This window comes from Burkholderia metallica, from assembly GCF_001718555.1.
GTDB lineage: Bacteria > Pseudomonadota > Gammaproteobacteria > Burkholderiales > Burkholderiaceae > Burkholderia > Burkholderia metallica.
Genome location: NZ_CP013401.1, coordinates 397368 through 512710, shown reverse-complemented (window position 1 = coordinate 512710; position 115343 = coordinate 397368). Strand labels below are relative to the sequence as shown.

General features: G+C 65.1%; 97 protein-coding genes, 3 tRNA genes, 1 rRNA gene and 5 pseudogenes. 43 read left to right on the top strand and 63 right to left on the bottom strand.

Translation table 11 applies throughout. From position 1 onward, the window contains the following. Positions 1–4: 4 nt before the first annotated feature. The 4 genes from WJ16_RS02330 to WJ16_RS02315 all read right to left on the bottom strand — a co-directional run bounded on the left by WJ16_RS02330 (position 5) and on the right by WJ16_RS02315 (position 3136). Positions 5–80: transfer RNA gene (locus WJ16_RS02330), tRNA-Ala, on the bottom strand. A gap of 36 nt (positions 81–116) precedes the next feature. After that, positions 117–193, bottom strand: a tRNA-Ile gene (locus WJ16_RS02325). Positions 194–257: 64 nt separating this feature from the next. Further along, a 16S ribosomal RNA gene (locus WJ16_RS02320) occupies positions 258–1790 on the bottom strand. A 569-nt stretch (positions 1791–2359) separates the two neighbouring features. After that, positions 2360–3136, bottom strand: coding sequence for an enoyl-CoA hydratase (locus WJ16_RS02315; protein WP_069255666.1), 777 nt, complete (start codon positions 3134–3136; stop codon positions 2360–2362). A 129-nt stretch (positions 3137–3265) separates the two neighbouring features. Between WJ16_RS02315 and paaN the strand changes: the two genes are divergently transcribed. The 5 genes from paaN to paaK all read left to right on the top strand — a co-directional run bounded on the left by paaN (position 3266) and on the right by paaK (position 8890). Further along, on the top strand, positions 3266–4972 hold the full coding sequence (paaN, locus tag WJ16_RS02310) for a phenylacetic acid degradation protein PaaN (RefSeq protein ID WP_069255665.1): 1707 nt from the start codon (positions 3266–3268) through the stop codon (positions 4970–4972). Between the two features lie 87 nt (positions 4973–5059). Further along, a complete protein-coding gene (gene pcaF / locus WJ16_RS02305) occupies positions 5060–6262 on the top strand; it encodes a 3-oxoadipyl-CoA thiolase (protein ID WP_069257929.1) in 1203 nt (400 codons plus the stop codon). Positions 6263–6307: 45 nt separating this feature from the next. Further along, positions 6308–7099, top strand: coding sequence for a 2-(1,2-epoxy-1,2-dihydrophenyl)acetyl-CoA isomerase PaaG (paaG, locus tag WJ16_RS02300; protein WP_069255664.1), 792 nt, complete (start codon positions 6308–6310; stop codon positions 7097–7099). Between the two features lies 1 nt (position 7100). Next, entirely contained in the window at positions 7101–7553 is a 453-nt protein-coding gene (paaI, locus tag WJ16_RS02295; protein ID WP_069255663.1) for a hydroxyphenylacetyl-CoA thioesterase PaaI, read from the top strand. Positions 7554–7591: 38 nt separating this feature from the next. Further along, complete coding sequence (gene paaK, locus WJ16_RS02290; RefSeq protein ID WP_069255662.1) at positions 7592–8890, top strand: phenylacetate--CoA ligase PaaK; 1299 nt, start codon at positions 7592–7594, stop codon at positions 8888–8890. A 256-nt stretch (positions 8891–9146) separates the two neighbouring features. Here the strand turns inward: paaK and mltA are convergent, their stop codons facing one another. After that, positions 9147–10271, bottom strand: coding sequence for a murein transglycosylase A (gene mltA / locus WJ16_RS02285; protein ID WP_226243401.1), 1125 nt, complete (start codon positions 10269–10271; stop codon positions 9147–9149). Positions 10272–10299: 28 nt separating this feature from the next. On the opposite strand from mltA, the gene WJ16_RS35485 reads away from it, so the two are divergent. After that, complete coding sequence (locus WJ16_RS35485; protein WP_226243402.1) at positions 10300–10443, top strand: hypothetical protein; 144 nt, start codon at positions 10300–10302, stop codon at positions 10441–10443. Positions 10444–10457: 14 nt separating this feature from the next. Here WJ16_RS35485 and apaG read toward each other — a convergent pair whose 3' ends face one another. Next, positions 10458–10832 carry a Co2+/Mg2+ efflux protein ApaG gene (apaG, locus tag WJ16_RS02280; protein WP_069255661.1) on the bottom strand — a complete coding sequence of 125 codons (375 nt, stop codon included), beginning with the start codon at positions 10830–10832 and terminating at the stop codon, positions 10458–10460. Positions 10833–11010: 178 nt separating this feature from the next. On the opposite strand from apaG, the gene rpe reads away from it, so the two are divergent. The 8 genes from rpe (at position 11011) to WJ16_RS02240 (ending at position 18335) form a co-directional block, all read left to right on the top strand. Beyond that, entirely contained in the window at positions 11011–11697 is a 687-nt protein-coding gene (rpe, locus tag WJ16_RS02275; RefSeq protein WP_059522359.1) for a ribulose-phosphate 3-epimerase, read from the top strand. A 4-nt stretch (positions 11698–11701) separates the two neighbouring features. Further along, a complete protein-coding gene (locus WJ16_RS02270; RefSeq protein ID WP_069255660.1) occupies positions 11702–12466 on the top strand; it encodes a phosphoglycolate phosphatase in 765 nt (254 codons plus the stop codon). 357 nt (positions 12467–12823) lie between these two features. Then, on the top strand, positions 12824–14317 hold the full coding sequence (trpE, locus tag WJ16_RS02265) for an anthranilate synthase component I (RefSeq protein ID WP_069255659.1): 1494 nt from the start codon (positions 12824–12826) through the stop codon (positions 14315–14317). 13 nt (positions 14318–14330) lie between these two features. Beyond that, a complete protein-coding gene (locus WJ16_RS02260; RefSeq protein WP_069255658.1) occupies positions 14331–14921 on the top strand; it encodes an aminodeoxychorismate/anthranilate synthase component II in 591 nt (196 codons plus the stop codon). Positions 14922–14934: 13 nt separating this feature from the next. Further along, a complete protein-coding gene (trpD, locus tag WJ16_RS02255) occupies positions 14935–15966 on the top strand; it encodes an anthranilate phosphoribosyltransferase (protein WP_069255657.1) in 1032 nt (343 codons plus the stop codon). 29 nt (positions 15967–15995) lie between these two features. Beyond that, entirely contained in the window at positions 15996–16781 is a 786-nt protein-coding gene (trpC, locus tag WJ16_RS02250) for an indole-3-glycerol phosphate synthase TrpC (RefSeq protein WP_069255656.1), read from the top strand. After that, the gene (locus WJ16_RS02245) at positions 16781–17407 is read left to right on the top strand and encodes a CYTH domain-containing protein (RefSeq protein ID WP_069255655.1); all 627 of its coding nucleotides are present in this window, start codon (positions 16781–16783) and stop codon (positions 17405–17407) included. The genes trpC and WJ16_RS02245 overlap by 1 nt, the downstream gene beginning before the upstream one ends. A 13-nt stretch (positions 17408–17420) precedes the next feature. Beyond that, positions 17421–18335, top strand: a complete 915-nt coding sequence (locus WJ16_RS02240) for a uracil-DNA glycosylase (RefSeq protein ID WP_069255654.1) — start codon at positions 17421–17423, stop codon at positions 18333–18335. 110 nt (positions 18336–18445) lie between these two features. Here WJ16_RS02240 and WJ16_RS02235 read toward each other — a convergent pair whose 3' ends face one another. The 4 genes from WJ16_RS02235 to WJ16_RS02220 form a co-directional block, all read right to left on the bottom strand. Further along, positions 18446–19042: an FMN-dependent NADH-azoreductase gene (locus tag WJ16_RS02235; protein WP_069255653.1), complete on the bottom strand. Its 597-nt coding sequence runs from the start codon at positions 19040–19042 to the stop codon at positions 18446–18448. A 146-nt stretch (positions 19043–19188) separates the two neighbouring features. Continuing rightward, entirely contained in the window at positions 19189–20988 is a 1800-nt protein-coding gene (locus tag WJ16_RS02230) for a M61 family metallopeptidase (protein ID WP_069255652.1), read from the bottom strand. A gap of 106 nt (positions 20989–21094) precedes the next feature. Further along, positions 21095–21823, bottom strand: coding sequence for a DsbC family protein (locus tag WJ16_RS02225; RefSeq protein ID WP_069255651.1), 729 nt, complete (start codon positions 21821–21823; stop codon positions 21095–21097). A 90-nt stretch (positions 21824–21913) separates the two neighbouring features. Continuing rightward, entirely contained in the window at positions 21914–23092 is a 1179-nt protein-coding gene (locus tag WJ16_RS02220) for a UbiH/UbiF family hydroxylase (RefSeq protein ID WP_069255650.1), read from the bottom strand. Positions 23093–23340: 248 nt separating this feature from the next. Between WJ16_RS02220 and ychF the strand changes: the two genes are divergently transcribed. Then, on the top strand, positions 23341–24435 hold the full coding sequence (gene ychF, locus WJ16_RS02215; protein WP_069255649.1) for a redox-regulated ATPase YchF: 1095 nt from the start codon (positions 23341–23343) through the stop codon (positions 24433–24435). 236 nt (positions 24436–24671) lie between these two features. Here the strand turns inward: ychF and gabP are convergent, their stop codons facing one another. The 3 genes from gabP to WJ16_RS02200 form a co-directional block, all read right to left on the bottom strand. Next, the gene (gene gabP, locus WJ16_RS02210; RefSeq protein WP_069255648.1) at positions 24672–26063 is read right to left on the bottom strand and encodes a GABA permease; all 1392 of its coding nucleotides are present in this window, start codon (positions 26061–26063) and stop codon (positions 24672–24674) included. Positions 26064–26479: 416 nt separating this feature from the next. Further along, complete coding sequence (locus WJ16_RS02205) at positions 26480–26824, bottom strand: MmcQ/YjbR family DNA-binding protein (RefSeq protein WP_069255647.1); 345 nt, start codon at positions 26822–26824, stop codon at positions 26480–26482. A gap of 82 nt (positions 26825–26906) precedes the next feature. Continuing rightward, positions 26907–28226, bottom strand: a complete 1320-nt coding sequence (locus WJ16_RS02200; protein ID WP_069255646.1) for an MFS transporter — start codon at positions 28224–28226, stop codon at positions 26907–26909. A 194-nt stretch (positions 28227–28420) separates the two neighbouring features. Between WJ16_RS02200 and gcvA the strand changes: the two genes are divergently transcribed. The 3 genes from gcvA to ettA all read left to right on the top strand — a co-directional run bounded on the left by gcvA (position 28421) and on the right by ettA (position 31585). Further along, positions 28421–29338: a transcriptional regulator GcvA gene (gcvA, locus tag WJ16_RS02195; protein WP_069255645.1), complete on the top strand. Its 918-nt coding sequence runs from the start codon at positions 28421–28423 to the stop codon at positions 29336–29338. A gap of 81 nt (positions 29339–29419) precedes the next feature. Next, positions 29420–29728 (top strand): DUF3761 domain-containing protein, encoded by a 309-nt coding sequence (locus WJ16_RS02190; RefSeq protein WP_069255644.1) that lies wholly within the window; start codon positions 29420–29422, stop codon positions 29726–29728. A 189-nt stretch (positions 29729–29917) separates the two neighbouring features. Further along, positions 29918–31585, top strand: a complete 1668-nt coding sequence (gene ettA / locus WJ16_RS02185) for an energy-dependent translational throttle protein EttA (protein ID WP_006494122.1) — start codon at positions 29918–29920, stop codon at positions 31583–31585. A gap of 135 nt (positions 31586–31720) precedes the next feature. Here ettA and WJ16_RS02180 read toward each other — a convergent pair whose 3' ends face one another. The 4 genes from WJ16_RS02180 to WJ16_RS02165 are packed head-to-tail and all read right to left on the bottom strand — an operon-like array spanning position 31721 to position 35035. Further along, on the bottom strand, positions 31721–32344 hold the full coding sequence (locus tag WJ16_RS02180; protein WP_069255643.1) for an HAD-IA family hydrolase: 624 nt from the start codon (positions 32342–32344) through the stop codon (positions 31721–31723). Then, positions 32341–32892: a cysteine hydrolase family protein gene (locus WJ16_RS02175; protein WP_069255642.1), complete on the bottom strand. Its 552-nt coding sequence runs from the start codon at positions 32890–32892 to the stop codon at positions 32341–32343. Before WJ16_RS02175 ends, WJ16_RS02180 begins: the two co-directional genes overlap by 4 nt. 55 nt (positions 32893–32947) lie before the next feature. Next, positions 32948–34762, bottom strand: a complete 1815-nt coding sequence (locus WJ16_RS02170) for an aminopeptidase P family protein (protein ID WP_069255641.1) — start codon at positions 34760–34762, stop codon at positions 32948–32950. 18 nt (positions 34763–34780) lie between these two features. Then, positions 34781–35035, bottom strand: a complete 255-nt coding sequence (locus WJ16_RS02165; RefSeq protein ID WP_069255640.1) for a DUF1129 domain-containing protein — start codon at positions 35033–35035, stop codon at positions 34781–34783. Positions 35036–35206: 171 nt separating this feature from the next. Here WJ16_RS02165 and WJ16_RS02160 point away from each other — a divergent pair, with 171 nt between their 5' ends. The 7 genes from WJ16_RS02160 to WJ16_RS02130 all read left to right on the top strand — a co-directional run bounded on the left by WJ16_RS02160 (position 35207) and on the right by WJ16_RS02130 (position 41305). Continuing rightward, positions 35207–35968: a response regulator transcription factor gene (locus WJ16_RS02160; RefSeq protein ID WP_069255639.1), complete on the top strand. Its 762-nt coding sequence runs from the start codon at positions 35207–35209 to the stop codon at positions 35966–35968. Positions 35969–35994: 26 nt separating this feature from the next. Then, a complete protein-coding gene (gene hemA / locus WJ16_RS02155) occupies positions 35995–37293 on the top strand; it encodes a glutamyl-tRNA reductase (RefSeq protein ID WP_069255638.1) in 1299 nt (432 codons plus the stop codon). A gap of 85 nt (positions 37294–37378) precedes the next feature. Further along, positions 37379–38461 (top strand): peptide chain release factor 1, encoded by a 1083-nt coding sequence (gene prfA / locus WJ16_RS02150; RefSeq protein ID WP_069255637.1) that lies wholly within the window; start codon positions 37379–37381, stop codon positions 38459–38461. A gap of 7 nt (positions 38462–38468) precedes the next feature. Then, complete coding sequence (prmC, locus tag WJ16_RS02145) at positions 38469–39311, top strand: peptide chain release factor N(5)-glutamine methyltransferase (RefSeq protein WP_069257927.1); 843 nt, start codon at positions 38469–38471, stop codon at positions 39309–39311. A gap of 67 nt (positions 39312–39378) precedes the next feature. Continuing rightward, positions 39379–39690 (top strand): Grx4 family monothiol glutaredoxin, encoded by a 312-nt coding sequence (gene grxD, locus WJ16_RS02140; protein ID WP_006477066.1) that lies wholly within the window; start codon positions 39379–39381, stop codon positions 39688–39690. Between the two features lie 16 nt (positions 39691–39706). Then, positions 39707–40303 carry a UbiX family flavin prenyltransferase gene (locus WJ16_RS02135; RefSeq protein WP_069255636.1) on the top strand — a complete coding sequence of 199 codons (597 nt, stop codon included), beginning with the start codon at positions 39707–39709 and terminating at the stop codon, positions 40301–40303. A gap of 210 nt (positions 40304–40513) precedes the next feature. Further along, positions 40514–41305, top strand: coding sequence for a DODA-type extradiol aromatic ring-opening family dioxygenase (locus WJ16_RS02130; RefSeq protein WP_069255635.1), 792 nt, complete (start codon positions 40514–40516; stop codon positions 41303–41305). A 110-nt stretch (positions 41306–41415) separates the two neighbouring features. On the opposite strand, the gene WJ16_RS02125 is transcribed toward WJ16_RS02130, so the two are convergent. Beyond that, positions 41416–43014 carry an APC family permease gene (locus tag WJ16_RS02125; RefSeq protein WP_069255634.1) on the bottom strand — a complete coding sequence of 533 codons (1599 nt, stop codon included), beginning with the start codon at positions 43012–43014 and terminating at the stop codon, positions 41416–41418. A gap of 420 nt (positions 43015–43434) precedes the next feature. Here WJ16_RS02125 and WJ16_RS02120 point away from each other — a divergent pair, with 420 nt between their 5' ends. Next, positions 43435–43638, top strand: a complete 204-nt coding sequence (locus tag WJ16_RS02120; protein WP_006477070.1) for a cold-shock protein — start codon at positions 43435–43437, stop codon at positions 43636–43638. A 99-nt stretch (positions 43639–43737) separates the two neighbouring features. Here WJ16_RS02120 and WJ16_RS02115 read toward each other — a convergent pair whose 3' ends face one another. The 3 genes from WJ16_RS02115 to WJ16_RS02105 form a co-directional block, all read right to left on the bottom strand. Beyond that, positions 43738–44988 carry an Hsp70 family protein gene (locus WJ16_RS02115; RefSeq protein WP_069255633.1) on the bottom strand — a complete coding sequence of 417 codons (1251 nt, stop codon included), beginning with the start codon at positions 44986–44988 and terminating at the stop codon, positions 43738–43740. Between the two features lie 187 nt (positions 44989–45175). Continuing rightward, on the bottom strand, positions 45176–45781 hold the full coding sequence (locus tag WJ16_RS02110) for a nitroreductase family protein (RefSeq protein WP_069255632.1): 606 nt from the start codon (positions 45779–45781) through the stop codon (positions 45176–45178). A 168-nt stretch (positions 45782–45949) separates the two neighbouring features. Next, positions 45950–47233, bottom strand: coding sequence for an MFS transporter (locus WJ16_RS02105; RefSeq protein ID WP_069255631.1), 1284 nt, complete (start codon positions 47231–47233; stop codon positions 45950–45952). 216 nt (positions 47234–47449) lie between these two features. Between WJ16_RS02105 and WJ16_RS02100 the strand changes: the two genes are divergently transcribed. Beyond that, positions 47450–48070, top strand: a complete 621-nt coding sequence (locus WJ16_RS02100) for a TetR/AcrR family transcriptional regulator (protein ID WP_069255630.1) — start codon at positions 47450–47452, stop codon at positions 48068–48070. A gap of 55 nt (positions 48071–48125) precedes the next feature. After that, on the top strand, positions 48126–48698 hold the full coding sequence (locus tag WJ16_RS02095; protein WP_069255629.1) for a DUF1415 domain-containing protein: 573 nt from the start codon (positions 48126–48128) through the stop codon (positions 48696–48698). Between the two features lie 24 nt (positions 48699–48722). On the opposite strand, the gene WJ16_RS02090 is transcribed toward WJ16_RS02095, so the two are convergent. From WJ16_RS02090 to WJ16_RS02075, 4 genes are all read right to left on the bottom strand, one after another. Then, the gene (locus WJ16_RS02090; RefSeq protein WP_069255628.1) at positions 48723–49610 is read right to left on the bottom strand and encodes a class I SAM-dependent methyltransferase; all 888 of its coding nucleotides are present in this window, start codon (positions 49608–49610) and stop codon (positions 48723–48725) included. 87 nt (positions 49611–49697) lie between these two features. Beyond that, complete coding sequence (locus WJ16_RS02085; protein WP_069255627.1) at positions 49698–50831, bottom strand: methyltransferase; 1134 nt, start codon at positions 50829–50831, stop codon at positions 49698–49700. A 134-nt stretch (positions 50832–50965) separates the two neighbouring features. Beyond that, positions 50966–51298, bottom strand: coding sequence for a YegP family protein (locus WJ16_RS02080; protein WP_069255626.1), 333 nt, complete (start codon positions 51296–51298; stop codon positions 50966–50968). A gap of 154 nt (positions 51299–51452) precedes the next feature. Continuing rightward, positions 51453–51947, bottom strand: a complete 495-nt coding sequence (locus WJ16_RS02075; protein ID WP_069255625.1) for an LEA/WHy family protein — start codon at positions 51945–51947, stop codon at positions 51453–51455. A gap of 635 nt (positions 51948–52582) precedes the next feature. On the opposite strand from WJ16_RS02075, the gene WJ16_RS02070 reads away from it, so the two are divergent. Beyond that, complete coding sequence (locus WJ16_RS02070) at positions 52583–54751, top strand: M1 family metallopeptidase (protein ID WP_069255624.1); 2169 nt, start codon at positions 52583–52585, stop codon at positions 54749–54751. Between the two features lie 144 nt (positions 54752–54895). Here WJ16_RS02070 and WJ16_RS02065 read toward each other — a convergent pair whose 3' ends face one another. Further along, the gene (locus WJ16_RS02065; protein ID WP_069255623.1) at positions 54896–55816 is read right to left on the bottom strand and encodes a LysR family transcriptional regulator; all 921 of its coding nucleotides are present in this window, start codon (positions 55814–55816) and stop codon (positions 54896–54898) included. A gap of 159 nt (positions 55817–55975) precedes the next feature. On the opposite strand from WJ16_RS02065, the gene WJ16_RS02060 reads away from it, so the two are divergent. Then, complete coding sequence (locus WJ16_RS02060) at positions 55976–56953, top strand: quinone oxidoreductase family protein (RefSeq protein WP_069255622.1); 978 nt, start codon at positions 55976–55978, stop codon at positions 56951–56953. A gap of 24 nt (positions 56954–56977) precedes the next feature. Beyond that, positions 56978–57130: a DUF1427 family protein gene (locus WJ16_RS32715; RefSeq protein WP_076605856.1), complete on the top strand. Its 153-nt coding sequence runs from the start codon at positions 56978–56980 to the stop codon at positions 57128–57130. A gap of 21 nt (positions 57131–57151) precedes the next feature. Here the strand turns inward: WJ16_RS32715 and WJ16_RS02055 are convergent, their stop codons facing one another. Next, on the bottom strand, positions 57152–58177 hold the full coding sequence (locus WJ16_RS02055) for a transporter (protein ID WP_069255621.1): 1026 nt from the start codon (positions 58175–58177) through the stop codon (positions 57152–57154). A 205-nt stretch (positions 58178–58382) separates the two neighbouring features. Beyond that, a complete protein-coding gene (locus tag WJ16_RS02050) occupies positions 58383–59366 on the bottom strand; it encodes a phage tail protein (protein WP_069255620.1) in 984 nt (327 codons plus the stop codon). Positions 59367–59487: 121 nt separating this feature from the next. Here WJ16_RS02050 and WJ16_RS02045 point away from each other — a divergent pair, with 121 nt between their 5' ends. The 5 genes from WJ16_RS02045 (at position 59488) to WJ16_RS02025 (ending at position 67253) form a co-directional block, all read left to right on the top strand. Next, positions 59488–60333 carry a M15 family metallopeptidase gene (locus WJ16_RS02045; protein WP_069255619.1) on the top strand — a complete coding sequence of 282 codons (846 nt, stop codon included), beginning with the start codon at positions 59488–59490 and terminating at the stop codon, positions 60331–60333. Between the two features lie 301 nt (positions 60334–60634). Then, entirely contained in the window at positions 60635–64579 is a 3945-nt protein-coding gene (gene tssM, locus WJ16_RS02040) for a type VI secretion system membrane subunit TssM (protein WP_069255618.1), read from the top strand. Then, a complete protein-coding gene (gene tagF / locus WJ16_RS02035; protein WP_069255617.1) occupies positions 64576–65565 on the top strand; it encodes a type VI secretion system-associated protein TagF in 990 nt (329 codons plus the stop codon). Before tssM ends, tagF begins: the two co-directional genes overlap by 4 nt. A gap of 4 nt (positions 65566–65569) precedes the next feature. Further along, the gene (locus WJ16_RS02030; RefSeq protein ID WP_069255616.1) at positions 65570–66544 is read left to right on the top strand and encodes an OmpA family protein; all 975 of its coding nucleotides are present in this window, start codon (positions 65570–65572) and stop codon (positions 66542–66544) included. 133 nt (positions 66545–66677) lie between these two features. After that, positions 66678–67253, top strand: coding sequence for a DUF3592 domain-containing protein (locus WJ16_RS02025; protein WP_069255615.1), 576 nt, complete (start codon positions 66678–66680; stop codon positions 67251–67253). A gap of 313 nt (positions 67254–67566) precedes the next feature. Here WJ16_RS02025 and WJ16_RS02020 read toward each other — a convergent pair whose 3' ends face one another. The 16 genes from WJ16_RS02020 to WJ16_RS01950 all read right to left on the bottom strand — a co-directional run bounded on the left by WJ16_RS02020 (position 67567) and on the right by WJ16_RS01950 (position 87225). Then, on the bottom strand, positions 67567–68403 hold the full coding sequence (locus tag WJ16_RS02020; RefSeq protein WP_069255614.1) for a DUF3304 domain-containing protein: 837 nt from the start codon (positions 68401–68403) through the stop codon (positions 67567–67569). A 212-nt stretch (positions 68404–68615) separates the two neighbouring features. Beyond that, the gene (locus WJ16_RS02015) at positions 68616–69449 is read right to left on the bottom strand and encodes a DUF3304 domain-containing protein (RefSeq protein WP_069255613.1); all 834 of its coding nucleotides are present in this window, start codon (positions 69447–69449) and stop codon (positions 68616–68618) included. A 176-nt stretch (positions 69450–69625) separates the two neighbouring features. After that, positions 69626–70489: a DUF3304 domain-containing protein gene (locus WJ16_RS02010; RefSeq protein ID WP_069255612.1), complete on the bottom strand. Its 864-nt coding sequence runs from the start codon at positions 70487–70489 to the stop codon at positions 69626–69628. A 204-nt stretch (positions 70490–70693) separates the two neighbouring features. Then, positions 70694–71524: a hypothetical protein gene (locus tag WJ16_RS32710; RefSeq protein WP_076605855.1), complete on the bottom strand. Its 831-nt coding sequence runs from the start codon at positions 71522–71524 to the stop codon at positions 70694–70696. A gap of 43 nt (positions 71525–71567) precedes the next feature. Beyond that, complete coding sequence (locus WJ16_RS34600) at positions 71568–72314, bottom strand: hypothetical protein (RefSeq protein WP_157126709.1); 747 nt, start codon at positions 72312–72314, stop codon at positions 71568–71570. 1 nt (position 72315) lies between these two features. Then, positions 72316–73749 carry a hypothetical protein gene (locus tag WJ16_RS34595; RefSeq protein WP_157126708.1) on the bottom strand — a complete coding sequence of 478 codons (1434 nt, stop codon included), beginning with the start codon at positions 73747–73749 and terminating at the stop codon, positions 72316–72318. 1 nt (position 73750) lies between these two features. Then, the gene (locus tag WJ16_RS01995; RefSeq protein ID WP_069255609.1) at positions 73751–76429 is read right to left on the bottom strand and encodes a type VI secretion system Vgr family protein; all 2679 of its coding nucleotides are present in this window, start codon (positions 76427–76429) and stop codon (positions 73751–73753) included. 122 nt (positions 76430–76551) lie between these two features. Then, positions 76552–77673 (bottom strand): type VI secretion system protein TssA, encoded by a 1122-nt coding sequence (gene tssA / locus WJ16_RS01990; protein ID WP_069255608.1) that lies wholly within the window; start codon positions 77671–77673, stop codon positions 76552–76554. A gap of 42 nt (positions 77674–77715) precedes the next feature. Next, complete coding sequence (gene tssH / locus WJ16_RS01985; protein WP_069255607.1) at positions 77716–80385, bottom strand: type VI secretion system ATPase TssH; 2670 nt, start codon at positions 80383–80385, stop codon at positions 77716–77718. Positions 80386–80429: 44 nt separating this feature from the next. Further along, complete coding sequence (gene tssG / locus WJ16_RS01980) at positions 80430–81530, bottom strand: type VI secretion system baseplate subunit TssG (protein WP_069255606.1); 1101 nt, start codon at positions 81528–81530, stop codon at positions 80430–80432. Next, complete coding sequence (gene tssF / locus WJ16_RS01975; protein ID WP_069255605.1) at positions 81494–83329, bottom strand: type VI secretion system baseplate subunit TssF; 1836 nt, start codon at positions 83327–83329, stop codon at positions 81494–81496. The genes tssG and tssF overlap by 37 nt, the downstream gene beginning before the upstream one ends. A 77-nt stretch (positions 83330–83406) precedes the next feature. Further along, positions 83407–83892: a type VI secretion system baseplate subunit TssE gene (gene tssE / locus WJ16_RS01970; protein ID WP_021161818.1), complete on the bottom strand. Its 486-nt coding sequence runs from the start codon at positions 83890–83892 to the stop codon at positions 83407–83409. 63 nt (positions 83893–83955) lie between these two features. Further along, the gene (locus WJ16_RS01965) at positions 83956–84459 is read right to left on the bottom strand and encodes an Hcp family type VI secretion system effector (RefSeq protein ID WP_006477093.1); all 504 of its coding nucleotides are present in this window, start codon (positions 84457–84459) and stop codon (positions 83956–83958) included. Between the two features lie 70 nt (positions 84460–84529). Then, positions 84530–86020 carry a type VI secretion system contractile sheath large subunit gene (tssC, locus tag WJ16_RS01960; RefSeq protein WP_059499710.1) on the bottom strand — a complete coding sequence of 497 codons (1491 nt, stop codon included), beginning with the start codon at positions 86018–86020 and terminating at the stop codon, positions 84530–84532. Positions 86021–86035: 15 nt separating this feature from the next. Then, the gene (gene tssB / locus WJ16_RS01955) at positions 86036–86551 is read right to left on the bottom strand and encodes a type VI secretion system contractile sheath small subunit (protein ID WP_006484395.1); all 516 of its coding nucleotides are present in this window, start codon (positions 86549–86551) and stop codon (positions 86036–86038) included. Between the two features lie 44 nt (positions 86552–86595). After that, positions 86596–87225 (bottom strand): tetratricopeptide repeat protein, encoded by a 630-nt coding sequence (locus tag WJ16_RS01950; protein WP_069255604.1) that lies wholly within the window; start codon positions 87223–87225, stop codon positions 86596–86598. A 371-nt stretch (positions 87226–87596) separates the two neighbouring features. Between WJ16_RS01950 and tssJ the strand changes: the two genes are divergently transcribed. The 3 genes from tssJ to icmH all read left to right on the top strand — a co-directional run bounded on the left by tssJ (position 87597) and on the right by icmH (position 90436). Beyond that, complete coding sequence (tssJ, locus tag WJ16_RS01945; RefSeq protein ID WP_069255603.1) at positions 87597–88208, top strand: type VI secretion system lipoprotein TssJ; 612 nt, start codon at positions 87597–87599, stop codon at positions 88206–88208. 102 nt (positions 88209–88310) lie between these two features. After that, entirely contained in the window at positions 88311–89657 is a 1347-nt protein-coding gene (gene tssK, locus WJ16_RS01940) for a type VI secretion system baseplate subunit TssK (RefSeq protein WP_069255602.1), read from the top strand. Further along, positions 89654–90436, top strand: a complete 783-nt coding sequence (icmH, locus tag WJ16_RS01935) for a type IVB secretion system protein IcmH/DotU (RefSeq protein ID WP_069255601.1) — start codon at positions 89654–89656, stop codon at positions 90434–90436. Before tssK ends, icmH begins: the two co-directional genes overlap by 4 nt. 81 nt (positions 90437–90517) lie before the next feature. Here icmH and WJ16_RS01930 read toward each other — a convergent pair whose 3' ends face one another. The 10 genes and pseudogenes from WJ16_RS01930 to WJ16_RS01895 form a co-directional block, all read right to left on the bottom strand. After that, a complete protein-coding gene (locus WJ16_RS01930) occupies positions 90518–90835 on the bottom strand; it encodes a DUF7716 domain-containing protein (protein ID WP_069255600.1) in 318 nt (105 codons plus the stop codon). 287 nt (positions 90836–91122) lie between these two features. Next, positions 91123–91467, bottom strand: coding sequence for a hypothetical protein (locus tag WJ16_RS34590; protein ID WP_157126707.1), 345 nt, complete (start codon positions 91465–91467; stop codon positions 91123–91125). A gap of 192 nt (positions 91468–91659) precedes the next feature. Further along, positions 91660–92802, bottom strand: a pseudogene (locus WJ16_RS01925) (RHS repeat-associated core domain-containing protein); the annotation flags it as partial. Next, a pseudogene (locus WJ16_RS01920) lies at positions 92795–93392 on the bottom strand (transposase); the annotation flags it as partial. The pseudogenes WJ16_RS01925 and WJ16_RS01920, both read right to left, overlap by 8 nt. 287 nt (positions 93393–93679) lie before the next feature. Continuing rightward, a pseudogene (locus WJ16_RS32700) lies at positions 93680–94159 on the bottom strand (RHS repeat-associated core domain-containing protein); the annotation flags it as partial. Between the two features lie 798 nt (positions 94160–94957). After that, positions 94958–95098, bottom strand: a pseudogene (locus WJ16_RS35895) (RHS repeat-associated core domain-containing protein); the annotation flags it as partial. 143 nt (positions 95099–95241) lie between these two features. Then, positions 95242–95466, bottom strand: a pseudogene (locus WJ16_RS35480) (tyrosine-type recombinase/integrase); the annotation flags it as partial. A gap of 391 nt (positions 95467–95857) precedes the next feature. Next, a complete protein-coding gene (locus tag WJ16_RS01905; RefSeq protein ID WP_069255597.1) occupies positions 95858–96133 on the bottom strand; it encodes an immunity 53 family protein in 276 nt (91 codons plus the stop codon). Then, the gene (locus WJ16_RS01900) at positions 96130–100719 is read right to left on the bottom strand and encodes an RHS repeat-associated core domain-containing protein (protein ID WP_236858171.1); all 4590 of its coding nucleotides are present in this window, start codon (positions 100717–100719) and stop codon (positions 96130–96132) included. The genes WJ16_RS01905 and WJ16_RS01900 overlap by 4 nt, the downstream gene beginning before the upstream one ends. A 51-nt stretch (positions 100720–100770) precedes the next feature. Next, positions 100771–103944 (bottom strand): type VI secretion system Vgr family protein, encoded by a 3174-nt coding sequence (locus WJ16_RS01895; protein ID WP_069255596.1) that lies wholly within the window; start codon positions 103942–103944, stop codon positions 100771–100773. A 373-nt stretch (positions 103945–104317) separates the two neighbouring features. Here WJ16_RS01895 and WJ16_RS01890 point away from each other — a divergent pair, with 373 nt between their 5' ends. Further along, the gene (locus WJ16_RS01890) at positions 104318–105118 is read left to right on the top strand and encodes a transporter substrate-binding domain-containing protein (RefSeq protein ID WP_069255595.1); all 801 of its coding nucleotides are present in this window, start codon (positions 104318–104320) and stop codon (positions 105116–105118) included. Between the two features lie 59 nt (positions 105119–105177). On the opposite strand, the gene WJ16_RS01885 is transcribed toward WJ16_RS01890, so the two are convergent. Both WJ16_RS01885 and WJ16_RS01880 read right to left on the bottom strand, forming a co-directional pair. Beyond that, a complete protein-coding gene (locus WJ16_RS01885; RefSeq protein WP_069255594.1) occupies positions 105178–105381 on the bottom strand; it encodes a hypothetical protein in 204 nt (67 codons plus the stop codon). 361 nt (positions 105382–105742) lie between these two features. Next, positions 105743–106282: a hypothetical protein gene (locus tag WJ16_RS01880; RefSeq protein ID WP_069255593.1), complete on the bottom strand. Its 540-nt coding sequence runs from the start codon at positions 106280–106282 to the stop codon at positions 105743–105745. 479 nt (positions 106283–106761) lie between these two features. On the opposite strand from WJ16_RS01880, the gene WJ16_RS01875 reads away from it, so the two are divergent. Together WJ16_RS01875 and WJ16_RS01870 are read left to right on the top strand one after the other, a co-directional pair. Further along, positions 106762–107784 carry a sensor histidine kinase gene (locus WJ16_RS01875; protein WP_244133035.1) on the top strand — a complete coding sequence of 341 codons (1023 nt, stop codon included), beginning with the start codon at positions 106762–106764 and terminating at the stop codon, positions 107782–107784. 1 nt (position 107785) lies between these two features. Further along, positions 107786–108520 (top strand): LytR/AlgR family response regulator transcription factor, encoded by a 735-nt coding sequence (locus tag WJ16_RS01870; RefSeq protein WP_069255592.1) that lies wholly within the window; start codon positions 107786–107788, stop codon positions 108518–108520. Between the two features lie 305 nt (positions 108521–108825). Here the strand turns inward: WJ16_RS01870 and WJ16_RS01865 are convergent. From WJ16_RS01865 to WJ16_RS01835, 7 genes are all read right to left on the bottom strand, one after another. Continuing rightward, positions 108826–108901: transfer RNA gene (locus tag WJ16_RS01865), tRNA-Thr, on the bottom strand. A gap of 18 nt (positions 108902–108919) precedes the next feature. Continuing rightward, positions 108920–109447, bottom strand: a complete 528-nt coding sequence (locus WJ16_RS01860; RefSeq protein WP_069255591.1) for a ClpXP protease specificity-enhancing factor — start codon at positions 109445–109447, stop codon at positions 108920–108922. Between the two features lie 70 nt (positions 109448–109517). Continuing rightward, positions 109518–110129, bottom strand: coding sequence for a glutathione S-transferase N-terminal domain-containing protein (locus WJ16_RS01855; RefSeq protein ID WP_006400565.1), 612 nt, complete (start codon positions 110127–110129; stop codon positions 109518–109520). A gap of 92 nt (positions 110130–110221) precedes the next feature. Next, a complete protein-coding gene (locus tag WJ16_RS01850; RefSeq protein ID WP_069255590.1) occupies positions 110222–110980 on the bottom strand; it encodes a cytochrome c1 in 759 nt (252 codons plus the stop codon). Positions 110981–111001: 21 nt separating this feature from the next. Beyond that, entirely contained in the window at positions 111002–112384 is a 1383-nt protein-coding gene (locus WJ16_RS01845; RefSeq protein ID WP_107312395.1) for a cytochrome b, read from the bottom strand. Beyond that, positions 112381–113001 (bottom strand): ubiquinol-cytochrome c reductase iron-sulfur subunit, encoded by a 621-nt coding sequence (gene petA / locus WJ16_RS01840; protein WP_011350741.1) that lies wholly within the window; start codon positions 112999–113001, stop codon positions 112381–112383. Before petA ends, WJ16_RS01845 begins: the two co-directional genes overlap by 4 nt. A gap of 218 nt (positions 113002–113219) precedes the next feature. After that, on the bottom strand, positions 113220–113966 hold the full coding sequence (locus WJ16_RS01835) for a Nif3-like dinuclear metal center hexameric protein (RefSeq protein WP_069255588.1): 747 nt from the start codon (positions 113964–113966) through the stop codon (positions 113220–113222). 21 nt (positions 113967–113987) lie between these two features. Here WJ16_RS01835 and WJ16_RS01830 point away from each other — a divergent pair, with 21 nt between their 5' ends. After that, positions 113988–115193: a Do family serine endopeptidase gene (locus WJ16_RS01830; protein ID WP_069255587.1), complete on the top strand. Its 1206-nt coding sequence runs from the start codon at positions 113988–113990 to the stop codon at positions 115191–115193. The last annotated feature ends 150 nt before the right edge of the window (positions 115194–115343 follow it).

The window sequence follows — 115343 nt, the reverse complement described above, 5'->3', positions numbered from 1 at the left end:
TGATTGGTGGAGGCAGACGGGATCGAACCGACGACCCCCTGCTTGCAAAGCAGGTGCTCTCCCAGCTGAGCTATGCCCCCATGTACAGAGAACTTCAGGGTACTACCGCCAGACAATGGTGGGTCTGGTTGGATTCGAACCAACGACCCCCGCCTTATCAAGACGGTGCTCTAACCGACTGAGCTACAGACCCCTGAGTCTGTCTTTAAATTTACAGCCGATAAGCGTGAGCGCTCAACTTGTGCGAGAAGCTCTGGAAAGGAGGTGATCCAGCCGCACCTTCCGATACGGCTACCTTGTTACGACTTCACCCCAGTCATGAATCCTACCGTGGTGACCGTCCTCCTTGCGGTTAGACTAGCCACTTCTGGTAAAACCCACTCCCATGGTGTGACGGGCGGTGTGTACAAGACCCGGGAACGTATTCACCGCGGCATGCTGATCCGCGATTACTAGCGATTCCAGCTTCATGCACTCGAGTTGCAGAGTGCAATCCGGACTACGATCGGTTTTCTGGGATTAGCTCCCCCTCGCGGGTTGGCAACCCTCTGTTCCGACCATTGTATGACGTGTGAAGCCCTACCCATAAGGGCCATGAGGACTTGACGTCATCCCCACCTTCCTCCGGTTTGTCACCGGCAGTCTCCTTAGAGTGCTCTTGCGTAGCAACTAAGGACAAGGGTTGCGCTCGTTGCGGGACTTAACCCAACATCTCACGACACGAGCTGACGACAGCCATGCAGCACCTGTGCGCCGGTTCTCTTTCGAGCACTCCCACCTCTCAGCAGGATTCCGACCATGTCAAGGGTAGGTAAGGTTTTTCGCGTTGCATCGAATTAATCCACATCATCCACCGCTTGTGCGGGTCCCCGTCAATTCCTTTGAGTTTTAATCTTGCGACCGTACTCCCCAGGCGGTCAACTTCACGCGTTAGCTACGTTACTAAGGAAATGAATCCCCAACAACTAGTTGACATCGTTTAGGGCGTGGACTACCAGGGTATCTAATCCTGTTTGCTCCCCACGCTTTCGTGCATGAGCGTCAGTATTGGCCCAGGGGGCTGCCTTCGCCATCGGTATTCCTCCACATCTCTACGCATTTCACTGCTACACGTGGAATTCTACCCCCCTCTGCCATACTCTAGCCTGCCAGTCACCAATGCAGTTCCCAGGTTGAGCCCGGGGATTTCACATCGGTCTTAGCAAACCGCCTGCGCACGCTTTACGCCCAGTAATTCCGATTAACGCTCGCACCCTACGTATTACCGCGGCTGCTGGCACGTAGTTAGCCGGTGCTTATTCTTCCGGTACCGTCATCCCCCGGCTGTATTAGAGCCAAGGATTTCTTTCCGGACAAAAGTGCTTTACAACCCGAAGGCCTTCTTCACACACGCGGCATTGCTGGATCAGGCTTTCGCCCATTGTCCAAAATTCCCCACTGCTGCCTCCCGTAGGAGTCTGGGCCGTGTCTCAGTCCCAGTGTGGCTGGTCGTCCTCTCAGACCAGCTACTGATCGTCGCCTTGGTAGGCCTTTACCCCACCAACTAGCTAATCAGCCATCGGCCAACCCTATAGCGCGAGGCCCGAAGGTCCCCCGCTTTCATCCGTAGATCGTATGCGGTATTAATCCGGCTTTCGCCGGGCTATCCCCCACTACAGGACATGTTCCGATGTATTACTCACCCGTTCGCCACTCGCCACCAGGTGCAAGCACCCGTGCTGCCGTTCGACTTGCATGTGTAAGGCATGCCGCCAGCGTTCAATCTGAGCCAGGATCAAACTCTTCAGTTTAAACCTGTTACTGTTTTCGGTTCTTTCGAACCGGTCGCTCACTCAAAGCTGACAGGAATATGAATCACTTCATAAACCTGACTTACTTTAGTGTGAGACTCTTGATACTTTCGCTATCTGATCCGAAGATCAGCTCGCTTTCATCAAGCGCCCACACTTATCGGCTGTTAATTTTTAAAGAGCATTTCTGCGAGAAACCTGAAGTTTCTCAGCAGCGCTGCGTTTTCAGCAGCAGAGAAGCGAGATTATGAACCGTGTTTCGCAGCGCGTCAACAACTTTTTACATCAGATCGTTGCGGCTGCGGGGCTCAACTTCCAGGCCAGCCGTGCGCTCCAGACTCCAGCGCTCCGCCCACCCTGCTTCCCTCTTCCGCGCCGCGTTTCCGTTAGCGCGAAAGAGGCGTGATTCTAAGCACCGGCCACCTTCCACGCAAGCCCTTTGTGAAAATAATTTGAAAAAGCCCCCGTGCGCTCGCGCGCACGGGGGCTTCGGGTTCGACGACCGGACCAATCATGCCGGCCACCGAAACCAACCAGTAGCCGGCCACCCATACCGGCAGCCCAACCGATCAGCGATGCTTGAACGTCGGCTTCCGTTTTTCGACGAATGCCGCCATCCCTTCTTTCTGGTCTTCGGTCGCGAACAGCGAATGGAACAGCCGACGCTCGAAGTGGACACCTTCGGCCAGCGTCGTCTCGTACGCACGGTTGACCGACTCCTTGACCATCATGACTGCCGGCAACGAAAACTCGGCGATCGTCGTTGCAGCCGCAATCGCTTCGTCGAGCAGCTTGTCGGCCGGCAGCACGCGCGATACGAGCCCCGCGCGCTCCGCCTCGGCCGCATCCATGAAGCGGGCCGTCAGGCACATGTCCATCGCCTTCGCTTTCGACACCGCGCGCGGTAGACGCTGCGTGCCACCCGCGCCCGGCATGACGCCGAGTTTGATTTCCGGCTGGCCGAACTTGGCCGTATCCGCCGCGAAGATGATGTCGCACATCATTGCCAGCTCACAGCCCCCACCCAGCGCAAAGCCCGAAACCGCCGCAATGATCGGCTTGCGGATCTCGCGGACCGTCTCCCAGTTGCGCGTGATGTAGTCGCCCCGGTAGACATCCATATAGGAATAGGTCGCCATCATGCCGATGTCCGCGCCGGCTGCGAACGCCTTCTCGCTCCCGGTCACGACGATCGCGCCGATGCCATCGTCAGCATCGAACGCCTTCAGCGCGTCTCCCAGCTCATCCATCAGCGCATCGTTCAGCGCGTTCAGCGCCTTCGGACGGTTCAGCGTAACCAGCCCGACACGCCCCCGGGTCTCCACCAGGATGTTCTCGTAAGCCATCTATTTCTCCTCGATCAATGAAATGAGAAACGCCTCGCACATGCGAATAGTTTGATGCTACCATTCTCCGACCAACCGGTCGGTTAATTAATCGATCCAACCCCTCTCAACGTCCATCAGGCTGCCGCCATGACCCATGCACTGTTCACGAAGCACGAAGACACGCTGAAGCACGCACTCGCCGCCATCGAGAGCCGCGGGTACTGGAGCCCGTTCGCCGAAATGCCGAGCCCCAAAGTGTACGGGGAAAGCGCGAATGCAGATGGCGAGGCCGCGTTCAAGTCGCACCTCGACAAGACGTTCGCGCTCGACCAGCCGGCGTCCGGCGAAACGGTCGGTGCAGAGCGGTCGCCGTACGGCATCGCCTTGGGCATCCGGTATCCGAAGTCGACGCCTGACGAACTGATCGCCGCCGCCGCGGCCGCGCAACGCTCGTGGCGCGAAGCCGGCCCGAGCGCCTGGGTCGGCGTCAGCCTCGAAATCCTCGCGCGCCTGAATCGCGCAAGCTTCGAGATCGCCTACAGCGTGATGCACACCACGGGGCAGGCATTCATGATGGCGTTCCAGGCTGGCGGCCCGCACGCGCAAGATCGTGCGCTCGAGGCAGTCGCGTATGCATGGGACGAACTGCGCCGCATCCCGGCCGATGCGCACTGGGAAAAGCCGCAAGGCAAGAACCCGCCGCTCGCGATGCACAAGCGCTATACGATCGTCCCGCGCGGCACGGGCCTCGTCCTCGGCTGCTGCACGTTCCCGACCTGGAACGGCTACCCGGGCCTGTTCGCCGATCTGGCAACCGGCAACACCGTGATCGTCAAACCGCATCCGGGCGCGATCCTGCCCCTCGCCATTACCGTGAAGATCGCTCGTGACGTGCTGCGCGAAGGCGGATTCGATCCGAACGTCGTCACCCTCCTCGCGACCGAACCCAACGACGGCGCACTCGTCCAGGATCTCGCGCTGCGCCCCGAGATCAAGCTGATCGACTTCACCGGCAGCACGCAGAACGGCACGTGGCTCGAACGCCATGCTCACCAGGCACAGGTCTATACCGAGAAGGCAGGCGTCAACCAGATCGTGATCGATTCGACCGACGACCTGAAGGCCACCGCCAAGAACATCGCATTCTCGCTGGCGCTGTACTCCGGCCAGATGTGCACCGCGCCGCAGAACATCTACGTGCCGCGCGACGGCATCCGGACGGCGGACGGCCATGCGAGCTTCGACGAGGTCGCACAGGCAATCGCCGTCGCCGTGCAAAAACTCACCGGCGACCCGGCACGCTCGGTCGAACTGATCGGCGCGATCCAGAACGAAGGCGTGACCGCACGCATCGACGACGCCCGCCAGCTCGGCCGCGTGCTCGCCGACAGCCTGACCCTCCAGCACCCCGCCTTCCCCGATGCCCGCGTGCGCACGCCGCTCGTGCTGCAACTCGACGTGGCCGATCGCGAGAAATTCACGCAGGAGTGGTTCGGCCCGATCTCGTTCGTGATCGCGACCGACTCGACCGCGCAGTCGCTCGATCTCGCCGGCGAAATCGCGGCGGAACATGGCGCACTGACGCTCTCCGTCTACAGCCTCGACGAGGCGACCGTCGAGGCCGCGCACGACGCGGCGGTGCGCGGCGGTGTCGCGCTGTCGATCAACCTGACGGGCGGCGTGTTCGTGAACCAGTCGGCAGCGTTCTCGGATTTCCACGGCACGGGCGCGAACCCGGCCGCCAACGCGGCACTGGCCGACCCGGCGTTCGTTGCCAACCGGTTCCGCGTGGTGCAAAGCCGCGTCCATGTTGCGCCGAAAGCGGTACCTGCGGAAGCCGGCCAACCGGCATAACCCGAATGGTCGACGTGCAAACGCCGTCACGTTCTCTACCATGAACGAATCCGCCACCCGGCGGGTTCGTTGCTCATCGATACGACCATGACAGACGCCTTTATCTGCGACGCGATTCGCACCCCCATCGGCCGCTACGGCGGCGCCCTGAAAGATGTCCGCGCCGACGACCTCGGTGCGGTGCCGCTCAAGGCGCTCGTCGAACGCAACCGCAACGTCGACTGGACGGCGATCGACGACGTGATCTACGGCTGCGCGAACCAGGCCGGCGAAGACAACCGCAACGTCGCGCGCATGTCGGCGCTGCTCGCGGGCCTGCCGATCGACGTGCCCGGCACGACGTTGAACCGGCTGTGCGGCTCCGGGATGGACGCGATCGGCACGGCTGCACGCGCCATCAGGGCAGGCGAAGCGCGGCTGATGATCGCCGGCGGTGTCGAGAGCATGACGCGCGCGCCGTTCGTGATGGGCAAGGCTGCGAGCGCTTTCGCGCGCCAGGCCGACATCTTCGACACGACGATCGGCTGGCGCTTCATCAATCCGCTGATGAAACAGCTGTATGGCGTCGATTCGATGCCCGAGACCGCCGAGAACGTCGCGGTCGATTACAACATCAGCCGCGCCGACCAGGACCTGTTCGCACTGCGCAGCCAGCAGAAGGCCGCGCGGGCTCAGCACGACGGCACGCTCGCCGAAGAAATCGTCGAGGTCACGATTGCGCAGAAGAAAGGCGATCCGGTCGTCGTGTCGCGCGACGAACATCCGCGCGAGACGTCGCTCGAAGCGCTGGCGAAGCTCAAGGGTGTCGTGCGCCCCGACGGCTCGGTGACGGCCGGCAATGCATCGGGCGTGAACGACGGTGCGTGCGCGCTGCTGCTCGCCAATGCGCAGGCAGCCGACCAGTACGGCCTGCGCCGCCGCGCACGCGTGATCGGCATGGCGACAGCCGGCGTCGCGCCGCGCGTGATGGGCATCGGGCCCGCGCCAGCCACGCAGAAACTGTTGCGCCAGCTCGGCATGACCATCGACCAGTTCGACGTGATCGAGCTGAACGAAGCGTTCGCATCGCAAGGTCTCGCGGTGCTGCGCATGCTCGGCGTCGCCGACGACGATCCGCGCGTGAACCCGAACGGCGGCGCAATCGCACTGGGCCATCCGCTCGGCGCATCGGGCGCCCGCCTCGTGACCACGGCGCTCCACCAACTCGAGCGTACGGGCGGCCGCTTTGCGCTGTGCACGATGTGCATCGGCGTCGGCCAGGGCATCGCACTCGCGATCGAACGCGTGTAACCCGCGCGCCGCCCGCCTATAACGAAGTCATGAAGGAGACACTGCATGTCCTATCAGGCGATTCAGCTGGATATCGATCAGGCCTCGAACGTGGCCACGATCACCCTCAACCGCCCCGACAAGCTGAACAGCTTTACGCGGGCGATGCATCGCGAGCTGCAGTCGGCGCTCGATGATGTCGAGGCAGCCGGCGCGCGCGCACTGATCCTGACGGGTGCGGGGCGCGGCTTCTGCGCGGGCCAGGACCTGGCCGATCTCGACTTCACACCGGGCGCGTCGACCGACCTCGGCGCGCTGATCGACGAGCACTTCAATCCTCTGATCCGCCGCCTGCAGTGTCTGCCGATTCCAGTGATCGCCGCCGTCAACGGCACGGCGGCCGGCGCCGGCGCGAATCTCGCGCTCGCATGCGATCTCGTGTTCGCCGCCCGCTCGAGCAGCTTCATCCAGGCCTTCGTCAAGATCGGGCTCGTACCCGATTCGGGCGGCACGTGGTTCCTGCCGCAGCGCGTCGGTATGGCACGTGCGCTGGGGCTCGCGCTGACCGGCGACAAGCTCGGTGCCGACCAGGCCGAACAATGGGGCTTGATCTGGCGCGCGGTCGACGACGACGCACTCGCCGCGACGGTCCGTCAGCTCGCCACCCAGCTCGCGCAGCAACCGACGCTCGCGCTTGCATCGATCAAGCAATCGATGCGGGCCAGCGTCACGAATACGCTCGACCAGCAACTCGACGTGGAGCGCGACCTGCAGCGCAAGCTCGGCCAGTCGCACGACTACGCGGAAGGCGTGCAGGCCTTCATCGAGAAACGCGCGCCGCGCTTCGAGGGGCGTTGACATGACGACCCCCATCGCCACGCTCGATCCCGATTCGCTCGCCCGCGCCACCGCGCGCGCCATGTACGACGCCGACGCATGCAGCCGTGCGTTCGGAATGGAAATCGCCGAAGTCCGCGCGGGCTACGCGCGTCTGCAGATGCGCGTACGGCCCGAATTCCTGAACGGACATCAGACCTGCCATGGCGGGATCATCTTCACGCTGGCCGATTCGACGTTCGCGTTCGCGTGCAATTCGTACAACGTGAACACCGTCGCGGCTGGCTGTTCGATCGAATTCCTGCGCCCCGTGCACGGCGACGACGTGCTGACGGCCGAGGCGATCGAACAGGCTCGCGCCGGCCGCCAAGGCATCTACGACATTCGCGTCACGAACCAGACCGGCGAAACCGTCGCGATGTTTCGCGGCAAATCCGCCCAGATCAAGGGCACGGTCATCCCGGAAGACCGCTGACGTCCACGGCTCGCACATAACAAACACTGGAGACATGCATGACTACCTCGCTACCGCTCGAGCCGATCGAGACCGCCTCACGCGACGAGCTGACCGCGCTGCAGCTCGAACGCCTCAAGTGGTCGCTCCGGCATGCGTATGACCACTCTCCCGTCTATCGTCGCAAGTTCGACGACGCGGGCGTCCATCCCGACGACCTGAAGACGCTCGCCGACCTGTCGCGCTTCCCGTTCACGACGAAGAGCGACTTGCGCGGCAGTTACCCGTTCGGCATGTTCGCGGTGCCGCAGGACCAGATCTCGCGCATTCATGCGTCGTCGGGCACGACCGGCAAGCCGACAGTCGTCGGCTATACGACCGGCGACATCGACACCTGGGCGAATCTCGTCGCACGCTCGATCCGTGCCGCCGGCGCGCGGCGCGGCGACAAGGTGCATGTCAGCTACGGCTACGGCTTGTTCACGGGCGGGCTCGGCGCGCACTACGGCGCCGAACGCGCCGGGCTGACCGTAATCCCGTTCGGCGGCGGCCAGACCGAGAAGCAGGTACAGCTGATCCAGGATTTCCGACCCGACATCATCATGGTGACGCCGAGCTACATGCTGTCGATCGCCGACGAAATCGAGCGCCAGGGCCTCGATCCCGTGCAGAGTTCGCTGCGCATCGGCATTTTCGGCGCGGAACCGTGGACCAACGACATGCGCGTCGCGATCGAGCAGCGGATGGGCATCGACGCGGTCGACATTTACGGGCTGTCCGAAGTGATGGGCCCCGGCGTCGCGTCCGAATGCGTCGAGACCAAGGATGGCCCGACGATCTGGGAAGACCACTTCTATCCGGAAATCATCGACCCCGAAACCGGCGAAGTGCTGCCGGACGGCGAACTCGGCGAGCTCGTGTTCACGTCACTGACGAAGGAGGCGCTGCCGATCGTCCGCTACCGGACCCGCGACCTCACGCGGCTGTTGCCCGGCACGGCCCGCACGATGCGCCGGATGGAGAAGATCACGGGTCGTTCGGACGACATGATGATCGTGCGCGGCGTCAACGTGTTTCCGACGCAGATCGAGGAACAGTTGCTCAAGCAGCGCGCGCTCGCACCGCACTATCAGATCGTGCTGACGAAGGAAGGCCCGCTCGACGTGCTGACGCTCAACGTCGAGCCCTGCCCAGAGACCGCGCCCGATACGGCGGCGATTCATGCGGCAAAACAGGCGCTCGCGTACGACATCAAGTCGCTGATCGGCGTAACGGCCGTGATCAACGTGTTGCCCGTCAACGGGATCGAGCGTTCGGTCGGCAAGGCGCGACGCGTCGTCGACAAACGCAAGGGCTGACGCCGGACGCCGCGCATGCATGACGCGTGGTGAATCCGCGCTTGCAAATGAAACACCCCCGATCGGCCAACGCCGATCGGGGGTGTTTCATTTCAGGGCGCCATTGGCGCATCCGCCGACGCGACAAGCCCATCACGAAAACCGGTGTCGCACCTGTGCCCCGCAATCGGAGCGATCCGCCCCACGCACACCATCGCGCCCACCAGCACCGCGGTTCGATGCATCAACGGCGCGCCCCGGGCCCTACTGCCTCACGTCACGAATTCGGGAACAGCAGCCACATCCGGCCGACCTGCTTCATCCGCCCGGCCTGATCGCCTGCATCGTCACCGAGCCCCCAGAAATAGTCGGCCCGCACGCCGCCCTTGATCGCCGAGCCCGTATCCTGCGCGAACACGAGCCGGTTCATCGGCGTATTCGTCAGCGGGCGCGTGGTCTGCAGGAACACGGGGGTGCCGAGCGGGATCGACGACGGGTCGACGGCGATTGAACGCTCGGGCGTCAGCGGCACGCCGAGCGCGCCGATCGGGCCGTCCGCGCCACCGTGCGGTGCATCTTCCTTGGTCGGCATGTCACGGAAGAACACGAATCGCGGGTTCGTGTCGAGCAACGCGTCGACCCGGGTCGGGTTCGCCTTCGCCCATGCCTTGATGCCCTGCATCGTCGCCTGGGCGGGCGTCAGCTCGCCGCGATCGAGCAGCCACTTGCCGATCGACCGGTACGGCTGGTTGTTGGTGCCACCGAAGCCGACCCGCATCACCGAACCGTCGTCGAGCAGCACGCGTCCCGAGCCCTGCACCTGCAGGAAGAACGCTTCGATCGGGTCGTCGACCCACACGAGTTCGTTGCCGTTCAGAATGCCGGCGCGTTCGAGCTGAGCGCGCGCCGGCAGCGCGGCGCCCGCACGATAGCCGGCCGGCCAGCGATAGAGCGCGTACTGATACGGACCGCGCCGCACGCGCGAACCATGCAGCAGCGGCTCGTAATAGCCGGTCACGAGCCCGTCGAGCGTCCCGTCGGTGTTCGCAAACTGGAATGGCGTGAAATAGGTTTCGAAGAACGCCCGCGCGCTGCTGACATCGAGCTCGTCGAGCCGGTCGGCCGCCGCACACGCGCGCTGCCAGGCCGGCTGGCGCGCGAGCCGCGTGCAGTTCTGCCGCAGCGCGGCCGTCGCGCCGATCAGCGAATCGTCCTGCCAGCCCGGCACCTGCTGCCACGCGACCGGCGTGAGCCGCTTCGCGGCGACCTGCCCCGGCACGATCGCCGCGCCGGTCGGCGGCTTCAGCGTGGAGGTGCGCGTCGGCGCACCGCCGCACGCGGCAAGCAGCGCCGCCGCGGCCGCCGCCGCAACCCACCCGGCCAGCCGGGGCCCAAACCACATACAATGTCCGTTCTTGATGGAAACCGCCATGTCAGATTTTCTCGACCAATATCCGATGCTCATCTTCGCGCTCGAAGCCTTCGTCGCGCTTGCCCTGCTGATCTTCATCGTCGTGTGGACGTCGTCGGGCAGAAAGAAGCACGCCCGCAACCACGATCGCCAGCCGCGCTGACGCGCGCCGCACGCTCAATGCAGCGTGCGCGGCATGTGCAGGGCGAACTCGTCGACCGGCGCCTCGAAGCGCTCGCCGTCCTCCGCCACGCAGAAGTACGCGCCGCGCATCGTGCCGACCGGCGTCGCGATCACGGCCCAGCTCGTGTACTCGAAGTGCTCGCCCGGCTGCAGCAGCGGCTGGTGCCCGACGACGCCGAGCCCCTTCACTTCCTGCACGTGGTTCTCGCTGTCCGTGATGATCCAGTGACGCGCGATCAATTGTGCCGCGACCTGCCCCGTGTTGCGGATGGTCAGCGTGTACGCGAATGCGTATTGACGGCGATCGGGGTCGGATTGTTCCGGCAGGTAGCCGGTTTTCACCGAAACGGTGAACTGATACTGACTCATGGTGTTTCCGCTGGAAGATGACTGACCGTGCCGGCATGGGCAACGGGGCCGCGGGCGCGCCGCATTGGTTCGGCATTCTATGCGCATTCGGGCCGCGACCGCACGGCCCGCCGCCGCGCACCGGGTCGCCGGACGGTAGAATGTGGGTTTTGCGCCGCAACGTCCCCGCTCCCCAGCCATGACCCAATTCCGCATCGCCCCCAGCATCCTGTCGGCCGATTTCGCTCGGCTCGGCGAAGAAGTCCGCAACGTGGTCGCCGCCGGCGCCGACTGGATCCACTTCGACGTGATGGACAACCATTATGTGCCGAACCTGACCATCGGCCCGCTCGTGTGCGAAGCGATCCGCCCGCACGTGCAGGTGCCGATCGACGTGCACCTGATGGTGCGCCCGGTCGACCGGATCGTGCCCGATTTCGCGAAGGCCGGTGCAAACCTGATCAGCTTCCACCCGGAAGGCTCCGATCACATCGACCGCACGCTGTCGCTGATCCGCGACCACGGCTGCAAGGCCGGCCTCGTGTTCAATCCGGCCACGCCGCTGAACTACCTCGACCACGTGATGGATCGCCTGGACTTCGTGCTGCTGATGTCGGTCAACCCGGGCTTCGGCGGCCAGTCGTTCATTCCGGAAACGCTGAACAAGCTGCGCGAAGCACGCGCTCGCATCGACGCGTACATCGAGCGCACAGGCCGCGAGATCCTGCTCGAAGTCGACGGCGGCGTGAAGACCGACAACATCGCGGAAATCGCGGCGGCCGGCGCGGACACCTTCGTCGCCGGTTCGGCGATATTCGGCAAGCCCGACTACCGCAAGGTGATCGACGAGATGCGCGCCGCGCTCGCTACCGTCGAGCGGAGCTGACGCCGTGGCCGACTCGTCGCTCGCCGGCCATGCGCCGGCCGGAGCCGCGCCGCAAGCCGCTCCGATCCGCTTCGCTGCGCCGCGCATCGATGCGGCGCTGATCGACCTCGACGGCACGATGGTCGATACGGCCGACGATTTCACGGCCGGCCTGAACGGAATGCTCGCGCAGCTCGGCGCACCGGCCACGTCGCGCGACGAAGTGATCGGCTACGTCGGCAAGGGCTCCGAACACCTGATCCATAGCGTGCTGAAGCCGCGCTTCCCGGCCGATGAAGCGCACGCGCGCTTCGACGACGCGCTGGCGATCTACCAGACCGAATACGCGAAGATCAACGGCCGCCACACGCGCCTCTATCCGGACGTGACCGCCGGCCTCGACGCGCTGCGCGCGGCCGGTATCCGGCTCGCGTGCGTGACGAACAAGCCGCACCGCTTCGCGGTCGAGCTGCTCGCGCAATACGGGCTGGCCGACTGCTTCGGCATCGTGCTCGGCGGCGACAGCGTCGCACGCAAGAAGCCCGATCCGCTGCCGATGCTGACGGCCTGCGACGCGCTCGGCGTCGCACCGGATGCGGCAGTCGCGATCGGCGACTCGGAAAACGATGCGCTGGCAGGCCGCGTGGCCGGGATGGCGACGCTGACGGTGCCGTACGGCTACAACCATGGCAAAGCTATACAAACGATAAATTCGGATGGTATAGTCGATTCGTTGCTGGTCGCAGCTCGCGCAATTTCCGCGCACAACGCCGGCCGGCCAACCCTCTGATTATTTCTTCCATCCGCATGTTTCTGAATAAAAAACGGAGTCTGAGCAGCATCGACCGGGGAGCCTGGCCCTGGCGTCGCTGGTCGCGCTAACCTCTTCGATGAGGTACGCTGAAGCACGTCTTCAGCGCCGTTTTTTATCTCGCTGCGCATCCGCGCGCCGATCGTCGCACCACCTCGAGTTCCACCGCGTCCGAACGCTTGCGTTCAGGACCGGCCGCAGGCTCGCGACGTTCACGCCCGGAGTGCCGGCCGGCAACAGGCACTTCTCGATCGACCGCCCTTTCGCCGACGGCACCCCGCGCAGCGTCAAGTGATCCCTGGCGCCCGCGCCGCTCGTCCCGAACAGGACCGGAACATGACCGAACTCGAATTTCAATCGCTCGCGAACGAAGGCTACAACCGCATTCCGCTGATCGCGGAAGCCCTCGCCGATCTCGAAACGCCGCTGTCCCTCTACCTGAAGCTGGCCCAGCCCGAACGCTCGGGCGCCAACTCGTTCCTGCTCGAATCGGTGGTCGGCGGCGAACGCTTCGGCCGCTATTCGTTCATCGGCCTGCCCGCCCGTACGCTCGTGCGTACCCGCAACGGCGTGTCGGAAGTCGTGCGCGACGGCCAGGTCGTCGAGACGCACGACGGCGACCCGTTCCAGTTCATCGAATCGTTCCAGGCGCGCTTCAAGGTCGCGCAGCGCCCGGGCCTGCCGCGCTTCTGCGGCGGCCTCGCCGGCTACTTCGGCTACGACGCGGTGCGCTACATCGAGAAGAAACTCGCGCATACCGCGCCGCGCGACGATCTCGGCCTGCCCGACATCCAGTTGCTGCTGACCGAGGAAGTCGCGGTGATCGACAACCTCGCCGGCAAGCTGTACCTGATCATCTACGCGGATCCGGGCCAGCCCGAAGCGTATGCGAAGGCGAAACATCGCCTGCGCGAGCTGAAGCAGCGCCTGCGCACGACCGTGCAGCCGCCCGTCACGTCGGCGAGCGTGCGCACCGAGACGTTCCGCGAGTTCAGGAAGGACGACTATCTGGCCGCCGTGCGCCAGGCGAAGGAATACATCGCGGCCGGCGAACTGATGCAGATCCAGGTCGGCCAGCGTCTGACGAAGCCGTACCGCGACAATCCGCTGTCGCTGTATCGCGCGCTGCGTTCGCTGAACCCGTCGCCATACATGTACTACTACAACTTCGGCGATTTCCACGTGGTCGGCGCGTCGCCGGAAATCCTGGTGCGCCAGGAAAAGCGCGGCGACGACCAGATCGTCACGATCCGGCCGCTGGCCGGCACGCGCCCGCGCGGCAACACGCCCGAGCGCGACGCGGAACTCGCGACCGAGCTGCTCAACGATCCGAAGGAGATCGCCGAGCACGTGATGCTGATCGACCTCGCGCGCAACGACGTCGGCCGCATCGCGGAAATCGGCTCGGTGCACGTGACCGACCAGATGGTCATCGAGAAATACTCGCACGTGCAGCACATCGTCAGCTCGGTCGAAGGCAAGCTGAAGCCCGGCATGACGAACTACGACGTGCTGCGCGCGACGTTCCCGGCCGGCACGCTGTCCGGTGCGCCGAAGGTCCGCGCGATGGAGCTGATCGACGAGCTCGAGCCGGTCAAGCGCGGGTTGTACGGCGGTGCGGTGGGCTACCTGTCGTTCTCGGGCGAGATGGATCTCGCGATCGCGATCCGCACGGGCCTGATCCACAACGGCAACCTGTACGTGCAAGCGGCGGCCGGCGTCGTCGCGGATTCGGTACCCGAATCCGAATGGCAAGAGACCGAGAACAAGGCGCGCGCGGTGCTGCGTGCGGCCGAACAGGTCCAGGACGGCCTCGATAGCGACTTCTGACCGGAGACTGACCATGCTGCTCATGATCGACAACTACGACTCGTTTACCTACAACCTGGTCCAGTACTTCGGCGAACTCGGCGAGGACGTGCGCACCTACCGCAACGACGAAATCACGCTCGACGACATCGCGCGCCTGAATCCCGACGCGATCTGCCTGTCGCCCGGCCCGAGCAACCCGCAGCACGCAGGCATCACGCTCGACGTGCTGAAGGAATTCGCGGGCAAGAAGCCGATCCTCGGCGTGTGCCTCGGCCATCAGGCGATCGGCGAGGCCTTCGGCGGCCGCGTCGTGCGCGCGAAGACCATCATGCACGGCAAGGTGAGCAAGATCGAAACCGACTGCCGCGGCGTGTTCGCGGATCTGCCGAAGCATTTCGACGTCACGCGCTACCACTCGCTCGCGATCGAGCGCGAATCGCTGCCCGACTGCATCGAGGTGTCCGCATGGACCGACGACGGCGAAATCATGGGCGTGCGCCACAAGACGTTGCCGGTCGAAGGCGTGCAGTTCCATCCGGAGTCGATCCTCTCCGAGCATGGTCATGCGCTGCTCGAGAACTTCCTGAAGCAAGCGCGCGCCGCGGCCGCGCAAGCGGCCTGACGGGAGCCTCACGATGACGATTACCCCGCAGGAAGCGCTGCAGCGCACGATCGAACACCGCGAAATCTTCCACGACGAGATGCTGCACCTGATGCGGCTGATCATGCGCGGCGACATGTCGCCCGTGATGGCGGCCGCGATCATCACCGGGCTGCGCGTGAAGAAGGAGACGATCGGAGAAATCGCCGCCGCCGCGACCGTGATGCGCGAATTCGCGAACCACGTCGACGTGCAGGACAACTCGAATTTCGTCGACATCGTCGGCACGGGCGGCGACGGCTCGCACACGTTCAACATCTCGACCGCGTCGATGTTCGTCACGGCCGCGGCCGGCGCGAAAGTCGCGAAGCATGGCAACCGCGGCGTGTCGAGCAAGTCCGGCAGCGCCGACGTGCTCGAGGCGCTCGGCGTGAACATCGACCTGCAATCCGACCAGGTGGCCGCGTCGATCGCCGAGACCGGCATGGGCTTCATGTTCGCGCCGAACCATCACCCGGCGATGAAGAACATCGCGGCCGTGCGCCGCGAGCTCGGCGTGCGCACGATCTTCAACATCCTCGGCCCGCTGACCAATCCGGCCGGCGCGCCGAACCAGCTGATGGGCGTGTTCCACCCCGACCTCGTCGGCATCCAGGTGCGCGTGATGCAGCGCCTCGGCGCGCAGCACGTGCTGGTCGTGTACGGCAAGGACGGGATGGATGAAGTGTCGCTCGGCGCGGCGACCCTCGTCGGCGAATTGCGCGACGGCAAGGTGCACGAATACGAGATCCATCCGGAAGACTTCGGCCTGCAGATGGTGTCGAACCGCACGCTGAAGGTCGAAAATGCCGACGAATCGCGCACGATGCTGCTCGGCGCGCTGGACAACCAGCCGGGCGTCGCGCGCGAGATCGTCACGCTGAACGCGGGCACCGCGCTCTATGCGGCCAATATCGCCGAATCGATCGCGGACGGCATCCAGCTCGCCCGCGAAGCGATCGCGAGCGGCAAGGCACGCGCGAAAGTCGACGAACTCGTGCGCTTCACGCAGCAGTTCAAGCGCTGACTCCCCTTACGAATCAAGCAGGAATCTACATGAGCGACATTCTCGACCGAATCATCGCCGTCAAGCGCGAAGAAGTCGCGGCGGCCATGCGCAGCGCGCCGCTCGAGGCATTGAAACTGGACGCCTCCACACGCGACCTGCGCGACTTCGTCGGCGCACTGCGTGCGAAGCATACGGCCGGCCAGGCGGCCGTGATTTCCGAAATCAAGAAGGCGAGCCCGTCGAAGGGCGTGCTGCGCGAGCATTTCGTGCCGGCCGACATCGCGCGCTCGTATGCGGCGCACGGCGCCGCGTGCCTGTCGGTGCTGACCGACGAACAGTTCTTCCAGGGCAGCGTCCGCTATCTCGAGGAGGCGCGCGCGGCCTGCACGCTGCCGGTGCTGCGCAAGGACTTCATCGTCGATGCGTACCAGATCATGGAAGCGCGCGCGATGGGCGCCGACGCGATCCTGCTGATCGCCGCCGCGCTCGACACGCCGCTGATGCAGGATCTCGAAGCGTATGCGCACTCGCTCGGCCTCGCGGTGCTGGTCGAAGTCCATGACCGCAACGAGATGGAGCAGGCGCTGACGCTCAAGACCCCGCTGCTCGGCATCAACAACCGCAACCTGCGCACGTTCGAGACGTCGATCCAGACCACGCTCGACATGCTCGACATGATTCCGGCGGACCGCATCGTCGTGACCGAATCGGGCATCCTGTCGCGCACCGACGTCGATACGATGCGCGCAGCGAACGTGAACACGTTCCTCGTCGGCGAGGCGTTCATGCGCGCCGACCAGCCGGGCGAGGAGCTCGCACGGATGTTCTTCTGATGGCGATCGAAAAGGAAATCAAGCTCGCGCTGCCGGCCGGCCAGGCCGACGCCGCGCGACGCTTCTTCGAGACGCTGACCGGCGAACCGGGTGAGGAGATCGCGCTCGCGAACGTCTACTACGACACGCCCGATCTCGCGCTGGCCCGCTCGAAGAGCGCGGTGCGCGTGCGCCGCACGCCGCACGGCTGGCTGCAGACGTTCAAGACGGTCGGCAGCGCCGAAGGCGGCCTGCATCGCCGCCACGAATGGGAACTGCCGGTCGCCGGCGACGCGCTCGACATCGACGCGCTCGTCGCGGCCTGCGACGTGCCGGAAGCCGCCGCCGCGCTGAATGACGCGGCCGGCGCGCTGTCCGCGCTGTTCCGCACGGATTTTTCGCGTACGCTGTGGCGCATCGCAATCGGCGGTGCGACCGTCGAAGCCGCGGTGGACCTCGGCGAGATCGTCGTCCAGGCGGAACACGAAACGCGCCGCGAACCGATCAGCGAAATCGAACTCGAACTGATCGACGGCCCGGAAGCGGCGCTCGCAACGCTCGCCGCCGAACTGCAGCAAGCGCTGCCGGGCCTCGTTCCCGAAAACATCAGCAAGGCGCAGCGCGGCTACCGGCTGCGCGCGCAATAAACACGCATCACGCATGGCAACCCGCAAGACTTCCCGCGCGCCGCAACAGGCGTCGCTGTTCGACGATCCCGTGCCGGAAACGGCACCGGTCGCCCCTCCGTCCCCGCCTGCCGAACCTTCCGAGCCGCCCGCGGCCGCACGTAAGCCCGCCAGGAAAGCCGCTGCGCCGGCCATGACGCCATCCGCACCGCAGCCCGTTGCCGCCGACGTTCCGCACCTCGCCGCGCAGTTCGACGCGCTGCCGTCCGTCTGGCGCGACGTGCTGAAACCCTTTATCGACAGCGACGCATACGCGCCGCTGTGCCGCTTCGTCGACGACGAGCGTGCAGCCGGCAAGACGGTCTACCCGACCGACGTGTTCCGCGCGCTGCGCCTGACGAGCCCGGACGACGTGAAGGTCGTGATTCTCGGCCAGGATCCGTACCACGGCGACGATCGCGGCACGCCGCAGGCGCACGGGCTCGCGTTCTCGGTGCCGCCGGCCGTGCGCACGCCGCCGTCGCTGCGCAACATCTTCAAGGAAATCGCCGCGAACTTCGGCCACGACACACCGCGCCACGGCTGCCTCGACACGTGGGCGCGCCAGGGCGTGCTGCTGCTCAACACGGTGCTGACGGTCGAGCGCGGCGCGGCCGCAAGCCATGCGAAGCGCGGCTGGGAGCAATGTACGGACACGCTGATCCGCGAACTCGCCAGCCGCCATCGCGGGCTCGTGTTCATGCTGTGGGGCGCCCACGCGCAGGCCAAGCGCGCGCTGTTCGATGCCAACGCGCATTGCGTGCTCGAGGCGCCGCACCCGTCGCCGTTGTCCGCGCACCGCGGCTTTCTCGGCTGCCGCCATTTCGCGCTCGCGAACGACTATCTGGTCGATGCGGGCCGCGAACCGATCGACTGGCGCCTGCCGGAAGTCGCCGAAACGCTCGCGTAGCAACCTTCGGCGACGCGTTCGCCGGCCCGTATGCGAAAACGCCGCGCCCCTTTCGGGACGCGGCGTTTTTTATCGCTCGATGCAGCGGGTGCGTCGCACCCGCGTCGACCTTACGCGGCGGCGATCGCTTCGCGTGCGCTGGCAAGCGCGGCGCTCTGCGAATCCGGGCCCAGGTTCAGGCCTTCCGCGAAGATGAAGCTCACGTCGGTCATGCCGACGAAGCCGAGGAACGTGCGCAGGTACGGCGTCTGGCTGTCGTTCGGCGTACCGGCGTACTTGCCGCCGCGGGCCGTCACCACGTGAACCTTCTTGCCCTTGATCAGACCTTCCGGACCGTTCTCGGTGTAGCGGAACGTGACGCCTGCACGTGCGATCCAGTCGAAGTACGTCTTCAGTTGCGACGAGATGCCGAAGTTGTACATCGGTGCACCGATCACGATGATGTCGGCGGCTTGCAGTTCGGCGATCAGTGCATCGCTCTTCGCGACGATCGCATTCTGTTCCGCGGTGCGCTGGTCGGCCGGCGTGAAGAACGCGCCCAGCACCGATTCGTCGAGGTGCGGCAGCGCATCGGTCAGCAGGTCGCGAACCACGACCTTCGCGCCGGGGTTCGATTGTTGCAGCTTTGCCGTCAGTTCGTTGGCCAGCAGCGTGGATTGCGCACCTTGCGAACGCGCGGCGGAATTGATTTGCAGAATGGTCGTCATGTCAGGCTCCAGGGGGTTGCGCTTCGGTAGCGCGAGTGACGCCATTGTGCGTGGCCGCATGACCGTGAAAAAGCGGGTTCAGGGCGACGGATTGTTGCAGCAGCGAAACAATCCACGATCGCGCCCCGATACCCGCATCGGTACGCTCACCCCTTCAGCCAGGCTTCCCGGGCTTTCGATACGGCCGCCGGCTTCGCGGCTGCCGTCAGCCGGTAGCGCGTGACTTCCGGGCCGTCGAGCTTCAGTTTCGCGGTGCGCAGCTCGTCGCGGCGGAACGCGTGAACCTCGACCTTGTCGCCCGGCCGGTAGCGCGCGAGCAGCGCATCGAGGTTGGTGCCCGTGACGCGCAGCCCGTCGATCGCGATCAGCGTGTCGCCGGCCGACAGCCTCGCGCGATGCGCGGCGCCGCCTTCGTAGACCGCGGCGAACGTACAGTCCGCGCCGCCGCGCACGCGCGCGCCGATCGTCGGCTTCGCGGCTGCGCCGGTCGCGACGTCGGGTGCGAGCGTCACGCCGAACGGCGCGAGCAGTTCGGCGAGCGGCAGGTCGCGCGTGCCGTGCACCGCATCGGCGAACAGGCGGCCGAGCGCGACGCCCGTCGCTTCCTCGATCAGCGCCTCGACTGCGTTTTCCTCGACACCCGCCTGCTTGCCGCGATAGAAGTCGCGACCATAGCGTTGCCACAGCAGGCGCATTACGTCGTCGAGCGACTTCTTGTTGCGCGTCTGCGCGCGGATCGCGAGATCGAACGCGAGCGCGACGAGCGAGCCCTTCGTGTAATAGCTGACGATCGCATTGGTCGCGTTCTCGTCCTGGCGGTAATACTTGATCCACGCGTCGAACGAGCTTTCCGCGACGCTCTGCTTCAGGCGCCCCGTGCCGCGCAGCACACCGCCGATCGTGCGGCCGAGCGCCGCGAAATATTCGTCCTGCGACATCAGCCCGCTGCGCACCAGCATCAGGTCGTCGTAATACGACGTGAAGCCCTCGAACAGCCACAGCAGCGACGTGTAGTTCTCGCGCGTCAGGTCGTACGGCACGAACGCCGCCGGCTTGATGCGCTTCACGTTCCACGTATGGAAATACTCGTGGCTGCAGAGGCCGAGATACGTGCGATAGCCTTCGGTCGTTTCGGGCCGCCCCTTCACCGGCAGGTCGGTGCGGTTGCAGATCAGCGCGGTCGACGCGCGATGTTCGAGGCCGCCGTAACCGTCGCTGACCGCAAGCGTCATGAACACGTAGCGGTCCATCGGCGCCTTCTTCGATTTCGGCTCGAACAGCGCGATCTGCGCTTCGCACACGCGCTTCAGGTCGCTGCGCAGGCGCTCCAGGTCGAGCTGCGTCACGCGCCCCGCGATCACGATGTCGTGCGGCACGCCGTGCGCGTCGAACGTCGCGAGCGCGAATTCGCCGATCGTCACCGGATGATCGGAGAGCTCGTCGTAGTTCGAAGCGCGGTACGCGCCGAACCCGTAGCGCTTCGTGCCGCGCGCCTCGGGCAATGCGGTGCCGACGCGCCACGTGCGAAACGCCGCGCCGGCCGGTTTCGCGATGTCGACTTCGCACGGCGCGTCCTCGCGGCCGGCCACGCTCAGGAACACGGCGGTCGCGTTGAAGAAGCCGCCCGATTCGTCGAGATACGCGGAGCGCACCGACAGGTCCCATGCATACACGTCGTAACGCAGCGTCAGCGCGCCGGTCACGGGGGCGGCCTGCCACGTGTGCTTGTCGGTCTTCGCGATCCGCACCTTGCGGCCCGCGTCGTTGAATGCGCCGAGCGTCACGATGTTGCGCGCGAACTCGCGCACGAGATAGCTGCCCGGAATCCACACCGGCAGCGAGAAGCGCTGGCCTTCGGGATCGGGATCGGCGACCGTCACCGACACTTCGAACAGGTGTGCGGCAAGATCTTTCGGGACAATCGAATAGCGGATCGGCTGGGTCATCGTGGCAATCGGTCGGTCGAATACGGCGGCGAAAACGAAGAGAGGCGCCGGCAGATCATGCGGGCGCCCCTCGCTGGCCGGGCCATGCGGCCCGGCAGGTGGTCGGTTACTTGCTCGACGCGAGCGCCTGGTTGAGCTGGTCGGCCGACACGGCGCCCGGCAGGCGGCGGCCGTCCGGCAGGAAGATCGTCGGCGTGCCGGTGACGTTCATCCCGCGGCCGAGCGCAAGGTTCTTGTCGAGCGCGGTGGTGTCGCAGGTGCCGGCGCCGGACGGCGCGCGGTGGTCGAGCATCCAGCCCTGCCACGTCTTCGCGCGGTCGGTCGCACACCAGATCGCCTTCGACTTCGCGGTCGAATCCGGCGACAGCACCGGGTACAGGAACGTGTAGACGGTCACGTTGTCGACCGACTGCAGCGTCGTCTCGAGCTTCTTGCAGTACGGGCAGTTCGGATCGGAGAACACCGCGATCTTGCGCGCGCCGTTGCCCTTGACGACCTTGATCGCATTCGCGAACGGCAGGCTCGCGAAGTCGATCTTGTTGATGTCGGACAGGCGTGCGTCGGTCAGGTTCTTGTGCGTCTTGGTGTCGACGAGATCGCCGAGCAGCACGTAGTCGCCCGCCGCGTCGCTATAGATGATCTGCGAGCCGAGGTTCACTTCGTAAAGGCCGGCGACCGGCGATTTCGACACGCTCTTGATCGGCGCGTCGTTGCCGAGGCGGGCCTGCAGCGTGGCTTTCAGCTTGTCGGTGGTCTGGTCGGCCTGCGCGGTGCAGCCAAGCGTCGCCATCGTGACGGCCAGCGCCAGCGACGCGATGCGGATGGTTTTTTTCATCTAGATCTTCCTTCAGCTCAATCGGTGTGCACGGCACAGTGTACGCCGTAACGGAACCGTGTCCGACCGGCGAAGCGGCCGAAGGTTCGATCAGCCGAGCGCGGCCGACACGAGCCAGCGCTTCACGAGCGGCTGCGCGCCGACGAACGCCATGCCCGCGTTGCGCACCGCCTTCGCGAGCGTGCCTGGCACCGCGAACAGCCGCTGCAGCCCGTCGGTCGCGACCATCAGCGCGCGGATGTCCTCGCGGCGCGAACGCTCGTAGCGACGCAGCAGCACCGTATCGCCGAGGTTGCGGAAGCTCTCCTTGCCCGCGATCGCGTCGGCGAGCGCCGCGACGTCGCGCAGCCCGAGGTTCATCCCCTGCCCCGCGAGCGGGTGGATCAGGTGCGCGGCATCGCCGACGAGCGCGACGCGCGGCGCAATCAGCTTGTCGACCGTCTGCAGCGCCAGCGGGAAACCGGCGGCCGGCGTCACGCACTCGAGCGTGCCGACCTGGCCGTGCGACACGCGCTCGACCTCGGCCGCGAGCTGCGCCGGATCGAGTGCGAGCAATGCGTCCGCGTGCGCGGTGTGCGCGGACCAGACGAGCGACACATGGCCGTCCGGCAACGGCAGCAGCGCGACGATCTCGCCTTCGTGGAACCACTGGTAGGCCGTCTCGCAATGCGGCAGCGACGCCTTGAAGTTCGCGACGACGCCCGTTTGCCGATAATCGCGCCGCTCGACCTTGGCCCCCATTTGCGAGCGCACCCACGAATGCGCGCCGTCGGCGCCGACGACGAGATCCGCTTCCAGCACCTGCCCCGACGACAGCGTGAGCACGGCCGCGTCGTCGCGCACGTCGAAGCCCTGCGCGCGCGCATCGAACCACGTGAGGTTCGGCTGGAACCGCAGCGCGGCGTCGAGCGACGCCTCGACCAGCGACGATTCGGCGATCCATGCGAGCTGCGGCACGGAAGCCTGATACGCGGAGAAATGCAGCTCCGCATGGGCATCGCCGTACACGCGCATGTCGTAGACGGGGGCGAGCCGGCCGTGGTCGAGCGCCTGCCAGACCCGCAGCCGCTCGAGCAGCGCCTGCGAACTGGAGGACAGCGCGTAGACGCGCGTGTCGAATGCGAGATCGGCGGGGCGCGGCGTGGCCGGCTGGGCGAGCAAGGCTGTCTTGTAGCCGGACTGGGTCAGCGCGAGCGCGGCCGTCTTGCCGACGAGCCCGCCGCCGACCACGGCGACATCGAAGGTGTGGTGGGCAGTCATGGCGGGCATTATAGCCGCGGGGGCCAAACCCTTACGCGGCCGGACTTTGCGGGAAATCAGCAGAATCGCGGGCGCCCGGCGCGGCGTGGCGGCCCCGCCGCATCGGCCGTTCGGCGCGCCCCCGGAATCCGGGGCGTCGGCACGGTACAATAGCGTCTTTGACCGTCGGCCAGCCGCGCTCCACGCGCCGGCCGCCCTTTTTTCCCGCGCCGCCGTGCCCTGTCCGGCCGCGCCGCCTTACCCGTCCGAAGGATTCCATGAGTCTCAAATGCGGCATCGTCGGCTTGCCCAACGTCGGCAAGTCCACCCTGTTCAATGCGCTGACCAAGGCCGGCATCGCCGCCGAGAACTACCCGTTCTGCACGATCGAGCCGAACGTCGGCATCGTCGAAGTGCCCGATACGCGCCTGAAGGCGCTCTCCGAGATCGTCAAGCCGGAGCGTGTCGTGCCGGCCGTCGTCGAGTTCGTCGACATCGCGGGCCTCGTCGCGGGCGCGAGCAAGGGTGAAGGCCTCGGCAACCAGTTCCTCGCGAACATCCGCGAAACCGATGCGATCACGCACGTCGTGCGCTGCTTCGAAGACGAAAACGTCATTCACGTCGCCGGCAAGGTCAGCCCGATCGACGACATCGAAGTGATCAACACCGAACTCGCGCTCGCCGACCTCGGCACCGTCGAGAAGGCGCTCACGCGCTATTCGAAGGCGGCGAAGTCGGGCAACGACAAGGAAGCGGCGAAGCTCGTCGCGGTGCTCGAGAAAGTGCGCGCGCAACTCGACCAGGGCAAGGCCGTGCGCGGTCTCGCGCTGTCGGACGACGAAGAAGCGCTGATCAAGCCGTTCTGCCTGATCACCGCGAAGCCGGCGATGTACGTCGCCAACGTGAAGGACGACGGGTTCGAGAACAACCCGCACCTCGACGCCGTGCGCAAGTACGCGGAAAGCGAAAATGCGCCGGTGGTCGCCGTGTGCGCGGCGATCGAGGCGGAAATCGCCGATCTCGACGATGCGGACAAGGAAGCGTTCCTCGCCGACATGGGCATGGAAGAGCCGGGCCTCGACCGCGTGATCCGCGCCGGCTTCAAGCTGCTCGGCCTGCAGACGTACTTCACCGCGGGCGTGAAGGAAGTGCGCGCGTGGACGATCCACATCGGCGACACGGCGCCGCAGGCGGCCGGCGTGATCCACACCGACTTCGAGCGCGGCTTCATCCGTGCGCAGACGATCGCATTCGACGACTACGTCACGTACAAGGGCGAGCAAGGCGCGAAGGAAGCCGGCAAGATGCGCGCGGAAGGGAAGGAATATGTCGTGCACGACGGCGACGTGATGAACTTCCTGTTCAACGTCTGAGCGTTGCGCAACGACGCGCTCCGCGCGTCGCGACAGGCGAACGACGCCTGCAATGAACTGAACCCCAAGCGTTGGATACAGATCCGGCCCTTGGGGTTTTTCATGTCGAGACGCGTCCGGCCATTTCGCCAAGCCGCCGCGACGACGGCAAAAAAAACCGACCGGCAAATGCCGGTCGGGTAATGAGGTTGTCCGGGCAGGCACTCAGGCGCCGTCGGGCCGTGCCGCTCGCGCGATCACGTCGCCGACACGCGCCGCCCTTCGCTCGCCTGCGCATCGCGCCCGCGCTTGTTCAGCCACGACGCGAACAGCACGATCAGCGCGAGCACGGCGGTCGCACCGACTTCCATCCGGTGATCCTCGCTCACGAGCATCACGGTCAGCGTGCCGCAGATGAACAGGATCACCAGCCACGTAAGCCACGGGAACAGCCACATCCGCAGCGTCAGGTCCGCACCGCTCGATTCGAGCGTCTTGCGCATCCGCAATTGCGAAATCGCGATCACCAGATAGACGAGCAGCGCGATCGCACCCGACGTCGCCAGCAGAAAGCCGAACACCTGCTCCGGCATCAGGTAGTTCGCGATCACGGTCAGGAAGCCGAACGCGGTCGACGCGAGCACGGCCGCACGCGGCGTGCCGGTCGAATCGGTGCGATGCAGGAACGCAGGCGCGTCCTTGCGCTTGGACAGCGAGAACAGCATCCGCGACGCGGTGTACAGCGCCGAATTCAGGCAGCTCGCGACCGACACGAGCACGATCACGTCGATGATCGCCTTCGCGTTCGGGATGCCGATCAGCTCCATCGCGCGCTGATACGAGCCGTGCTTCGGCAGCAGCGGGTCGTTCCACGGCACGATGGCCGCGACGACGAGAATCGAGCCGAGATAGAACAGCGTGATACGCCAGATCACCGAGTTGGTCGCGCGCACGATCTGGCGTTGCGGGTTGTCCGACTCGGCGGCCGCGATCGTCACGATCTCGGTGCCGAGGAACGAGAACATCGTCGTCAGCATCGCAGCGAGCACCGCGCTCGCGCCGTGCGGCATGAAGCCGTCGTGCACGAACAGGTTCGACACGCCCGACACGGCCGGAGCGGGAATGATGCCGACGATCGCCGCGCCGCCGATGCACAGGAACACGACGATCGCGACGACCTTGATCAGCGCGAACCAGAATTCGAATTCGCCGTAGTTCTTGACCGAGAAGAGGTTGGTCACCGTCAGCACCAGCGTGATGCCGAGCGCGAAGACCCAGGTTGCGACGCCGGGGAACCACGCATTGAGGATGGTCGCGGCGGCGGTCGCCTCGATCGGAATCACGAGCACCCAGAACCACCAGTACAGCCAGCCGATCGAGAAACCGGCCCAGTGGCCGATCGCGCGATCGGCATAGGTGGAGAACGAACCGCTGTCCGGATGGGCGACGGCCATTTCGCCGAGCATGCGCATCACCAGCACGACCAGCACACCGGCGATCGCATACGCGAGGATCGACGCCGGGCCGGCTTCCGCGATGGCATGGCCGGAGCCGACGAACAGGCCCGCGCCGATCACGCCGGCAATCGACATCATCGTCACGTGCCGCTGCTTCAGGCCCGTACCGAGGCCCGTGTTGCTTCCACTCATCTGTCTCTCTCCAAAAAACGGTTCCGGTATGGCCGGGTATCGCGTGAAGGCAGCACGGGGGATTGTGGTTCTTGAGCCGGGCCGGAAGCGGCGCCTGCACAGGATGCAGGCGGCGGAGCCGGACCGGGGGCCGTTCCGGAACGGTGCGCAATGCAGTCTGCGAAGCTGCAGGTGCGATGCGGCGCGGCGAGTGCCGGCGCATCGCGTGCGCCCTTTCCGTCGGCTTGGGTCAACTGCCTTCGAAGCGAAGGAGTGTAAGCACCAAACGGTTCTTCACTAAGAACCAATTGAAGAATTTCGATGGAACCACTTGTTGCATCGACGCCGATCGATGCAACGCTTGCAGCCGTTCGCGGCGGCTCCCGAGCATGCGCAAAGCCCCGGGCGGCGCCGGGCAGCAAGCCGCAACCGGTGCGTCAGTGCGCGCCGCTCGCCATTTCGTCGCGCCATCTGGCGGGGACGACAGCCAGCCATTCTCGCAGCAACAGATTTTTCACGGCGTCCGGACGGGCCGCCGACAGCCGCACCAGCACGATCGGCCAGCCGACGTAGTGATCCGTCACGTAATAGATGTCCGGTTCCGATTCGATCAGCCATGCGCGCTCGTCGGGGCCGACGCCCTTCACGACAAGCGTGTCGCCGTCCTCCCGCAGCCGCGCGAGCATCTTGCCCTTCACCTTGAGTGCCGGCGTGCCGTACGACGTGCCCTCCTCGACGCCGCGCCATGCCAGCGCGATCTGCCGGACTTCGTCGAATGTCATCGCGCCTCCCGACTGCCCGTCTTCGGTTCAAGATCCGGCCACCGTACCGTAATTGGCGCCGGCGAGCGCGGAAAGAGTGCGACTATCCGCGCACCGCGCGTGCAGCCGTCGACGTACGGCCCGTCGTCGCGACGATCGCGAACGCGATCGCATTCGCGGCGGCGCTGGCCAGGATCGGCACCAGATAGCCGCCGCCCGCGTCGTAGATGAAGCCGGCCGCGGTCGGGCCGATCAGCGTGCCGAATGCGACGCTCGTATAAAGCACGCCGATGATCCCGCTCACGTTGCGGCCGCCGAAGGCGTCCATCACGACCGCCGGCAGCACCGCGACCCAGCCGCCGTAAAACACGCCGAACACGAGGGCGAACGCAGCAAGCGTCGCGACGGTACCGGCCCCCGCCCAGGCGACGAGCGCGACGGCCATGCCCGCGAACATCGCGAGCAGCGATGCGCGGCGGCCGAAGCGGTCGGCGAGGCCGCCGAGGAAGAAGCGCCCCGCCGTGCTGCCGACGCCGATCGCGCCGAGCAACAGCACGGCCGTCGATGACGCGACGCCGTGATCGAGCGCGTACGGCACGAGATGAACGAACGGGACGAACACGCCGAACGAGCAAATGAGGCATGCCGCGTAGAGACTCGCGAACGGACGCGACATGACGGCTTCGCGCACCGTCGCGCCGGCCGGCACCGAAGCAGCGGCCGGCGTGCGGCCGGCGGCCGCGCCGGACACCGACGCCCGCGCATCGCGCCCGGCGCTCGCCGCGCCGCCGCCTTCGACGGGCACATGCGCAGGCGCCCCGTCCGGCAGCAGCCCCCGCCCGCGCGGATCGTTCTCGATCAGCAGCGACATGCCCGCGCCGATCACGACCGCGATCACGGCCAGCGTGAAATACGCGCCGCGCCAGCCGACGTGCGCGATCAGCGCAGACGCGAGCGGCGGCATCACCAGCGTGCCGACGCCGATCCCGGCCACGGCGAGCCCCGACGCGAAGCCGCGCCGGCGCACGAACCAGCGCTGCACGGCGCCGACGGCCGGCACGTACGCGCAGCCGACGCCGAACCCGACACCCAGCCCGTACGCGACATAGACCTGCATCAGCGTGTGCGCGGCGCCGGCGGCCGCGAGTCCGGCGCCGGTCAGCAGCATCCCGGCGACGGCAAGCCGCCGCGAGCCGAAGCGGTCGGCGAGCGGCCCGCTGACGATGCCGAAACCGAAATACAGGAAGCCGGCGAGCGAAAACACGAGTGAAATCTGCCCGCGCGACGCGGCGAAATCCCGCTGCAGCGACTCGACGAACGCGCTGAACGTGTACGCGCTGCCGAACCCGACGAACGTGACGGCGAACGCCGCCGCCACCACGTACCAGCCGTAGAAAAGGCGCGATGCGCCAGGGCGGTTCATGACGATGCTCCTCTCAGGTTCCACCGGGCGCCGGGCGGCGTCCGGATTGCCTCATGGATATAGATGAACTATGTTGATCGCATCGGCTGCCGCGAGGCGGCCACGCAAGCATGCGATCCGATGCGTCAACAGTACGCGTGCGGGCGCATCGTCTCAAACGATATTTCCACGGCCATTCGATTTAGAAAAACTGAATGAATCGTTCCCGCCTGCCGCCGCTCAACGCACTGCGTGCGTTCGAAGCGGCCGCCCGCCACCTGTCGGTGAAGGCGGCCGCCGAAGAACTGTCGGTCACGCCCGGCGCGGTCAGCCAGATGATCCGCACGCTCGAGACGCATCTGGGCGTGCAGCTGTTCGAGCGCGTGAACCGCGGCATCCTGCTCACGGCCGCCGGTCGCGACTACCTGCCGCCGGTACGCAACGCGTTCAGGCAGATCGCCGATGCGTCGCAACGCGTGTCGGGCGCCGCCGACAGCGGCGTACTGACGGTGAGCGTCACGCCGTTCTTCGCGTCCGCGTGGCTCGTCCCTCGCCTGGCCCGGTTCCGGGACGCGTGCCCGGACGTCGACCTGCAGGTCGTCACGAGCCACGCCCTCGCGGATTTCTCGCGCGACGGTGTCGACGTCGCGATCCGTCACGGCCTCGGTCGCTACATCGGGCTGTGCAGCGAGCGCCTGCTGACGGTGGAAATCGTCGCGCTCGCATCGCCCGAACTCGTCGCGCGGCTCGGGATGCCTGCGACGCCCGCCGATCTCGTCGGCTGGCCGCAGTTGCACGACGCCGAACGCAAGGGCTGGCACATCTGGTTCGGCGCGCAGCGGATCGACGATTTCGGCCCGCCGCGCGGGCCCGCGTTCGACGACTCGGGGCTGTTGCTGCAGGCGATCGTCGCCGGCCAGGGCGCCGGGCTGCTGCCGGCCGCGATGGTGCGCGACGAACTGGCCAGCGGCCGGCTCATGCAGCTCGCCGACGTCGCGTGGCTCGACGATTTCGCGTACTACCTCGTCTATCCGCCGCATCACGCGGAACGGCCGAAGGTCGCCGCCTTTCGCCGCTGGATCCTCGACGCCGCGCAGGCCGACGGCGCGGCGTCGATGTCCGGCGCGGCGTAGCGCCGCATACCTGCGCGGGCCGATCCTCGGCCGATCGGCTAACATGCGGCCGACACCGATAACAACAGCCCGACAGAGACCATGCCTGCTTTGCTTCGCCGCGCGACGCGCATCGCGACCTTGTCCGCCGCGCTCCTGGTCGCGTGCACCGCGCTGCCCTCTTCCGCGCATGCCTACCGCGCCTCGCCCGGCTTCGGCAACGAAGCCGATCTCGACCGTCACGACACGTATCGCAACCGCGACGGCGAAACCGTGCACGCGCCTGCGCATTCGAAATCGGGCCGCGTGCCCGAAGGCGCGAGCGCGCGTTGCCGCGACGGCACGTACAGCTTCAGCCGCCACCGGCGCGGCACGTGCTCGGGGCACGGCGGCGTCGCCGCGTGGCTGTGAGCACGCCCCTGGCCGAAAGGCCGGCAGGGTGCCAGCGGCAACCGGTGGCGAAGTACAATACGCGCTCACGCCGCCGACACGCGGCGACACCGCCGCGCGATGCGCGGCACGCTCCGTACCGAATCACCCGACGCCGCCACGCCCGCGCGCTGCGCGGCAGTCTCAACCACTTCTGACTTTCACACCGAAATGGCCCAATACGTTTTCACGATGAACCGGGTCGGCAAGATCGTGCCGCCCAAGCGCCAGATCCTGAAGGACATCTCGCTGTCGTTCTTTCCCGGCGCGAAGATCGGCGTGCTCGGCCTGAACGGCTCGGGCAAGTCGACGCTGATCCGCATCATGGCGGGCGTCGACAAGGACATCGAGGGCGAAGCCACGCCGATGCCGAACCTGAACATCGGCTATCTGCCGCAGGAGCCGCAGCTCGACCCGACGAAGACGGTGCGCGAAGCCGTCGAGGAAGGCCTCGGCGATCTGTTCCAGGCCAACAAGAAGCTCGAGGAAATCTACGCGGCGTACGCGGAGCCGGACGCCGACTTCGACGCGCTCGCGGCCGAGCAGGCGAAATACGAGGCGATCCTGGCGTCGAGCGACGGCGGCAGCCCCGAGCAGCAGCTCGAAGTGGCCGCCGACGCCCTGCGCCTGCCGCCGTGGGACGCGAAGATCGAACATCTGTCGGGCGGTGAAAAGCGCCGCGTCGCGCTGTGCAAGCTGCTGCTCGAGAAGCCGGACATGCTGCTGCTCGACGAGCCGACCAACCACCTCGACGCGGAATCGGTCGACTGGCTCGAGCAGTTCCTGGTGCGCTTTCCGGGCACCGTGGTCGCGGTCACCCACGATCGCTACTTCCTCGACAACGCGGCCGAGTGGATTCTCGAACTCGACCGCGGCCACGGCATTCCGTGGAAGGGCAACTACAGCAGCTGGCTCGACCAGAAGGAAGAGCGCCTGAAGCAGGAAGAAGCGTCGGAATCGGCGCGCCAGAAGGCGATCAAGAAGGAACTGGAGTGGGTGCGCCAGAACCCGAAGGGCCGCCAGGCGAAGTCGAAGGCGCGTATCGCGCGCTTCGAGGAGCTGAGCAGCCAGGAATACCAGAAGCGCAACGAGACGCAGGAAATCTTCATTCCGGCCGGCGAACGCCTGGGCAATGAAGTGATCGAGTTCAAGAACGTCAGCAAGTCGTTCGGCGACCGCCTGCTGATCGACAACCTGAGCTTCAAGATCCCGGCCGGTGCGATCGTCGGCATCATCGGCCCGAACGGCGCCGGCAAGTCGACGCTGTTCAAGATGCTGACGGGCAAGGAACAGCCGGATTCGGGCGAAGTCGTGATGGGGCCGACCGTGAAGCTCGCGTACGTCGACCAGAGCCGCGACGCGCTCGACGGTTCGAAGACGGTGTTCGAGGAAATCTCGGGCGGCGCCGACGTGCTGACGGTGGGCAAGTACGAAACGCCGTCGCGTGCGTACATCGGCCGCTTCAACTTCAAGGGCGGCGACCAGCAGAAGATCGTCGGCAACCTGTCCGGCGGCGAGCGCGGCCGCCTGCACCTCGCGAAGACGCTGATCTCGGGCGGCAACGTGCTGCTGCTCGACGAACCGTCGAACGACCTCGACGTCGAAACGCTGCGCGCGCTGGAAGACGCGCTGCTCGAATTCGCGGGCTCGGTGATGGTGATCTCGCACGATCGCTGGTTCCTCGACCGGATCGCGACGCACATCCTCGCGTTCGAAGGCGATTCGCAGGTCACGTTCTTCGACGGCAATTACCAGGAGTACGAAGCCGACAAGCGTGCGCGCCTCGGCGAAGAAGCGGCGAAGCCGAAGCGCCTGCGCTACAAGCCGATCAGCCGCTGACCGGCACGGCCCGGGCGCCCGGCGCCGCGAAAACGCGGGGCCAGGCGCCGAGCGGCCCGCTCAAGGCGCGGCACAATAAAAAAGCGGACCGCCGGTCCGCTTTTTTTATCCGATCTCCGGCTGCCCGCCCGCCGCTTACGCGAGCGCGCCCAGTTCGCGCAGCCGCGCCTCGGTCGCGGCCGCACTCGTGTGATGAATGCCGTGCCAGCCGAGCGCCGTCGCGGCCGCGGCGTTCTTCGCGTTGTCGTCGATGAACACGAGTTCGTGCGGCGCGATGCCCGGCAGGTGCGGCACGATCCGCGCGTGCATCTCGTGGTAGATCGCCGGATCGGGTTTCACGAGTTTCACCCGGCCCGACACGACGATTTCCGTGAAACGCCGCAGCACCGGGAAGTTGTCCCATGCATACGGAAACGTCTGCGCGGACCAGTTCGTCAGCCCGAACAACGGCATCCCCTGCGCGTGGAGCCGGTCGACGAGCGCCGCGCCTTCGTCGAGCACGCCGCCGATCATCTCGTGCCAGCGCGCGTAGAACGCACGAATCAGCACCTCGTGCTCGGGGAACATCGCGACGCGTTCGGCCGTGCCTTCGTCGATCGTCTGCCCGCCATCCTGGCGCACCACCCAGTCCATCCCGCACACGTGCGTGAGGAACCAGCGGCGCTGCGCGTCGTCGGGAATCAGTTTCCGGTAAAGGTACTCGGGACTCCAGTCGATCAGCACGCCGCCGAAATCGAACACCACGGCCTTGATCGTCATGCGAACTCCGTCGCGAGCACGTCGGCGAGCGGGCGCGGCGTCACCGCATTGCCCGACAGCGAGTTGTTTTCCCAGATGAAGTGGTGATGCGCGACGATCTGCGCCGCCGACAGGTGCGTGCGCTCGTTCGTCGTGTGCAGATCGGACACGACAGTCGTCCGGTAGCCGAGCAGCGCCGCACGGCGCGCGGCCGAATCGACGCAGAACTCGGTCGCATAACCGCAGATCAGCACCGAACGAATTCCGTGACCGTCGAGCTGCGCGGCGAGCGGTGTGTCGTGAAACGAGTCGCTCACCTGCTTGCGCACGCGCCAGTCGTCGCGCCCGACCACCAGCTCCGCATGCAGCTCCCAGCCCGGCGTGCCGGGAACGACGTCGTCGTCCGCATCGCCGTCGTGCTGCACAAAGCAGACGGGCGCGTTCGCCGCGCGCGCCGCCGCGGTCAGCCGGTTGATGCCCGCCACGACATGATCGAGCCGGTAAGCAGGCCGCGCCCGCTGCACCAGCCCGCGCTGCATGTCGACCACGATCACTGCGGTGTCCGCCATGGTTTGCCCTCGGTTGTGTCGTTCGGCCGTCGGCCGGCCGTTATCGCAAGGTGCGTCAGATCGGCTGCGTGCGCGCGTCGAGCCACGCTTTCGCGTCGCCGCTCAGGTGCCGGCCGACGCGCTCGCGCACCGTCGCGTGATAGGTGTTCAGCCACGCGCGCTCGTCGTCGTGCAGCATCTCGATCAGCACGCAGCGCGTATCGATCGGACACAGCGTCAGCGTCTCGAACGCGAGGAAATCGCCGAATTCCGTCTGCCCCGCCGCCCGGTTCACGACCAGGTTCTCGATCCGGATGCCCCACTGGCCGGGGCGATACACGCCCGGTTCGATCGACGTGATCATCCCCTCTTCCATCGCCGTGTACGGCTCGGCCGGCGCGTAGTGCGAGATGACCTGCGGGCCTTCGTGCACGTTCAGGAAGTAGCCGACGCCATGCCCGGTGCCGTGGCCGTAGTCGAGCCCGGCCGCCCACATCGGCGCGCGCGCGATCGCGTCGAGCATCGGCGAGCGGATGCCGCGCGGAAAGCGGGCGCGCGACAGCGCCATCATCGATTTCAGCACGATCGTGAAGTCGCGCCGCTGCAGGTCGCTGACCGTGCCGACCGGCACGACCCGCGTGATGTCGGTCGTGCCGGTGACATACTGGCCGCCCGAATCGATCAGCAGCAGCCCGTCGCCGGCGATCGTCGCGTGCGATTCGCGCGTCGCGTGGTAGTGCGGCATCGCGCCGTTCGCGTTGAACCCGGCGATCGTCGCGAAGCTCGCCGACACGTAGCCGGGGCGCCGCGCACGCGCGGCCGTGAGTTTTTCCTCGATCGTCAGCTCGGTGATCGTCTCGCGGTTCACCGACTGCTCGAACCACGCGAAGAATTCCGCGAGCGCGGCGCCGTCGTGCTCCATCGTCACGCGCACGTGCTCGATCTCGGTGGCCGTCTTGCGCGACTTCGCGAACGTCGACGGATTCACGGCCTCGACGAGCTTCACGCCGGCCGGCACCGCTTCGAGCGTGCCGAACGTCACGCGGCGCGGATCGATCAGCAGCGTCGCGCCGTCGGGCAGCGCCGCGAGCGACGCGCGCGCGGCGTCGTAGGCGCGCACCTCGACGCCATCCTTCGCGAGCGAGGCGGCCAGCGCCGGCGACACCTTGCCGTCGGCGACGAACAGCGTCGCGCGATCGACGCCGATCATTGCGTGCGCAACGAACACGGGATTGAAGTTGACGTCCGCGCCGCGCAGGTTGAACAGCCACGCGAGGTCGTCGAGCGTCGACACGAAATGCCACTGCGCGCCCTGCGCCTGCATCGCGCGGCGCACGTCGGCCAGCTTGCTCGCGCGCGTCGTGTCGGCCTGCGGCGCCGCGTGCTCGAACACCGCGTCGCCGGGCAGCCCCGGCCGCTCGGGCCAGATCGCGTCGAGCAGGTCGAGGTCGGTGCGCAGCGCGATGCCGCGCGCGGACAGCGCGCCCGTCAGCCCGCGCGCGGCCGCGACGCCGAGCACCGCGCCGTCGACGCCGACCGTCGCGCCCGCCGGCACGTTCTGCGCGAGCCAGTCGACGTGCGGGGCGCTCTGCTGCCCGCCCGTCATCTTCATCAGTTGCACGCCGGTGCCGGCCAGTTCGGCATCGGCCTGCACCCAGTAGCGGCTGTCGACCCACAGCCCCGCGAAATCCGCGGTCACGACCAGCGTGCCGACCGAGCCCGTGAAGCCGGACAGCCAGCGGCGGGCCTGCCAGCGCTCCGGCAGATACTCGGACAGATGGGGATCGGCGGACGGCACGAGATAGGCGGCCAGGTCCTCGCGGGCCATGGCGCCACGCAGCAGCGCGAGACGGGCCGGCACCGGCGAGACTTCGGGAAGACGGGCATTCATGATTTCACCTGAGAGCATTCAGCGACGGGCCGACAGCGCCACCGTCACGGCTACGACGAGGAACGCGACGCCGGTGCAGACCGGCCATTCGAGCGTCTCGCCATCGTAAAACAGTCCGGAGAGATTGCCGGCCATGCGGGCCGCAGCCGCGCCGACGATGCCGGCGAGCACCGCGATCCACCACGCCGGCCGGCCCGTGCGCCGCATCGGATGCAGCCATCGGCCGAACAGCCCGACGGCCGCTCCCAGGACAAGGATTCCAAACCAGTTCATTCGACGCCTTCTATAAATTCAGATTCGTCCCATAGGCGTGAACGTTGCCAGCGGCTAGCATCGATTCATTCATCGAACCCGGAACCAGCCGGATGCCGCGAACTTTCGAGTGTAGGGGCCGACTCGACGTTATGGCAAGCGCGCACCGGTTGCCGTACTGAAGAAATTCCCATGCGAATTGCTCTGATCGATCCGGACGCGCGGCACGCCGCGCTCCTGAACCGCCTGCTCTTTGCGGGCGGCCATGTGTGCCACGCGTTTGCGTCCAGCACCGCGTTCTTCGAGTGGCTCGCCACCCATACCTGCGACATGCTGATCACCGGGCACTGGGCGGGCGACCGGTCGGCCGAGGAAATCATTCCGTGCGCCCAGGCGGTGCTGCCCGGGCTGCCGGCCATCGCCGTGATGCAGTTGCCGCGCGAAAGCGAAATCGTATCGTGCCTGCACGCGGGCGCCGACGATTGCGTCGTGCGCCCCGTGAGCGGGCCCGAGCTGCTCGCACGCGTGAACGCGCTGAGCCGGCGCGCCGGCGTGCGCCGGGCCCCCACCCGCTCGCGCGAAATGTATGGCGACTACGCGTTCGACGCCACGCACTGCCTCGTTCGTTTCGGCGACGCAATCGTTTCACTGACGCCGAAAGAGTTCCGTTTCGCGCAGTTGCTGTTCACGAACCTGTCGCGGCCGGTGTCGCGCGCCCATATCCTCGAAACGGTGTGGGCACGCCGCCGCGACATGAAGTCGCGCACGCTCGACACCCACGCGTCCCGGCTGCGCAGCAAATTGCAACTGCTTCCGGAGCGCGGCTACCGGCTCCTGCCGCTCTACGGCTTCGGCTATCAACTCGACCGCGTGCCGATCGAGCCCCCAAATTCACGGCCCCGGCACGCCGATGCCCGGTATGCGTCGGGTGAGGAAATCGTTGAAACGCTATAATATGGGGCTAAACGATAGCCCTCGATATGCAACTCCTCACGATCGGAATCAATCACCACACTGCGCCTGTCGCCCTGCGCGAACGCGTGGCGTTTCCGCTCGAGCAGATCAAGCCGGCTCTCGTCACGTTCAAGAACGTGTTTCTCGGCCCCCAGGCGCCCACTACGCCCGAAGCGGCAATCCTTTCCACCTGCAACCGCACCGAACTGTATTGCGCGACGGATGATCGCGCGGCGCGCGAAGGCGCGGTGCGCTGGCTGTCGGAGTATCACCGGATTCCGGTCGACGAACTCGCGCCGCACGTCTATGCGCTGCCGCAGTCGGAAGCGGTCCGGCACGCATTTCGCGTGGCATCCGGCCTCGATTCGATGGTGCTCGGCGAAACCCAGATTCTGGGCCAGATGAAGGATGCGGTGCGCACCGCGACGGAAGCCGGCGCGCTCGGCACGTATCTGAACCAGCTGTTCCAGCGCACGTTCGCGGTCGCGAAGGAAGTGCGCGGCACGACCGAGATCGGCACACAATCGGTGTCGATGGCCGCTGCCGCCGTGCGTCTCGCGCAACGGATCTTCGAAAAAGTGGCCGATCAGCGCGTGCTGTTCATCGGCGCGGGCGAGATGATCGAGCTGTGCGCGACGCATTTCGCCGCGCAAGGGCCGCGCGAACTCGTCGTCGCGAACCGCACGGCCGAACGCGGCCAGCGGCTCGCCGAGCGCTTCAACGGTCGCGCGATGCCGCTCTCGGATCTGCCGACCCACATGCACGAGTTCGACATCATCGTGTCGTGCACCGCGTCGACGCTGCCGATCATCGGCCTCGGCGCGGTCGAACGCGCGGTGAAGGCGCGCCGCCACCGGCCGATCTTCATGGTCGACCTCGCGGTGCCGCGCGACATCGAGCACGAAGTCGGCAAGCTGAAGGACGTGTTCCTTTATACCGTCGACGATCTCGGCGCGATCGTGCGCGAAGGCAACGCATCGCGCCAGGCCGCGGTCGCGCAGGCCGAAGCGATCATCGAGACGCGCGTGCAGAATTTCATGCAATGGCTCGACACGCGCAGCGTCGTGCCGGTGATCCGCCACATGCATACGCAGGCCGACGCGCTGCGTCGCGCCGAAGTCGACAAGGCGCTGAAGCTGCTCGCGCGCGGCGACGATCCGGCCGCCGTGCTCGAAGCGCTGTCGCAGGCGCTGACCAACAAGCTGATCCACGGCCCGACGAGCGCGCTCAATCGCGTGAACGGCGCCGATCGCGATTCGCTGATCGACCTGATGCGCGGCTTCTACCAGCACGCCCCGCGCTCGAACGACCAGTCCGGCCACTAGCGCCGGCCGATCTCGCCCTGCCGCCGGCCGCGCGCCGGCCTATCCTTTCCGAATACCCCTTTGCCCGGGAGCGCCGCTCCACACCATGAAGACGAGCATGCAACGCAAGCTCGACCAGCTGTCCACACGGCTGGCCGAACTGAACGACCTGCTGAGCCGCGAAAACGTCACGGCCGACCTCGACCAGTACCGCAAGCTGACGCGTGAACATGCGGAACTCGGCCCGGTGGTCGAACAGTACGCGCTGTGGCGCCAGTCGCGCAGCGACGAGACGGCCGCGCAGGAGTTGCTCGGCGATCCGTCGATGCGCGACTTCGCGGAAGACGAAATCCGCAGCGCGCGCGAGCGCATGGCCCGCCTCGAAACCGAGCTGCAGAAGATGCTGCTGCCGAAGGATCCGAACGACGACCGCAACATCTTCGTCGAAATCCGCGCGGGCACCGGCGGCGACGAGTCGGCGCTGTTCGCGGGCGACCTGCTGCGCATGTACCTGCGCTTCGCGGAACGCCAGCGCTGGCAGGTCGAAATGATGTCGGAGAGCGCGTCGGATCTCGGCGGCTACAAGGAAGTGATCGTGCGGATCGCGGGCCAGGGCGCGTATTCGCGCCTGAAGTTCGAATCGGGCGGCCATCGCGTGCAGCGCGTTCCCGCCACCGAAACGCAGGGGCGCATCCACACGTCCGCGTGCACGGTGGCCGTGATGCCGGAAGCCGACGAGATCGGCGAGATCGAGATCAATCCGGCCGACCTGCGGATCGACACGTTCCGCGCATCCGGCGCGGGCGGCCAGCACATCAACAAGACCGATTCGGCGGTGCGGGTGACGCACATCCCGACCGGGATCGTCGTCGAGTGCCAGGACGATCGTTCACAGCACAAGAACAAGGATCGCGCGCTGAAGGTGCTCGCCGCGCGCATCAAGGACAAGCAGTATCACGAGCAGCACGCGAAGGAAGCCGCGACGCGCAAGAGCCTGATCGGCTCCGGCGACCGCTCGGAACGGATCCGCACGTACAACTTTCCGCAGGGCCGGATGACCGACCACCGGATCAACCTGACGCTGTACCGGCTCGAGGCGATCATGGACGGCGACCTCGACGAACTGATCCGCGCGCTGGTCAGCGAACATCAGGCCGAGCTGCTCGCGTCGCTCGGCGATGCCGACTGAGGCCGCGATGCCCGACACCACCGCGGACGAACTGCTGCGCGCGTCTTCGCTCGACGCGATCGATGCGCGCGTCTTGCTCGCGCACGCACTCGGCTGGACCCGCACGCAACTGATCACGCGTGGCGACGCGCCGCTCGATGCGGCCGCGGTCGAACGCTACCGCGCGCTCGAGGCGCGCCGCGTGGCAGGCGAGCCGGTCGCGCAACTCGTCGGGATGCGCGAATTCTTCGGGCGGACGTTCGACGTGACGCCGGACGTACTGATCCCGCGCCCCGAAACCGAACTGCTCGTCGAAACCGCGCTCGACGCGATCGACGGGCTGCCGCATCCGGCCGTGCTCGATCTCGGCACGGGCAGCGGCGCGATCGCCGTCTCCATCGCCGCCGAGCGGCCCGACGCCCGCGTGTGGGCGCTCGACCGTTCGCCGGCCGCGCTCGCGGTCGCCCAACGCAACGCCGGCAAACTGCTCGACGCGCGCCGCCCCGGCGGCCCGCTGCACTGGCTAGAGAGCGACTGGTACGCGGCGCTCGATCCGGCACTCGCGTTCGACACGATCGTCAGCAACCCGCCGTACATCGCGCAGCACGATCCGCACCTCGAACAGGGCGACCTGCGTTTCGAGCCACGCGGCGCACTCACCGACGATGCCGACGGCCTCAGCGCGATCCGGACGATCGTCGCGGGCGCCGGCACCTATCTGAAACCGGGCGGCACGCTCTGGATCGAGCACGGCTTCGACCAGGCCGAGGCCGTGCGCGCCGTGCTCGCGTCGCACGGCTTCGTCGCGGTCGAATCGCTCGCCGATCTGGCCGCGATCGAACGCACGACGGGCGGCCGCCTGCCGGGCTGATGCCCGGCCCGCCCGGTTGAAATCCGCTATCATTTCGATCTAACGCCCCGCTAAAGCAAGGTCAGTCATGGACACCCAACAACGTATCAAGCAAATCGTCGACGAAAACCAGGTCGTGCTCTTCATGAAGGGCAACGCGCAATTCCCGATGTGCGGCTTTTCGGGCCGCGCCGTCCAGGTGCTGAAAGCCTGCGGCGTCGACCAGTTCAAGACGGTCAACGTGCTCGAGGACGACGAAATCCGCCAGGGCATCAAGGCTTTCTCGAACTGGCCGACCATCCCGCAGCTGTACGTGAAGGGCGAATTCATCGGCGGCTCGGACATCATGATGGAGATGTACCAGTCGGGCGAACTGCAGCAACTGTTCGCCGCCGCGTAATACGCTCCCCCTTTCGATGGCCTCTCCCAGCGCGCCGCCACGCCGGCTGATCGTTGCGATCACCGGCGCCACCGGCGCCATCTACGGCGTGCGGCTGCTCGACCTGCTGCGCGCCGCCGGCGGCGTCGAAACGCATCTGCTGATTTCGAACGCCGGCTGGCTCAATATCCAGCACGAACTGAAGCTGTCGAAGGCCGATGTCGAAAGCCGTGCGGACGTCGTGCATTCGGTGCGCGACGTCGGCGCGACGATCGCGTCAGGCTCGTTCGCCACCGACGGGATGGTGATCGCGCCCTGCTCGATGAAGACGCTCGCGAGCGTCGCGCACGGGCTGTCCGACAACCTGATCACGCGCGCGGCCGACGTCACGTTGAAGGAGCGCCGCCGCCTCGTGCTGATGGTGCGCGAAACGCCGTTCAACCTCGCGCATCTGCGCAACATGACGGCCGTCACCGAAATGGGCGGCATCGTCTTCCCGCCGCTGCCCGCGTTCTACGCGATGCCGAAGACGATCGACGAACTCGTCGACCAGACGGTCACGCGCGTGCTCGACCTGTTCACGCTCAACGCACCGCTGACGACGCCGTGGGCCGGCATCCGGCACGCTCAATAAGCCCGCGCCTGCAGATCCGTTCTTTGCGCATCTTCGCCGATTTCCACTGAAATTCGTTCAACGCGATGAATGCGGCGCCCGCTTGCCGTGGAATGCGGCCCGCCGCCCCGATTATCAACGAACAGGCGTCAATCAAATTCCGGAGCGTGGATTTATCAATCCCCGGTGTGCGCCTATAGTCGACGGCATATCCCTTTGCAGGCCACCACCATGAACCGCTTGCCTTCGCTCTACCTGTCCCACGGCGCGCCGACGCTGCCGATCGACCCGACGCTGCCGTCCGGCGCGTTCACGCATCTCGGCGCCGAATTGCCGCGCCCGCGCGCGGTGCTGATGCTGTCCGCCCACTGGGGCACGCAACGCCCCGTCGCCAGCATCGCCGCGCACCCGGACACGATCCACGATTTCTACGGCTTTCCGCAGGCGCTGTACGACATCCGCTACCCGGCGCCCGGCGCGCCCGACGTCGCCGAGCGCGCGGCCGGGCTGCTGAACGCGGCCGGCATCGCGACCGCGACGACCGAGCACGGCCTCGATCACGGTGCGTGGGTGCCGATGCTGCTGATGTTCCCGGAAGCCGACGTGCCCGTCGCGCAGCTGTCGATTCAGCCGCGCGCGGATGCTGCCCACCACTTCGCGCTCGGCCGCGCGCTGCGACCGCTGCGCGACGAAGGCGTGATGGTGATCGGTTCGGGCCAGATCACGCACAACCTGCGTGCCGCCGATTTCGGCGCGGCACCGGAGGATGCGGACCCGCGCGTCGCGGCATTCACCGACTGGTTCGAGGAGAAGCTGGCCGCGCGCGACGTCGATGCGCTGCTCGACTACCGCCGGCAGGCGCCGCATGCGGCGCTGATGCATCCGACCGACGAGCATCTGCTGCCGGTGTTCACGGCGCTCGGCGCGGCGGACGACGACTACCAGCTCGGCATCCAGTCGCTCGGCACGTACCAGCGCGTGCTCGCGATGACGAACTACGTGTTCGCGAGCGCGGCCGCCTGAACGTCGCGCGGCAACCGTCGACCGTCAAAAAAAAGCCCGCCCGAGCATCGCTCGGGCGGGCTTTTGTCCGCTGCTTGCTGCCGCCGCCGAATCCGGCGGCAGGTCACGCGTCAGGCACCGATCCCTTCGAGGATCTCGTCGTGCGATTCGCGCTCGTCGAGATACTGGGTCCGGTAGCCGGTATTCACGCCCCAGAAGTAGAACACCAGCGCGATCGCCGCGACGACCAGCATGTCCCAGCCGTACGGCAGCACGCCATGGCCGCCGAATTCCTTGCTGCCGATCAGCGACAGCACGGCCATCGTCGGCAGGTACGCGACCAGCCACCAGGCGGCCTTCAGGTCGGCACCCCAGCCGGTCCAGCCCGCCTTCGCCTGGAAGTAGAAGTACACCGGCAGCGCGACGATCATCAGCAGAATGATCTCGCCCGTCAGCGGCCACTTCGCCCAGTACAGGATCAGCGATGCGCAGACGAACGCGAACGGCGCGATCAGCTTCATCAGCGGAATCGACAGCGGACGCTCGATGTCGGTTGCCGCGCGGCGCAGCGCCATCAGGCTGATCGGGCCGGTCAGGTACGAAATCACCGTCGCGACCGAGATCACCGCCGCGAGCGAGCTCCAGCCGCGGAAGAAGAACAGGAAGATGAACGAGACCAGCAGGTTGAACCACATCGCCTGGCGCGGCACGCCGTAGAGCGGGTGCACGTTGCCGAACATCTTCGGCATCGTGTTGTTGCGCTCCATCGCGTAGATCATGCGGGTGGTGGTCGCCATGTAGGTCGTGCCGGTGCCGCTCGGGCTGACGAACGCGTCGACGTACAGCAGGATCGCGAGCCAGTTCAGGTTCAGCGCGATCGCCAGTTCGGCGAACGGCGACTTGAAGTTGAAGTGCTCCCAGCCCAGCGCGACGTCGGCCGGATTCACCGAGCCGATGTAGGCCATCTGCAGCAGCACGTAGATCACGAGTGCGAGCAGGATCGACGTGATCACCGCGAACGGCACGCTGCGCGACGGGTCGCGCGCTTCGCCCGCGAGGTTCACCGGGCTCTGGAAGCCGTTGAACGCGAACACGATGCCGCTCGTCGCGACCGCGGTCAGCACCGCCGACCAGCCGTACGGCGCAAAGCTCGAATTGGAGGCGGTGCCGAGGTTTTCCGGATGGAAGCTCGTCAGCATCAGGCCGAGGATCGTGAGGCCGGGGATCAGGAACTTGAAGATCGTGATCGTGGTATTCGCCCGGGCAAACGCCTTCACGCCCCAGTAGTTCAGCATGAAGTAGATGACGACCAGCACGGCCGACAGCAGCAGCCCGGGTACCGTCAGCTCGCCGTTCACGAACAGCGCGTGCGCCCATGGATACGGCCACGTGCTCATGTACTGGATCGACGCTTCCGCCTCGATCGGGATCACGGATACGATCGCGATCCAGTTCGCCCATGCACTGATGAAGCCGACCAGCGAACCGTGCGAGTAGCGCGCGTAGCGCACCATGCCGCCCGACTCGGGGAACATCGCACCCAGTTCCGCGTACGTCAGCGCAATCGCGAGAATCACGACGGCGCCGATGATCCATGCGCAGATCGCCGCCGGACCGGCGATCTTCGCGGCCTTCCAGGCGCCGAACAGCCAGCCCGAGCCGATAATCGAACCCAGCCCCGTCAGCATCAATGCAAACGGGCCGATGTTCCGTTGAATAGAACTCTTCACATCCTCTCCTGTGTCTCAAAAAGCAAGGTCGGTTCGCGGTCCGGGATCGGCTCGAACTGCACCGCGCATGCAATTTTGGGGGGGCGGGTCACCCGATCGGGGCAACCCTTCCGCGCGGCGCGTAGTTTAACGGTTGCACCTGAAACATGGCGCCAAAATCGATCGACCCCTACAAAAAATTCGCGCCGTTTGCAAGCTTTGTAAACCTGATATCCGCAATAACCCTGAGTGAACGGAAATACGGTTGACCACGCGAGTGAGAAGTCGTATAAAGGACTTCGCAGGATTTCAAGTGGCGAGTGAATTGGTTCTTTCGTAGTTCGCCCATCAACGGTACTCCGGTTGGTCCTATTACCCCTTCCTTGATTTTCCGCACCCCATGGGCCTCGGCCCCGTTTTATCTTTTTAGGAACAAGTAACATGGCAACCGGTACCGTCAAGTGGTTCAATGACGCAAAGGGCTTCGGCTTCATCACCCCGGAAGGCGGCGGCGACGATCTGTTCGCGCACTTCTCGGAAATCCGCGTCGAAGGCTTCAAGACGCTGCAAGAAAACCAGAAGGTTGAATTCGAAGTGAAGACGGGCCCGAAGGGTCTGCAAGCTGCGAACATCCGTCCGGTCTAAGCTTGGCGCGATAATTCGTGTAAAAAAGCCCCGCTTCGGCGGGGCTTTTTGTTTTTCGGCGCCGGCCAACCGGCAGCGCGGCCTTTCAGCCACCCGCTTTCAACCGAACAAGCGCTGCGCGTGAATGCCGAGGCCCGTCGCGACACTTGCGAGGCGGTCGCCGAATACCGGCTGCGCATCCGGGAACGCACCCGCGAGCGCGCCCGACAGGAACGCGAGCCCCGTCGAGCCGCCGGTGAAATACAGTGCGCCGACGTCGCGCGGCGCCACGCCCGCGAGCCGCACCGTCTCGCGCGCGGCGTCGACGATGCGCGCGGTGTCGTCGCGGCTCGCGTCGACGAGGCGATCGGCATCGAACGCGATCTGCAGATCCTCTTCCACGTCGTTCAGGTCGATCACCGTCTCCCCGCCCGCCGCGACGCCGATCTTCGCTTCTTCCGCACGCGCCATCAGCGCGTGCCCGAGCCGCTGCTCGACCACGCTCGTGAGCCGGTCGTATTGCTGCACGTCCCGGTACAGGTGCTTCATCAGCTTCAGTTCGCCGAGCCGCTTCGGCGTGTAGACCGTATTGATCAGGTGCCACGTGGCGAGATCGAAGTAGATCTTGTTGGGCAGCTCGCGCCCTTCAGGGTCGAGCGAGCGGTAGCCGAATGCGGGCAGGATCGCTGCCAGCTCGACACGCCGGTCGTAGTCGGTGCCCGCGACATGCACGCCGTGGTGGGCCAGCACGTCGTCCTTGCGCTCGAGCCGCGCCATTCGCTCCGGCCCGACGCGCACCAGCGAGAAGTCGGACGTACCGCCGCCGATGTCGGCGACGAGCACGAGACGCTCCGCCTGCTGGCGCGATTCGTAGTCGAACGCGGCCGCGATCGGTTCGTACTGGAAGTGGACGTCCGCGAAGCCGACCGACCGCGCGGCGGCTTCGAGCTGATTCTGTGCGAGACGGTCGGCGCGCGGATCATCGTCGACGAAGAACACCGGCCGGCCGAGCACCGCACAGCCGATCGGCGCACCCGCGCGGGCTTCGGCCTTGCGCTTCAGGTGCGTCAGGAAGCGCGCGATGATTTCGGTGTACGCGATTGCGCTGCCGTCGCCGAGATCGGTCGTCGTTTCCGCGAGCGGCGAGCCGAGAATGCTCTTCATCGAGCGCATCAGCCGGCCGTCGAAACCGTCGATGTAGGAAGCCAGCGCCGCGCGGCCGTATTCGACCGTCTCTTCGTCGTTGTTGAAAAAGATCGCAGTGGGCAGCGTCAGATGGTCGCCCTCGACGGGCGCGAGGCGCATGCCGTCGCCGTCGGGCAGCGCCACGGCGGAATTGGACGTGCCGAAATCGATCGCGCAGTAAGTCATGGGAAGTTGCCGCAGCAGGGCCGGCGCGAAAACGGAAAGGACGGGCTTTTTAACATGAAGCCCGCGCGATCACAACCGGGGCCGGCCGCCGGTGCCGCGCATCGGGCTCCGGCGGCCGCGGCGCACGGCCTGACGCGCCGGGAGACTGGCTGGCGGGACGCGCGATGCAGCCCGCCCGCCGGGAAAATCAGGCAGCCGCGTCGAAACCCTTCTTCCACGCGCCCGCATACACGACCTCGCCGATCGCATGGCGCGTGCGCGGGGCTTTTTCGCGATCCCGCAGCACCGGATCGAGCTTGTCGACGTTGCCGTAGTGGCCGAGCGAGATGATCGACAGGATCGCAACATCGGCGGGGATCGCGAACGTGTCGCGGAACGCGTTCGCGTCGAAGCCGCTCATCTGATGGGCGGCCAGGCCCAGCGCGTGCGCCTGCAGCACCAGCGACATCGCGGCGGCGCCCGCATCGTACAGCGCGGTCGGCGCCGGCTCGCCCTTCGGCGTGAGCGTGTGCGCCGTCACCGCGATCAGCACGGGCGCCGGCGCATTCCAGCCCTGGTTGAACGGCACCAGCGTCGCAAATGCGCGCTTGAACGCGTCTTCGTCCTGCGTGCGGTCGAATACGACGAAGCGCCACGGCTGCGCGTTGTAGGCGGACGGCGCCCAGCGCGCGGCTTCGAGCACCGCGTGCAAATCGGCCGCGCTGACGGGTTCATCCGAATACGCGCGCGGGCTCCAGCGGCCCGCGATCAGTTCGTGAATCGAAACAGTGGTAGGTGCAGGTTTGACGGACATGCGGTTCCTCTCTGACATCGATGAAGGGGCGCGAACGCCTGGCAAACCGCAAGCATACCCGCTTGAGCCGATGCGCGCCCGCTCCTGCCGCGCTATGCAAATCTGCGGACGTGCAATGCCCGGCAGGCCGCCGCCCGGGCGGCCTGCCGGGCGGCCGGACGCGCACCGTCAGGCCGCCTGCGCGGCCGCGCTCGACGGGCCGCGGTTGATCCGCAGCACGATCAGCGCGCCGACGATGCACAAGCCGCCCGAAATCATCGACGCGATCGTATAGGTGCCGAGGCTCGCGCGCAGCAGCCCCGCGCCGAGCGCCGCGAACGCCGCGCCGAGCTGGTGGCCGGCGACGATCCAGCCGAACACGACCGGCGCCGCGGCCTTGCCGAACACATCGGTCGCGAGCCGCACGGTCGGCGGCACGGTCGCGATCCAGTCGAGCCCGTAGAACATCGCGAACAGCGGCAGCCCGAAGAAGTCGATCCCGAACGCGTGCGGCAGGTAGATCAGCGACAGCCCGCGCAGCCCGTAGTACCAGAACAGCAGCACGCGGTTGTCGTAACGGTCGGACAGCCAGCCCGACAGCGTCGTGCCGAACAGGTCGAACACGCCCATCGCCGCGAGCAGCGACGCGCCCTGCACTTCCGTCATCCCGTAGTCGCTGCACATCGCGATCAGGTGCGTGCCGACATAACCGTTGGTGCTCGCGCCGCAGATGAAGAAGCTGAAGAACAACAGCCAGAAATCGCGCGAACGGCTCGCCGTCAGCAGCGTGCGGAACGCGACCGCGAGCGGGTTCTCCTTCGTCGACTCGGGCGCGGGCGGCGCATCGGCGGGCTCGCCGTACGGGCGCAGCTGCACGTCGGCAGGCCGTTCGGGCAACAGCAACGCGACGAGCGGAATCACGATCGCGGCCGCCAGCGCGACGACCAGCACGACCGGCCGCCAGCCGTGACGCTGCGCGATCGCGGCGAGCATCGGCAGGAACACGAGCTGGCCGGTGGCCGTGCTCGCGGTCAGGATCCCCATCACGAGGCCGCGACGCGCATGGAACCAGCGCGTGACGAACGTCGCGGACAGCGTCAGCGCGACGACGCCCGTCGAGCAGCCGACCATCAAGCCCCAGATCACGACCATCTGCCAGCTCTGCGTCATCATCGACGACAGCGCGACACCCGCGCCCATCGTCACGAGCGCGGTGAGTATCGTCGGGCGCAGCCCGAAGCGCTGCATCGCGGCGGCCGCGAACGGGCCCGTCAGGCCGTACAGCGCGATGTTCACCGAGATGGCCAGTGAAATCGCCGCGCGACTCCAGCCGAGCTCGCGTTCGAGCGGCACCATCAGCACGCTCGGCGTCGCGCGCGTGCCGGCCGCTGCCAGCAGGATCAGGAATACCACCGCCGCCGCGAGCCATCCATAGTGGAAGCGCCCGCCGATTCGTGTCACCGCCCAGTTCATCTTCGCGTTCTCCAGTTGGCGGCCGACGCACCTGCGCCCCCGCTCCGCCCCACCCAGGCCACCTCCGCCGCACGCTGCATCGGCTGACCCGGGCCGACGCTTGGCATTCGTCTGTCGATCCGGACGGCATTGTTACCGACCGGTCACAAGTGTGTTGCGATCGTAGTGACCAATCGGTAACATGTCAAGCAATTCACCATGCAGTCGAGGGTCATCATGTCGGGCATCGAGATCGCCAAACCGCCGGCGCGCCGCACGCGCCGGCCGATCGACGGCGCCACCGCGCAGGAGCACCTGCTGCGCGCCGCCGAAGAGTTGTTTTACCGGGAAGGCGTTCGCACGGTGGGCGTCGAGGCGGTCGTGGAGCGGGCGGGCGTCAACAAGATGAGCCTGTATCGCCAGTTCTCGTCGAAGGACGAACTGATCCTCGCGTATCTGGAACGGATGGATGCGTGTTTCTTCGAGCGCTTCGACACGAGCGTCGCCAAGCATCCGGGCCAGCCGAAAGCGCAACTGATCCAGTATTTCGTCGATCTCGCCGAGCGCGCGACGCAGAAGGATTACCGCGGCTGCCCGTTCGTCAATGTCGCCGCCGAATTCCCGGATGCGTCGCACCCGGCGCGCGAACGCGTCGCGCAGAACAAGGAACAATTGATGAAGCGGCTCGGCGCGTTGGCCGAAGCGGCCGGCGCGCGGCAGCCGCAGGCGCTCGCCGACTCGCTCGCGCTGGTGATCGAAGGCATCTACGCGGCGAGCCAGACCTATCGGCACGGCGAAACGCCGATCGGCATCGCCCCCGCGCTCGTCACGCAACTGATCGAGAGCGCGTGCGCGTGACGGCGCGCCCGCTACAATGCGGCCCTCGCCGCCCTGGCCCCCGACTGGTTTCACGATGACCGACACCCGCCCCGAATCGCACGACGACATCCTCGCCGCCACGCGGCACTGGCTCGCGCGCGCGGTGATCGGGCTCAATCTGTGCCCGTTCGCGAAGAGCGTCTACGTGAAGGAACAGGTGCGCTACGCGATCAGTGAAGCGACGACGCTGGAAGACGCGCTCGCCGACCTCGAAACGGAGCTGCGCGCGCTCGACGCGGCCGATCCGCAGCAGGTCGACACGACGCTCGTGATCTTCCCGCATGCGTTCGCCGATTTCATCGACTACAACGATGCGCTGTTTTTTGCCGACCGGCTGGTGCGGCAACTGCGGCTGGACGGCGTGCTGCAGATCGCGAGCTTTCATCCGCACTACCGGTTCGAAGGCAGCGAACCCGACGACATCGAGAATTACACGAATCGCGCGCCGTACCCGATCCTGCATCTGCTGCGCGAGGACAGCATCGCGCGCGCGGTCGACGCGTTCCCCGACGCGTCCGCGATCTACGAAAGGAATCAGGAAACGCTGCGCCGCCTCGGCCACGACGGCTGGCGCGAATGGATGCGCCGGCCGGGCGACGACGTCTGACGCGGCGCGCCGGCCGCCCGCGCGTCAGCCTGCGGCCGGCTCCGCGACCTCGCCGCCCGCCGCCGCTTGCGGCACGAAGAAGCGCTCGTTCAGCTCCGCGAGCCCGAACATCCCGAGGATCTCGTTCAACCGCTCGCCGGGTCGCCGGCGCGGCAGGTTCTTGTACTGCGCGATGATCAGCTCGTTCTTCATCGAATGCTCCCAGCCGACCAGCTCGGTCACGCTGACCTGGTAGCCGTGCGCTTCGAGCTGCAGGCAGCGCAGCACGTTGGTGATCTGGCTGCCGAATTCGCGCGTGTGCAGCGGATGCCGCCACACTTCCGTCAATGCGTTCGCGAGCGACTTGCCCTTGTTTCTGCGCAGCACGCCCGCGACTTCGGCCTGACAGCACGGCACCAGCACGATGTGCTGCGCGCGTTTCGCGAGCGCGAAGCGGATCGCGTCGTCGGTCGCCGTGTCGCACGCATGCAGCGCGGTGACGACGTCGACGGTTTCAGGCAGTTGAGGCGACGTGATCGAATCGGCCACCGACAGGTTCAGGAACGACATGCCGCCGAACCCGAGCCGCGCGGCGAGCTCGGCCGACCGCGTGACGAGCTCCTCGCGGGTCTCGATGCCATACACGTGCGACGCGAACGCCGGCGTACCGTGACCCGGCTGCTGCTTGAAGAACAGGTCGTACAGGATGAAGCCGAGATACGACTTGCCGGCGCCGTGATCGACGAGCGTCACGCGGCCTTTGTCGGCCTGCACGCCGGCTAGCAGCGGCTCGATGAACTGGAACAGGTGATAGACCTGCTTCAGCTTGCGGCGGCTGTCCTGGTTCAGCTTCCCGTCGCGGGTCAGGATGTGCAGTTCCTTCAGCAGCTCGACGGACTGCTCCGGGCGGATTTCGTGGGTCTTGTTGGACATCGTGAAGCGACGCCGGGCCACGGTCGGTCGACCACGGCCCGGCGGCGGAAATTCGTGAGGAATGGCGACAGTTTACCGAAAATGCGGTCAGGCTCGCGCGCCGAGCCGCCAGAGCGACGTGACCTCGGCGCGGCGGGCCGCATGCAGCGGATCGTCGGCGTCCATCGACTTCGGGTGCGCGGGGCGGATGTCGTCGCGGCCGAGCACGACGAGGCCCGCTTCGTCGATCCATTGCAGCAGCGTGTCGCGCGGCCGCAGGCCGAGGTGCTCGGCGAAATCGGACAGGATCAGCCAGCCCTCGCCGCCCGGCTCGAGATGCGCGGCGAGGCCCGCGAGGAAACCGCGCAGCATGCGGCTGTCCGGATCGTAGACCGCGTATTCGATCGGTGCGTTCGGCCGGGCCGGCACCCACGGCGGATTGCAGACCACGAGCGGCGCAAGGCCGGGCGGAAAGAGATCGGCCTCGACGACTTCGACGCGACTCGCGTGGCCCAGCCGTGCGACGTTCTCGCGCGCGCACGCGAGCGCCCGCGGGTCCTGGTCGGTCGCGACGACGCACTCGACGCCGCGCGCCGCCAGCACGGCCGCCAGCACGCCGGTGCCCGTGCCGATGTCGAACGCGAGCGACGTCGCCGGCAGCGGCGCGCGCGCGACGAGATCGACGTATTCGCCGCGCACCGGCGAGAACACGCCGTAGTGCGGATGGATCGGCGCGCCGCCGAGCGCCGGGACCGGCACGCCCTTCTTGCGCCATTCATGCGCGCCGACGAGGCCGAGCAGCTCACGCAACGACACGACCGACGGCTCGCCGCCCGGCCCGTACGCTTCCTCGCACGCGGCGCGCACGTCGGGCGCGCGGCGCAGCGGGATCGTGTAGTCGGCCTCGAGCGGAATCAGCAGCATGCCGAGCGTGCGGGCACGCTGCGACTGCGCGAGACGATGCAGGTTGAATGCGTCGACGCCGGCCGCGGCTTTCGACTTCTTCGGCTTGCGCTCGACCCGGCGGGCCATCGCCTGCACGAGCTGGCGCGCATTCTGGAAATCGCCGCGCCAGACGAGCGCGGTTCCCTCGCAGGCAAGGCGGTAGGCCGCGTCGGCAGTGAGGCGGTCGTCGGCGGGCACCGCGCGCTTCGGCGGTTGCACGCCGGCTTCGGAGCGCCAGCGCACGGCATGATCGACGCCGTCGGCGTCGATCCAGTGGAAAACGGGGAAATCGGTCACGCGAACTCGGTTACGGTTGGCTTCAACGGGCGGCGTCGCGCCGCGCGGATCACACCATACCGCGCTTTGCCCCGCGCGGCAAAACACGCGCCGCGACGGCCGCCCGAACGCGGCGGCCGCGGCGCGATCGTCACTCAGGCGAGATCGACGACCGGCGCGCCGGGCGCATCGCGCTTGACCGCCGCGATGCCGTTCTCCCGCCCTTGCTCGCTCTTGTAGGTCTCGCTCGTGCCGATGATTTCGTAATTCGCCGCCTTCAGGTTGAACATGTACTCGCCGTTGCGCGCGATCTTGCGCTCGTAACGCACGTCCAGCGGCGCATTCAGCTGCACCGACGCGATGCCGGTTTTCGCGCCGTCCTTCGTCACGTAACGCTCGCTCGCCAGGATGATTTCGCCGTTCGCCGACTTCAGGTGGAAGAAATACTGGCCGTTCGAGGCCTTCCCGATTTCGAATTTTGCCGACATGTTGTTCTCCTATAAAGATTCGTCCGACCCTCGGACCGGATCAGTGTAGGCATAACGTCAGCAAAGATCGAGAGATCGGCGCATTAAACGTTACTAAGCGTCAAAAGGTGAAAATTAGTGAAATTTACGCGGCGCTTCCACGGCTGTCGCCCGCTCAGCCGCCCCACGCCGGCATCGCGGGCAGGCGCAGCGTGCCCGCGTCGTTGAAACGCACGGTGCCGAGTACGCCGCCCGCGAGCCGGCCACGCAGCGCGTAGGGCAGCTCGCCGCTGGCGGCGGCGCCCGGCAGGTTCCACGCCTGCCGCGCGGCGGCGAAGGCCGACACGGAAACCGGCACGTCGAGCACCGCCTCGCCGAAACGCGGCACGACGCCCGAGCGGTCGCTGACGCCGCTCGCGAACGGCGTGCCGTTCAGGTCGAGCGCGACCGAGATGCCGTCGTATTCGATCGGCGCATCGGTCGGATTCTGCACACGCAGCTTCAGGCTGAAACGCATCTCGAGGCCCTGGCCGACGAGCGGGTCGAGCCCGGCGACCGACACGCGCACGGGATCGCGCGTCAGCCCCGCGCAACCGCCGAGCAGCAACACGGCGGCGAACAGCAGCAGCACGGCGCGCAGCGGCGCGGGACGGAACAGGGCTCGTGGCATCGGACAACCTCCTGGCAAGCGGTGAGCGGATCGTCGCTGCATTGTACCGGGCACCCTGCGCCGGGTTTCGTAGTTTTCCCGGCCACGCAATATCGTTAATAGATTAAAACTACGAAAACGCCAGACAGACGGAAAGCGAATTAATGCTTTCCAGCATTCAATGAAGCGCCGCGCATTCAATAGACGCACTTTCCAAATTTTTCATTTCCTTTACCCAAATCCATCAAGTATATTTACGCATCCTTCGAGCAAGCCGACAAACCTTGAAGCCGCATGACGGTGCTTTTACGGAACGGCGACATGCGTTCCCGCCCTCCTGCGGTCAGGGCCGGCCAGCCCCGTAGGTCGCTGGTTCAAAGAAGATTGCGCGCCCGCCCAGGGCGTGCGGCTTCGTGTCGTGCGCGCGAAATCAATTCAGTACAACACGCGCCCGGCCATTTTGAACCGGCAAGTTAACCGACATCCGGAAATCCAGAGGGGGCAGTAAACCATGATTACCTTCACGTAGTCGGCCGCCGTCTTTTCGAATAATCCGTCATTGACATTTTCATCGCTGTTGATTAACGGCGACGGGAATGTTTTTGCCGGCGTTTTCGCAGCACTGAACGATTCTTTCAACAATCGAGGTTTCAGTCATGTCGATTCATATTCGCAAGATGCGTTATCTGCCGCTTGTCGCCGCACTCGCGCTCGCCGGATGCGGCGGCGACGACGGCGGTGCGGGCTCCGCTTCCGCGCTCAGCTCCGCCGGCGCGCCGCACGCGGGCTCGTCGCCCGCCGTCACCGCGCCGCCGAGCGCATCCAACGTCGACAAGAGCGTGTCGCCTGTCGAGTTGCCGGACACCGTGGTGCCCGTGAACTACCGGCTGTGGTTCCGCCCGAACGACGCGCTGAACGCGTTCGACGGTCGCGCCGACGTCGAGATCAAGGTGCTGAAGCCGGTCAACAACATCGTGATCGCCGGCCACCGGATCAAGTTCACGAACGGCCGCATCACGCTGCAGCCGGGCAACATCCAGCTGATCGCGACGCCGCAGGACAAGGGCGACTTCTATCAGCTGCGCCCCGTGAGCGGCTCGATCTCGCCGGGCAACTATTCGCTGCACATGGAGTGGTCGGGCATCATCAACTTCAAGTCGTATGACGATCCGGTCAACCACACCGGCGGCAGCTGCGGCGACGATCCGTATCCGGGCTGCTCGGCCGCGGAAGGCGTGTTCCGCGTCGACCTGAAAGGCACCGACGGCAAGACGAGCGGCGCGATCCTCACGCAAGGCGAAACCAACCTGTCGCGCCAGTGGTTCCCCGGCTGGGACGAGCCGGCTTTCCGCCCGACCTATGAAGTGACGGCCGAAGTGCCGCAAAGCTGGCGCGTCGTGTCGAACGCGGCCGAGAAGCCGTCGACCAACGTCGGCGGCGGCTACAAGCTCGTGCAGTTCGAGAAGACCCCGCCGATGCCGTCGTACCTGCTGTTCTTCGGCGGCGGCATGTTCGACACCTACGAGGACAACTTCACGAGCCCGCTGCCGGGCGGCAAGGGCGGCCTGCACCTGCGCGTGTTCACGCCGCCGGGCATGAGCGAATGGGCGAAGCCGGCGATGGACCGCACCAAGCAGGCGCTCGACTTCTACTACCGCTACACGGGCATCCCGCTGCCGCTCACGAAGTTCGACACGGTCGCCGCGAACGATGCGTTCAAGGAGCAGAAGGACCTGAACTTCGGCGGGATGGAGAACTGGGGGTCGATCCTCGAGTTCGCCGACGACATCCTGCCGCAGCCGGGCCAGCCGATGTCGCACTACGGCAACGAAGTGCTGACGCACGAAGTCGCGCACCAGTGGTTCGGCGATCTCGTCACGACCGACTGGTGGGACAACGTGTGGCTCAACGAATCGTTCGCGACGTTCTTCGAGACGAAGACGACGATCCAGTTCTTCCCCGACGAGTTCAGCTGGCTCGACCAGGTGAAGAACAAGTATCGCGTGATCAATCGTGACATCGGCCCGAACGCGTTCCCGGTCGCACCGAACTTCAACGGCTGGGCGTCGAACGACTTCGTGCTGAGCGCGAGCGCGTTCACGTACGACAAGGGCGGCCACGTGCTGAAGACGCTCGAGAACTATCTCGGCGAGCAGACGCTGCGCCGCGGCCTGCAGCAGTACCTGGTCGACTACTCGTTCGGCAACGGTACGCCGAAGCGCCTGTGGGATGCGCTGTCGAAGGAAAGCGGCCAGGCGATCGGCGCGATCGGCGACAGCTACGTCCGTCAGACCGGCGTGCCGCTGATCTCGCTCGACACGCAGTGCGACCTGACGAAGAACCAGACCGTCGTCACGCTGAAGCAGCAGCCGTTCCCGAACAAGAACGCGTATCCGGGCCTGCAATGGACGGTGCCGATCACGCTCGCGTACGGCCAGGGTCTCGCGAAACGCACGACGCTCGCGCTGAAGGACACGCAGGCGCAAACGCGGCTCGACGGCTGCACGGGCGTGGTCGCCGACCCGAGCGGGCTCGACTACTACGTCGTGAACTACAGCGACGCCGCGTGGAGCGGGCTGCTCACGCAGGTCAACAGCTCGGTCGACCCGGTGCTGCTGGCGAACCTGAAGAGCGAGGCCGCGCTGCTCGTCGCGAACAACCTCGCGCCGGCGTCGCGCTCGACGTCGATCGGCTCGGTCGCATCGCCGGCCGCGATGAAGCTGCGCCAGACGCCGACCTTCGGCGGCATCGAGCTGACGACGAAGGAACGCCCGGCACTGCAATACCAGGGCGTCTTCAAGCCGCGCAAGGTACTGACGCAGTAACGGTGCGCCTCCGGCCGGTGCCGCGCCTCATGCGGCTGCCGGCCGGCATACCGGCTTCTCCGACCTTTGACGGGCCTCGCATGCGAGGCCCTTTTTCATGGCCGACGCCGGCGCGGGCCGGCGCGGCGCCGCCCGCCGTCGCCGTCATGCCCACGCGGCATCCCACGCCGGCTGCGCGAACCACGTCGCGAGGAACGCGACGAGCCGCGCCGCGCGTGCGGTGCCGCGCGCCGGCTGGCGCAGCACGTGGATCGTCGCCGGCTCGGGCGCCGCCGCGAACTGCGGCAGCACCGCGCGCAAGCGTCCGTCACGCAGCGCGTCGCCGGCGAGCCAGGTCGGCAGGTGCGCGAGACCGAGCCCGTCGATCGCGGCTTCGAGCAACGCCTCCGAATGATTGCTGCGAAACCGCGGCTGCGCCGGCACATGGCGGCGCTCGCCGAAACGCCACGCGCCCGGCGGCGGCGCACCGTGCCATGCGAGGCAGTCGTGGCCGGCGAGCGCGTCGGGCGACCCCGGTTCGCCGCGCCGCGCGAGGTACGCCGCGCTCGCGCACAGCACGCGCCGCTGCGGCGCGAGCACGGTCGCGATGAAGCGCGTGTCCTCGAGCGGACCGATGCGCACCGCGAGATCGACGTCGGAGCCGAGCCGCGCACCCTGCAGGTCGACCATGCTGTCGGTCAGCACCAGGTCGACCTGCAACGCCGGATGACGCTGCATGAACGCGCTCAGCGCAGCCATCAGGTGTCGCCGGCCGAACGGCGCCGGACAGTCGACACGCAACAGCCCGCTCGGCTCGTCGTGCTGGCTGTGCAGGTCTTCCTGCAGGCCGCGCAGCTCGGCCAGCATCCGCGTCGCGCGCCCGTACAGCAGCTGCCCGGCTTCGGTCGGCCGCAGCGCATGCGTGGTGCGATGCAAGAGGCGGATGCCGAGTTGCGTCTCGAGCCGGTCGATGCGCCGCGTGACCGACGATGCGGCCACCCCCAGCCGGCGCGCGGCCGCGGAGAAGCTCTGCTGGTCGACCACGTCGACGAACAGCGCCAGATGCGGAGAAAGAAAGTCGTCCATTCGGGCCTCGGATTTGGCTATGCGTTTAGCGCAAAGCAATCATCCGCCTTTGCACGTTTCCGCGTCAAACCGGGCCGACTAGACTGCACTCATTCTTTTCACCGGCCGCATCGCACCGCCCGCCGGGCCGTGCGACCGCCCACCGCCACGGAGATCATCATGCGCAGCATCCGCTTCGACGCCCCCGCCGCCGACATCGAGTCGCTCGACGCGCGCGTCAGGGAAATCGACACGCCCGTCCCGGCCGACGGCCAGATGCTGATCGAGGTGCGCGCGGCCGGCGTGAACCCGAGCGACGTGAAGGCCGCGCTCGGCCGCATGCCGCACGCGGTGTGGCCGCGCACGCCCGGGCGCGACTGGGCCGGCATCGTGCGCAGCGGCCCGGACGGCTGGATCGGCGCGCCCGTGTGGGGCTCGGGCGGCGATCTCGGCGTGCATCGGGACGGCTCGCATGCGGAGTGGCTCGTGCTGGACGCGGCCCTCGTGCGCCGCAAGCCGGCGGTGCTGACGCTCGATGAAGCGGCCGGCGTCGGCGTGCCGTTCGTTACCGCGTACGAAGGCTTGCGCCGCGCCGGCATGCCGACGGCCGGCGACGTCGTGCTCGTGTTCGGCGCGAACGGCAAGGTCGGCCAGGCCGCGATCCAGCTCGCCACCGCGCACGGCGCGACCGTGATCGGCGTCGAGCGCAACGGCGGCGGGTATCGCGGCCATGCATCGGGCGACGTGCACATGATCGACGCATCGACGCAACCGGTGGCCGACGCGGTACGCGCAGCCACCGGCGGCCGCGGCGCGGACATCGTCTACAACACGGTCGGCAGCCCGTACTTCGACGCGGCGAACGCGTCGATGGCGATCGGCGCGCGGCAGATCTTCATCTCGACGATCGACCGCAGCGTGCCGTTCGACATCTTCGCGTTCTATCGCGGCCAGCACACGTTCGTGGGTGTCGATTCGCTGCAGCTCGGCGGCGCCGCGGTCGCGCAGATCCTCGACACGCTCGCGCCCGGCTTCGGCAACGGCACGCTGCGCCCGTTCCCGATCGTCGACGACTACGTGTATCCGCTCGAGCGCGCGCACGACGCGTATCGCGCGGTGCTGGCCGGTGCGCGCGAGCGCGTCATCGTCAAGCCCTGACGCCGCACCGCACGGGAGACCGCCATGATGGAATACGTGACCTCGCTCGCGGTGGGCCTCGGTGTCGGCGTGCTGTACGCGCTGCTGCACGTGCGCTCGCCGGCCCCGCCGCTCGTCGCGCTCGTGGGCCTGCTCGGGATGGTGATCGGCGAGCGCGCAATCGCGCTGCTGCGCTGACGTACCGACGCGGCGCCGGCGCTAGCGGTCGTCGCGCCGGCGGAACGCCCACCACGCGGCGAGCGCCGTGAAGCCCGCGACGAGCAGCACCATCAGCCAGAAGCCGTGCTTGTTCTCCGAGAACGGCACGCCGCCGACGTTCATCCCGAAGAAGCCGGCGACGATGTTGATCGGCAGCGCGATCACGGTGACGAGCGTCAGCGTGAACAGCGTCCGGTTGTTCTGCTCGTCGAGGCGCGAACCGATCTCTTCCTGCAGCAGCTTGATCCGCTCGTTGAGCCCGGCCAGATCGGCAAGCACCAGCGAGAACTCTTCGGTCGATTCGCGCAGCTCCTGCACGTCTTCCGTATGCAGCCACGCGGGCGGCTTCGCGAGCAGCCGGAAGATCGACCCGGGCTCGGGCGCAAGCATGCGCTGCAGGCGCGTCAGCGTACGACGCATCGCGCCCAGCTCGATGCGGCTCGACGTGAGCCGCTGCGACAGGAAACGATCCTCGATGCGGTCGACGTCGACGCTCGTGCGCCGCATGATCTGGATCAGCAGGTCGGCCTGGTCGCGCAGCAGGTGCACGAGCAGCTCGGCGGGCGACCTGAAATGCTCGCCGTCGCGCACGCATGCGCGCAGCGTGTCGACCGAGCGCAGCGGCTTGAGCCGCGCGGTGATCATGATGCGCCGCTCGACGTGAACGAACAGCGTCGCGATCTCCGACGGCGTAAGTTCGAGGTTGAACATCACGTCGTTGACGACCGCGCGCAACGCGCCGTCCTCCTGCTCGATGCGCGTCGAGCGCGACCCTTCGTGCAGGAATTCGAAGAAGCTGTCGGGCAGCCCGAGATGCGTGCGCATCCAGCGCTCGCTCGCGCCGTGCGCGAGATTGAAGTGCAGCCAGACGAAATCGTCCGACGCGGCATCGTGCTCGCGGCATGCGCGCAGCCACGCGGCGGCCGCGTCGGCGTCGAGCATCGCGCCCGCTCCGCCGGGGACGAAGCGGAATCCGCACACCATGCCGGACGTATCGGCGCCGTAAGTCTGTACGATCAGGTCCATCGTGTCGAAAGTCGTGCGGCGCGCGGCGCACCGCGCATTGCGGGTCGCGAGCCCGCGCCGGAAAGGGAAAGGAGACGTATGCCCGACGGGCATGACGTGCCGGTGACAGCGTCACACGGCATCATACCGGCGATGCCCGGCCCCAAAAGCAGCGCGCCGCCCGACGGGCGGCGCAGGTGCGGCAATCCGGGATGCACGGGACGCGTTACTGCCGCGTCTCCGTCTGCGCGGCGCTCGGGCAGGCGGGGTCCTTGCCCCAGTGGCCGTCGCAGACGCGCCAGCGGCACAGTTGATCCTGGAAGAAACCGCGCTCCGAGCACTCCTTCACGCGCGCGGCCAGCGAGCCGGTGGCCGCGGCCGTCTTGGTCGGCACGGCCTGCCCCTTCTGCGCGGCGAGTTTCTTGTCGGCCGGCTTCGTGCGCGCGACGAGCGCCGCGAGCAGATCCGCATCCGGATCGTCCTTGCCGGCCGCCTTCGCGGTACGGGTCGACGCCGCGTCGCGATGCTTCTTCGCCTGCGCGAGCTCGGCCTGCTGTTCCTTGCGATGCTTGCGGGCCTCGGCCTTCGTTTCGGCCTTCATGTCGGTCTTGCCGCGCGCCGCGACCTGCGCGCCCTTCGCGGCGTCGGCCTTCGCGGTCTTGGTCGTCGCGGCAGCGGCCGCGGCGGCCGCGCCGGCCGTGGCTGCTCCGGCCGTGGCCGCGCCCGATGCGTCGTCGGCGCCGTTGGCGAGCGCGCGCGACAGGCGGCTGCTGTCCGCGGCGGACGCGGACGATGCGGCGGCAACGGTTCGGGACGCCGCGTCGTCGTTGACGATCGTGGCCGGCTGCGCGGCGGACGCGGCGGGTTGCACGGCGGACGCGGCGTTCTGCGCGACCTGCACGGCCGCATCGCTGGCCGCCGCGGCCTTCGCCGGTGCGGCGGCGGGTGCGCTCTCGGCCGTGACGGCGGCGCCCTGCCCGCCCGAATGCTGCATGCGCCACGCGCCCCAGCCGCCGACGGCTACCACCAGCGCGACGACGGCGGCAATCGGCGCCTTCAGCGAACGGCGCGGCGGTTCGGCGCTCGGCGTGACACGTCCTTCCAGATTCGCGAGAATGCGCGACTGTTGCGCGCCCGCGTCGCCTGCCGGTTTGGTATCGGACAGCAGGCTGGGCGGAGATTTCGAATTTGAATTTTCCGGCGCACTCATTCAGCGTCTCATTGAATCCTGGTTTAATTAACCGCGATAATATAGCCCGGCCTCTTGAAGCAGCCTGATTCTAAGAGCAAGCATTGCAAAACACAATCAATTCCAATTTCCGGGGATTTCGTTGATTGCCGTCGCACTCGTCGCCTATTTCGCCCTCGCCGTAGCCGTTGCGGCACTGTTGCTTTTACCGGGTATCCGCGCGACCGTTTTCGAATCCGTCGCCCAGTTTCACGGCCGTCTTACACGCCGTGCGAACGATCGCGCCGCACGTACGCGAAGTCAGATTGTTAAATCGGCAAGCGCGACGCGCGGTGCTTTAAACGATGTGCAAAATTTACTGATTCGGCGGCGCTTGATGATTATGGTATCGGCAGGTATTCTTGCGACGCCGCCATTGGTCGCCATTGCGTTACGCGGCCGGCAATTGTTCCAGTACGACGACACGGCGCGCGTGCCCGACGAGAAGATCGCCGCGCTGCTGCAGGGCGAACAGCTCGTGCCGCCGCCGCCGCTGCCGCCGGAAGTCTTCGCCACCAAGGAAGTCGAGCAGGTACGCCCGGCGCTGAAGGATGCGAGCCGCGACTGGAACCTGCTGGACCCGGATTTCCGTACGCGTTTGCTGCTGGTCTACAAGATCATGCACGAACAATACGGTTATGAAATGGCGCTGCTGGAAGGTTACCGGAGCCCGGAACGGCAGAACCGGCTGGCGCAGATGGGCGGCAACGTGACCAACGCGGCAGCCTTCCAGAGCTATCACCAATTCGGGCTGGCGGCCGACAACGCATTCCTGCGCGACGGCAAGCTGGTCATTTCCGAGAAAGATCCGTGGGCGATGCGCGGCTACCAGTTGTACGGCCAGGTCGCCGAGCAGGTTGGCCTGACCTGGGGGGGCCGCTGGAAAATGATGGATCTCGGGCACGTGGAATACCATAAACCCGGTTTTAAACTGGGACGCGGCAGCTAGCCAGGGCTGCCGGACAGGAAATAATGAGGGCGGCATGGGGCTTTTTAATATCCCGGCAGGAAACGATACGGGCGGCGCAAAAAATCATGCATTCCGGTGCGCGATTTTTTTCGGCCGCCGCTTCCGTTTTAAATCTCACAGCGTCCTTTCGTTAATGCGCGCGCCTTCTCCGATGCCGCGGGCGCATTGATGCCAGCCCCCTTCATCCCGTTTGACAGCATGGCGACACATCGCGGCGCCACCCTTGCCGCTCGGCGCGCCTGCGTCGCCTCACCGAATCGCACCGGAACCTGAACGTCCTATGCAACGCATCCTCAACGTGCTGACTCATCCGCGTACGCTCTCGATCGTCGGGATCGTCGCGCTAGCGGCCATCCTCTTCATCGTCGCCGACATGCTGCAGTTGCCGCTCCTGTGGGCGGCGATCGCGTTTGCGGCGATCCTCGCGCTGTGGCTCGTCGTCGCGCTGTGGCGCCGCTGGCGCGTGAAGCGCGCGAACCAGCAGCTCGGCCAGGTGCTGGAAGAGCAGGCGGAAACCGGCAAGATCGCCGCGCCTGCCGCCGCCGCGCTCGCGCCGGATGCGAAGACGGCCGACCTCGACGTGCTGCGCACGCGCCTGTCGGACGCGGTGAAGACGATCAAGACGTCGAAGATCGGCCAGGTGTCGGGCGGCTCCGCGCTGTACGAACTGCCGTGGTACATCGTGATCGGCAATCCGGCCGCGGGCAAGAGCAGCGCCGTGCTCAATTCCGGCCTGCAGTTCCCGTTCGCGGACAAGAACAGCGCCGTGATCCATGGCATCGGCGGCACGCGCAACTGCGACTGGTTCTTCACGACCGAAGGGATCCTGCTCGACACGGCCGGCCGCTACTCGGTGCACGAGGAGGACCGCAGCGAGTGGCTCGGCTTCCTCGGCCTGCTCAAGCGCTATCGCCCGAAGGCGCCGATCAACGGGATCATCGTCACCGCGAGCATCGCCGAACTCACCGGCAACCGCCCCGAATTCGCGATCAACCTCGCGAAAAACCTCCGCCAGCGCGTTCAGGAGCTGACGGAGAAGCTCGAGGTGTTCGCGCCGGTCTACGTGATGTTCACGAAGGCCGACCTGATCACCGGCTTCACCGAATTCTTCAGCAGCAGCGACAAGCACGAGTACGACCGCGTGTGGGGCGCCACGCTGCCCTACGAGCCGGACGACAAGCGCGACGTCGTCGCACAGTTCGACACGCACTTCGAGGAACTCTACGAAGGGCTGAAGGAAATCAGCGTCGCGCAGCTGTCGCTGTCGCGCGGCAACCAGCTGTCGCCGGGCCAGTTGAGCTTCCCGCTCGAATTCTCGACGATCAAGCCGTCGCTGCGCGCGTTCCTCGCGACGCTGTTCGAGAACAACCCGTTCCAGTACAAGCCGATCTTCCGCGGCTTCTACTTCACCAGCGCGCTGCAGGAAGGCGAAACCAACAGCGCGGCCGCGCAGCGCATCGCGCAGCGCTTCGGCCTCGACGGCGCCGCGCTGCCGAAGCCGCACAGTGCGTTCTCGAAGAACGGCTTCTTCCTGCGCGACCTGTTCTCGAAGGTGATCTTCGCGGATCGCCAGACGGTGCGGCAGTTCGCGAGCCCGACCAAGACGCGGCTGCGCTACGCGACCTTCTTCGGCTTCGTCGCGGCGCTCGCGCTCGCGCTGGGCGGCTGGACCTGGTCGACGATCGGCAATCAGCAGCTCGTCGCGAACGTGCAGGCCGACCTCGACAACGTCACGCGCCTGCAGCAAGGCCGCAACGACCTGCAGTCGCGCCTGCAGGCGATGGACGTCCTGGAAGACCGGATCGAGCAACTCGAGCAGTTCCGCCGCGACAAGCCGCTGTCGGTGTCGCTCGGCCTATATCAGGGCGACCGTCTCGAGCAGCATCTGCTGACCGAGTATTACAACGGCGTGCGCCAGATCCTGCTGTCGCCGGTGTCGCAGAACCTCGCGTCGTTCATGAAGGACGTGAACGCGCACCCCGAACAGCTCGTGCCGATGACGCGCCCGCCCGAATCGGGCGCCGTGCAGGGCGGCACGATGCCGGTCTCGACGAACGCGGCGGGCGCCGCGCCGCAGGCCGGTGCCGCACTGGCCGCGTCCGGCGCCGCGCCGGCCGCCGCTCCGCAGCCGGCCGCCCCGCAGGGCGGCCTCTACAGCGACGCGTCGCCGACCAACGTGCAGGACGCGTACAACGCGCTCAAGACGTACCTGATGCTGTCCGACAAGCGTCACGTCGAGCAGGCGCACCTGACCGACCAGCTCGCACGCTTCTGGCGCGGCTGGCTCGAGACGAATCGCGGCAACATGCCGCGCGACGAGATGATCAAGAGCGCCGAGCGGATGATCTCGTTCTACCTGTCGCGCGTGAATGACGACGACTGGCCGATGATCGACGCGAACCTCGCGCTCGTCGACCAGACCCGCGAGAACCTGCGCCGCGTCGTGCGCGGGATGCCGGCCCGTCAGCGCGTATACGAGGAAATCAAGGCGCGCGCATCGACCCGCTTCGCGCCGATGACCATCGCGCGCATCGTCGGCGACGGCAACCAGGGGCTCGTGGCGGGCAGCTACGCGATTCCGGGCACGTTCACGCGCGAAGCGTGGTTCGACTACGTGCAGCCGGCGATCCGCGACGCGGCGACCAAGGAGCTGCAGGCGAAGGACTGGGTGCTGAACACGTCGACGCAGGACGACCTGACGCTCGAGGGCAGCCCCGAGCAGATCCAGAAGACGCTCGTCGGCATGTACAAGACCGAATACGCGCAGCACTGGCAGAAGTTCATGCAGGGCATCGCGGTGCAGGGCTTCAGCAGCTTCGGCCAGGCCGTCGACGGGATGAACCGCCTCGGCGACCCGCAGGATTCGCCGATCCGCAAGATCCTCGAGACCGCGTACGACCAGACGTCGTGGGACAACCCGTCGCTCGCGAACGTGACGATCAAGAAGGCGCAGACGGGCGTCGTGAACTGGGTCAAGCAACTGTTCTCGCGCTCGCCGGCCGGCCAGGTGGCGGCCGCCAACATCGACATCAACGGCAACCCGGCCGAGGTGCCGATGGGCCCGATCGGCCAGGAGTTCATCGGGCTCGCGCGGATCGTCGCGACGCATGACGGCACGTCGATGCTCAAGAGCTACATGGATTCGCTGTCGAAGGTCCGCACGCGCTTCAACGTGATCAAGAACCAGGGCGACCCGGGCCCGGGCGCGCGCCAGCTGATGCAGCAGACGCTCGACGGCAACGGTTCGGAACTCGCCGATTCGCTGAAGCTCGTCGACGAGCAGATGCTCACCGGCCTCACCGATTCGCAACGCAAGTCGCTGCGTCCGCTGCTCGTGCGGCCGCTGATGCAGGCGTTCGCGGTCGTGATCCAGCCGGCCAGCGCCGAAGTCAACAAGGTGTGGAACGCGCAGGTCTACCAGCCGTTCCAGAACTCGCTCGCGACGAAGTACCCGTTCGCGGCGAACGCGAAGGTCGAGGCCGGCGCCGGTGAAATCGCGCAGGTGTTCGGTCCGGACGGCTCGATCGCGAAGTTCGTCGGCACGACGCTCGGGCCGCTCGCGGTGCGCCGCGGCGACACGCTCGCCGCCCGCACGTGGGGCGACATGGGCATCGGCCTCACGCCGGACTTCACGAACGGCTTCGCGCGCTGGGTCGCGCCGCTCGCGGGCGGTGCGGCGGGCGGCAGCGCGGCCGCGTCGTCCGAGCCTCAGACCGTGTTCCAGATCCTGCCGCAGCCGAGCACGGGCACGACGGAATACACGATCGCGATCGACGGCCAGCAACTGCGCTACCGCAATACGCCGCCGCAGTGGACCAACTTCGTGTGGCCGAACCCGCAGGGTTCGCCGGGCGCGACGCTGTCCGCGACGACGTTCGACGGCCGCACGGTGCAGCTGGTCAACGAGCCGGGCCGCTACGGTCTCGAGAAGCTGATCAACTCCGCGCAACGCAAGCGCCGTCCGGACGGCACCTTCGACCTGACGTGGGCACAGGGCAGCGTGAACGTGTCGGTGACGATGCGCATCATCAGCACGTCGCAGCCGTCCGGTGGCGGCGGCGACCAGCCGCAGCAGCAGAGCCTGCGCGGCCTGCAGCTGCCGTCGTCGGTCGCCGACGCGAGCACGGGCGCCGCGCAGAACGCGACCCAGTCCGGCCCGGGCACGCCGGGCGCAGCGCCGGCCGTCGCGGCCGCCAACGCAACGAATGCACAGAGGGCGCAATGACGCAAACCGTACAGGCGCAGATCGCCTACTTCGGCAAGATTCCGTCGCGCGGCGACTTCGTGAAGAGCGCGCACAATCCGCAGTTGCTGCAGACGCTCGATCGCTGGATCGCGCAGGCGCTCGAACTGCTCGCGGAAGATCCGCGCTGGAAGCTCGTCTACGAGGATGCGAAGCCGATGCATTTCGCGTTCCTCGGCTCGCGCAGCAAGCTCGCGATCGCGGGCCACATGGTCGCGAGCCACGACGTGTCGATGCGCCGCTTCCCGTTCCTCGGCGCGACCGCGCTCGAGGTCGACCGGCCGCTCGCGTTCCTCGCGCGCAGCCCGCTCGCGTTCGCGCGGCTGTGGTCGCGCGTCGCCTCGCAGATCCCGCCGCTGCTCGGCAAGGACGAGCCGCCCGGCGCGCTGCAGGCGCTCGGCGACACGCAGGTGCCGATCGACATCGGCGGCCCCGGCACGTCGCATGACGGCACCTTCAACGATTTCGTCGAACACCAGTCGCTGTACGGCCTCCAGCAGATGCTGCTCGAAAGCGGTCATCCGGTGCGGCTGCGCGGCGCGATGCTCGCGCTCGGCTCGCTGCTGCGGCCGGTGATGCAGAGCGGCTCGTCGCACATCGAGCGCGGCCTCACGCTGCCGCTGCCGGTCGATCCGTTCTACCGCAGCCTCGTCGCCGCATTCTGGCTCGAACTGATCGCGCCGTTCGTCGCGCAGGCCGACTTCGAGCTCGCGATCTTCATCGGCACGATCGCCGAGCGCGAACGGCTCATCATCGGCTTCAACGGCGCGTCGGCGAAGACGCTGCTGAGCGTCGTCGACCCGCAGACCTACGCCGCCCACAACATCGATATCGACGATCCCGAGTGGATCGACGCCCATGCGCAAAACGATCAGCAGATCAGCAAGCTCGTCAGCTACCTCGACCAACCGCAACTCTCGCTGCGTGTCGCGATCGACGCGTTCCGCGAAGCGTTCATCGGAGGCTGACGGGATGCATCGCACGATTCACGCTCGGCGCGCGCGCTTGTCGGCCACCCTCTCGGCCGCCCTTTCGGCCGCCCTCTCGCCCGCCGTCGCCGCCCTCGCCGCCGCCGGGCTCTTCGCCAGTGGCGCGGCGTTCGCGCAGAACACCGGCGCGACCGTCACGCCGGTCGGCAACGGCACGGTCGCGACGACCGCGCTGCCGTCGTCGAACCCGAACGCCGGCGCCGCGTCCGGCACGGTGGTGCGCGGCACGGCCGGCACGATCACGCCGCCGCCCGCGAACGCGACGCCCGGCCAGGTGGTCGCCAGCGGCAAGGTGCCCGACGAGGCGACCAAGGCCGCGGTGCTGCAGAAGCTGCGCGATACCTACGGCGCGGCGAACGTCGTCGACCAGATCGAGGTGGGCGACGTCGCGACGCCGCCGAACTGGAGCGCGAACGTGCAGAAGCTGCTCGGCGCGCAGCTCAAGCAGATCAGCAAGGGGCAGCTGAAGATCAACGGCACGCAGATCGAGATGAAGGGCGAGGTGCACAACGAGGCGCAACGCCAGCAGCTCGCGAGCGACATGGCGAACACGCTGAACCCGACCTATACGATCCGGAACGGGCTGCGCGTGTCGGCCTCCGAACAGGGCGTGCTCGACCAGACGCTCGCGAACCGGACGATCGAGTTCGAGACCGGCAGCGCGACGCTCACGCCGCAGGGCAAGCTGATTCTCGACCAGATGGCGGCGGCGCTCGCGAAGATGCAGAACCGCACGGTCGACATCATCGGCCACACCGACAACTCGGGGAACCGGACGTCGAACATCGCGCTGAGTCAGGCGCGCGCGGATGCGGTGAAGGGGTATCTGATCACGAAGAACATTCCGCCGCAGCAGATGACGACGACGGGCGTCGGGCCGGATCAGCCGATTGCGCCGAACGATACGGCGGATGGAAGGGCGAGGAATCGGCGGATCGAGTTCCGGGTGGGGCAGTAGGCGGGGATTCGATCGCATTGCGGAGGACCGGGTAGCGGCCGACTCATCCGTCGGATTGCGCACGCTCCGTCCGCCCGCACATGGTCGACAAGCCGGTCGCCTCACCGACCCACTACTGAATCCGGCGATTCCAGTGAAATACGCAATACGCTGCCTGTGGTCGGTCGTTCTTCTGTTCGTTGGCGCGGTCTTCGTGCTGGCGGGTATGGCCGGCACGATCAATTCCGCCATCCTCGTTCGCGCCCGTGCGTGGCCGCACGTCCCCGCCGTCGTCGAGCGATGCGAGTTGTCTCTGCGATACGGCAAATCCGATGCGACGTGGGAAGCGCGTGCCGTATTTCGCTATGGCACGGGACTGACGCGGCGGTACGAGACGACGTGGCAGCCTGCCGGGTCGCCGGTGTATTCGCGTTCGGCCGCCTCGACTATCAGCCGTGAACAACTCGCGGCGTTCACGAAGACGTATTGCAGCGCGGCAGCGAACGATGACCTGCGCGTTTCGTCGATGTTTCCGGGAATTGCCCGCCGCAATGAAGCGGTTGAAGGCGGAGCATGGGTGCGTGAAATCGGATTCGGTCTGTTTGCGCTGATCGCGGGGCTGATGCTGTGTGCGGCAAGCATTTCGATGCTGCCGTGGATCGAGGATCGCAAAAAAGCCGCGGCGAAGCGGAAAGCGCGGCGCACGCGGAACCGCGTCAGTGGTTCGTGATGCGGATGTGCATACCGGGTTCGGATCGCGCGTGGCCACGATCAGGAAAGCAACAGGCACCGTACCGCGCTTGCATTCAACCCACGCCCCGTCGCGCATGCGCTTATACGTGAAGGTCTTCCTATCCGTTGACTCAGACATCGAATAGGGCAGCTACCGTTCAGGCACGCTCGTCCGCGATAGGCAGTCAGGCGAGCGCTGCATCATCCATGCATAGCCGCTCAATGAATTGGGGGCGTTGCGCCGTCCCCTTCAAGCGACAAATATTCGAATATCGCGAACTCTCCTTGTCGTCGAGATCAGCTTGATTCTCTCAGCCATACGGTCTCTCCTCTACACGCGGTCGCGGCAGCAAGCCGTCGGCGATCGTCGGTGCGACCACCGGCTTGAATTTCCCGCTCGTCAACTCCGAGCGAACACTATTCGGCAGTGACTGCGCCCACTTCGCGAAAGTTCCGGGTTGCCCGGCGGCAGTCCGCAAAACGCGCTGAGCTTCAGGGTACGTATCGAATCGGTTGTTCAAGAGCAGATTGAGGTACGTGTACTGTTCCAGGTCGTCACGGTCGGTCAGACGGTATTTCAACCACGCCAACGCGACGACACGGGCGATTCGACGAAACTGCTGGTCCTCGCGTTCGTCGTATCGCTTGTCCAGTTGCACCTGATACCGCTTCATCCATTTCACGACATCGACAATCGGCAAACGCGCGTCATCGAGCATCTCGCCAGGAAACTGGAACTCGACATGCCGGTCCGGAAAGAAATGCACTTCGAGAATCCGGGCACCCGCATCGTCGGGCACCTTGGACTGCGGCATCGACACCTTCGTCTCTGCATGGAACATTTGCTTGCTCCCTTTGTGCCATTGGTCGACATCGTAGTAATTCCACTTGACGATAAATTCCGTGCCCTTGAGCTTGTAACAACATTTGACGCTCCCCCCTCCTGCGCCCGGCGGGTCGTCTCCCCCTCCGCTCGCCGTATTTCCGAACGTGTCTGCGATCGTGAAGCCACTCATGTTGTACGGCAGATAATTTCGGCCAATGATCGAAATCCCGCTATAGGTCGGATCCGACTTTCCGCATGCGGTCATGGCCGTCACGAGCAGACACCCAGCCAAAACGCGGCCCATCAGACTCGAAAATCTCATTGCTTTACCTATTGATGTTTCCCTTCTGAATCGCGCGCGGCACCCATGCAGGCATAGACCGGCCCCAATCATCCGAATGTCCTCGGCGACATAGGTCACCGGGTGCGACGCATCTGTTTCCGTCGTCGCGTATCCATTTCGCGCCGACGCTCACGTTCCATCAAGCCCGTCTGTCTACATCGCAATTCGCATCCGAGACGTGCCCGATTCGATCATCCACGCCCCGCATTCTCCGTACGCCGCGGTGGCAACAAACCCTCGGATATCGCCGGTACGGCCACCGCTTCGAACGCATCATCCGACAACGCGGACAACACGCTCTTCGGCAAAGACTGCATCGACTTCGCGAACGTGCCGGGCTTGCCGCTGGTCGCTTTCAGGATCTGCTGTACCGACGGATGAGCGTCGAATCTGCTATTAACGAGCAGCTCGAAATACGCGTATTGCTCGAGATCATCGATATCGGTGAGCCGGTATTTGAGCCACGCAGCAGCGACGACGCGGGCGATGCGACGGTACTGCTGATCCTCGCGCTCGTCGTAACGCTTGTTCAATTGCGCCTGGTAATGACTCGCCATCCAGCGTGATACATCGACCATCGGGATACGTGACTCATCCATCAGCGCACCCGGAAACTGGAACTCGATGTGACGATCCGGATAGAAGTGCACTTCAAGGATTCGATCGCCAACCGTCTCCGGAACCTGCGCCTGCGGCATCGTCACCTTTGCCTCGGCGTGCAGCGTCTCCTCGTTACCGTTGTGCCACTGATCGACGTCGACATAGTTCCATGCGACCGTGAAATCAGCGCCTTTGAGCTTGTAGCAGCACGTCACCCCGCCTCCGCCTCCGGGCAAACTATTGCCTCCGCCCGCTTTGTTACCGTAAGCGTCGGTAATCGTAAATCCGTCCAGGTTGTACGGAAGATAGTTGTGCGCGATAACCGAGATCCCGGTATACGTCGGCTCCGACTTACCGCATGCCGTCATCGCCACCACGAGCAGACATCCCGCCAGTGCGCGACTCATCAGACTCGACAATCCCATTGCTCCAGTCATTGATGTTTTTCCTTCTGAATCGCTCACGGCATGCTATGCAGGCGTAGCCCCGCCTCAATCATTCAAATGTCATCAACGACACAGGCCACCGAGTGCGCCGCACATCCGTTCGTCGTCGCGCATCCATCTCGCGCCAACGTCCACGTTTCATCCACCCTGCTCATCTACATCGCAAATCGCGTCGGAGACGTACCCACACGCAGCGCATCCTCTGCACGCGGCGATGGCAACAATCCATCCGGAATGGCCGGGACAGTCACCGGCTCGAAGTTATCGCTTGTCAGCCCCAACAGCACGCTCTTCGGTAGAGACTGCATCGACTTCGCGAACGTACCCGGCTTGCCGCCAGCCGCCTGCAAGACGCGCTGAATCTCGGGATGCGTATCGAACCGGCTGTTCACGAGCAAGTCGTAATACGCGTATTGCTCGAGATCATTCGGGTCGGTCAGTCGGTATTTCAGCCATGCTGCCGCAACCGCGCGCGCGATTCGCCGATGCGATTGCCCGTCCGTGTCGTCGAATTTCTTGGCCAGTTGCTCCTGATAGTGCGCCGCCATCCATCGGGAAACATCCACGACCGGAATGCGCGATTCGTCCAGCAGTTGGCCGGGGAATTGAAACTCGACGTGACGATCCGGATAGAAATGAACTTCGAGAATCCGGTTGCCGACTTTCTCGGGAACAGCCGACGACGGCATCACGACCTTGGTCTCGACTTGCTGCGCATGCGAGTCGTCCATCGTCCATCGATCTGCGTCGTAGTACTTCCACTTGACCGTAAATTCGGTGCCCTTGAGCGTGTAGCAACACGCGACGCTGCCGCCACCTGCGCCCGGCGGATCGTCTCCGCCACCGCTTGCCTGGTTGCCGTATGCGTCGATAATGGTGAAACCGTTCATGTTGTACGGCAGATAGTTCCGGCCCATGACCGAAATCCCGCTGTAGGTCGGTTCCGACTTGCCGCACGCGCTCAAACTCGCGGCCACCGCAAGCAGGCCCACCGCCCACCCGGACCTACGCCACGTCACTATGCGCCTCCAGCAACGCGCGCTCGTGCGCGTCGCGAATCGCATCCCAGGTCGCATCGTCGATCGAAGCCAGCGCCGCATCGACGCTCGTCCGGCGCATCGCCCACCGGCATCACGCCTTCGATCGCCGGCGCATCGTTGCGCCACACGATTTCCTCCAGCCGCCGATCGCGATAGCAGACCTCGGTTTCAGGCGATCGACGTTCATGAGCCAAGAATGACCCTCTTCCCTGTTTTCCGCTCCAGCCTGATAGCGAGATAAATATGAAAATAAGCAAATCTCACAAAGAACTTCGTCAGGAGCCAGCAAGTAATAGGAAGACCTATCGCCGACAAGATAATAAACATCCCATGCGGCCCACCACTCCCTTCAAAAATCCGGGCTGACAGCATGGAATACCCGATAAGAATCGGACCGACCACCGAAACCAGCCAATATGGGACTGCGATCGATTTTCCTGGCCCGTCCAGTTTTCCAACAATGGAATCAGACTCGTCCGGATACACAATACAATCGCCTTCGCCCCTGAAGAGCTGCCCAAGCAATCCAAGCCGATCATTTTCCCGAGCAAAAGCGGCCCACGACAACCAGGCCCAGGTTGCAGCAACCGCAAGACACATCAAAAGTGCGATCGCACGAATTGCAATTGGCATCGGTGCAAAACAAAAATAAAACAACCAGTATGACCCGAGCAGCATCCACGTCGGGATAAACCCAACACACACTGCAACCCCCGCCCAAATCAATCGCCTGGATCGCCGATTCAGAAAGTAATGCGCATACAAAAACAGCGGACACCCGATCTCCAGCACCAAGGCAATGATCCAGGGCAACCTAGACGACCAAAATCCGTTGAATGCATGCCAATATATAATTATCGGAATTAATCCAATAACCAAACCGATTTTGGCGGCCAACGGATGATCGTCAATCCGGGTTCTGCGGCGTTTCTCTGCATCGTCAGGACTATGTACCGAAACAGGTTCCACGGCTTCGCCCCGAGCGAAAGCATTTTCCACGAATTCTCCCGGCATTGCGGGGTATCCGGCAACGATGCGACGTGCCGTACCCCACCCCTCATTCGTCCACCAAGATGACCGACTTCCCGTGGAGCCGCTCCAGTTTGAGCGGCAAGCGAATTAGCAGCAAGTACACTTTTACGATGATGCCCATGAGAAGCTGAGAGCAGGGGCACAAGATCAATGCCACGAACAGAAGCAAATCCTGCGAGGACGGAAAGGGCGTCACGATCCTGGCGACCAAAAAGACGCCCGGGGCAGCCAGCAACACAAGTCCCAGACCAATCCGCTTAACCAGGCCACGGGTCTCCATATATGCACCTACCTGTTGCATTCCCGATAGCCGGTACTCAATCTCGCCGCCCACGTCCTTGAATGCCTGCGAAATGAATTCCGGTTTATCGAGAGCCGCGGACACCTGACGGCCAATTAGAGCCATCCACAGCAAAGTTCCAAATATCGCAACAATAATGCAAACAAGACGAATTATTGACGACATCGAGGTAGACGCAAAATAAAAAACCCACGAAATGCCTGCAACAAAAAAATACGCGGAACACAACACAATGCTACTAAACACCCCATACAGGACCAATCGCCCTCGCCCATTATCCGCGCGCCACGCAACGATTTGCCCAACAACAGAAATCAGAACCCATGCAATAGACCAGTGAAATGGTACTTGATCCCCGGAAAAAATCGGCAATCCAAGGATGTAGGCACACCCAATCAAAAATAAACCAAACCCCAGATTTACCTTGAAAAGTGCGTCAAATCGACCCGACAACTCTCGCTCTTCCATCATCTCAATATGTCACAATCATTGGGTAGCCATTATAATCCTTCGGATAATTCTCCTCCAGATACTTCGCCGCCTTCCGAACAAACTTGGCCGCCTTCTGAGTATAGGAATAGTGATTATCGGCAACACCAAGGACATAAAAGAAAAATGCAGACACGCCAACCACGATAACTGCAACCGCGCCTACAAGCCAGCCACCTATCACAACGCCCACCGCAGTGAGTGCGGTCGTAATCAGATAATAGGCAACCGCACCAAGTATGGATGCGACCCCTGCGGCAACAATATCAATCCCAACCTTGGCAACGAGATCAGCCAAACCTCTCCCTCGATGTCCGTTTGCGTCTACTTGTTCATAATCGTGATACCACTCAGCCACATCCAGCCCAATTGTCAACACGAAAGCAATGCCCCCGGCCCCTTTGAATGCTCCCTTCCAGGCCTGCGCCGACGCACTTGCAGTTTCTGCGATACCCTCGACCGCTCCGGCCGTGATTGCCATTATTTTTGTGCTTTTTAATTTATAGGAGGTCTCCGTTATCATTTTCCTCAACGCACTATTTCCCTTGAACGCCAAATAATACTTGATCCCGAGTTTCGGATGCCTCACGGACATGAATACGAATTTCCTATTAAACAACTCACGCAAATCCGACCAATTATCCTTCGCATAAGCCAACCCCCCGGCAAATTGACTGATGATCCAATTTCGCGTCATGACCTTTTCTTTCTCATCAATTTTAAGTGCCGTCGGCGGCCCTCCCTCCTGAGCCAATCGCCAAACTTCCGCTGGCGCCCGTTCAAGCGTCACCTCAAAGATGTGGACAATCAGGCTTTCGTCGACATTCTGCTGAGCCAACGACCCAGAGGGAGGAAACAAAAACTCCGGCGCCACTTCTCCATATTTGAAATTCAAAGGTGTCAACTGCCCCCACCAGGCATTGCCCGGCAGGTTTCCGTCAGTATTACGACAGACCAACGGAGCAGGGTTGGCAAATACATTATTGATGCCAGATGGTGCGCGCGGACCATCTAAACTTGCGCCATGAAATCCGCCAATAGCGATGATTATCGGCTCCGGCTTTACCTTCGGATCAGAATTCCCGCCAAGCGTATCGAAATCGATCAGAGAATAACTGTGCACCAATTTTCCATTCGATTTCAGCAGCAGGCTCCCTTTAAAATCACGACTCACCCAAATATGATACCGCTGCCCGTCGTGGAATTGCCCTTTCTGCACACGCTTCTTCACGCCGACGTCATAAAACCAGTCTTTATCGGCCTCAATCGTGTAAGTCGCATCTTTCCTGACATTAATTTCAAATATGACGTCACGATGCTTGCGCAGCAACACCGTAACATCCGATTCGGCCCAGCAACTGATCGGCTCCCCCGGCAAATCAATACAGACATTATGCTGAACAAGTGGCCTGCCCATTTCATTCTCCCGTCCGTTTGACCTGGCTGGCCACGAACTCGTCAAAATCGATGTTCTTCAATTCCGCCCGGCCTTCCGCGTCGAGCGTGACGCTATGTTCGGTCCCGTCCTCGGTCGCGAACTTAATCGGCTCACCGTGCGGCACGTTGCCGTCGGCGTCGACATAGCGAATCCGCATGTCCGCCTTGCGGCCCTCCGTCTTGAACGTCTTGTGCATGCTCGTCGGCCCGCTGAAGGCATGCTGCCCGCCCTTAACGTCGATCTGGCCCGGCGCGTGAATCTCGATATTGCCATCCTTGATCCGGATATATGCTCCGCCCGCCGTCAGCAGGATCTCCTGTTTCGCGACGCCTTCGACCGATGCCGTCGCCGACAACACCTTGATCGCCTTCTGCGCAATCATCTCGACGTTATCGCTGTGGGCCTGTATCTCGACCGCCCCCTTGCCAGCAAAGAGCTTCATCCCCGCGTTCTGCACGAACAGGCTGAGTTTCTCCTTGACGCTCGCCACCAGCGATTTGCCGCTCGCGAGATGCGTGCTTTGACCGCTGACAAGGTTCACATGCCGGTCCGCCGCCACGTGCGCGCTCTGCTGCGACGCCATCCCGATCCCCGACGGGCTCGCAAACAGCATCACCGGCTCCTTGAACGCATTCGCGCTGCCGGTCCCGCCACCCGCGGTCCTGCCGCCCGACGACGCCCCCGCCATGCTGTTCTTCGTGGCATCGGCAAACTGCTTCAACGCATCGTGACCGGGGCCGAGGCTTTCGGCCTGATGCATTTCACTGGCCTGCGACATCGATTCGAGCAGCCCGTCTGCATCCGTGAGTTGCCCCCGCGCTTCGCTCACGTCGAGCGGCTGACTGTTCGCCTGCTTCGAATGCGTCGTGACATACAGCCCCTGCCCGGCCCGCACCGCGCCATACGCATCCGTGCGCAAGTCGAACCCCGAACCGAGATACGCGCCCCGCGTGTTGCCGTTCTGCTCGATCAGGTAGCCGAGATGGAGCAGCGAATTCGCGCTGCTGCTGAACAGGCGCGCGCGGTTCTGGCCCGTCGCATCGTCGAGCACCATTTCGTTGTGACCGCCGCCCGCATACTCCTTCGAGCGAAATCCCGACAGGATGCCGTCGCTATGCCATTGCGGCTTGGCGGCCCCGTTGTAGACGCGATGCATGACGATCGGCCGGTCGCAGTCGCCGCCGATATAACCGATCAGCACTTCTTCGCCGACCCGAGGAATATGGACGGCGCCGTAGCCGCCGCCGGTATCCGACTGCACGACACGCATCCAGCACGACGCGGTTTCGGTGCCTTCGTTCTGCCGGTCCCAGACGAACCTGACCTTGATCCGGTTCAGCTCGTCCGTATACACCTCTTCGCCCTTCGGCCCGACGACGACGGCCGTCTCGAGCTGCATCACGGGCTTCTTGTGCTCGAACGGGCTGCGATACGGCACGCTCGCGCGCTGTGCCTCGACCTCGACGAGATAGAACCCGGCCGAGCCGTCGTCATGTCCGACCTCGAACGCCGCCGCTGCACCGTGTCCGGCCTTGGCCTGCGCGAGCCGCTCCTGCAGGCTGTGCGGGAAGTGCGCCTCGTGGTCCGACAGCGGCAAGTTGTTCTCGATGTAGCGCGTCACGCCGATCGCCGCGAACTCGCGATCGCCCTCCGGATCGCGGTCGTGCTGCGGATGATCCGCCAGCGTGAAACGCCGGCCGGCATCGATTCCGCGCACGCCGCCCACGCCGAAGAAACGCTTCGCGCGCGACTCCCATTCCTCGAGGCGGATCTTCGACAGATGTTCGCCACGATCCTGGCCCGGATACGTATAGGCGCCCGTGTATTCGTAGATTTCCGCCTGATCGGGCAGATCGCCCTGCCCGGCCTTGGTCGGCAGCGTCGTGCCGTTCGGATTGCCCGCGGACGACGGCGACTTGTAGTCGAACGTGCGCGTCGTGTGAAGCGTGCTCTGCAGGGTCCTCAACGCAGTCCATTGCGTAAAGCCGGCCGTTTCCGTGCCCGCTCCCGCATGATCGAAGCCGACGGCCTTCGGTGCCAGCTCGTCGACCGCATGCAGATCGTCGGTAATGACGAGCGTATGCGCTTTGCCGTCGTCGGCGTGCCGCCAGAAGCCGAACAGCCCTTCGTCCTCCATCAGGCGATGCACGAAGTTCCAGTCGGTTTCGCTCTGGCGGCAGTACGAGCGCGACGGCAGCGGCTTCGACAGCGCGAACTGATATCGGCCCTTGGCCTGTGGATGCGCGTCGAACACGTCGGCGAGGATCGCGTCGACGCTCTGATCCTGCCAGTACCGCATGTCGCTGCGGAACTTGAGGAAGTGCATCCACGATGCAAAGGTGAGCTGGTAGCTCGACAGGCTGCCGTCCGCGCCGAGCCTGCGCGCCGTGTGGACATAGCCGTTGATCGGGCGATACGACCGGTCCGCCTGCTGGATCCACAGCGTCATCGGCTGCGCGATCAGCGTCTTGAGTTCGACGTCGCTCGCGGTGGACACGAGATCGAGCGTCACGCTGAAATCGCGACCCAGTTCTGAACGGGTCACGGCCCGGCGCGGGACGAGCGCGTTGTTCGGCAACGACGGGATGTCCGTCTTCAGCAGGCGGTCCTGCTGAATCAAGCCACCGCGAATCGCCTGCGCCAGTTCGGTCACGTTCATGCGTCACCCATCTTCTTGTTGGCCGCGAACCCGCCGGGGCCCGCGCTCTCAGGAAAAAGCCGTTCTCTCACTGCACGACGGAGCCCAGGCACGCGTCACGCGCGTCGCCGCGGCATCGTCGCTCACGACTGCTCGTCGGGCCTCACCCCCAGCAGCTCGCGGATATGCGACAGCGAGCCGTCGTCCTTCACGACGCTCTCGAGCCACTTGTGCAGCGGCATGTCGGCCCATTCGGCGGCCTTGTCGGCGAGATACGCGACCGGGCTGTGCGGCTCGGTCTGGCGGAAGTAACGCGCGACCGCGCGCAACTGGTCGACGGCCTGCGCACGGTTCTGGATGCCGGCGATCATCTGCGGCACCGGGGCGCGCGGAACGGGCTGCGGCTGCACATAAGTCTCCTCGGTCTGAATCGGGTTGCCGAACACCGGCTCGATGCGCTCGGGCTGCGCCTGCGGCGCCGACTGCGCGTGCGGCGCGCTGCCCGTATACCCCTGCTCGCGCGCAAAGCGCTCGGCGAGCCGGTAAACGGTCTCGAACGCGTCGCGCGCCTGCCGGAAGCTCGGTGCCGAATCGCCCGCGCGTTCGACGAGCCGTTCCTCGAATGCATCGAGCGCGAATTCGAACGCCTTCAGGTTCGCGAGCAACGTCGTGTAGAACGCGATCGACGTCACGCGCCGCGACGAATCGATCTGCTCGATCGACGGCTTGCCGCGCGCGATATCGTCCGCGTGTTCGGGGTCGCGTTTGATCGATTGCGCGACGTGCTGCGCGACTTCCCAGTCGAGCGTGCTGAACGCGTTCGACGCGCCGTCCGTCATCGGCACCGCGCGCAGCAGCTCGGCCGTGCGGCCGGACAGCCACGCGACGTTGCCGAGCCGGTGCTCGGTGTCGTCGTCCTCGGGCAGCGGGTGCACGGTGTCCCAGAAGTCGCGGCACAGGCCCTCGAGCAGCGCATAGCCTTCGGTGAGGCCGGTGATGCCGTCCTCGAGCGCGAGCGCCTCGGTCAGCCATACGGCGAGCCGCAGGTCCTTCGTGCGCGTGCGCAGCAGTTCGCCCGCATGGTCGACGACGAAGCCCCAGTCGGCCTCCTTGATCTCGGTCACCCATTCGCCCTGGTCGAGCGTCGGATCGTCGTAGCGCCGCGCGTCCTGGATCGCGTCGAATTCGTTCGAGAACAGCAGGTCGTCGCCGCTGGGCGACGCGTCGCTGATCGGCGTCAGCAGCTCGGGGAGATTGATCGGCATGGTTCGGTCAGTTCATCCAATGCGTGTGTTGCACGGCCGTGCTCATTCGACGGTGTACGCGAATTCGCCGGCCTCGTCCGCGCGCACCGCGATGCGCGCGATGGCCGCGCCGTCGGCGATCCGGCCGAGCACGTGGCCCGCGATCTCCGGCAGCAGCGTGCCGTTGAGGATATGGTCGACGTTGCGGGCGCCCGAATCGACTTCGGTGCAGCGCGCGAGCACCGCCTCGACGAGCGACTCGTCCCATTCGAACGCGGCCTTGTGGTTCGTCTCGATGCGCCGGCGGATGCGTTCGAGCTTCAGCTCGATGATCTCGGCCAGCACGTCGTCGGAAATCGGGTAGTACGGCACGACCTTCATCCGCCCGAGGAACGCGGGCTTGAACGTCTTGTACAGCTGCGGACGCAGCGTCTCGGCGAGCGCGTCCGGATCGGGCAGCTCCTCGGCCGGCTTGTTCAGGCACGCCTGCATCACCGCGGCGGAACCGACGTTCGACGTCAGGATGATCAGCGTGTTGCGGAAGTCGATTTCGCGCCCTTCCGCGTCGTCCATCGCGCCCTTGTCGAACACCTGGAAGAACATCTCGAGCACGTCCGGGTGCGCCTTCTCGACCTCGTCGAGCAGCACCACCGAATACGGATTGCGGCGCACGGCTTCCGTCAGCACGCCGCCTTCGCCGTAGCCGACGTAGCCCGGCGGCGAACCCTTCAGGCCCGACACGCTGTGCGCCTCCTGGTACTCGCTCATGTTGATCGTGACCATCTTGCGCTCGCCGCCGTACAGGATGTCGGCCAGCGCGAGCGCGGTCTCGGTCTTGCCGACGCCCGACGGCCCGACGAACATGAACACGCCGCGCGGCTTGTTCGGATCCTCGAGGTTCGCGGTCGCCGTGCGCACGCGCTGCGCGATCGCGTCGAGCGCGTGGTCCTGGCCGATCACGCGCGCGGCGAGCAGCGGCTGCAGGTTCAGCACGGTGTCGATCTCGTCCTTCACCATCCGGCCGAGCGGAATGCCCGTCCACGCGGCGACGATCTCGGCCACCACGTGGCCGTCGACCTGCAGCGGCACCATCGGCTCGCCGCCCTGCAGCGCGTGCAGCGCCGCCACGCGTTCGGCCAGTTGCTCGCGCGTGGCCTGCACGTCGACCGGCTGGCCGTCTTCCGACGGGCCCCGTGCGTTGTCGAGCGCTTCGCGCAAGGCGGTGATCTCGGCGACGATCGCGCGCTCGGACTCGTAGCGCGCTTCATCCTTCGCGAGCTGTTCAAGCGCCGTGTCGCGCGCGCCGCGCAGTTCGCCGAGCCGCTCGTCGTGCGATGCGCCGCCGGCCGCTTCGCGCTCCAGCGACGCGATTTCCGCGTCGATCCGCTCGATGCGCTTCTTCGTGTCGTCGATCGCCGCCGGCGTCGCGCTGTGCGCGAGCGCGACCTTCGCGCACGCGGTGTCGAGCACGCTGATCGCCTTGTCCGGCAGCTGACGGCCGCTGATGTAGCGATGCGACAGGCGCACGGCCTCGGTGATCGCGTCGTCGAGAATGCGCACGTTGAAGTGCTTCTCCATCAGGCCCGACATCCCGCGCAGCATCGCGGCCGCGAGCGGCTCGCTCGGCTCCTCGACCTTCACGACCTGGAAGCGCCGCGCGAGCGCCGCATCCTTCTCGAAGTATTTCTTGTATTCGCTCCACGTCGTCGCGGCGATCGTGCGTAGCTCGCCGCGCGCGAGCGCCGGCTTCAGCAGGTTCGCCGCGTCGTTCTGGCCGGCCTGGCCGCCCGCGCCGATGATCGTGTGCGCCTCGTCGATGAACAGAATGATCGGATGCGCGCTCTTCTTCACCTCGTCGATCACGCTCTTCAGGCGGTTCTCGAACTCGCCCTTCACGCTCGCGCCGGCCTGCAGCAGCCCCATGTCGAGCACGTGTAGCGCGACGCCACGCAGCGGCGGCGGCACGTCGTCGGCCGCGATCCGCAGCGCGAGACCCTCGACCACCGCCGTTTTGCCGACGCCGGCCTCGCCGGTCATGATCGGGTTGTTCTGGCGGCGGCGCATCAGGATGTCGATCGCCTGGCGGATCTCGGCTTCGCGGCCGATCACCGGGTCGATCTTGCCGTCGCGCGCGCGCTGCGTGAGGTTGGTCGTGTACGTGTCGAGCGCCGGCGTCTTCGACGGGCCGGCCGCGGGCGCGCCGCCGTCGGCGGCCTGCGCGACATCGCTGCCGTCTTCGTCCGCCTGGCGCGGCTCGGCCTCGCTCGACCCGGCCATGATCTCGTCGAACTTGTGCTTCAGGTCCGTCACGTTCATTTCCGCGAACCGCGACGACATCCGCTGCGCGAACTGCGCGAGATCGGGCGCGGTCAGCAGCGCGAGCAGCAGGTGCCCCGAGCGAATGCGGCCGAGCTGCGAGTCGAGGGATGCGATCAGCCACGCCTGTTCGAACAGCGCGATCAGATGCACGGAGAACACCGGCGTGCGCGTGTTGCCCGTCTTCAGGCGCGTGAGTTCGCGCTCGAGATCCGCGCGCAGCGCATGCGGATCGACGCGGCTCGCGCGCAGTGCGAGCGGCAGGTCGCCCGTCGCTTCGTCGAGCAGCGCGAGGAACAGGTGCTCCAGATCGACCTCGTAGTGGCCGCGCGCCAGGCACGCGCTTGCCGCGCGCTCGGTCGCGTGCCGGCACAGCGGGTTCAGTTTCGTGATCAGGGTCTTCAGAGGCGTGCTCATGGCGTCGATCTCAGGTTCGATTGCGTGTTTGTTGTCGTTCGGAATCAGTGAATCACATGCAGTTCGTAGCGAGCGTCCGAGCGATCCTCGTGCGCATCCCGCGTACACAGGAACGCGTCCCAGCCGAGCCGCGAGCCCGCGCCGAGCACGCTCGCGCCAACCTCGGTGCGCTTGAGCACGAGCTTCACCTCGTATTCGAGCGTAACGCCGGCGAGCAGCGTCAGCATCCGCTCGAGCGCGATCGCGTGCGCACCGCCGGGCAGGAACGCCTCGTAGTCGCGCTTGGACAGCGGCCCGACGACGATCCGCGCGCGCATGTCGCGCTGCCACACGCGTTCGCCGACGAGCGCGGTCGCGCCGAGCACCGCGTTGACTTCGCCGAGCACGCTCAGCTGGTCGGGCGGCACGTCGTACCACTTGCCGACGAACTGGTCGATCTTCACCGGGACGCGGAAATAGTCGGACAGCGTGCGCTGCAGGTACGCGGCCGACATCGGCCGGTGCCGCGCGGCGAGCGCATAACCGGCAATCGCCTCGTCGAGCACGCCGCCCGCGCCGGCCGCGAGGCTGTCGCGCACCTCGTCGCTCGGCACGCCCGCGATCGCGAGCAACAGCGGCAGGTAGCGCTCGTCGCGGTCGAGCTCGTAATGGAACGGCAGCCGGTATTTCTTCCACGCCGCATAGAACAGCGCGGTCGCGCGGTTCGAGAACACGTCGAAGAACGCGCGTGCCGCATGGTCGCGCTTCAGGTGCTCGCGCGCGACAATCTGCTCGGTGTAATGCAGCGGCAGCGCGCCCTGGCCGCCGAGCAGCCCGAAGAACGCGGGCGTCAGCTCGACGTGGCCGAGCTCGCCGGCCGCGAGCGCGGCGCCGCGCGCATCGCCCGTGTCGAGCTGCGTGCCGTCGTCGTCGAACGAGCGCGCGCCTTCGATCTCGCTCGGCGGAAAGCCGAGCGACAGCGTGTTGCGGAATGCGATGTGCCGCGCGACGACGTCGCCCTGCCGCCACGCGCCGGGCGCATCCGACGCCTGCCGCGCGAACAGCCCTTCGAGCACGCGCACGGCCTGGAAGAACTCGAAGCGGTGCGGCTCGTCGAGCAGCGCGTCGACTACGCCAGGATCGATTCGCCGGTCCGGGGCTTGCATCGGATGATCTCCTCGCCGGTGCGCTTCGACACGACGACTAGTTGAACGAAACTGTTGAGGTGCACGTACAGCCCGAAGAAGCTGTCGAGCACGCGCACGAACGACGCGAGGCTCGCGCCGACGAAGTGCTCCTCGTCGATCGTCAGCCGGATCTCGATGCCGCGCACGAAGGTCGCGAACGGCTTGCCGGGCAGCCACTGCACGGCGCCGCGCTGCTCGACGCCGACGAGGCCGTCGATCTGGCGCATCGACACGGCGGTGCGCCGCAGGTCGTACAGCGTCAGCATTTCCTTCAGCGGCGCCAGACCGTGCGCGACCAGCGACACGTGATTGAGCGCGAGGTGCGACACGAGCCGCCAGTGCGCGGCGCGGCCGCGCTCGAAACGCACGCTCTGCGTCGGGCGTCGCAGCAGCGAAATGCCGCTCGTCTGCGCGCCGCCTTCCTGGAACAGATCGCCGCCTTCGAGGCCGAACGCGAGCATCGACGGCAGGTCGCGGTTCGTGCAGGTGAGGTCGAGGCTCAGCGTGTCGGTTTGCGGCGAGGTCGGCTCGAAGTCGATGTCGACGATCGAGATCTCGGTTTCATAGCCGGGGCTCTTCTGCGCGACCCAGTCGTTGCGGCGCGCGAACCAGTAATGGCCGATCCGCGCGGATTCGCCGTGATGCAGCGAATAGAACGGCCGGAACTCGATCACCGATTCCTCGTGCGCCTGCTGCCGGACGAGCTTCACCGAGTCGATCGAGTACACCTCGTACGCGAACGCGCGCCGCGCCTCGGCGATCACCGGGTAGGACACCGCGCGGTGCGTGATGCGGATCGGCTCGCCGTGCTGCCGGAACAGGTTGACGATCGGCGTGCAGAACAGCCGGAAATGGCTCGCCGCCAGCAGTTCGAGCAGCCGCGCGACGTGCGAATCGCTGCGCACGTCCTGCAGCACGAGGTGCAGCGTCGCGCGCTGGCAGCGACCGGACGCGCGCGCGATCGCCGCGATGTCGAAATCGACGAAATCGAACTTGTCGGGGAACGCGAAGTATTCGGTGAGCAGGCGATACGCGGGATGCGACTTGGCCGGGTAGTCGATCAGCGCGTCGTCCTCGTCGAAGCCGGCGTGCGCGATCGGCAGCTTGCGCAGCGCGGTCCAGCGGCCGTTGCGTTCAGGCTCGACATACGCACCGAGCACGTTGACGAACAGGCAGTCGGTCAGCGCGGCGACGAACGACTGCTCGCCGTGCAGGTGCGCGCGCAGCGTCGGCAGCTTCAGTGCGCCGAGATCGAGCTGCGCAGCCAGCGATTCGAAAGTGATCGAGATCACGCCCGTCGCGTTCGACGGCAGCACCGTCGCGCTCGGCGCGAGCGCGACCGGCGTGTAGCGCGCTTCCGAGATGCGGATCGGCGCGAGCGTCACGTCGTACGCGGTGCGGAACCGGCACTGCACGCCGCGGATCGGGCGACTCTTCAGCTCCGTGCCGCGATCGATCACGACCGGTTCGGTCTGCTGGCCGGGCGACGCCGGCGTGAACTGCGCGATCGAGCACGACGGGAACGGCCGCAGGTAGTGCGGATACAGCACTTCCAGCAGCGCTTCGGTGAATTCGGGGTAATCGTCGTCGAGCTTTTTGTTGATGCGCGCGCCGAGCAGCGCGAACGACTCGATCATCCGCTCGACGTGCGGATCCTCGCAATGCTCGCCGGACAGCGCGAGCCGCGCCGCGATCTTCGGATAGCGTTCGGCGAAATCTCGCGAATAGCGCCGCAAAAACGATAATTCGCGCTCGTAATACGGCAGCAATTCTTCCATCGACGACCCCGAACCTCAATATTTCCTGCCGGACCCTGATCCACCACCGGGCGGTCCGGCCCGCTCGGCGGCATGATTTACTGCATTCTCGCGGCGCGTGCGCGCGTGACCGAATACTGCAGCGTCGACGGTTGCAGCATCGCGTCGAAGCTCACCGGCTCCTCGGCCGGGTGCACGACGAGCAGCGCCTGGATCGCGAAGTAGAGCGCGTTGGTGGCCTGCTCGTTCAGCTCGAACGTCACCTGCACCTGCTGCAGGCGCGGCTCGTGGCGTGCGATGGCCTGCTGGATCGACTTGCAGATGAACGCGCGGTCGTAGTGGCTCGCGAGGCTCAGCCCCGCGAAATCGTTCAGCCCGTAGGTCAGCACCGACTTCTGGCATTCCGGCAGCGTGGCCAGCTCGTTCTCGGTGTGCGCGATACGGGTGTTGAGGATCGCCTCGACGTCGCGGGCGACCGTGTTCTTGAGCTCGTCCAGCGACAATTGCCGCATCGCTGCCGAGGCTGGCAGGTGCGGTTCGTCGTCGAACAGCTTGTCGAGAAAACTCGGTTCGAATCGTTTCATCGGCCGGTGTGTACAGCGAAAACGGCAACGGGACGCTGGTGCGCCCCGTTGCCGCAACCGACCTTAGACCGCGTAGGTCTTGTCGTTCTTCGTCAGACTCCAGGCGCCTTGCGTGTTGCCGCCCTGGTTGCCGCCGATCTTCTGCTGGGTTTGCTTCCACTGCACGGCTGCGTACTTCAGCGAGAACGTCTCGAGCGGCAGACCTTCTTCGCGAACGCTCGGAGCGATGCTCGAGATGATCACGTACTTGAGCTTGACTTCCAGATACTGCACGCGCTTGCCTTCGCCGTCAGCGCGCGAGAAATGGACCGTCACCTCGTCGAACGTGGTGCCACCCGACGCGTGTTGGTACAGCAGCGGGCTCGACGAATCGATTTCCTTCGTGAAGATCATGTCGCCGTGCTCGCAACGCGTCATCGTGTGACCGCCAGCGGTCGATGCGGTTGCCGAACGCGGTTGAACGATCGAGTGATCCCACGATTTCAGCTCGATCCAGCCCTGGTGGTCCTTGTCCGCGGATTCGCCCTTCACCGCGGGACTACCAAACTGCAAGTGCATATGTAACATGGCCCTTCGACTCCCCAAAGAGGTGGTTTTAACGTCCTACCCAGGCGGCCCGCCCGGGCGATCTACTCGCTTATGAATTTGCCGGTTTGGGCAGATCAGCGACAAGTCGCAGAGAAATCGAGAGTTCGTCGAGCTGAAAGTGCGGGCGCAGGAACGCGACCGAACGATACGAGCCCGGCTTGCCCGGAATCTCCGACACTTGTATGGATGCCTCGCGCAGCGGAAATTGCGCTTTCTGTTCCTGCGAGGCGTTGTCGTCGAGCAGGACGTACTGCGAAATCCACCGGTTGAGGAAAGTCTCCACGTTCTGCGCCGATGCGAAGCTGCCGATCTTGTCGCGCATCATCGCCTTCAAGTAGTGCGCGACGCGCGATACCGAGAAGATGTACTGAAGCTGCGCGGACAGGACGGCGTTCGCATTCGCGCTGTCGGTGCTGTATTTCTTGGGCTTCTGCACCGACTGCGCAGCGAAGAACGCGGCGTAATCTGAGTTCTTGCAATGGACGAGCGGGATGAAGCCGAGATCGCTCAGCTCCTTCTCGCGACGATCGGTGATCGCGATTTCGGTCGGGCATTTCAGCGCGACTTCGCCGTCGTCGGTCTTGAATGTGTGGGTCGGCAGGTCTTCGACCAGGCCGCCGCCTTCGACGCCGCGGATCGCCGCGCACCAGCCGAAGTCGTCGAACGCGGCCGTCAGGCGCGCCGCGAACGCCCACGCGGCGTTGCACCACAGGTACTTGTCGTGGTCGGTGCCGTCGACTTCCTCGACGAAGTTGAAGTTCTCCGCGGTCTGGCCGTCCTTCGGATTGAACGGCAGGCGGCCGAGGAAGCGCGGCAGCGTCAGGCCGACGTAGCGCGAATCTTCGGCGTCGCGGAACGACTTCCACTTCGCATATTCGACCGTGTCGAACACCTTGCCGAGATCGCGCGGCTTGCCGAGGTCGGAGAACGACTCGAGGCCGAGCAGCTCCGGCGACGCCGACGCGATGAACGGCGCGTGCGCGGCCGCCGCGACGTGCGACATCTGCTCGATGAAGTACATGTCTTCCGGCTGGCGCGAGATCTCGTAATCGCCGATCAGCGCACCGAACGGCGATCCGCCGAACGTGCCGAACTCTTCTTCGTAAACCTTCTTGAACAGCGCGCTCTGGTCGAACTCGCTCGCGCCCTTGAAATCGCGCACGAGGTCGCGCTTCGGCGCGTGCAGCGCCTTGATCTTGATCGTCTGGCCGGTGTTGCTTTCCTTGACCAGATAGTCCATCCCGCGCCACGTGCTCTCGAGGCGCTGGAATTCCGGCGCGTGCATCACGGCCGAAAGCTGCGTGGAAATCAGGCGGTCGAGTTCCGCGACGCGCGCGTCGATCGTGGCCGACAGGTTGTCCGACACGATCACCGTGCCGTCGAGCACCTGGTGCACGAGTTCGCCGATCAGGTCCTTCGCACGTGCATGCTCGGAATCGGATTTCGCGACCTTGCTCTTCTCGACGATGTCGTCGAGCAGCGAAGTCCCGGCGGCGTATTCCGCGCCGCTCGCTTGGGCCGCAGCCGTTTGCTGGTTCATCTCAACACTCCGTCGTCATTCGCCGTCTTTGTCGCCGCCCGTGCCCTTCGCGAGCTCCTGCAGCTGCTGCGTGTTCTTCAGCACCTCGGACAGCAGATCCTCGAGCTTGTCGTTGCCGGCGAGCTTGTTGCGCAGGTCGGCGAGCTTCGAGCGCGCTTCGAGCAGGCGGCGCAGCGGCTCGACCTGTTCGACGACTTCGTCCGGACTGAAATCCGACAGCGAACGGAACTTCAGGTCGACCGCGAACTTGCCGCCTTCCGGGCTCAGGCGGTTTTCCACCTGGAACGCGGCACGCGGCTCGATCGCCTTCATCACGTCGTCGAAATTGTCGCGATCGATGTTGACGAATTTGCGGTCGCGCAGCTTCGGCTGCTCGATTTCGGACTGACCCGCCAGATCGCCGACGACCCCGACGACGAACGGCAGCTCCTTCACCTCGATCGCGTCGCCCTTTTCGACCTCGTAGGTCAGCTGGACGCGCGGCGGCCGTATTTTCTGCAAGCTTTTCTGAATGCTTTCTTTCTTGGCCATCTCGACGGCTCCCAGGTTAGTTGTGGTTATCGCGTCAGTTGCGCTCAGTTGCGCAGTGCGCCGAACGGGTCGGCGCCGCCCTTTTGCGGTGTGGCGGGCGGCGTCGGCGTGGTCGTTGCCGCGGCTTCGGCCGCCGCTGCGGCGCCGGCCTTCGGGCGATGCACGACCCGGCGCGGCGGCCGCGGCTTCACGACCTTCTGCTCCGGCGGGAACAGCGCCGATTCACCCAGCGTATCGCGCAGCTGCTTCGCGAGCGCCTGCGCATCGGACTTCGCGTCGCCCGCGAGCGACGAATCCTGGCGCAGCTCGCCGAGCGACTGCGTCGCGATCCGCAGGCCGGCCACGGCCAGCACGCTCTTCGCCTGACGGTCTGTCGCATCGCGCTGCAGTGCTTCCTGTGCAGCAACGATAGCCTGACCGTAGTGATTCTGCGCGAACTGGATTTGCGCGATGCGCGACCACGGCTCCTCGCGCGTCGGATCCGACTTCGCGAGCTGCTGGTACAGGCCAAGCGCCTTGTCCTGGTCCCCTGCCTTCGCAACTGCGTCCGCATCCGCCAGCGACTTGTTGAACACCTCGGCGGTCGGCGGTGCGGGAGGCTGGCTCGCGCAACCGGCGATCACGCCGCAAGCCACTACTACCCCAGACAGTTTTGCGAAGAGACGGTCTTTCATCGTTATATCCACCGGCGCGTGAGTTTTAAATCGTTGAGAATCTGGTTCTTTTGCTTTGCAAGAAGCGCGCGGGTATAGTACCGATCAATTTTTCATAATTCAATCGTCGTGTGAAGAGTAATTCCTTTTAAAACCGGGCGCTACCCCCTCCAATGGCCTCTCGCGGCGGCTTCGCAGCGATTTTTCTTTCGGCCGGAACGGGCAAGTTTTACTGGTTGCACGACGCGCCGGCCGGATGCGGAAAAAATTTCCGGACGCCCGCCACGACGCTGGCGAGCTTAATAGTTGAACAATGCAATGCCGGGGATGCGCAGCGAAGCGGAAATACCCGGCAGATTTGACAGGATAAAAGGCGGCACGCCGGGAATACGATGAGATCGCTGATGATTCGCTACGCGCTGCCGCTGGTTGCCTGCGCGCTTCTGGCCGGATGCGCGGCCGCCCCGCTGCTCGGCTCGGCCGCGAGCGCCGTGATGTCCGCGGCCGGCATCGGCAAGCCCGAGGTGCCCGACGCGCAGAAGCCGCCGCGCAATCTCGGCATCACGCTCGCCGCGGCGCCGAACCTGAATGCCGCCACCGACAACAAGCCGCTCGCGCTCGTCGTGCGCCTCTATGCGCTGAAAGACCCGACGTCGTTCCAGCAGGCGCCGTTCGACGCATTTACCGATCCGGCCAAGGAAAAAGCCGCACTGGGCGCGGATCTGCTGAACGTGCGTGAAATCACGCTGATTCCGGGCCAGCGCTATACGGCCACCGAAAAGGTTTCGCGCGAAGCGCAGGCGTTCGGCATCGTCGCGCTGTTCCGCGATCCCGCACTGCAACGATGGAAACTGACGTTCGATCCGGCAAAGTCGGAGAAATCCGGCATAATCATCGGCCTGCATAATTGCGCGATGACGGTCACCGACGGCACTGTCATTGCACCGCAACAGGGTGCGCCTTCGCAACCGCTGAATATGCTGTCTTCGGTGTCCTGCGGTTAAACATGACGCACGAATGTCAATTAACAAGAGTTAACAATTGGCGATTTAATTCGGGCACGAACAAATCGATTACATCGCAACGCCACATTCACCGGATTTGACATGAGTTATTCGGCCAAGGTGCTGTGGGGGGAAGGGCTGTTCCTCCGGCCTCAACACTTTCAGCGACAGGACGCTTACCACGAAGCGCGCCTGTTCGAATCGATCCAGGCGATCCAGCCGTACAACTGGGGCGTGCGCTCCGTGCGCATCGACCGCGATGCGCTCGGCAGCAACGTGCTGCGGGTTGCCGAGCTCGCGCTCGTGTTCCCGGATGGCGCGCTGTATGCGGCGCCGCAGGCCGACGACCTGCCGCCGCCGATCGCGCTGGATACGCTGCCTGACGGCATCAACGAATTCGTGTTCTATCTCGCGCTGCACCCGTTGCGCGAGAACGGCACCAACTACAGCGACGATCCGGCCGCCGGCTTCATGACGCGTTTCGTCAGCGAGCAGACGAGCGTCGCCGACAACTTCACCGACGCGGCCGAGGCCGACATCACGTTCCTGAAGACGCAGGTCAAGCTGATCGCGCACAGCGAACCGCGCGATCAGCTGCTGTCGGTGCCGCTCGTGCGCGTGCGCCGCACCGCGACGTCCGGTTTCGAGATCGACGACAGCTTCGTGCCGCCCTGCCTCGCGATCGACGCGTCGCCGATCCTGCACCAGCGGCTGCGCCAGCTCGTCGACGCGCTGCAGGCGAAGGTGAACGCGCTGTACGGCTTTCACCGCGAGCCGTCGAAGAACATCATCGAGTTCCGCTCGGGCGACATCGCGTCGTTCTGGCTGCTGCACACCGCGAACGCCGCGTTCGCGACACTCGCGCACCTGCACCAGCATTCGGCGCTGCATCCGGAGCGGCTGTTCCAGGAACTGCTGCGCCTCGCGGGCCAGTTGATGACGTTCTCGAAGGGCTATACGCTCGCCGACCTGCCGGTGTACCGGCACGACGATCCGGGCCCGAGCTTCGCGCGCCTCGACCTGATGCTGCGCGAGCTGCTCGACACCGTGATCTCGACGCGCTACTTCGCGATCACGCTCGACGAGGTGCGCCCGTCGTTCCACCTCGGCCGCCTCGACTCCGGGAAGATCGACGACAAGACCGAGTTCTACCTCGCGGTGTCCGCGGACATGCCGAGCGTCGAGCTCGTCGATGCGGTGCCGGCCCGCTTCAAGGTCGGCGCCCCCGACGACGTCGACAAGCTCGTGCTGTCGGCGATGCCCGGCGTGCGGCTCTCGTACACGCCGCAGGTGCCGCCCGCGATTCCGGTGCGCCCGGGCGCCTGCTATTTCGCGCTCGATTCGCGCAGCCCGCTGTACGAGCGCATGCTGCAGGCCCAGTCCGCGATGATCTATGCGCCGACTGGCATCAATGACCTGAAATTCGAACTGATCGCGGTCACATCATGAGCTACGCGCCTTCCCTGTTCGGCGACAACGCGCCGCCGCCCCTGCATACCCCGGCGTCGACGGATGCCTCGTTCCAGGCCCGTTCGCTGCTCGACCTGCTGTACGACGGGTTCTTCATGCTGTTCCTGCTCAAGAACGGGCGGGAGCCGGAGAGCGCGGGCGAGTTCAGCACGCGGATCCAGGAATTCCTGTCGGACTTCGAGCGCGGCGCGAAGAAGCTGAACATCGCGGCCGAGGATGTGTACGGCGCGAAGTTCGCGTTCTGCGCGGCCGTCGACGAGATGGTGCTGTCGTCACAGTTCAAGATCCGGACCGACTGGGAACGTCGGCCGCTGCAGCTCGTGTTGTTCGGCGAGCAGTTGGCGGGCGAGAAGTTTTTTCAGTATCTCGAGGATTGCCGGGCGCAAGGAGCGGCACGGCTGCAGTCGCTCGAGGTATTTCATATGTGCCTGCTGCTCGGGTTCCGCGGGAAATACCTGCTCGAGGGACCGGAGAAGCTCGCTTATCTGACCGCGCGGCTGGGCGACGAGATCGCGCATATGAAGGGCAAGCGCGCACCGTTCGCGCCGCATTGGCCGCTGCCGGATCAGATCGCGCATCGGTTGAAGCGGGAGGTGCCGGTTTGGGCGATTGGCGCGGTGTTCGCGCTGGTGGCGCTGCTCGGGTATCTCGGGCTCAATACGTATCTGAAGGACAAGACGCTGCAGGCGCTGGCGCCTTATTCGCAGGTGGTCAAGGTCGGGCCGGAGTCGGCTAATTTGACGATTTCGTTGCCTTGAGGGGTGTTGGTTGTTTGGGCAACGCTCGACGAAAAGAGGACCGCGGTCCTCTTTTGTTTGTGGTGCGCTCTCTGCGTGACGTCAGAACAGGATGAACGCATCGTTTTCGACGTAGAACACGAACGCGTCGAACAACTGAGCGAGCGTCGGTTCATCAATCTGGTCGTGCGCGTTGATCACGATGTCCTCGATCGTCGCGCTGTCCAGCGTCACTTGCCAGCCGGGCTGCCGGGCAATGGCGGGGACTGCTTCATCTTCAGCGTCTTTGGTGTCTTCGGAGAATGCACCCTCCGTGTCGAGCGTCCATGGCATCGCTGGTAGGTAGAGCCAACCGGAGAAATCGCCCGGGCGTTCAAGAATGTGTTTCAGCGACACGGCGGTCGCGAGGGTGGTCGACATGGGTATTGCGGTTGTATCGAAGTAAATGCAGCACGACTGCCGCAAGATCGCGGCGGCCGCGCGTGATTATGCCAATTCCACGGCAGCGCGATTGGACAGTTGTCGTCGCAGGTCAATCTGCTGGTTACCGGATGGGGATCGTGATCTGCGAGGCCGACGATGTGCGCGCCGTCTTCGAACGTCCAGGTCACGACCTTCGCAACGAATCCGGCATCCATTTTTTCGGTGCCTGATCGACGTTGCGCGCACTCCATGCAACAGGCCGAATTCCGGCGCATTCAAACCCGCTAAGTCGGTTTCCCGAAATACACGATATCGAATGCTTCGATCCAACCCGAGCATTCATCGGGCAGCGCGTCGCGCCACATCCGGTTCGCGTCGATGCGACTGTCGGACGCGAACAGCACAACGTCTCGCATCGATGCAACGTCGATGGTCAATACGATCAGATTGCCAGCCCGCCCGGTAAATGCAGCGCGCCGGCAGGATCCGGGATCCTCGACATCATCGAAGAACACCACGCCGGACGCAGCGAGGTCAGCCTCTCGGCAATGCATGTATCCCCAGTCCGCGATCCGGACCGGGTGCGCCTGAAACGCAGCGGCAAGTGAATGGTAGTGAACCATTGTCACGATAGGGATTGCCTCGTTCCGCTCATGTCGAATCTCTGACCAGATCGAGGAAACCTTGCGACGCGTACCGCCAGGGCCGAGCCGGTCACGCGGCCCTGTTCATATATTCGTCGAAGCACTGTTCGCAAACAGGGACAAGGCCGCCAAAGACAGAAGCATGTGCTTCTTCGAAATAAGCAACGACGGGCAACAGCATCGTGTGAGCCCCGTGGGATCGGGCCACTGAACAGGATTGGGCGCGTATTGATGGACGTTCAGCCCACCGGCGAGCCCGATCGGGTCCTGGCTGATGAAGCGGCCGCTGTTCGGATCGTAATACCGGTGCCGGTTATAAGCGAGCCCCGACTCCTCATCAACCTGCTGCCCCTGAAACCGCAGCGAATTCCTCGCCACGATCCCCGCCGCCTTCGAGGCCCGGGCAATCACCTCCCGCGCTTCCCCCCAAGCCTTGTACGACGCCTCCCACACCACATCCCCATAGTCGTCCGTGAGAAGCTGCGGCGTGCCGATCTGGTCACAGTGGTAATAGAACAGCTTCGCGCCAGCCCGCCGTTCCGGCACCTTCTGCAGCGGGTCTTCCTCCGGCACATACCGGTCGGTACTCTTCCACTCCGGCGTCTCGATCCCCTCGACCGGCTCGGCCACGTACTGCGCCAGCGGCACGAACGTGCCCGGCTCGTAGATATAGTGCGTGCCCCTCTCCCCATCGCTTTCATACGCCAACGCGTCGCCGTCCCACCCGAACACCGTGCGCTCGCCGTTCACCTCCTTCGCGATCCGGCGGCCGAACGCGTCGTAGAAATACCGCGACTGGCTCTGCCGCGACGCCTCGGCGACCCGCGCCAACCGCAGGCGATTGAATTCGTCCCACTCGTATTCCTGCTCGCCCGCCTGCGTGCGTTTGCGCACCAGGTTCCCGCGCGCGTCGTACTCGAAGTGCATCCCCGCATAGGACTTCAACAGGTTGCCCAGCACCTTCGGCACGTCGACCGGCAGCGTGCTCTCCGCCCTCACCGGGCTCGGCCGCGACGCCGGCACCTCGCTCGCCCGCACCGGATCGACGATGTTGCTCGCCGGATCGAACGCAAACCGCTCCTTCGCGACCGGACTGATCGCCTCGATCAACCGGCCGACCGGATCGTAGCGATAGTCCGTCCCACCCTTGCGGCTGTCCTCGATGCGCGACAACTGCCCCGCCGCGTCGTAGCGATACCGACGCTCGACCAAAGGCGCAGCCGACGTCGACCGCTGAACCGTCTGCTGCAACACGCGCCCCGCCGGATCGTAGGTCGTGCGCTGCCCGACTTCGCTCGACAGCACGCGCACAATAGAACGTGCTACGCGCCAACCCGGCCGCCTTCAGCAGTGCCGCTACCGGATGGTGTTGCCTAAGCTCGCACACTATTGCGCTTTTTCTTTTGCGCTGCCTGCTTCTTGGCCAGCAGCGCATCGAGCTTTTTTAGGTAGGCTACCTCCGCACACAGATACTCGTTTTCCTTGAGCAATTCCTCGCGCGTGCGTTCATCTGGTGTGCCAGGTTCGGTGGGTTTAGGCGGAAGTGAAGTGGCCATCTTTCGGGGGCGCCCTCGTCGGCGAGGGGACAGTGCATCAATACCGCCCTCATGATACAGGCGCTCCCAGCCGGCGACGCAGCCCGCACCGCGAATGTCGAACAAGGCCGATACCTGCCCGTACGACAACTCGTCTCGCCACATGCGCTGCAGTACCGACAGCTTGAACTCGGCGTCGTAGCAAGTGTGCTTCTTGCGCAATCCTGCGCCGCCATGCTCCCGGTAGCTTGCTACCCAGCGCTGGATTACCGTGCGTCCCACGCCGTGCCGGGCCGCCAGCGACTTAGTGCCAATTCCACCGGCAAGATACTCGTCAACGATGCGTTGTCTGAACTGCTCGTTGTACTTCGTCATGTAAAACACCCCAAAAGTCGGATAGGTGTCCAACTTTTGGGGTGCAGTTCAGAGCGGCCCCTTTTCGTCAAACTCTCTTAATTATCTCCAACTCATCCCATAATTGGGACAGTCCGATTGATTTCATATAGGTTCCGTAATCAACGAAGTTGCTAGGGCTGACTTCATCGCTCGACAGCCATGTCGCGTCACACTCTGGGCAGATGTAGATCAAGCGGTCGATCGCTTTGATTCTTGCCTCAACAATCTCATCTTGCTCACACCGTGGGCAGATCATATCTATTCCTTCAATGCACTGGGTATGCCGTAATAACCTCATTGGTTCCAGGGCGAGTAATGATCTTGATGTTTGTCTCTCCTGCAGTACCGATAGCCCTGCCCATCGGAACGACATAAGCACCAGGATCATTAGCCAGAGGCTGCCCACGATTCGCCCAAGCTTCATCCACCAAGTCTAGCGAACCGCCCTTCTTGCACGCACAGAATACGGAGTGAGTTGGCTTGTTTGAATTCGGGGACTCGTGCTCCAAAACATGCTTAATCCGATTCCCTTGCTTAGAACCTTGACCGTAGCTCAAACCGTTCGGTGTACTCCAAGTACCCGCACTCTTGTCATACCCAAGCTTAATCAGCCCAAGCGGATCAATCCACTGCACCGGATTGGGCGCGTATTGATAGACATTGATGCCGCCCACCAGCCCGATCGGGTCTTGCGAGACGAACCGTCCACTACTGGGATCATAGTACCGGTGCCGGTTATAACGCAGTCAGCACTATCGGCGCCATTCAACAATGTCGATTAGGGTCGCGCCGTTCATCTCGAAGAAATCAAGACTGATTGCCCTCTCCATCCCTGGAGAGATGAAAACGAGATCATCAAGTATCGCTTCACCGAACAAAAATGACCGATTGATAGAGCGCGGATCATTGACACGAAGTGCGCCACAATATCTCCAATCCTCGTCGATGAGAACATAGAATCCGTCATGGTATGTCTTGCTTATCATCGACAGAACCAGTCGTATCGCCAAGGGAGAAATTCGCCTTCTCCGGGAACGGAGAGTCAGCCTATGTTCGCCAAATTCAGACAATACGGCGTCGGTCGCCTCCAACGATACTAGATCTTCTTGACCGGCCGTGGGAAACAGCGCGGCCACCTTGCGAAGGTAACCATCCAGGATTTTCTTTCCGTTTGCCCTTCTGTAAAGAAGTTCCCTCTTGCGCTGGGAAGTGTCGGGATCACTCATCACACCCCCGGTAGTACGCTTGCCTTTCGGATTAGCGATCTTAGGTCTACCGTAGTCGTTTATTCTAGTTTCACCCGTAATCGGATCGACCTTTACCTTGCCTGCCTCCCAATGCGGCTCGTCTTGGTGGCTCACATCCATTGTTTGTTGTTGCACCGTCGCTTGCACAACGCCGCCTCCGACTTGAGGAACTTCGTACCTGTACTCACGACCAGATGCATTTCGTGACTGGCTGATAGGTTGCTGGCTCGTTGGGATTCCCGCTTGACGCATGGCTTCGCGACGAGCAGCGCGAGACGAAAGACCGGATTGGCATTTCAACCCAAGTGGATCAATCCATCCTACCGGATTTTGCGCGTACTGATAGACGTTTAAGCCACCCGTCAACCCAATCGGATCCTTCGATACGAACCGACCGCTCTGCGGATCGTAGTACCGATGCCGGTTATAAACAGCCCCCTAGACGCGCATCCTCCTTTACACAGCCCGCAATCCCTTATCCAGTAAGGCTTCGCATCATCCTATCCCAAGTCGGTACGCATTATTCCCCTAGACGCGGTTTTTTGCAGTTGTTGATACTGCGGCTCGATTCGATACAACCATCAAGGGGCTGCGTCGTCGTCCTCGTCGGCCAACACGGTCAGCAACGCCGCCACATCCTGCCCCAGCCTCGCCGGATGCGTGGCCGCGTGCACTTGCTTGAGCTTGCCGATCGCCACCTGCGTATAGATCTGCGTGCTATTCAGGTCCGCGTGGCCCAGCAGCGCCTGGATGAACCGTACGTCCGCTCCGTTCTCCAGCATGTGCGTCGCGCACGCGTGGCGCAGCGCAACGTCGCAATTCAGCAATTGTCGGCGTCGACCTCGGTCGACACGAACGACGAACATCGCGTCATTGCCGATACCTGGCTGCAACACGCGATCGCCGGAATTCAGCAAATGCACCTCCACGACGACGCGCGCCGCGAGGTGGCAAGGGGGCTTTTCTAGCCGCCCCCATCCTGACGGCCGCCGCTGCGTTTCTCACCGATCTGGGGAGAAACGAGTAAGTGCACGTTGACCGATTTTGGCGGCTGGGGCAAACCAAGGTTCAACGTTGAACCATTTCGATCCAGTGCAGGATAGGCCTGCGGGCCCAATTTACCGAGCCGCAGCCGATCACCGCGCCATCCAACTGCATTGAATGAATGAAGTGTCGCTTCAGCGGCCCTTCATTTTTTCAGTTCAGCCAGTCAACGGCAAGTGCCAGTATCTCCTGCAAATTGCGCGGCCCGCCATATGCCATGAACTGGATTTCGGTCGCCGTCACTCTTACCCAATCATCGTCCGTGCGTTCAGTCTTAATGTCCAGCGGCTTTTTGGCCGATGCGCCCGTTATCCTGACCTTCCATCCCGGGTTGTCGATATTGGCAATCTCAATGCCAAACGAATGCTCCCATACATCGTCACACTGAGATGCGTACCAAATCTGCAATTGGTCGATTAAATCCTTCATTTGCACAATCCTTTCCGTCTTGCCAACTCTCTCGCGACACGGACGTCTTGCTTCGTGGCCGCCCTCACAATCTCCGTCTTCTTCGACGTCGTTATTTGACCGTTCGGCCCGATGTTGATAGTTCGAGTCTGTACATGAGGAGTAGGAATATCGGTATCCGTCGCCTTGTCGAAGTGCGACGCTCCTTGTAGATCAATATGGCCTTGCGTCGTCGGCGTGGAAAAGGTCACCGAGTTCTGATTTATCTGGCCCGAAAGTTCTTGCGCCATCTCGGTAGCATCCTTCGGTCCCTGAGACGCAACATCGTTGCAGCTCGGCAAGCATTTCGGACACTTTTTCGAAAGTCCCAGCGGGTCGACCCAGCCCACCGGGTTAGGCGCGTACTGATAAACGTTGATCCCGCCAGCGAGCCCGATCGGGTCCTTGCTGACGAACCGTCCGCTACTCGGATCATAGTACCGGTGCCGGTTATAGTGCAGCCCCGACTCCTCATCAACCTGCTGCCCCTGAAACCGCAGCGAATTCCTCGCCACGATCCCCGTCGCCTTCGACACTCGCGCGATCACCTCCCGCGCTTCCCCCCACGCCTTGTACGCCGCTTCCCACACTACATCACCGTCGTCATCGGTCAGCAGTTGCGGCGTGCCGATCTGATCACAGTGGTAATAGAACAGCTTCGCGCCACCCCGCCGTTCCGGCACCTTCTGCAGCGGATCTTCCTCCGGCACATAGCGATCGGTACTCTTCCACTCCGGCGTGGCGACTCCCTCTACCGGTGCCGCCACATACTGCGCCAGCGGCACGAACTTCCCCGGCTCGTAGATATAGTGCGTGCCGCGCTCCCCGTCGCTCTCATACGCCAGCGTATCGCCATCCCACCCGAACACCGTCCGCTCGCCGTTCACCTCCTTCGCGATCCGGCGACCGAACGCGTCATAGAAATACCGCGCCTGGCTTTGCCGCGACGTCTCCGCAACCCGTGCCGACAGCAACCGATTGAACTCGTCCCACTCGTATTCCTGCTCCCCCGCCGGCGTACGCTTGCGCACCAGATTCCCGCGTGCGTCGTACTCGAAATGCATCCCCGCATATGCCTTCAGCAGGTTGCCCAGCACCTTCGGCACCTCAACCGGCAACGTGCTTTCCGGCCGCACCGGGCTCGGACGCGATGCCGGCGTCTCCGTCGTCCGTACCGGATCGACGATGTTGCTCGCCGGATCGAATGCAAACCGCTCCTTCGCGATGGGACTAACCGCCTCGATCAACCGCCCGACCGGATCGTACCGATAGTCAGTCCCGCCCTTGCGGCTATCCTCGATTCGTGACAACTGCCCCGCCGCGTCATAGCGATACCTCCGCTCGGCAAGCGGCGCGGGCGATGTCGATCGCTGGATCGTCTGCTGCAACACGCGTCCGGCCGGATCGTAGTGCGTGCGCTGCCCGAGCTTGCTCGACAGCACGCGCACCGTCTCGCGATGAAGGTCATCGCGCTCGAACTGCACACGCTCCTCGCCATCGAGCAGCATCCCGTGCACATGCCCCGAGCCGTACATCAACCAGTCGACCGCATGCCCGTCCGGCCGCACCGTCCGTCGCCGATTGCCAAGTTCGTCGTATTCGTGATGCCACACATAGCTGCGTCGCTCGCCGAACAGATCGTATGCGTGATGTTCTCGCACCAGATTGCCGACCGGATCGAAGAAGAATTGCACGCGGCTGTACCGATTCACCGCGTCGATCAACCGGCCGCTCGGGTCGTACGCAAATCGTTCCTCGCTCTCCCCCGCGACCCGCTTCAGCAGCCGTCCGTTCGCATCGACGTCGACCGACGTCACGCAACCTGCCTCATCGACCGAAACAAGGCTGCCGCTGTCCGGATCGTATCGATAGCGCGTCGACTTGCCGTCGAAGCCGACTTCCTCGATCAGCCGCCCGGCCGGATCGTAGTGGAACTGGTACGTCGCAAAGTTGGCATCGGTCAGCGCAGCCAGCCGGCCGAGGCGATCGTAGCGATACGCGATCGTCTGGCCCAGCGCGTCCGCGCGGCTCGCGATGCGACCAACGGCGTCGTAGCCGTAACGCGTCGAGCGATTGAGTTGATCGGTATGTTGCAACAACCTGCCTTCGGCATCGTATTGCACCTGCTCGACACCGGCCGCCGAGCGCACCTCGGTCAGCTGCCCGTTCAGGCCGTAGCGATACGCAACCACGCCGCCGGCCGCGTCTTTTGTCTCGATCACGCGGCCCGTATCGTCGTAGCGCCACTCGGTCTTTTTCCCGGAGCAATCCGTGTAGCTTGCGATCTGCCCTGCGTCGTTGTATTCGAGCGTCTTCGAGCCGCCCTTCGCATCGGTAATCTGCGTCGGCAACCCGTGGTCGTTGTATTCGTACTTCGTCGAATGCTCGAGCGGATCGATTTCCTCGACGAGGTTGCCCGCGTCGTCGTACTTGCGCTGCCACACATGCCCGTTCGGATCGACGAGCCGAACCATCTGATCCTTGTCGTCGTACGCCATCTCGACAACGCTGCCGTCCGCCCGTTCATGCCGAACGAGATTGCCGCGCGCATCGTATTCCCGGCGCTCGATGCTGCCGTCCTGACGGATATGCAGCACCAGATTGTGATGCGCATCGCGCCGGAACCACTCCTGATTGCCGTCCGGATACACGATCCGGTACACGTAGCCGTGGATGTTGAAGTAGTACCGCGTCATCCGGCCCAGCGCGTCCGTCACGTAAGTCAGGCGGATGTTCGGATTCCATGCGAGCCGGATGTCGAGGCTGCCGTCGTCCGCATATTCGCGAACGCACTTCGCATCCGCATTGTCGTCGGCGTCCGGGCCGTCCCATTCGAGCGTCATTCCGCGGCCGGTGCGATCCGTATAGCGCGTCACCAGGTGACGGTGATACTGATAGGTCCGGGCGTTGCCGTGACGATCGATCGCACGCACCAGATCGCCGTTCGCATCGTATTCGTAGCTCGCCAGCGTGCGGCGCTCGCCGCCCTTCAGCACGTGCTCGATCTGTACGATTCGGCCATGCCGGTCGTGCTCGAACGCAAGCACATTGCCGTTCGCGTCGATCAGGCGTGCAAGACGATCAAGCGCATCGTAGTCCAGCGTGATCGTGTTGCCGGCCCGATCCTTCTGCATCGCAAGCCGGAATGCGTCGCCGCGGCGCTCGTACACGTGCAGCTCGGCGTGGCCGTATGCGATCGTCACCCACGTATCGTCGAGTCGCGACAGCGTCAGGTTCTCCGACAGGTCGTCGTGCACCGCGCCCGCCGCGAGGGCGGGATAGTCGATGCTGCGCCCCTCCGCGTCGCGATAGATCCACTGGCCGCTCCTGACGTCGATACGCGTCGTATAGGGCGTAATCCATCGCGCACCGAGTTCGCCGTCGTCATACGCAGACAGCCGGGAACGATAGGTACGCTCCCAAACGAGCGGTAGCGCACCGGGCAGGTCGAAGTCCACATGCGAGAACGTTTCGTCGCCGAACGCGAAATCGATCGATGCCGGCGACGCCCCGAGCCCGCACGCCTTGCACGCGCTCTTCCCCGGCCCTTCCGCCGGCGCCTGCCCGTTGGTTTTCTCCAGCCCTTCCTGTTCGCGCGTCTTCTTCGCCTGGCTCTTTCCGCTGGCCTTCACATCGGTACTCTGCTCATGAAGCTTCGCGCGTGCCTTGACGCGTCCCACCGCCTCGATGAGCTGCAACACCAGCCACATCATCTTGCCTTCTTCGCTGCCGGCGAGCGAGCGGATCGACGTCGCGATCTTCGGCGCTTCGGTTCGAAGGAACGCCACCGTGCTGCGAAACGGCTCGAGCCACGCATCGGGCGCCAACGACGCGACGGTGCCCGCGGTCTTGTTGACGACCTTCTTGCCGAGCGCCTTGGTGCCCTCGTAAGCGAACTGGATGCCGTCGCCCACGCGACTCGGGCTGTACCACGGCCGGTCGTCCGCCATCTTCTTCGCGAGCGCTTGCTGGCGTTTCAGATTGGCGTTGGCATCGAAGAGCTGCCCGTGCAGCGCCTTGTCCATGCCGGTCGCCAGCGCGAGCATGATCTCCTCGGCTTTCGACGCGCATCCGTTGAGCAGTTCGACGAGGCCGGCCTTCAGCTTGTTGAGAAAATCCTCGATCTCGGTCGCGCAGGTCGCGTTGATGTGCGTAACCAGCACGGAGATGATCGCCGCGCCGAGATTGTTGCGCGTCGCCAGCAGTTCATGACGAACGAGTGCGAGCAGCGGGCGCGCCGACATCCGGAACGGCGCGAGCGTCGGCGGAATCGGAATGATGCCGAGCAGGTTGATCGCGAGGCTCATGTAGTCGAGCACCTGACCGCCGCGCTTCTCGATGATTTCGGCGATATCGCCGAGCGCATCGACCATCGCCATGATGTTGCCGACGATCGGCACCGCGCCGGCAAACGTCTTCACATCCTCGAACGTGATGTGGTTGCCGCTGATCCGCCGCAACCATGCATCGAAGCGGTTGCCGACCGCGGCGACGTCCTTCGCGGAAACATCGCTGAGCCAGGTAACGGCCTGTTCCTTCTCGGCGCCCGGTGGAAGTTGTTGTGCCATGTCGTGGTTCGTTCAATTCGTTTTCTTCAAGACGGCTGACGCGCCGCCCTCTCAGGATTTCAGCGGGCCGCCAAACCCGCTCGTCGGCAGCTTCATGCCGCCCGCAGCCGACGCCACCGTCGTCGCGCCCTTGCCGGCAATCCCCGCGACGCCCGGCAGCGCGCTCTGCACCGCACCGGACGCCATGTTCGCAGCCGGCGCGGCCAGCGCCGCGAGTCCGCCCTGGCGGGCAGCCTGCACCATCCCGGCAACCTGCTTCGCCGCGCCGCTCAGGCTCGACGCCGTCTGCAACGCCGACGCCACACCTGCGCCGCCCAGCGCACTCGCGGCCGCCGGCAACGCGGAACTCGCAAGCCCGCCGAGCGCAGCGCCCGCGCTGCCGCCGCTCACGAGCCCCATCGCCGCGGTCGTCGCCGCAGGCGCCATCCCCTGCAACTGGCTCGCGAGCTGCCCGGTCGCCGCGGCCTGCGCAGCCTCCGGCGACGACCCCACCGGCTCTGCCGGCCACTTCGCGTGCTTGAAATAATTCGCCGGCTGATCCGACTCGCGCGGATCCTTCCCGAACTCGACGCGTACCGCGCCCGGCGGCAGTCCGCTCACGACCGTATAACCGTTGTTGTCGAGCGCGCCCTTCTTCAGCACGGCGCCGTTCACGTCCTTCACCGTGAACAGCCCGCCCTTCACCGCCTCGCCGTTCACGTACTTGTGAAACAGTTCGAGCTGCCCCGGCTGATCCGGCCGCGGACTCGGCAACGGATACCCCATGCTCGCCGGTCCCGCGAACGTATGCGACGCGCCCTTCACGTCGATCGCACCCGGCGCATGAATCTCGATGTTGCCGTCTTGAATGCGGATATACCCGCCGCCGCTCGTCAGCAGAATCCCCTGATCGGCCGCGATCTCGATCCGGTCGGTTGCCGACACCACCTTCACCGCCTTCTGCGCGGTCACCTCGACGTTGTCCGACTGCGCCTGGATCTCGACCTTGCCCTTCCCCGCGAACAGCTTCATCCCCGCGTTCTGCACGAACAGACTCAGCTTCTGCCCGATGCTGCCGATCAGCGACTTGCCTGCCGCGACATGCACGCTCTGCCCGCTCGCGATGTTCACGTGATCGTTCGCGACCATGTGCACCGACTGCTGCGTCGACATCCCGATTCCCGACGGGCTGCCGAACAGCATCACCGGCTCCTTGAACGCGTTCGCGTTACCGGTGCCGCCGCCTCCCGTGCGCCCGCCGGATGCACTGCCCGACTTGCTATCCTGCGTCGCGTCGGTGAACGCACGCATCGTGTCCTGCGCATCCTTCAGGCTTTCCGCCTGATGCTGCTCGCTCACGCCCGACATCGCCTCGACAAGGCTCTCGCCCGTCACGAGCTGCTGCTGCGCTTCCTTCACGTCGAGCGGCTGACTGTTCGGCGACTTCGGATGAGTCGTCACGTACAGGCCCTGGCTCGCCCGCACCGCGCCGTACGCATCGGAGCGCAAGTCGAAGCCGCTGCCGAGATACGACCCGCGCGCATTGCCGTTCTGGTCGATGATGTAGCCGAGATGCAGCAGGCTGTTCGCGCTGCTGCTCATCAGCTGCACGCGGTTCTGCCCGGTCGCGTCGTCCATCACGAGCTGGTTGTAGCCGCCGCCCGAGTACTCTTTCGATCGATAGCCCGACAGAATCCCGTCGCTATGCCACTGCGGCTGGTTCGCGCCGTTGTACACGCGCCCGACCGCGAGCGGCCGGTCGCAGTCGCCGCCAACGTAGTCGATCAGCACTTCCTCGCCGATACGCGGCACGTGTACGCCGCCGTAGCCGCCGCCCGTATCCGACTGCACGACACGCACCCAGCACGACGCATTCTCGTTGCCCGGGTTCAGGCGGTCCCACACGAACTGCACGCGGATCCGGTTCAACTCGTCGGTATAGACTTCCTCGCCCTGCGGCCCGACGACGATCGCCGTCTCGAGGTGCATCTTCGGCTTCTCGTGCTCGAACGGGCTGCGATAAGGCACGCTCACGCGCTGCGCCTCGACCTCGACGAGATAGAAGCCGACCGAGCCGTCGTCGTGCGGCACGCGAAACGCCGGGTCGGCGCCGTAACCGTCCTGAGCCTGCGTCAACGCTTCGCGCAGGCTGTACGGAAAGTCGGCGCTGCTGCTCGCGGCGGGCAGGTTGTTCTCGATCCACCATTCGACGCCGATCGCCGCGAATTCGCGCTGGTCGGCCGGATCGCGATCGTGTTCGGGATGGTCCGACAGCGTGAAGCGCCGGCCGGCATCGATCGCGCGCACGCCGCCCGCGCCATGGAAGCGCTTCGCGTGCGACTCCCACTCCTCCATCCGGATCTTCGTCAGGTGATCGCCGCGCGTCTGGTCGAGATACGTGTACGCCCCGGTGTACTCGTAGACTTCGAGCTGGTCGGGCAACTCGCCCTGACCGGCCATCGTCGGCAGCGTCGTGCCCTTCGGGTTCGACGGCTGCGACGGGTTCTTGTAGTCGAACGTGCGCGTCGTGCGCGTGACGCTCTGCAGCGTGCGCGTGCCCGACCATTGCGTGAACGCGTCGGCTTCGCTTGCCGCGCCGCCGCGATAGAAGCGCACGGTCTCCGGCGACAGCGGCGCGAACGCCTGCAGGTTGTCGGTGATCACGAGCGTATGCGACTTGCCGTCGTCGGCCTGCTGCCATGTGCAGTAGAGCCCTTCGCTCTCCATCAGCCGATGCACGAAATGCCAGTCGGTGTCGTGCTGGCGCGTGTACGAGCGGCTCGGCAGCGGTTTCGACAGCGCAAAGCGGAAATGGCCCTGCGCCTGCGGATGCTGGTTCAATACGTCGCTGATGATCTGGTCGACGGTCGTGTCGTTCCAGAGACGCTGGTCGCGACGGAACTTCAGGAAATGGGTGAAATCGGCGAACGTGAGCTGATAGGTCGTGAGGCCGCCGTCGGCGCCGAGGCGGCGCGCGGTATGGACGTATCCGTTGATCGGCCGGTAGCTGCGATCGCCTTGCTGGATCCACAGCGTAACCGGCTGCGCGATCAGCTTTTTAAGTTCCACATCACTGTCGGTCGACAGCACGTCCAGCGTGAACTCGTACGCGCGGCCGATGCGCGAGCGGCCGACTGCCCGCTGAACGGTCAGGACGTTGGCCCCCAATGGCGTATCGAGCTTCAGCAACCGATCCTGCTGAAGCAAGCCGCCGCGCAATGCGGCGATCGTGTTCTGCATGTTCATGGCTACGGCCTTTTCTTCTTCTGACGCGCCCTCGGATGGCGCAGTGTTCGATTTCTTCCGCGCGATTTTACAGATAAATTACCGGGCAATTTTGAAAAATGATCTGATTTAAAAGAACATTTTCTCGACAATCGAAACCAGTCCGTGCGGGCCGGGCCCGTCGCGCGCCGCCGACCGGCCCGGCCTGCGCGTGACGATCCCGCCTCCTGTTTGTCGTCTGCAGCGCCCCAATGAAATCGCTTTCAATCAGGGCCAATTCGACTTCCGGCGCGGCGCCGTTGCGAGTAGTGTCTACCTGCCCGCATTCCGGCCGCCCCCGGGTCCGAACGATACCCGGCGCTCACACCACGATACTGAACTCTGGAGATCCGCGATGAAACGTTCGAAGTTCCTGCTGTCGGGCCTGCTGCTCGCGTCGGCTCTCGGCTTCACGGCCGTCGCCGCGCATGCCGAAGACCTGCTCGATTCCGTGAAGAAAGCCGGCGTGCTGCGCGTCGGTCTCGAAGGCACGTATCCGCCGTTCAACTCGCGCGGCACGTCCGGCCAGCTGGAGGGCTTCGACGTCGACGTCGCGAACGCCGTCGCCGGCAAGCTCGGCGTGAAGACGCAGTTCATTCCGACCGAATGGAGCGGCATCATCGCGGGCCTGCAGGCCGGCAAGTTCGACGTGATCGTCAACCAGGTCACGATCACGCCGCAGCGCAAGGAAGCGCTCGACTTCAGCGAGCCGTACACGTACTCGGCCGCGCAGCTGATCCAGCGCAAGGACGACACGCGCAACTTCAAGTCGCTCGACGATTTCAAGGGCAAGAAGCTCGGCGTGACGCTCGGCACCAACTACGACCAGATGGCGCGCACCGTGCCGGGCATCGAGGTGCAGACGTATCCGGGCGCGCCGGAAAAGCTGCGCGACCTCGCCGCGGGCCGGATCGAGGCGACGCTCGACGATCGCCTGATGCTGCCGTACATGATCAAGACGTCGAACCTGCCGCTGCGTGCGGGTGCAGTGCTGAACGGCGGCAAGCAGGAAATGGCGATCCCGTTCCGCAAGGGCAATCCGAAGTTCGAGAAGGCGATCAACGACGCGCTCGATTCGCTGCGCAAGGACGGCACGCTGAAGAAGATCTCGATGCACTGGTTCGGCAGCGACGTGACCGTGCCGGTCGCGCAGTAAGCCACCCGGCGCTTCAACGCGTCACGTCCTTCGTCTCGATGAAGGCGTGACGCGCCCCTTCAGGCCGCTTCATCGAAGCGCGCCAGTAGCATCTCGCCGATTGGCGTCAGCGCCGGGCGCGCAGCCACGGCGTTCAGGCGCACCTGCGTATCGTCGACCAGCCGCTTCTCGACCAGCACGGCGAAGGCGGGATTCGACGGATCGACGCTGTCCGGCGCACGCGCGATGCGCAACAGCATCGAGAATTCATGCGGACTGAGCATGCTCTGTCTCCTGATCGTCCGCGATCCGGTTCGAACCGTCGTCGATCGTATTTTTGAATGAAATGGCGCGATGCGTGACCGCCGCGCGGCCGGGAGCGAGATCCCGGTCGGCCCCCGTCCGCGACGCGGGCACGTCGTCGCGAGCGGGTGGCGCACGTTCCCGGTCCGGCAGTGCCGCCGCGACGGGAACGTGCAACGTTATGAGCGCACCGTGACGTGACCGTGACAGGAAAACGGGGTGCGAAATAGCGCTCGTTACACGCGGTTTCGGTTTAGTACCCTTACGATTGACGAAGACGAAGACGAACCGCATCGCGTGCCGGGCCGTCAGTTGCCCCGTTCGCCGGCTGTTGCGCCCCCTTCATCGCGGATCGACCGAATACGGCCCCCCATGCCCCGATCCGCTCGCATGGCGCATGCAGCGCACGACCACGTTCATCGCGCGCCCGAGCGTCATCCCGACGAGCACGCCCCATACCGCGAACGACAGCATCACGAAGCCGCTCGTCGCCGCCCACGGCGCGTGCACGGCAACCGCGTAATGGATGCCGGTTTCGGCGACGAACGTCAGCATCAGCGTGACGAGCAGGCTCGCGTCGCCGGGCAGGCGCACACGCAGGCCCGACGAGGCCGGACGATATTCGAGCCGCCACCGGCCCGCGTGCAGCCAGCCCAGCGTCGCGCCGCCCAGGACGGCCGCCAGCGCGATCGCATTCGCGTCGACACCCGCATGCGGAAAGCGTCCGTTCAGGCTGACGATGCCGAGCATCCCGAACGCGACCGGCGAGATCAGCGGTCGTGCCGCCGGCACCTCGCGCGGGAAACAGCGCTTGATGCCGACATAGAGCAGCACGCAGAACATGACGTAGACGTAAGGCTTCAGGTGAAAGATCGCGGACATGGTCGGGGAGCCTGATCGGTGTGGATACGGCAACACCTTATTGCTTGGTCCCGGCAGGCGGCACGACTTGCGACGGGACGCCCGAATTCGCGGACGAGTTGCGCGTCGAGGCGACGATCGCTCGGCGGATCGGGAAGACCGATGCACCCATGGGCCCGGCGGCCGGCGATTGCTGAACCGAAAGAGCCGCCTGCACCCGGCCGCTCGGCGCGTCGCGCTCGACGCGCAACCTGCAATGCCCCGTGTCCATCCGCAGCCCCTTCCACTACACTCGTGACGGAAACCGGCCAACCGTCGGCAGCCGAAGCGCTTCGTCGAGCCCGCGTGCGGTTCGTCGCAGCGCGCACGCAGTCGCCCCGACCAACAGTAAGGTCAGGCCATCGGTGCATCGCGCGCCTATACCCTCACTCGACACCATGCGAGCCACGTCCGACCCTTCGCCGATTCCACCGTCACCCGCCGGCATCTCGCCGCGGCTGTTGCGCGATCCGGCCGCACTGCTCGCGTTCGCGTGCTTCAACTCGGTCGTCGGCCTGGGTTTCTGGGCGCTCCATTTCCAGGAACCGCTGCTGTCCTACCTCGTCGTCTCCAACGCGATCGGTTTCTGCGCGCTGCTGTTCAGCCATGCCGCCGACCGGCTGTTGCCGCGCAAGCCGGGGCTCGCGCTGAAAGCCATCGTGATCGCACCGGCCAGCGTGCTCATCGGCTTCGAGATCTCGGCGACGATCGTCGGCGCAAACGTGCCGCACGTGTTCGGACGCGCCCGCATCGGCACGTGGGACAGCTACGGGCCGTCGTTTCTCATCTCGGCGATCCTGTTCGTGTGCGTGTCGCTGTTCCTGCAGTCCATGCGCATGCGTGCGACGCTCGAGACCGAGCGCCGCGAAGCCGCCGAAGCGCGCCAGGCCGAGACGGCCGCTCGTCTGGCGCTGCTGCAGGCGCAGATCGAGCCGCACTTCCTGTTCAATACGCTCGCGAACGTGCAGAGCCTGATCGAGCGCGATCCGGCTCGCGCGTCGACGATGCTCGACAGCCTGAATCGCTACCTGCGTGCAAGCCTGCGACGCACGCGCGATGCGACGTCGACGCTCGGCGAAGAACTCGAGCTCGTCGACGCGTTGCTGAAGATCGCGTCGATCCGGCTCGGCGAGCGGCTTTCGTATGCGATCGACGTGCCGACGGATCTGCACGCGCTGCCGTTCTCGCCGCTGCTGCTGCAACCGCTCGTCGAGAATGCGCTGCTGCACGGCATCGAACCATCGATCGACGGCGGCGTGATCGTGATTCGCGGCAGGATGCGCGGCGACAGCCTCGAACTGAACGTGATCGATACGGGCGTCGGCCTCGGCAAAGGAGACACGCGCCTGCATGGGGGCGTGGGTCTCGCCAACGTCGCGGCGCGTATCCGGACCCTGCACGGCGAGCGCGGCCGCGTCGCTGTCGAAACGAACGCCGCCGCCGCGCATGGTGTGACCGCAACCCTGCTGATTCCGATCGACTGACATGCCGACTGCTCTCATTGCCGACGATGAACCGAACCTGTCCGCGTCACTCGCGCAGCGGCTACGGCAGCTCTGGCCTGAACTGGAGATCGTCGCGATGCCGCGCAACGGCGTCGAAACACTGACCGCGCTGAACGCGTCGCCGCGCCCGGACATCGCGTTTCTCGACATCCGGATGCCCGGCATCGACGGGTTGAAGCTCGCTGCGCTGGCGCCCGACGTACATGTCGTGTTCGTCACGGCCTACGACGATTATGCGGTCGACGCGTTCGATCGGGCCGCGGTCGACTACCTGCTGAAGCCGGTAACGGACGAGCGGCTACTGCGCTGTATCGCGAGGCTTCAGCGTGGCGGGCCGGCGCCCGCGCCGGCCGATGCGCTCGCGCAGGCGGCTCAAGCGAGAGAGGCGGCACCGATCCGCTGGCTGACGGTTGGCGTGAAGGACGCGACGCGGCTCGTGTCGGTCGACGACGTGCTGTATTTCCAGGCGTCGGAGAAGTACACGGAAATCGTCACGGCCGGTGAACGGCTCGTGATTCGCACGCCGCTGAAGGAGCTGATGCAGCGGCTCGATCCGGAGCGGTTCGCGCAGGTGCATCGCGGCGTGATCGTTGCGTACGCAGCGATCGATCGTGTCGAGCGCGATCTGCTGGGAAGGTTGCGGATTCGCGTGCGCGGGCAGCGGGAGATGCTGCCGGTTAGTCGTGCGTATGCGGGGTTGTTCAGGCAGATGTGAAGGTGTTTGCGTCCGGTCCGGGAGACACGATTACGCTCTGGCCCGCCGGATTTACGCCACTTCGCCCGAATCACGAGAGCTTAGCGGTTCTTTTCCCGTTCGCCCTGCTCGGCAGCGCCTTCTATCCGATTCTTGTCCATCGGCTCACAACTTACGCCCCGCGCTCAGTCACCCTCACGCAGTTGCGCTTTGCCTCATTCGCTGTGATCAACTCATGGCGAGACTTTCACTCGCAGGAGTACGCCCATGCTGGGCGCCCAAAGACAAAGGGCCGGGAGGAAAACCTCCCGACCCTTCGTTCAATTTGGTGCCGGCTGCAGGACTCGAACCCGCCACCTGATGATTACAAATCAACTGCTCTACCAGATGAGCTAAGCCGGCGTAGCGCGAGATTCTACCTCATTTCACGATCTTGAGGCGAGGTCTGCTGCCACCTTTCGAACCGTCGCCATCGCCGTCGGTTTTCGGCGGTTCGTCGGCGCCTTCGGACGGCTCCTCGTTCGCGCCGCTGTCGGCCACCGGCGTCAATGCAGCAGGCGATTCGTCGCGCGGCGCATCATCCGCCTGCGCCGCATCTTCGTCGAACGCACCCGAATCGGCGCCCTCACCCGCAACCGCATCGACCTGGAACGCCATGCCCTGCCCGTTCTCGCGCGCATAGATCGCGAGCACGTTGGCCACCGGAATCTCGATCTTGTGCGCCTTCCCGGAGAACCGGGCCGTGAATTCGATCCACTCGTTACCCATCTGCAACTGGCTCGTCGCCTCGAAGCTGATGTTGAGCACGATCTCGCCGTCACGCACGAACTGACGCGGCACGCGCGTCGAGTTGTCGACCCTCACCGCGATATGCGGCGTGTAACCGTTATCGGTGCACCACTCGTACAACGCGCGCAGCAGATAAGGCTTCGTTGAAATCTCTTGCATCACAATCCTCGAACCAGAGCGGGGGCGCGGCACGCCACGCCGCCCGCTCCGTCATGCACTCATTGCACCATCAACGACGCATGACCTTTTCGGACGGCGTCAGTGCTTCGATATAGGCCGGACGGCTGAAGATCCGCTCGGCGTACTTCATCAGCGGCGCAGCGTTCTTCGACAGTTCGATGCCGTAGTGATCCAGACGCCACAGCAGCGGCGCGATCGCGACGTCGAGCATCGAGAATTCCTCGCCGAGCATGTACTTGTTCTTCACGAAGATCGGCGCGAGCTGCGTCAGGCGATCGCGGATCGCGAGGCGTGCCTTCTCGTGGTTCTTCTCCGCCGCCTTGCCCTTCTCGTTCTCGAGCGTGCTGACGTGGACGAACAGTTCCTTCTCGAAGTTGAGCAGGAACAGGCGCGCGCGTGCGCGCTGCACCGGGTCGGCCGGCATCAGTTGCGGATGCGGGAAGCGCTCGTCGATGTACTCGTTGATGATGTTCGATTCGTACAGGATCAGGTCGCGCTCGACCAGGATCGGCACCTGACCGTACGGGTTCATCACCGAAATGTCTTCCGGCTTGTTGAACAGATCGACGTCACGGATTTCGAAGTCCATGCCCTTCTCGAACAGCACCAGCCGGCAACGCTGGGAGAACGGGCAAGTTGTGCCGGAATACAGAACCATCATGTTTGCGTTTTCCTCAAAAAAGCCGAGGGCCGGCACGCGGCGAACCCGTTGCGGGTTCCACCTTGCGCCGGCCCCACGCCGGTCAGGCGTGATTACTTGATATCTTTCCAGTACGCGGCATTGAGCCGCCAGGCCAGGAAAGTCAGGACACCGAGAAAGATCAGCACCCACACGCCGAGGCGTTTGCGGGTCTGCTGAGCCGGCTCGGACATCCAGGTCATGTACGCCACCAGGTCGGCAACCGCAGCATCATAATCCACCGAGGACAGTGTCCCCGGTGTGACCTGCTGGAAGCCGACGAGCGTATGGACCTTCTCGCCCGTCTCCTCGTCCGTCTTGTCTTCGAATTTGGCGGTGCGCTGCCCCTGCAGCTGCCACAGTACATGGGGCATGCCGACGTTCTCGAACACCGCGTTGTTCCAGCCGGTCGGCCGCGTATCGTCGCGGTAGAAACTGCGCAGATACGTATACAGCCAGTCGCGGCCGCGAGCGCGCTCCTCGACCGACAGGTCGGGCGGCGAGGTGCCGAGCCAGTTCTTCGCGTCTTCGGGCCGCATCGCAACGGACATCGTGTTGCCGACCTTGTCGGTCGTGAACAGGAGATTCTTTTCGATCTCCTTCTGGGATATGCCCAGATCCGTCAGACGGTTGTAGCGCATCAGGTTCGCGCTGTGGCAGTTCAGGCAATAGTTTACAAACAATTGCGCGCCGTGCTGAAGCGAAACGAGATTTTCCGTGTTATCGGGCGCCCGGTCGAGCGGAAAATTACCTTCCGCCCGAACCGCCGGCGCCGCCAGCAGCGCACAGGCCGTCGCCCCGATCAGCGCGAGTGTCGAAAGCAGTTTCTTCATGTCGTTCTCTCCTCGCTCACGTTAATGGGGCTTGAAGCGCACCCGCTCCGGCGGCTGCTTGAACGTGCCAAGCGGCGTCCAGACGGGCATGCCGAGGAAGAACGCGAAGTAGATCAGCGCGCAGCACTGCGCGATCAGCGTCGCGGCAGGCGATGGCGGCCGCGTGCCGAGGAACGCGAGGGTCAGGAACGCCGCGACGAAGATCCCGAGGAACACCTTGTGGAACAGCGGCCGGTAGCGGATCGACTTCACCGGGCTGCGGTCGAGCCATGGCAGGAAGAACAGCGTGATCACCGCCGAGCCCATCACGACCACGCCCCAGAACTTCGACTCCGTCAGGTACATGAACACGACGATCGCCGCGGCGAGCACCGGCAGGCCGACCTTCCACTTGCCGCGCGCGCGGATCAGCGCGAGCACGCCGAGCAGCGCGATCACGATCATCAGCACGATCTTGAACGGATCGGTGGTCGCGCGCAGCATCGCGTAGAACGCGGTGAAGTACCAGACCGGCGCGATCTCGGGCGGCGTCTGCAGCGGGTTCGCCGGGACGAAGTTGTTCGCCTCGAGGAAGTAGCCGCCCATCTCCGGCGAGAAGAACACGATCAGCGCGAACACCATCAGGAACACGCACACGCCGAGGAAATCGTGCACCGAGTAGTACGGATGGAACGGGATGCCGTCGAGCGGAATGCCGTTCTCGTCCTTCTTCGCCTTGATCTCGATGCCGTCCGGGTTGTTCGACCCCACCTCGTGAAGCGCGACGAGGTGCGCGACCACGAGGCCGACCAGCACGAGCGGAATCGCGATCACGTGGAACGCGAAGAAGCGGTTCAGCGTGACGTCCGACACGACGTAGTCGCCGCGAATCCACAACGACAGGTCCGGGCCGACGAACGGGATCGCCGAGAACAGGTTCACGATCACCTGCGCGCCCCAGAACGACATCTGGCCCCACGGCAGCAGGTAGCCGAAGAACGCCTCGGCCATCAGGCACAGGAAGATCGCGCAGCCGAAGATCCACACGAGTTCGCGCGGCTTGCGATACGACCCGTACAGCAGCCCGCGGAACATGTGCAGGTAGACGACGACGAAGAACATCGACGCGCCCGTGGAGTGCATGTAGCGGATCAGCCAGCCCCACGGCACCTCGCGCATGATGTACTCGACCGACGCGAACGCGAGCGTCGAGTCGGGCTTGTAGTTCATCGTCAGGAAGATGCCCGTGACGATCTGGTTGACCAGCACCAGCAGCGCGAGGGAGCCGAAGAAGTACCAGAAATTGAAGTTCTTCGGCGCGTAGTACTCGGAAACGTGCTTCTTCCAGGTGGACGTGAGCGGGAAGCGTTGATCGATCCAGCCGGTGAGACCTGTCGTGGAGACTTCCTTGTTGTCGGCCATCACGCTTCTCCTTTCTCGTCCTTGCCGATCACGAGGGTCGTTGCCGACGTGAACATGTAGGGCGGGATGTCGAGATTCTGAGGCGCCGGCTTGTTCTTGAACACACGGCCGGCGAGGTCGTAGGTCGAACCGTGACACGGGCAGAGGAAACCGCCCGGCCAGTCGTCCGGCAGGTTCGGCTGCGGACCCGGCGTGAAGCGTTGGCTTGGCGTGCAGCCGAGGTGCGTGCACACGGCCATCACGACGAGGATGTTCTTGCGATCGGCCCGCGAGCGATATTCGTTCGCGCAATACGCGGGCAACGGCATCGTGTAGGGCTTTTCGGTGGTGGGGTCGGCCACTTCCTTGTCGGCCTTGACCACATCGGCCAGCATCGCGTCGGTGCGGTTCAGGATCCACACCGGCTTGCCGCGCCACGGCACGGTCACCATTTCACCGGGCTTCAGCCCGCTGATGTCCACTTCGACCGGTGCACCGGCCGCTTTCGCTTTCGCGGACGGCGCAAGCGACGCCGCGAAAGGTATGACGGTGGCTACGCCTCCCACGCCACCTGCTACGGATGTCGCAATCAGCCAGGTACGGCGGCCGCTGTCGACGCGTTTCTCTTCCTTGTCTCGCATCACACGCCCCACTTCTGAGTTGGATTTTCCGTCACGACTTTCCATTCCGCCGCTAGTTTGCTCGAATGGAGTCGCCATTTACAAGGCCCGGAGATGAAAATCCCTTCGAAGTGTTTGATAGTTAAGGGTTTTCCCGCACTATCGGAGCAATTAAATCATTTCGCTTTTAAGCATCCACTACATTGTGAAATTTCGATGCGCCGCCGCAAATCCGGCATTCAGACCGGGTTATGAATATCGATGAAAAGGTGTTCGATATCGAATTTTTCGGACAAATGGGCGCCCAGCACCTGGATTCCGTAGCGCTCGGTCGCATGGTGCCCCGCCGCAACGAACGCGACGCCGCTCTCGGCCGCCGTGTGCGTCACGTATTCGGACACCTCGCCGGTCAGGAACACGTCTGCGCCGGCATCGATCGCCGCGTCGAAATAGCTTTGCGCGGCGCCGGTGCACCATGCGATGCGGCGCAGTTGCATGTCCGGATCGCCTAGCACGAGCGGCGTGCGGCCGAGCGTGTGCTCGACCTTGGCGACGAAGTGCTCGAGCGTGACGGGCATCGGCAGCGTCGCCATCCAGCCGAGGTCGCCGTCGCCGAAGCGTTGGTCGCCGATCAGCCCGAGCCGCTCGCCGAGCTGCGCGTTGTTGCCGTATTCGGGATGCGCGTCGAGCGGCAGGTGGAATGCGAACAGGTTCAGGTCGTTTGCGAGCAGCAGCTTCAGGCGCTGGTACTTGCGGCCCGTGATCTGCGCCGGCTCGTTGCGCCAGAAATAGCCGTGATGGACGAGCACGGCGTCGGCCCCCCATTCGAGCGCGGCTTCGAGAAACGCGACAGACGCCGTGACGCCGGTGGCGATCTTCTCGATCTTGCGGCGCCCCTCGACCTGAAGGCCATTCGGGCAATAGTCCTTGAAGCGCGCGGTTTCAAGGGTATTGTTCAAGTACAATTCGAGTTCGATCCGATCCATATAAACCTCTAATCCATTCAGATGCTTAGACGCTTCTGGCTGTTCTTCGCGCAGGCGGTCACCGTGCTGCTCGCGCTGATGTTCATCGTCGTGACGCTCAAGCCGCAATGGCTGCAACGGCAAGGACAGCTCGGCAAGCAGCTCGCCACGCCGATCGTTGCGCTGCGGGAAGTCGCGCCGGGCATCGGCGGCGCTCCGGCGACCACGTCGTACGCGGAAGCCGCGCAAAAGGCGATGCCGGCCGTCGTCAACGTGTTCTCCAGCAAGGACGGCTCGCTGCCGCCCGACCCGCGCGCGAAAGATCCGCTGTTCCGCTACTTCTTCGGCGACCGCAACGCCCGCAAGCAACAGGATGAACCGGCCGCCAACCTTGGCTCGGGCGTCATCGTGAGCCCTGAAGGTTACATTCTAACGAACCAGCACGTCGTGGACGGCGCCGACCAGATCGAAGTCGCGCTCGCCGACGGCCGCACCGGCACCGCGAAGGTGATCGGCAGCGATCCCGAGACCGACCTCGCGGTGCTGAAGATCAACATGACGAACCTGCCGACGATCACGCTCGGCCGCTCCGACCAGTCGCGCGTCGGCGACGTCGTGCTCGCGATCGGCAACCCGTTCGGCGTCGGCCAGACGGTCACGATGGGGATCATCAGCGCGCTCGGCCGCAACCACCTCGGCATCAACACGTTCGAGAACTTCATCCAGACCGACGCGCCGATCAATCCCGGCAATTCCGGCGGCGCGCTGGTCGACGTGAACGGCAACCTGCTCGGCATCAACACCGCCATCTATTCGCGCTCGGGCGGCTCGCTCGGCATCGGCTTCGCGATTCCCGTATCCACCGCACGCACGGTGCTCGAAAGCATCATCACGACGGGCTCGGTCACGCGCGGCTGGATCGGCGTCGAGCCGCAGGACGTCACGCCGGAGATCGCCGAGTCGTTCGGGCTGTCGCAGAAATCGGGCGCGATCGTCGCCGGCGTGCTGCAGGGCGGCCCGGCCGACAAGGCCGGCATCAAGCCGGGCGACATCCTGGTCTCGGTCAACGGCGACGAGATCACCGACACGACGAAGCTGTTGAACACCGTCGCGCAGATCAAACCCGGCACGCCGACCAAGGTGCACGTCGTGCGCAAGGGCAAGGAGTTCGACGTGAACGTCGTGATCGGCAAGCGCCCGCCGCCGCCGAAGCAGACGCTCGACGAGCAGGACAGCGACAGCGAATGACGCGTGGGGCGCGGCGCGCCGCCGCGCGTCGACCGCCAAACGCCGTCGGAAGCAAAACGGGCAGCCGGTTGGCTGCCCTTTTGCTTTCCATCGAATATCGAAGCCCGTCGTTGCCGGGCAGGTCGTTCCGCCCGCTTCCGGGGCTGCTAC

Bases quoted from the DNA above. Each gene is read 5' to 3' on its own strand.
- petA (WP_011350741.1), bottom strand. From the start codon at position 113,001: ATGCGAGACAAGGAAGAGAAACGCGTCGACAGCGGCCGCCGTACCTGG.
- WJ16_RS34600 (WP_157126709.1), bottom strand. From the start codon at position 72,314: ATGATGGAAGAGCGAGAGTTGTCGGGTCGATTTGACGCACTTTTCAAG.
- WJ16_RS02110 (WP_069255632.1), bottom strand. From the start codon at position 45,781: ATGTCCGTCAAACCTGCACCTACCACTGTTTCGATTCACGAACTGATC.
- WJ16_RS01830 (WP_069255587.1), top strand. From the start codon at position 113,988: ATGCTTAGACGCTTCTGGCTGTTCTTCGCGCAGGCGGTCACCGTGCTG.
- tssH (WP_069255607.1), bottom strand. From the start codon at position 80,385: ATGAGCACGCCTCTGAAGACCCTGATCACGAAACTGAACCCGCTGTGC.
- WJ16_RS02160 (WP_069255639.1), top strand. From the start codon at position 35,207: ATGCGAATTGCTCTGATCGATCCGGACGCGCGGCACGCCGCGCTCCTG.
- WJ16_RS02090 (WP_069255628.1), bottom strand. From the start codon at position 49,610: ATGTCCAACAAGACCCACGAAATCCGCCCGGAGCAGTCCGTCGAGCTG.
- apaG (WP_069255661.1), bottom strand. From the start codon at position 10,832: ATGAGTCAGTATCAGTTCACCGTTTCGGTGAAAACCGGCTACCTGCCG.
- WJ16_RS02050 (WP_069255620.1), bottom strand. From the start codon at position 59,366: ATGAGTGCGCCGGAAAATTCAAATTCGAAATCTCCGCCCAGCCTGCTG.
- prmC (WP_069257927.1), top strand. From the start codon at position 38,469: ATGCCCGACACCACCGCGGACGAACTGCTGCGCGCGTCTTCGCTCGAC.
- WJ16_RS35485 (WP_226243402.1), top strand. From the start codon at position 10,300: ATGTCAGATTTTCTCGACCAATATCCGATGCTCATCTTCGCGCTCGAA.
- WJ16_RS01900 (WP_236858171.1), bottom strand. From the start codon at position 100,719: ATGGCACAACAACTTCCACCGGGCGCCGAGAAGGAACAGGCCGTTACC.
- WJ16_RS02080 (WP_069255626.1), bottom strand. From the start codon at position 51,298: ATGTCGGCAAAATTCGAAATCGGGAAGGCCTCGAACGGCCAGTATTTC.
- paaI (WP_069255663.1), top strand. From the start codon at position 7,101: ATGACGACCCCCATCGCCACGCTCGATCCCGATTCGCTCGCCCGCGCC.
- tssM (WP_069255618.1), top strand. From the start codon at position 60,635: ATGCAACGCATCCTCAACGTGCTGACTCATCCGCGTACGCTCTCGATC.
- WJ16_RS32710 (WP_076605855.1), bottom strand. From the start codon at position 71,524: ATGCCGGGAGAATTCGTGGAAAATGCTTTCGCTCGGGGCGAAGCCGTG.
- WJ16_RS01895 (WP_069255596.1), bottom strand. From the start codon at position 103,944: ATGAACATGCAGAACACGATCGCCGCATTGCGCGGCGGCTTGCTTCAG.
- WJ16_RS01950 (WP_069255604.1), bottom strand. From the start codon at position 87,225: ATGAAAGACCGTCTCTTCGCAAAACTGTCTGGGGTAGTAGTGGCTTGC.
- ettA (WP_006494122.1), top strand. From the start codon at position 29,918: ATGGCCCAATACGTTTTCACGATGAACCGGGTCGGCAAGATCGTGCCG.
- WJ16_RS01860 (WP_069255591.1), bottom strand. From the start codon at position 109,447: ATGCAAGAGATTTCAACGAAGCCTTATCTGCTGCGCGCGTTGTACGAG.
- WJ16_RS02020 (WP_069255614.1), bottom strand. From the start codon at position 68,403: ATGAGATTTTCGAGTCTGATGGGCCGCGTTTTGGCTGGGTGTCTGCTC.
- WJ16_RS02095 (WP_069255629.1), top strand. From the start codon at position 48,126: ATGACCGACACCCGCCCCGAATCGCACGACGACATCCTCGCCGCCACG.
- WJ16_RS02230 (WP_069255652.1), bottom strand. From the start codon at position 20,988: ATGACCCAGCCGATCCGCTATTCGATTGTCCCGAAAGATCTTGCCGCA.
- WJ16_RS02315 (WP_069255666.1), bottom strand. From the start codon at position 3,136: ATGGCTTACGAGAACATCCTGGTGGAGACCCGGGGGCGTGTCGGGCTG.
- WJ16_RS02170 (WP_069255641.1), bottom strand. From the start codon at position 34,762: ATGAATGCCCGTCTTCCCGAAGTCTCGCCGGTGCCGGCCCGTCTCGCG.
- WJ16_RS01905 (WP_069255597.1), bottom strand. From the start codon at position 96,133: ATGAAGGATTTAATCGACCAATTGCAGATTTGGTACGCATCTCAGTGT.
- WJ16_RS02015 (WP_069255613.1), bottom strand. From the start codon at position 69,449: ATGGGATTGTCGAGTCTGATGAGTCGCGCACTGGCGGGATGTCTGCTC.
- tssF (WP_069255605.1), bottom strand. From the start codon at position 83,329: ATGGAAGAATTGCTGCCGTATTACGAGCGCGAATTATCGTTTTTGCGG.
- WJ16_RS02060 (WP_069255622.1), top strand. From the start codon at position 55,976: ATGCGCAGCATCCGCTTCGACGCCCCCGCCGCCGACATCGAGTCGCTC.
- grxD (WP_006477066.1), top strand. From the start codon at position 39,379: ATGGACACCCAACAACGTATCAAGCAAATCGTCGACGAAAACCAGGTC.
- WJ16_RS01880 (WP_069255593.1), bottom strand. From the start codon at position 106,282: ATGTCCGCGATCTTTCACCTGAAGCCTTACGTCTACGTCATGTTCTGC.
- WJ16_RS02105 (WP_069255631.1), bottom strand. From the start codon at position 47,233: ATGAACTGGGCGGTGACACGAATCGGCGGGCGCTTCCACTATGGATGG.
- WJ16_RS02200 (WP_069255646.1), bottom strand. From the start codon at position 28,226: ATGAACCGCCCTGGCGCATCGCGCCTTTTCTACGGCTGGTACGTGGTG.
- WJ16_RS02030 (WP_069255616.1), top strand. From the start codon at position 65,570: ATGCATCGCACGATTCACGCTCGGCGCGCGCGCTTGTCGGCCACCCTC.
- WJ16_RS02100 (WP_069255630.1), top strand. From the start codon at position 47,450: ATGTCGGGCATCGAGATCGCCAAACCGCCGGCGCGCCGCACGCGCCGG.
- WJ16_RS01890 (WP_069255595.1), top strand. From the start codon at position 104,318: ATGAAACGTTCGAAGTTCCTGCTGTCGGGCCTGCTGCTCGCGTCGGCT.
- trpC (WP_069255656.1), top strand. From the start codon at position 15,996: ATGAGCGACATTCTCGACCGAATCATCGCCGTCAAGCGCGAAGAAGTC.
- ychF (WP_069255649.1), top strand. From the start codon at position 23,341: ATGAGTCTCAAATGCGGCATCGTCGGCTTGCCCAACGTCGGCAAGTCC.
- trpD (WP_069255657.1), top strand. From the start codon at position 14,935: ATGACGATTACCCCGCAGGAAGCGCTGCAGCGCACGATCGAACACCGC.
- tssE (WP_021161818.1), bottom strand. From the start codon at position 83,892: ATGAAACGATTCGAACCGAGTTTTCTCGACAAGCTGTTCGACGACGAA.
- icmH (WP_069255601.1), top strand. From the start codon at position 89,654: ATGAGCTACGCGCCTTCCCTGTTCGGCGACAACGCGCCGCCGCCCCTG.
- tssC (WP_059499710.1), bottom strand. From the start codon at position 86,020: ATGAACCAGCAAACGGCTGCGGCCCAAGCGAGCGGCGCGGAATACGCC.
- gcvA (WP_069255645.1), top strand. From the start codon at position 28,421: ATGAATCGTTCCCGCCTGCCGCCGCTCAACGCACTGCGTGCGTTCGAA.
- WJ16_RS02120 (WP_006477070.1), top strand. From the start codon at position 43,435: ATGGCAACCGGTACCGTCAAGTGGTTCAATGACGCAAAGGGCTTCGGC.
- WJ16_RS01870 (WP_069255592.1), top strand. From the start codon at position 107,786: ATGCCGACTGCTCTCATTGCCGACGATGAACCGAACCTGTCCGCGTCA.
- WJ16_RS01930 (WP_069255600.1), bottom strand. From the start codon at position 90,835: ATGTCGACCACCCTCGCGACCGCCGTGTCGCTGAAACACATTCTTGAA.
- pcaF (WP_069257929.1), top strand. From the start codon at position 5,060: ATGACAGACGCCTTTATCTGCGACGCGATTCGCACCCCCATCGGCCGC.
- WJ16_RS02075 (WP_069255625.1), bottom strand. From the start codon at position 51,947: ATGCCACGAGCCCTGTTCCGTCCCGCGCCGCTGCGCGCCGTGCTGCTG.
- paaG (WP_069255664.1), top strand. From the start codon at position 6,308: ATGTCCTATCAGGCGATTCAGCTGGATATCGATCAGGCCTCGAACGTG.
- WJ16_RS02055 (WP_069255621.1), bottom strand. From the start codon at position 58,177: ATGGACCTGATCGTACAGACTTACGGCGCCGATACGTCCGGCATGGTG.
- paaK (WP_069255662.1), top strand. From the start codon at position 7,592: ATGACTACCTCGCTACCGCTCGAGCCGATCGAGACCGCCTCACGCGAC.
- rpe (WP_059522359.1), top strand. From the start codon at position 11,011: ATGACCCAATTCCGCATCGCCCCCAGCATCCTGTCGGCCGATTTCGCT.
- tssA (WP_069255608.1), bottom strand. From the start codon at position 77,673: ATGCCGATCAATCTCCCCGAGCTGCTGACGCCGATCAGCGACGCGTCG.
- tagF (WP_069255617.1), top strand. From the start codon at position 64,576: ATGACGCAAACCGTACAGGCGCAGATCGCCTACTTCGGCAAGATTCCG.
- WJ16_RS02190 (WP_069255644.1), top strand. From the start codon at position 29,420: ATGCCTGCTTTGCTTCGCCGCGCGACGCGCATCGCGACCTTGTCCGCC.
- WJ16_RS01850 (WP_069255590.1), bottom strand. From the start codon at position 110,980: ATGAAGAAACTGCTTTCGACACTCGCGCTGATCGGGGCGACGGCCTGT.
- WJ16_RS02225 (WP_069255651.1), bottom strand. From the start codon at position 21,823: ATGAAAAAAACCATCCGCATCGCGTCGCTGGCGCTGGCCGTCACGATG.
- mltA (WP_226243401.1), bottom strand. From the start codon at position 10,271: ATGTGGTTTGGGCCCCGGCTGGCCGGGTGGGTTGCGGCGGCGGCCGCG.
- WJ16_RS02065 (WP_069255623.1), bottom strand. From the start codon at position 55,816: ATGGACGACTTTCTTTCTCCGCATCTGGCGCTGTTCGTCGACGTGGTC.
- WJ16_RS02235 (WP_069255653.1), bottom strand. From the start codon at position 19,042: ATGACGACCATTCTGCAAATCAATTCCGCCGCGCGTTCGCAAGGTGCG.
- WJ16_RS02220 (WP_069255650.1), bottom strand. From the start codon at position 23,092: ATGCCCGCCATGACTGCCCACCACACCTTCGATGTCGCCGTGGTCGGC.
- WJ16_RS02205 (WP_069255647.1), bottom strand. From the start codon at position 26,824: ATGACATTCGACGAAGTCCGGCAGATCGCGCTGGCATGGCGCGGCGTC.
- WJ16_RS02130 (WP_069255635.1), top strand. From the start codon at position 40,514: ATGAACCGCTTGCCTTCGCTCTACCTGTCCCACGGCGCGCCGACGCTG.
- WJ16_RS02180 (WP_069255643.1), bottom strand. From the start codon at position 32,344: ATGACGATCAAGGCCGTGGTGTTCGATTTCGGCGGCGTGCTGATCGAC.
- WJ16_RS01885 (WP_069255594.1), bottom strand. From the start codon at position 105,381: ATGCTCAGTCCGCATGAATTCTCGATGCTGTTGCGCATCGCGCGTGCG.
- WJ16_RS02240 (WP_069255654.1), top strand. From the start codon at position 17,421: ATGGCAACCCGCAAGACTTCCCGCGCGCCGCAACAGGCGTCGCTGTTC.
- WJ16_RS32715 (WP_076605856.1), top strand. From the start codon at position 56,978: ATGATGGAATACGTGACCTCGCTCGCGGTGGGCCTCGGTGTCGGCGTG.
- gabP (WP_069255648.1), bottom strand. From the start codon at position 26,063: ATGAGTGGAAGCAACACGGGCCTCGGTACGGGCCTGAAGCAGCGGCAC.
- WJ16_RS01835 (WP_069255588.1), bottom strand. From the start codon at position 113,966: ATGGATCGGATCGAACTCGAATTGTACTTGAACAATACCCTTGAAACC.
- WJ16_RS02245 (WP_069255655.1), top strand. From the start codon at position 16,781: ATGGCGATCGAAAAGGAAATCAAGCTCGCGCTGCCGGCCGGCCAGGCC.
- prfA (WP_069255637.1), top strand. From the start codon at position 37,379: ATGAAGACGAGCATGCAACGCAAGCTCGACCAGCTGTCCACACGGCTG.
- tssK (WP_069255602.1), top strand. From the start codon at position 88,311: ATGAGTTATTCGGCCAAGGTGCTGTGGGGGGAAGGGCTGTTCCTCCGG.
- trpE (WP_069255659.1), top strand. From the start codon at position 12,824: ATGACCGAACTCGAATTTCAATCGCTCGCGAACGAAGGCTACAACCGC.
- WJ16_RS02260 (WP_069255658.1), top strand. From the start codon at position 14,331: ATGCTGCTCATGATCGACAACTACGACTCGTTTACCTACAACCTGGTC.
- WJ16_RS01995 (WP_069255609.1), bottom strand. From the start codon at position 76,429: ATGAACGTGACCGAACTGGCGCAGGCGATTCGCGGTGGCTTGATTCAG.
- tssJ (WP_069255603.1), top strand. From the start codon at position 87,597: ATGAGATCGCTGATGATTCGCTACGCGCTGCCGCTGGTTGCCTGCGCG.
- WJ16_RS01965 (WP_006477093.1), bottom strand. From the start codon at position 84,459: ATGTTACATATGCACTTGCAGTTTGGTAGTCCCGCGGTGAAGGGCGAA.
- tssB (WP_006484395.1), bottom strand. From the start codon at position 86,551: ATGGCCAAGAAAGAAAGCATTCAGAAAAGCTTGCAGAAAATACGGCCG.
- WJ16_RS02135 (WP_069255636.1), top strand. From the start codon at position 39,707: ATGGCCTCTCCCAGCGCGCCGCCACGCCGGCTGATCGTTGCGATCACC.
- tssG (WP_069255606.1), bottom strand. From the start codon at position 81,530: ATGCAAGCCCCGGACCGGCGAATCGATCCTGGCGTAGTCGACGCGCTG.
- WJ16_RS02070 (WP_069255624.1), top strand. From the start codon at position 52,583: ATGTCGATTCATATTCGCAAGATGCGTTATCTGCCGCTTGTCGCCGCA.
- WJ16_RS01855 (WP_006400565.1), bottom strand. From the start codon at position 110,129: ATGATGGTTCTGTATTCCGGCACAACTTGCCCGTTCTCCCAGCGTTGC.
- WJ16_RS02115 (WP_069255633.1), bottom strand. From the start codon at position 44,988: ATGACTTACTGCGCGATCGATTTCGGCACGTCCAATTCCGCCGTGGCG.
- WJ16_RS34595 (WP_157126708.1), bottom strand. From the start codon at position 73,749: ATGGGCAGGCCACTTGTTCAGCATAATGTCTGTATTGATTTGCCGGGG.
- hemA (WP_069255638.1), top strand. From the start codon at position 35,995: ATGCAACTCCTCACGATCGGAATCAATCACCACACTGCGCCTGTCGCC.
- WJ16_RS02175 (WP_069255642.1), bottom strand. From the start codon at position 32,892: ATGGCGGACACCGCAGTGATCGTGGTCGACATGCAGCGCGGGCTGGTG.
- paaN (WP_069255665.1), top strand. From the start codon at position 3,266: ATGACCCATGCACTGTTCACGAAGCACGAAGACACGCTGAAGCACGCA.
- WJ16_RS02165 (WP_069255640.1), bottom strand. From the start codon at position 35,035: ATGAACTGGTTTGGAATCCTTGTCCTGGGAGCGGCCGTCGGGCTGTTC.